This is a genomic window from Lutibacter holmesii (assembly GCF_042679665.1).
Lineage (GTDB): Bacteria > Bacteroidota > Bacteroidia > Flavobacteriales > Flavobacteriaceae > Lutibacter > Lutibacter holmesii.
In genome coordinates this window covers 1-115,343 of the sequence record NZ_JBHTMV010000006.1, presented here as the reverse complement: position 1 = coordinate 115,343, position 115,343 = coordinate 1, and the positions used below count along the sequence as shown (strand labels likewise).

Sequence of the window (115,343 nt, the reverse complement as noted above, 5' to 3'; positions counted from 1 at the left end):
CATCTAAAGACAATGTTAATTTTTCAAAATTCAAAATTGTGGTGCTTAAACGTTCTATACTTAATTTAATATGCTCTCTTGCTTCAACATCTAACGTATTGTTTAAGCCTGTCATTAACGAATCTGCACTTACAATTACATTTTCAACTTTTGCTTGTAGCGGATTTAACTTCTCTGTAACCGATGAAAATATATCTGATTCAATTTCTCCTTTTAAATAATCTCCAGGTTCAGCAGTTTCACCATCATAAGAAGGAATAATTGCTAATGATTTACCACCCATTAAACTAGCACTGTAAATTTTAGCAATACTATTTTTTGAAAATTCAAATTCGTTTTCAATACTAAATTCAACAATTAAATGTCCACGTTTATTTGGGTCTTTATTAAAAGTTATATCTACAACTTTACCTACATCAACACCGTTTATAGTTACAACACTTGCAGTATTTAGCCCTTGAACATTGCTATATTCAGTAAAATATGTCTTTATTTGACCGTCAAATAAATTCAGTCCTTTCATAAAGTTATAACCCCATATAAATAAAGCGATTACACTTATTGAAACAATACCTGTTTTTAATTCTCTAGAAATTTTCAAAATGCTTATTTTAGTAAGAGCAATAATACTAATAATTTTTGGGAGTAATCAAAAAACCATCTATGATTTTTTTAATACCTCATCTACTGAAACTTTCTTACCATCTTTAAAAGCCACAATAAATGCAGAAGAATACCCTTTAGATTTGGCTAATTTTTGAGCTTGTTTAATTTCATTAAAATCAGAAGTGTTTCCTAAATAGTACTTGTAACTATTCCCAACTTTTACTCTTTCAATTCCTTTTATACCTTTGAAATTATACGATTTTGGCTCTAATTTTCTAGTTCCTGAAGCAACTTGTACTTTAAATACAACATTTGAATTAATAGTGTTAGAAGGTGTTTCTACTATTTTTTCTTCACTTGTGTTTAGTTGCAAATTATCACCATTAACAGTATTTAATGTTAATTGATTGTAGTATCTCATAATTCCATCATAAATAGATTTTGAGAATTTTTTTTGTCCTGCTGAAGACCCTAAAAATGTACCTTCTGCTTTGTTAGTTATAAATCCTGTTTCAATCAATACACTTGGCATATATGTTTGATGTAACACCACAAAACCAGCTTGTTTTACACCTCTATCTTTTCTTTTTAAATCTGATGAAAAACCATCTTGCAGCATACTTGCCAACAAAATACTTTGATCTAAATACTCTTCTTGCATTAAAGTTAAACCAATAATAGATTCAGGTGAATTTGGATCAAACCCTTTGTAGTTTACTTTATAATTGTCTTCTAATAATATTACCGAGTTTTCTGCTTTGGCAACTTCAAAATTTTGCTTATTTGCGTGCGTACCTAATGCCCAAGTTTCAGCTCCTGAAGCTTGTGTATGATGTGCATTACAATGTATAGAAACAAATAAATTAGCATCGGCCTTATTTGCAATTTTTCCACGTTGTTTTAAACCTATAAAAACATCTGTTTTACGTGTATACACCACTTTTATATTTTTCTCATTTGACAATAATTTGCCAACCTCTAAAACAATTTTTAGCGCAATATCCTTTTCTTTATAATTTTTATATCCAACTTTACCTGGATCTTTTCCTCCGTGCCCAGCATCAAGCACCACAATAAAGTCTTTATTTTGCGCTTCAACCACATTATTTACACCTAAAAATGTAATAATAAATATAAAAAACAGTTTAAAATTTAAGCTTATTCTAAATTTAGAAAAGAGTAGTGAGTTCATCAATTATTTTAATTATTTTTGTCTGCTGTAATTTGGTGATGCAATTATTGAGCCATACATTTACAACCGTTAAAATTATGAATAAATTTAATAAGCTAATTTAAAAAAAACTTATGGTTTCAGCTCAATTTTAACCATATTTTGTAAAAAAATCATTATTATAATACGTTGTAAAAACATATATTCATTTTTGCTATTGGTTGTTGCTGTTTTTGGTATCAACCTTGGTTTGTATTCGCAAGAAATTAAACAAAGTTCAAGCATAGAAATTCCTGCTTCAAAAATTGACACAACAAACGTTTTCACAAAAGACACTATTGCCAACCCAAAAATTGATAGTCTAGACGTTGTTGCAAAAGATAGTATTGTTAAACCAAAGGAAACACTTGAAAGTATCATAAATCATTCTGCAGACAGCTTAATTAGACAAGACATAAAAAACAATAAAATTTTATTATACGATAATGCGCATGTACATTATGGTGATATAGATTTAGTAGCTGGTTTTATTGAAATTGATAACAACACAAATATAGTAACTGCCAAAGGAATTAAAGACAGTATAGGCGAGTATACACAGTTACCAATTTTTACACAAGGAGCCGAATCTACCACACAAGATTCAATTATATTTAATTTTAAAACTGAAAAGGCCAAAATTTTTGGTCTAAGAACTGAGCAAGAAGGTGTTATAATTAAAGGTGCAGTTACAAAAAAAGAGAATGATAGTGTAATTTATGTTAGAGATATTAGATTTACTACTTCAGACAAAACAAATCCTGATTACTATATAAAAACCGACAAAGCAAAAATTGTACCTGATAAAAAAATTGTTATTGGTTTTAGTAATTTAGTTATAAAAGATGTTCCAACACCCTTATTTTTACCATTTGCTTACATTCCTTTAACCGAAGGAAGATCTTCTGGTTTTTTAATGCCAACTTGGGGTGAAAATAACGAACAAGGTTTTTTCTTACAAAATGGAGGATACTATTTTGCAATTAATGACCACGTAGATTTGGCCGTGTTAGCCGATATTTACACCAATGGAAGTTGGGGTATTAGAACAGAGTCTAGCTATGTTTTTAAATATAAATTTAGTGGTAATTTTAGCTTCAGGTATGAATATTTAATTAATGGACTTAGAGGTTTTGATGATTATTCAAAATCTACAAATTACAATATTAGTTGGAGTCATAGCCAAGATTCAAAATCAAGCCCAAACACAAGATTTTCAGCATCTGTAAACTTAGGAAGTAGTAAATATTATAAAGAATCGCTAAATGAGTATAACAACAATTCATTTTTAAATAACACGTTAAGCTCTTCTATTTCTCTTTACAAAAAATTAGTAGGCACACCGTTTAGCATTTCTGCATCAGCTACTCATTCTCAAAATACAAATACTGAAGTTATTTCCATGTCTTTACCTTCTTTATTGGTGAATATGGATCGTATTTATCCATTTGCTCCAAAAGTGGGTGGTAAATCTAATGCTTTTACCAAATTAGGGTTAACTTACTCTTTAAAAAGTGATGTACGTTTTAATACAACCGATGAGTATTTTTTCAAAAAAGAAATGTTTGACAGCGCTAATCCAGGAGTTCAACAAAATGCATCCGTAAATACAAATTTAAAATTACTGAAATATTTTACTGTTTCTCCAAATGCCAACTATAAAGAAGTTTGGTATTTTGATAGAATTAACAAAACCTATGACCAAACCGAAGACACCGTAGTTACAGATACAATTCAAGGTTTTAATTCTTTTAGAGAAGTTTCAGCAGGTGCTTCGCTTTCAACAACAGTTTATGGAATGTTTAAATTTAAAAAAGGAAATGTAGAAGCCATAAGACACGTTATGAGACCTTCCGTTTCATATAGCTACAGACCAGATTTTGAATTTTGGGAAGAAGTTCAGCAAAGTGATGACCCGGAAGATTTTTTAGATTACTCACCTTTTGCAAATGGTATTTATGGTAATCCAGGACGTGGTATTTCAAACAGTTTAAGTTTTTCTTTAGCCAATACACTTGAAGCCAAAGTAAAATCTAAAGATTCTACTCAAACCGAAGCCAGGAAAGTAACTTTACTTAACAATTTAAACTTTAGCACCTCCTACAATATGGCCTCCGATTCTATGCGTTGGACACCCGTAAGAATGAGTGCAGGTACCTATTTGTTTAATAAAAAAATGCAAGTAAATTTAAATGCTACTTTAGATCCTTATGCTTTAAGTATAAACGGAACTAGAATTAATACAGCAAATATTAAAAATGGAGGTAGCCTTTTTAGACTTACAAATGCCGGTTTAACAATGAATTACTCCTTTTCTAGTAAGGACACCAAAGGAAAAGATAATAAGAGAGAACAAAATGCTATTGATAATAATTCTGATGGAATTTTTGGAGAAAGGTTAAATGTAAGTAATGATAGGCGAGATAATGATAACCAAACAGAAACCAAAGTAGCTAAACTTTACTCTGCCAGATTTCCTTGGACTTTAAAAGTTGCTTACGCCATAAATTATTCCAATTCAAACCGACAAAATGAAATCTCATCAAACTCAATAATGTTTTCAGGTGATGTAGAGCTTACCCCAAAATGGGATGTTGGAGTCTCTTCAGGGTACGATTTTGAAGGAGGTGGATTTAGTTATACACAATTAAGATTTGCAAGAGATTTAGATAGTTGGAAAATGTCTTTTAACTGGGTTCCGTTTGGAGATAGACAAACTTATTATTTCTTTATTGGTATTAAATCATCTATGCTAAGTGATTTAAAATATGATCAAAGACAATTACCAGACAAAGTTTTATTTTAATTTTATAGTATGAAAAAAATAATAAACACTAAAAACGCACCAGCTCCAATTGGGCCGTACAACCAAGCAATATTAACAGGAAATACATTATTTACATCAGGTCAAATTGCATTACACCCAACAACAGGAGAATTGGTAAATTCAACTATTGAAGAAGAAACCAAACAAGTAATGGAAAACTTAAAAGCCGTTTTGGCCGCTGCTGAAATGACTTTTGAAAATGTTATAAAATCTTCAATTTTTATTGCCAACATGAATGACTTTGGAAAAATAAACGAAGTATACGGAAGTTATTTTAATGCTGAAACAGCACCTGCACGTGAAACTGTTGAAGTTGCCAACTTACCAAAGTTTGTACAGGTTGAAATTTCAATGATTGCCGTTAAGTAATTAAATTGCTTTAATTAACAACTCAGCAGTTGCCGGGTTTGTAGCTAAAGGCACATCATGTACATCGCATAAACGCATTAACATTGCAATGTCTGGTTCGTGAGGATGCATTCCTAAAGGGTCTCTAAAAAAGAAAACCATATCGGTTTTTCCTTCAGCAACTCTTGAAGCAATTTGCGCGTCACCGCCGTAAGGACCTGATAAATATTTCACTACGGTTAAACCAGCCTTTTCGGCATGTTTACCAGTTGTACCAGTAGAAATTAAATCAATTTTTTTAGCAATAATTAAAGCCTTAAAATCCATTAAAAATTGAACCATTTCGGTTTTTTTACCATCGTGTGCAATAATTGCTATTTCCATAGTTTTTAATTTATAGTTTATTTCACTTAAAGTGATGCTGAATACTGGATTAAATCTACAATTTTATTTGCATATCCAAACTCATTATCATACCAAGCTATTAATTTGTAAAAATTAGAATTCAATTCAATACCTGCGTTAGCATCAAAAACAGAAGTTCTTGACTCTGAAACAAAATCTTGAGAAACTACGGCATCTTCTGTATATCCTAAAATTCCTTTCAAATCATTTTCAGAAGCATATTTCATAACACTTTTAATTTCAGCATATGATGTTGATTTCTTTAAACGTACCGTTAAATCAACCAAAGAAACATCAACAGTTGGTACTCTAACAGCCATTGCTAACAATTTACCTTTCATTGCCGGAATAACCGCTAACAATGCCTCTGAAGCACTTGTTGAAGTAGGGATCATATTATTTAAAGAAGCTCTTCCTCTTCTCCATTTTTCTGATGGTCCATCAACCGTATTTTGACTCGCTGTTGTTGAGTGAACTGTTGTAACTAAACCTTCAACAATTCCAAAATTATCTTCCAATACTTTTATAACTGGAGCTAAACAATTTGTTGTACAAGAAGCATTAGAAAAAACAGCGTCGCTCTTCAATAATTTTTTATGATTTACACCCATCACAAACATTGGAGCATCTATTGAAGGAGCTGAAATAGCTACTTTTTTAGCACCTCCATTTAAATGCAAGGCAGCTTTATCTTTTGATGTAAAATTCCCTGTAGCCTCTATAACAAAATCAACATTTAAGGCATTCCAATTTATATGCTCAGGATTTTTTTCTGAAGTTACACGAATGAACTTTCCATTTACAATTAACCCGCTTTTTGATGTTTCTATACTACCGTTAAACTTTCCATGAACCGAATCATATTTTAATAAATATGCTAAATGTTCAACAGAAAGCAGGTCATTTATAGCAACTACTTCTATTAAATTACGTTCAATTATAGCTCGGAAAGCCAGTCTCCCAATTCTTCCAAACCCATTTATACCTATCTTAATCATTACAATTAAATAGACATAATATCACTTACTCTTAATAATTCTTTATTAATACTATGATGCTCTTTTATAGCTTTTGATAAAACAGTGGTTTCAATTTTATTATCTATAATTCCAACCATTAAATTTGTTTGACCATCTAATAAAAGTTCTACAGCTTTTACACCTAACCTACTTGCCAATACACGATCGTAACAACTTGGTGAACCTCCTCTTTGCATATGCCCTAAAACAGATACTCTAACTTCATATTTAGGCATGTTCTCTTCAACATAATTTGCCAATTCAAACACATTTTTACCAATTTTATCACCCTCAGACACCACCACAATACTAGACGATTTTCCTGAACGTCTACTTCTTTTTAAAGATTCTAACAAACGCTCTAAACCTAAATCTTCTTCTGGAATTAATATTTCTTCAGCTCCTGCCCCAACACCTGCATTTAACGCAATAAAACCTGCATCACGCCCCATAACTTCAACAAAAAACAATCTATTATGCGAACTTGCAGTATCTCTAATTTTATCTATTACATCAACAACAGTATTTAATGCAGTGTCGTATCCAATGGTGTAATTTGTACCAAAAATATCATTATCAATAGTTCCTGGAATACCAATACAAGGAAATTTATACTCATCATTAAACACCATTCCTCCTGTAAAAGTACCATCACCTCCAATAAGAACAATACCATCCATACCAGCTTCTGTAATGTTTTTATATGCTTTTGCTCGTCCTTCAGCTGTTCTAAAATCTTTTGAACGAGCCGATTTTAACACAGTTCCTCCTCTGTTAATAATATTACTAACATCTCTAGATGTTAATGGTTCAAAGTCTCCTTCAATCATACCTTGGTAACCTCTGTAAATACCAATACACTCAATGTTATAGTATGAACAAGAACGCACTACAGCTCTAATAGCAGCATTCATTCCAGGAGCATCTCCTCCTGAAGTCATTACCCCAATTTTTTTAATTTTTTTTCCCATTAGTAAAATTTCTATCTTAAAAAATTATTTTTTATATGTTTTAAATTCATTTAAAGTACCCAACCTCATTCATTCAAAATTTGCACTCATCGAATCTACTAATTTAAATTGATTTTTAGCGCTATTAAAATTATGCAATTTATATGCTATTTTATAACAAACGCTAATCTTTATCGCAAACTAATGTGATTGCTTTTAACTTCTACAGGGACCACCACTATTTCTTGGTTTTATGCCCATAAAAATTTAGGATAAACACCAGTGTCTTTTAACTTTTGTATTTCAGAAGTTACATATGGTTTATCTTCTTTATAGGTAACTCCAAACCAACGCGCATTAGATTTTAAAACTTCCATAGTTGCTGTTCTATCAACAATTACATTGTTTACCACAGATGGAATAAAAAACTCAGCTTTTAATTCTTTATAATTTTTTTCTAAAAACGTTTCAAACATAGATGATGAAATTTCAAAATATTTTGGCGTAAATCCGAAAAAATTCATAGAAACAATGGTTTCTTCTGAAATTGGTTTTAAAACTTCATTTGCATCTTTAAACATTAAATCTCCATTTACTTTTTCAATATGTGTACGCTCTTCAATACCAACTAAAAACCCTTCATTATTTACATTGCATTCACCTCTAGAAACAAAACCATAATCGGAAATTGTATTTTTTAATACGTATCCCATCATATTAAATTGTGTAGCATTTTTATCGGTATTTCTTAGAGCTTCTGCAATTCCCTGAAAAGCTTCTCTTCCATAAAAATCATCAGCATTTATAACAGCAAAATTTTCTGTTACGGCATCTTTTGCCATTAATAAAGCGTGCCCTGTTCCCCAAGGTTTTTCACGGTTATTATCTTTAAATTTTTCTGGAATAGCATCTGTTTCTTGAAAAACATATTCAACTTCTATTTTACCTTCTAGTTTAGGGTTAAAAAATGCTTTAAAATCTTCTTCTATAGTTTTTCTAATAATGAATACTACTTTTCCAAAACCAGCTTGAATGGCGTCATAAATTGAAAAATCTAAAATGGTATCTCCCTGTTCTGAAAAAGTATCTAATTGTTTCAATCCTCCATAACGGCTACCAACTCCTGCAGCCAAAATTACCAATGTTGGTTTACTCATATTCTTGCTTTTTTTTATTTTTAAAATAAATTAATTTTTGATTAATTATGCTATCTGTTCTCTGTGAATTTGTTTCTACAGAATCTATCACTTTTTTCTTTTTCAAAGACAATTTCTCTAACAACTCTCCTCCATTATCAAAATCAATTTGATAATTTAAACCAATTCCTTGTGTGTAACCTTCTTCTTCTTCAGAATACTGAATATCATTTTGCCTATTAAATACAGACGAACGTAAAGTTCCTGATTCATTCATTAAAAATTCAATATTTACTTCTCCAATAATTTCGGTTTGGTTTCCTGTTCCTACGGGCATTCCTACACTTCCGTTTACCACAATACGATCGTTTATTTGATAATCTAAAGCTAAAGAAACTTGGTCATTAATATCTAAATTATCAACTGCATTATTTTCACCAACCGTATACACCGGTGTAAGTCTAAATTTACTATCCTCGCTATTTAATATATTGTCAAAAGCGTTTGTTAACACATCCATTCCAGTTCCATATAAAACCGCATTACTATTTGTTCCCAAATCACCTTCATTATAAAAACTACCTGTAACCAACAAAGCAATAAATTGCGTTGTTTTATCATTGCTTAATTTAAATTCTAACTCAGATGCGACTGTAGAGCTAGAATTAGGGATATCAATATCAAACTCAATATCTGAGTTGAATAATTCTCCTGTGAATCGAGTAATTAAATCAATAGGGATTTTTCGGCTTGAGTTTAAATTTTCAAGTAAAGTTCTTGGATTTGCAGATACTCTATAAATGGCTTGAATATCCATATTTGCAGTTAACGGATCTCCGCTCCAAGAAATAATACCACCTTTTTTTACTGTAAAGGGTTTATTAATGAAACCACCATATTTAAAATCATAAATTCCATTATCAACCACAAAATCGCCATACATTTCAAACTTATCTTTAGTATCTAAATTAATTTGTAAATTTCCTTCTCCACTTCCTTTTAAATAACTTCCTGATGATTTATCTATTACCATTTCAAAAACAGCATCATTGGTAACTTCTAAATTAAAATTCATACTTAATCCTTTTAATTTTTCAGAAATAAATGCTTTTCTAACTTCTTCATCTTCAACAAAAGGATCGGTATTTATAAAACGAATTAATTGCGATGTTTCTGCTGTTTTTACATCGCTTATTGGCATAATAAAATGTGTTCCTTTATTGGTTTTACCTGTAACATCAATTACAAGTTTATCTGTTGGTCCTTTAATGGTTGCTAAACCGTCAAAATAAGCTGTTCCGTAATACAATGATGTTTCTTCTTCTTCGGTATCTAAAACCAAAATGTTATCTGATTCAACCACAAGATCTAAATTCCAAAACTCAAAATTTTGATGCTTTAAAACTCCACTTAAATTAGCCTTGGTATTATTTTTAACATCTCTAAGCGTTACATCTTCAAAGTCAAAAGTTTGATCTTTAAAGTTAATAATACTTGTTCCTACAAAATCAAAATCAACGTTTAAATACGGAAAATACATACCTGCTTCATCTAAAAACAAATCACCTTCCATTGTTGGGTTTGCTACTAAACCTGTTAAGTGAATATTACCGTAAGCGTAGCCTCTAATTTTATTAAAAACATCTTCACCCAAAGGACTAAATGCATCTAATTTAAACTCTTCAAAATCTACAACTATATCTAATGTAGGTTTAGGTGTTGCAAAATCTATTTCTCCTTTTGCTAAAAAATTAGCATTATTATCTCGCTCTAAAGTAATATCTAATAAATATTGTTTTATTGAATTTTTCCCTTCAACATTGATGTCTAAATTTCCTTGATATGAATGATTGATATTGAAATTTGATATAGAAAGATCGACTGTAGGTCGAACAATTTCATTGAATTCGGCAAATTCAATATCACCATTAATTAAACCTTCTAAGTCTAAACTATCAATCTCTGGCGTAATATCAGCCAAATTCACATTTTTAAAATTGAAGTCTAAATCTTTAGAAATGGTATCATTTATAACTCCTGAAAAATCAATACTTTGTTCTTTTGAGCTAATAAAAAACGGGCTAAATGTATACGTGTTTTTAAGTGCATCAAAAACCAACTTGTTATCTGTGTTATTTTCTGGATTGATAACCCAATCATTGTTTTTAAAATTTAGTGTTGATTTTTTTATTCCAACAACAGATTGGTTTTGTTCATTTATGGTGTGATAAAATGAAAAATTATAGGTTTCTGTTTTTTGTTTTCCTCCTTTAAATTGAGCTCCAAAATACAGCGTATCATTTAATGTTTTATTGACTAGATAAATATCAGACAAATTATAGACATTCGATTTTATTTTGTCTACAATTAATTGTGTGTTAAATAAAGGGTTTTTATTATCTACTTGTAATTGAACAGAATCTATAACCGTTGCATATGCTTTTATTTTAGGCGATTTTATGTTGAATTTAAATAAATTTTTATCGGCATCAATATTTCCATTAATAAATGTATTTGCAGACAGAACAACGTCTGGCAAAAATAGTTCAACAATTTTGTTATAAATTTGAAATTTAAAATCTAAATATTGATTTGGCGTTACATTATACGGCTCATAATTTGTATAAATACTCCCTAAAGAATTTTGAATTAATTTACCTAATTCATCAAAATTAAATTTACCGTTTATTTCACCTTCAATAATTTCAGGAGAATTAATTGTCACAGTTTTTACACTGTCTTTAATAGAAGATTTTACGGCAAAATCATTAAAAAAATAGTTTCCTTTTTGGTTTGTGTATAATGAGTTTTTAAAATTAAGTTCTCCCACCAAATTATCTAACTTATTTCCTTTTAAATTAATATTAATATCACCTTTTAAAATTGAAATAGTATCTCGTTGAAAAATATTTAATTTAAACAAATCGCAATAATCTACAGTTGTTTTAAAATCAAACTCATAAACATCTAAAGACAAATCAGCTAAACCATTAAAATTTAATTTAATGTTGTCATCATTCACTTCCATTTCGCCATTAAAATGCTTATTTTTTATAATACCATTTATAGAAATATTTTTGTAATTATACGTGTTGTATTCAAACTCTGAAATAACTCCATTTATAGCTGTATTTATATTTTCAAAAGTAAAACCTTCACCATCAACTTTTGCATCTAATGAGACAGCACCCATAAATTCATCTTTCAAAATTTCACCTAATTGAAAGTTATTAATTTTAACAGCTCCTTTGTACGAAGCTTCATTAATATTTTGAATTCCTGACAATTCCAAATCTGCAACAGCAGTACCCAAATCGGTATCAATAGAAACATTTGCATCCATTAAATTTGTTGAAATATAAGTAGTTCCCTTCAATTTAAATTGTCCAAAATCCTTCAACACTACTGGTAACGAATTTCCTAAAATATTAGGAAGTAAAATTTTTAAATGCTCATAATCTGAAATTAACTTGTCAAAATCAGCATCTAAAGAAAAACCATTTTCTGTATTGAACGAATTCACCAAATATAAATCTCCATTTAAAATAGCATTGGCTTCTGAAGTAAGTTTTAAATTAGTAACTTCTAACTTATTAAGTTGCCCAGAAAGATTGGCTGTTACGTATAACTTATCATCTGTTCCTATTTCATCATAAAAAGCTTTTAAATCTAACAATGAAATAGCTGATTCTTTTATTTCTGCATTTATATCAACTTTGTTATTAAAATCAGCTAAATTATCTCTATCGTACAAAAATTCAATATCAGCATCTAAGGTTGAATTTGCAGTTTCTAAATGCGTATTTAAAAAATGCATCGCATTTAAACTGTAAGTAAATTGTGAAGAAAGAGATTCAACTTTAATTCCATGATTTTCAATAAAGCTAAAACCAATAATACCAACGGTAACATTTGGTCCTTGAATTTTAAAATCTTCTCCAATTCCATCAATTTCAGAAAAAAACAATGGATTCTCATTAGCCACATTTTCATCTATAATTTCAACATATCCATTTTTTAATTCAAGTTCATCTGAAGTTAATTTAAAATTAGAAGGCGTATCACTTTCTTCTCCACTGCTAAATTTGTCTACAAAAACGGTTAAACCATCATATTCTTCGTTTTTATAGGTTTTTATATTTAAAACAAAATTATCTAATAAAATATCTCCAAACTCAAGTTTATTGTTCAATACTTTTTTAAAACTATATAGCGAGCTTTTAAGGTTTTCAGCATAAATTAAAGTATCTCCGTGATGATCTTCTATAAAAACATTTTTGAATTGAACGTTTCCTAAAATTGACAAGTCAACTTTCTCTAAATTAATTGCAACATCAAATTCCTTTTGAAGATAAGAAGTAGCAGTATTTCCTAATTTTGTTTGCACAAAAGGAAGTGATAATATTAAGCTTAGCAGTGCTAATACAACTAGCAAAACCTTTAATATCCTAACTACTATTTTTTTTATTCGTTCGATATGCGTTAAATTTGCATTTTATTGGCAATTTTCGTGCCTTTATTTGTTATTAGATGATAAAAAATAAACCCATTTATATTTTAGGTATAGAATCGTCTTGCGATGATACTAGTGCCTCTGTGATTTGCAACGGAAAGATACTATCAAATGTTGTAGCAAACCAAGAAATACACGCTAAATATGGCGGTGTTGTTCCTGAATTAGCTTCACGTGCACATCAACAAAACATTGTTCCTGTTATTCAACAGGCAATTGAACAAGCAAATATCGACAAAAAAGACTTAAATGCCATAGCTTTTACGCGTGGACCTGGATTAATGGGTTCTTTATTAGTAGGAACCTCTTTTGCCAAGTCTTTAGCACTTGCATTAAACATTCCTTTAATTGCTGTAAATCACATGCAAGGCCACGTTTTGGCGCATTTTATTGATGATGAGAATCAACAAAAACCACCGTTTCCTTTTATGTGCTTAACTATTAGTGGTGGCCACACACAAATTGTAAAAATTAGTGATTATTTCACTATGGAAGTTTTAGGCGAAACGCTTGATGACGCCGTTGGTGAAGCATACGATAAATCGGCAAAAATACTGGGATTACCTTATCCTGGAGGACCTTTGGTAGATAAATATGCCAGACTAGGAAACCCAAAGGCTTTTAACTTTACCAAGCCAAAAGTTGATGGTTTAAATTTTAGCTTTAGCGGATTAAAAACTGCTATTTTATATTTTTTACAAAAAAAAGTTAAAGAAAATCCGAATTTTATTGAAGAGAATTTAAATGATATTTGCGCATCAATACAACATACAATTGTTGGTATTTTATTTGATAAAATAAAATTAGCGGTTGAAGAAACAGGTATTAAACACATTGCCATTGCTGGTGGTGTAAGTGCCAATTCAGAAATTCGAAAAGTTTTAAAAGAAACAGAAACTAAATACGGCTGGACAACTTATATTCCACAATTTCAATTTACAACAGACAATGCAGCAATGATTGCTATTGTTGGGTATTTAAAATATTTAGAAAACGATTTTTCGGAAAGTGAAATAACTGCAACTGCCAGATTAAATGTTAGTGAAAACTAATTGTTTTCTATAAAAGATAGTTTAGAACTTGGTATTTACATCCCAAGCTTCTAAACTATCTTTTATTGTTTTAATAAACAGTCCTCCTAAAGCACCATTTACTACTCTATGATCATATGAATGTGAAATAAACATTTTTTGACGTATTCCAATAAAATCTCCTTCAGGTGTTTCAATTACTGCAGGCACTTTACGTACAGCTCCTAATGCTAAAATTGCAACTTGTGGCTGATTGATTATAGGTGTTCCAAAAACGCTACCAAAACCTCCAACATTTGTTACCGTATAGGTTCCTCCTTGAATATCTTCAGGATTTAAGTTTCCTGAACGTGCTCTTTTAGCCAAATCATTAACAGCTTTTGTCATACCAACTAAATTTAATTGATCGGCGTTTTTTATAACAGGAACAATTAAATTCCCATCGTCTAACGCAGCAGCCATTCCTAAATTAATTGCTTTGCGTTTTATAATTTTATCGCCGTCAACAGCAATATTAATTAATGGATATTCTTTTATGGCATTGGCAACTGCCTGCATAAAAATTGGCGTGTAAGTAATTTTTTCACCTTCACGTTTCAAAAATTCATCTTTAACTTTGTTTCTCCAATTTACAATATTGGTAACATCTACTTCAATAAATGATTGCACATGTGCTGAAGTTTGAATTGAATCAACCATATGATGTGCAATTAATTTACCCATTCTGCTCATTTCAATAATTTCATCTTCACCATTTACAGAAACAGGTACAGGTACAGCAGCTTTTTCAATTTTAGTTTTAGGAACTTCAACAGCTAATGTTGGTTTTGGTTCTATTTTAACAACCTCTTTTACTTTAGCTTTCTTTTTTCCTCTTTCAATGTATGCTAAAATATCATTTTTTGTTACTCTGTTATCTATTCCTGACCCAATAATCGCTTCCAATTCTTCCATTGAAATACCTTCTTTAGAAGCAATATTTCGCACTAATGGCGAAAAGAATTTCCCAGAATTAGATGTATTACTTATTGTTGAAGTTTCAATAACTTCATTTATTTCTTGCTCTAATTGTTGTACCTCAGCTACAACTTCAGGCTTTTCAATTACCTCATTATCTTCAAAAACAGTTTCTTCATTACCCACAGTTTCAATAATAGCAATAGTTTCACCTACTTTTACAACCGCATCAACATCAAATAAAATTTCAACTAAAGTTCCTTCAACTTCACTTGGCACTTCTGAATCTACTTTATCAGTAGCAACCTCAACAACGGCTTCATCTAAATCAACACTATCTCCAATATTTTTTAACCAAGAAGTTATTGTTGCTTCAGCAACACTTTCACCCATTTTTGGAAGCTTAATTTCAAATCTTGACATGATGTTTTTTTTTAGAACTGCAAATTTACAAAAAATATACCCTACATTTAGATTTCCCTCAATTTATAATTTATGTACATTACAATATAAATTATATTATTCTTCTGAAATATTCTTTTTTCGTATAGTATACGTAATTAATTTGCACTTAAACAATTAATTTTACAATTAAAACACTTACTTAACCTTCACTTACACAATCTATTCCATAAAAAAAGCTGAACAGTTGTTCAGCTTTAATTTTTAATATATTAATGTAATTTATATTGTCATTGAAAACACTCTTGTGTTTGGTTTATTTTCAAGTAAACGAAGATCAAAAGCCATACAAACATTACGTACAAACATTCTTCCTTCTTCTTTTACGGTAATTTTAGTTTCAGAAACTTCAACTAAACCATCGTCAATTATTTCTTGAAGTCTTTCTATTATTTGCGCTTTAGTTGTTGCATCAAAACCTACATTCCATTCGGTTTCAAGGTTACACATTAAATTTAAAATGTGTTTTCTTACAATTAAATCTTGCTCCGTTAATAAATGCCCTCTAAATATTGGAATAATTCCATTGTTTACTTTTTCAGTGTACACATCAACATCTTTTTCATTTTGAGCAAATGCATACCATGAATCACTAATTGAAGACATACCTAAACCAATCATTAACTCGGTTTTACCCGCAGTATACCCCATAAAATTACGATGTAACTTTTTAGATTCCATTGCTTTATGTAACGAATCTGTTGGCAATGCAAAATGATCCATACCAACTTCAACATAACCATTATCAAAAAATAATTGTTTTCCTAATTCGTATAAATGGCGCTTTTCATTGTCTTTTGGCAAATCATTTTCATCAAAACCACGCTGTCCTACACCTTTTATCCAAGGTACGTGTGCATAGCTATAATACGCAATTCTATCAGGTTTTAATGCAATGGTATTTTTTATAGTATTTCTAATACTTTCTTCAGTTTGAAAAGGCAATCCAAAAATTAAATCGTGACTGATAGATTCGTATCCAATTTTACGTGATAAATCGTTTACACGTTTTACTTGCTCAAAACTTTGAATTCTATGAATTGCTTTTTGAACTTTAGGATCGTAATCTTGAATACCAAAACTATTTCTACGTGAACCTAAATCATAAAGCGTTTGCAATTGTTTTTCTGAAGTGTGATTTGGATGACCTTCGTAACTAAAATCAAAAACTTCAAACTTATCTGCCCTCTTAAATATTCCGTTGATTAATTTATTTAAATTTTCCGAAGAAAAAAACGTAGGCGTTCCACCTCCTAAATGAATTTCTCTAATTTTTGGTCGTTCAACCAATAAATCACAATATAAATCCCACTCTTTTAATAAAGTTTCAATATAAGGTTGTTCAACTTCGTGACGTTTGGTAATTTTTTTGTGACACGCACAAAACGTACATAAACTTTCACAAAATGGTAAATGAATGTATAAACTTATACCCTCAGCATCATTACTTTCATCAAACGATTTTTTAACTGTACGCTTCCAATCTTGCAATGCTATGCCTTCTTTATTCCAAAACGGTACCGTAGGATAACTGGTGTATCTTGGTCCGGGAATATTATATTTTTGAATTAAATTATTCATAATTAGTAGTGAGTAGTGAGAAATTAGTACCAAGATACATCTCAATACTTTAATCTCAATTCTAAAATCTATTGATTATACTCCTTTACAGCATCAATAAATGCTTTGGCATTGTCTAATGGAATGTGTGGTAAAATACCGTGTCCTAAATTCACTATATATTTATCTTTTCCAAAGCCATCAATCATTTCTTTTACCATTGATTTTATAACTTTTGTAGGAGATAATAAACGAACCGGATCAAAGTTACCTTGTAAGGTTATTTTATTTCCTGTTAATTTTCTTGCTACTTGCGGTGCAACTGTCCAATCTACACCTAAGGCTGATGCATTTGAATTTGCCATGTCTTCTAAGGCAAACCAACAACCTTTTCCAAATGCAATTACCGGAGCATCATCTTTCAATGCTTCAATAATTTGATTGATATATTGCCAAGAAAACTCTTGATAATCTGTTGGAGACAACATTCCTCCCCAAGAGTCAAATATTTGAACTGCATTTACTCCTGCTTTTACTTTTTCTTTTAAATAAGCAATAGTTGTATCAGTAATTTTTTGCAATAATGTGTGGGCTGCAACAGGTTGTGTAAAACAAAACTCTTTAGCTTTATCAAAGTTTTTAGAACCTTGACCTTGTACACAATAACACAAAATTGTCCAAGGGGAACCTGCAAAACCAATTAAAGGAATTTCATCATTCAACAATTCTTTAGTTGCTTTAATAGCTTCCATAACATACCCTAAAGTTTCATCAATATCTGGAACAATTACATTATCCACATCTTTTTGAGAACGAACTGGGTTTGGTAACCAAGGTCCAATTCCAGGTTTCATTTCTACCTCAATATTCATTGCCTGTGGAATTACTAAAATATCCGAAAATAAAATAGCAGCATCCATTCCGTATCTACGAATAGGTTGCACTGTTATTTCTGAAGCCAATTCAGGAGTTCTACAACGTGTAAAAAAATCATATTTTTCACGAATTGCTATAAACTCAGGTAAATATCTTCCTGCCTGACGCATCATCCAAACTGGTGGACGTTCAACAACTTCTCCTTTTAAAGCTCTTAAAAATAAATCGTTTTTAATCATCTATCTTATATCGTATTTTTAGTTAGTTGTAATCTTCTTTATACATTAAATTTATCAGCAACAGCTTTCATTGCAACTTGAATTGCAGACCTTACTTTATAAATATCTCTTTTTGTCATTGCGGTAGCTAAAAACCAAGATTCAAATTGAGAAGGAGGCAAAAACACGCCATTTTCCATCATTTTCCAAAAGAAAGTTTTAAACTTATCTGTGTCACTTGTTTGTGCTGTTTTAAAATCTACAACTCTTGTTTTTGTAAAAAATGGATTGATCATAGATCCAAATCTATTTACCTGTAAATCAACGCCATTTTCTTTGGCTGCTGTTTTCATTTCACGCTCTAAAAACGCTGCTGTTTTTTCAAAATCACTATACGGATCTTGTTTTTTCAACTCTTTTAAAGTAGCAATACCACAAGCCATTGCAATTGGATTACCTGATAAAGTTCCTGCTTGGTACATATCTCCCAACGGAGCAACCATTTCCATAATTTCGTTTCTAGCTCCATAAGCTCCAACTGGAAAACCTCCACCAACAACTTTACCTAAACAAGTAATATCAGCTTGAAAACCTAACAGCTCTTGTGCACCTCCAAATTTTGAACGAAAACCTGTCATAACCTCATCAGCAATTAATAGTACATCATTTGCTTTCGCTAATTCGTTTAATTCTTTAATAAATTTACTAGAAGGTTGAATTACTCCCATATTCCCAGCAATTGGTTCAATAATAATGGCCGCAACATCATCCTTTTTTAAATGACGTTCTACACTTTTTATATTATTAAATTCAGCAATTAAGGTATTTTTTACTGCTTCATCAGGCACTCCTTTACTACCAGGAATACTTAATGTTGCTAATCCTGAACCAGCTGCAACTAATAACGAGTCTGAATGCCCGTGATAACAACCAGCAAATTTTATAATTTTATTTTTTCCTGTATATGCTCTTGCCAAACGAATAGCACTTAATACAGCTTCAGTTCCAGAGTTTACAAAACGAACTTTATCCATTCCCGGAAAAACATCACAAACCATTTTAGCTAAAATAATTTCACCTTTTGTTGATGCTCCAAACGTGTATCCTCTTTTTAAATATTTTTTAATTGTTTTTTCAACAACACTATTTCTATGTCCTAAAATCATAGGTCCATAAGAAAGCACCATGTCTACATATTCATTTCCATCAACATCGTAAATTTTACTTCCTTTTGCTTTGTCTATAAAAATAGGAACTCCACCAACAGATTTAAATGCTCTAACAGGTGAGTTTACCGCACCAACCAAGTTTTTTTTACCTTTTGTATAAAGTTCTATAGATTTTTCTAATTTCATAATTCTATTTTTTTAGTAATTAAACATGTTTGAAATCATTATCACTTCAACTCCACTCAGTGACCAATTTCATTGTAGTTCAACCAATTTATTTTTTAAGTAATAATTTAGCCACATCTTTTGCAAAATAGGTAATAATAATATCTGCTCCTGCTCTTTTCATAGAAAGTAAACTTTCCATCATTACACGATCGCCATCAATCCAACCTTTTTCAGCAGCTGCTTTTATCATAGCATATTCACCACTTACATTATAACAAGCTATTGGCCTATCAAAATTATTTTTTAAATCACGAATAATATCTAAATAAGCTAATGCAGGTTTTACCATTAAAATATCAGCTCCTTCTTGGTCATCAAAAGTGGCTTCACGTAAACCTTCATCACGGTTTGATGGATCCATTTGATACGTTCTTCTATCTCCAAAAGTAGGAGCTGAATCTGCGGCATCTCTAAAAGGTCCATAAAATGCTGAAGAGTATTTAACAGCATACGACATAATTGGCAAGATTGGAAACCCTGTATTGTCTAATGATTCACGTATCATTGCAATCATTCCATCCATCATTCCTGACGGTGCAACCATATCAACTCCTGCCTTTGCGTGCGAAATTACCTGCTTTGCAAGGTTTACCAAAGTAGCATCATTATCAACATCATTATCATGAATAATTCCACAATGTCCGTGACTAGTATATTCACAAAAACACACATCAGTAATTACATATAAACTTGGATAGTTTTTTTTAATAAAACGAATTGCTTTCTGCATAATTCCTTCATCATTCCAAGTTTCAGAACCTGTATCATCTTTTTCAGAAGGTATTCCAAACAATAAAACAGCTGGAATATCTAAGGCCACAACTTCATCTAATTCTTTTGAAATTGTATCTAATGAAAAACGCTTAATTCCGGGCATTGAAACAATTTCTGTTTCAATATTTTCTCCTTCTTCAATAAACAAAGGATAAATTAAATCGTCTGTTGTTAGTTTGTTTTCTCTAACTAAACGACGAATGTTTTCGGTTTTACGTAAACGTCTGGTTCTATTTATCATTGTAACTTTTTTTATTCTTCTACTTCTTCAAAATGTGTATTTACCGATTTCAATAAACTTTCAACAGTTGAAACTTTTGATACAATTACTTGGTCAAAATGCTTTTTAGCTTCGGCACCAGTAGTTTCACCAATACAAAAAGCAACACTGCTGCTTGTTGAATTCTCTTCTAAATAACTTTCAATACCTGAAGGACTGTAAAAAAGAATTCCTTTGTATTTTTCGTCTATTTTTCTAGGTGTTAATTGCGTTTTATAACATTCAACTTCATTCACCTCAATAGCATTCTCGGTTAAAATTGAAGGTAGTTCATCTCGTCTTTTATTTCCACAAAAGAACGTCACATTTTTATCTTCTAAATTTTCAACCAAATATGTTGCCAATTTTTCAGCATCTTTTGCTACATGTGCAACTTTACCAATTCTTTTTTCAATCAATCTTTTAGTTCTTCTTCCAACACAATATATATTTTCAAAATCAAGTTCAGTAGCATCAAAATTGTTTAACAATGCTTCTACCGCATTTTGACTTGTAAAAACCACATTTTTTATTGGTTTCTTTACCAAAATTCTTTTTAATCGGTTGTTTCTAATAGTAATAAAATCACTACTTCCAACTCCTATTTTAGAGTCTAATAAATTAGTTTGATCTAAAGACAAACTTTTTGTTGAATAAATTAGAGTTGCTTTTTCAACATTTGAAGCGTGAATAGATTTCATTAGGTTTTTAGCTCCTCTTTCTAACAAAAATTTAGCACCATATTCACCTAAATCCCAAGCGTTATCAACCGGAACTGTTTTTGAAAATTCCATTTTATTTGAACCATCAGGACTAAATAAAACAGCTTTAAATTTCACTTCTTCTTTTATAATTAATGCCAAAGCTCCAATTGGCGCAGTACAACCGCCTTCTAAAACACGTAAAAAATCACGTTCAATCTTCACACATTTGGCTGTGTCTTCGTGGTTAATTTGCTTAACGTATTCTAATAACTCTTTATTTTTATCTAATGCTGCTACCATTACAGCTCCTTGTGCAGGAGCCGGAACCATCCAATCTAAAATAATATGTTTTTCTTGTGGTGGTAATAACTTTAACCGTTTTAAACCTATTTTGGCAAAAACAGCTCCATTCCAATCGTTATCTTCTAACTTTTGTAAACGAGAATTTACATTACCGCGTAAACCAACAATAGTATGATTTGGGTAACGGTACAACCATTGTGCTTTTCTACGTAAACTTCCTGTGGCTATAACAGCATTTTTTTCGGTAAAAAAATCTTCGCCATCTTTCATTACCAAAACGTCATTAAAATCACCTCTTTTAATAACTGCCGCTTGTACAATTCCTTCAGGTAATTGCGTAGGCACATCTTTAAATGAATGTACGGCAATATCAATTTTTCCGTTTAGCAAAGCTACATCAAGGTTTTTTGTAAAAACGCCAGTAACTCCTAGTTCATATAAAGGTTTATCTAAAACTATATCTCCAATAGAATCGATTTTTACAATTTCAGTTTCACAACCAAAATGTTCTAATTGTTGCGCCACAGTGTTAGCTTGCCACATCGCTAAATCACTTGAGCGTGTTCCAATTCTTATTATTTTATCCATTCTATATTTTAGTTTTTTCAGTGTTGAAAATTTTGCTTATTACATTTATGCTTTGATCAATAGATGTTTCATCAGCTTTTAAATGCTTTACAAATTGTGTGGTAATTTTTTGAATCATTCTATTCGTAACAAACTCAGCGTGTTCAATGTTAAAATCTTTAATTTTCTTTGCGTGAAAATCTATTTCACTGTGCTGAATTAATTGTAATGATTCTTTTAGGGCGTTAACAGCTGGTACAAATTTCCTGTGAGAAATCCAGTCATTAAATTCCGATTTATATTTATTTATAATTTCTTCAGTTGCAGGAATTTCACTTTTTCGAGTTTCAATTGTTTTTTTAGTAATTTGAGAAAGTTCATCTACATTTACCAAAGTAACTCCTTGCATTCCTTTTACTTCAACATCAACATTTTCTGGCATTGATAAATCAAGAATTAACAACTCTTGATTTGGTTTTAAATGTTCTTTTTTAACCGTTGGAACACTTGCTCCGGTAGATACAATTAAAATATCTGCTTGTTGAATTTCTTCAGACAAACATTCAAAAGTAACGGCTTTAACTGTTGGATGCTCTTTTACAAAGCTTTGTGTTTTTTCAAATGTTCTATTTACCAAAGCAACATTTTTACTTGCTGTATATTCTAAAACATTTTTACAAGTATTTTTTCCCATATCACCTAAACCATAAATTAAAATATTTTGATTTTCGTGATTTGGCATTTTTTCAATAATGTATTGAACGGCCGCATATGAAACTGAGGTAGTTCCTGAGCTTAACTTTGTATTATTTTTTACGTCTTTACTTGCTTGTAAAACCAAATTCATCAAACGCTCTATATAAGCATTTGTGGTTCCATACATTTTTGCTTGACTATAAGATTCTTTTAACTGACCAACAATTTCGTAATCACCTAAAATTTGACTGTCTAAACCTGTACCAATTTTAAACAAGTGCCTAACCGCATCTTTGTTTGTGTACACATTTGAAACATTTATAAAATCTTCAACATTACCATTTGAATATTTTACCAATAAGCTAATAAGTTCAAACGGATGCTTTGCAAATCCAGTTATTTCAGTTCTATTACACGTTGATAACACAAAAATACCATCAACTCCATTTGCTTTTGCGTCTTTTAATAATAATTTTTGGTTTTCTTTAGTAATACTAAAAGCACCACGCATAGCAGCATCAGCTTTTTTGTAACTTAAACCTACATTGTAAAACTTTGTAGGGATATTTTCATGGTTCATAAAAAAAATATTATCAAATAAGTATCGACAAAAGTACAACCTTATATTTTTGAAAAACAACGCTAAAAGTACTTTTATTATCGCAATAAGTTACATTACTTAATTTAGATTAATTCCAGATAACGCGCTTACCCCTATTAAATAAAGAGAATAACCAATAAAACTAGTAAAAATAACTGCTGATAATTATCATTTAATGTATACAAAACATTTAATATTTATTGTTTTTTTATTGTACTTTTGTAGTTGATTTGATAATTATTCAATAAAATAACATATGAAATTCACTTTTGATAACTATAAAAATATCGACAAAAGTTCTCATTTAATTTTTAATGAAGAAAACACTTTTAAAGTATTTCATTTCAATAACTTATCAGAAGAAACTCAATTTTTTAAACACGATTTGAGTCATAATTACATTCAATTATATTTTGAAACCAATCAAAACTCTAAAATTGCATTTAATATGGAGCATTGCTCTATAAATTTAAATTTTGGAGATTCAAGTATGGTTTATTTTAAAGATGACACCATGAAAATACTCTTTAATTTAGCTCCAAAATCTGATTTAATTGGCATTCTTATTTCTATTGAATTTTTTCATTCGTTGTTCACTATTGAAGGCAATTCACTTATAAATTTCAGCAATTTTAAAACTGGAAAACCTATTATAGAACCTAAAAAAATTAGCAACTCCGTAAATTTAATTTTAAACCAATTAACTACAAAACAGCTCAACCAATCTTTAAGACCTGTTTATTTAAAAGGAAAAATTTACGAGTTATTAAGTTACTATTTTAGTAATGCATCAGAAAATGAAACAGAAAATTGCCCTTACATAGCAAGTGAAGAAACCATTTCAAAAATTAAAAATGCTAAAGAAATAATTATTGAAGAAATGAACAATCCACCTTCGTTAGATGAATTGGCTAAAAAAGTTGGGTTGAATATTAAAAAATTAAAAACTGATTTTAAAGAGTTTTATGGCGTTCCTGTTTTTACATTCTTATTAAATTACAAAATGGAATTGGCCAAAAAACTACTTTTAGAACAACAACTAAACGTGAATGAAGTTGCCTTAAATTTAGGGTATAGCAATTCAAGCCATTTTATTGCTGCATTCAAACGAAAATTCGGAATTACACCAAAACAATTTGCAAAATCATAAAACATGAAAGGAGCCTTATTAATAAATTTAGGATCACCAAATAGTACCTCAGTTAAAGACGTTAGAGATTATTTAGATGAATTTTTAATGGATGAGTATGTAATAGACAAGCCTTACTTTTTTAGAGCATTATTAGTAAAAGGTATTATTTTAAATACCCGCCCAAAAAAATCAGCGGCCGCTTATAAAAAAATATGGTGGAAAGAAGGTTCTCCGCTTATTGTACTATCTGAAAGATTACACCAACATGTAAAAAAACAAGTTGACATTCCGGTAGAATTGGCAATGCGTTACGGAAAACCATCCTTAAAAAGTGGTATTCAAAAATTAGTTGATCAAGGAGTTACTGAAATTTATTTGGTACCGTTGTACCCGCAATTTGCCATGGCTTCAACTGAAACTATTTTAGCTTTGGCCAATAAATTGGTAAAAAAACATTTCCCTGAAGTTACCTTAAGTGATTTGCCTGCATTTTACAATAAACCAGATTATATTGAGGCCTTAAGTGCAAGTATTAAAAAATCATTAGATGAATCAAAACCTGAACATTTATTGTTTTCTTATCACGGTCTTCCTGAACGTCACATTAGAAAATCTGACGTTACTAAATCTCACTGTAAATTAGATGGAAGTTGTTGTAATACAACTTCACCTGCACATGAATTTTGTTACAGACATCAATGTTACGAAACCACTAAATTGGTTGCCGAAAAATTAAACTTAAAAGAAGACTTTTACAGTGTTTCTTTTCAATCTAGATTAGGAAGAGATCCTTGGATAAAACCTTATACCGATTTTGTGATTGATGATTTTGCAAAAGATGGTTTAAAAAAATTAGCCGTTGTAACACCTGCATTTGTTTCAGACTGTTTAGAAACTTTAGAAGAAATTGGAATGGAGGCGAAAGAATCGTTTATTGAAAATGGTGGTGAAGAGTTTACAGCAATTCCTTGCTTAAACGAAGATGAAAAATGGATTGAAACGCTTTCAAACTGGATTAATATTTGGGCTGCAAAATAATTTAGTTTATGGATTACCTTTACATAAAAGCACTGCACATTATATTTATAACTACTTGGTTTGCAGGTTTATTTTACATTATTCGTTTATTTATTTATTACAAAGAAGCAGAAGAAAAACCTGCAATTGAAAAGAATATTTTAACAGAACAATATCAATTAATGATTAAAAGGCTTTGGTATATTATTACCTGGCCTTCAGCTGTTTTAGCTACAATTTTTGCCGTTTGGTTATTAATTTTACAACCTGCTTGGTTACAAATGGGATGGATGCAAATTAAATTAGGTTTTGTAGCTGCTCTTTTTGCATACCATTGGTCTTGTCAGGTTTTATACAATCAAATTGTAAAAGGAAATTTAAAATTTTCATCGTTTGCTTTACGAATTTGGAATGAAGTTGCAACCATTATTTTATTCTCTTGCGTATTTTTAGTGGTTTTAAAAACTTCTTTTGGATGGATTTTTGGTGTGTCAGGAATTATTGGTGTTTCAGTTTTATTAATGTTAGGAATTAAACTATACAAAAACATTCGAAACAAAAATAGTTGGGATAAAAAATGATTTACCAGAAACTAGTCTGTTTCCCATTTTAAAAATCAATCTTTATAAGGAATTTTCAAACGGAATTCTGTTTAAAATACTTCGTCCCAAGGTAACTTCATCAGCATATTCAAGTTCGTCTCCAACCGCAATTCCGCGCGCTATGGTAGATGTTTTAATGTTAAATTCTTCTAACTGTTTAAAAATATAAAAATTGGTAGTATCACCTTCAATGGTAGAACTTAGCGCAAAAATAACTTCTTTTACCAATCCTTTTTTCACTTTTTCAACCAAACTATCTATGGTTAAATTATGCGGACCAATTCCTTCAATAGGAGAAATTTTACCTCCTAACACATGGTACAAACCTTTAAATTGAGCTGTATTTTCAATTGCCATAACATCTCGTACATCTTCAACAACACAAACAACTTCAGTATTTCTTGAGTGAGACGCACAAATTTCACACGTATCTACATCTGAAATATTATGGCATTGTTTACATAATTTTATCTCATCAACTAAATTGGTAAGTGCATTTGCCAAATGATGCGATTGTGAAGCTGGTTGTTTTAGTAAATGTAACACCAAACGCAAAGCTGTTCTTTTACCAATTCCTGGCAATTGAGAAACTTCATTAACGGCATTTTCTAAAAGTTTTGACGAAAAATTCATGTGGCAAATGTACAATTAGGAAACGATATTCTCAATAATTTTAGTTTCTTTGTTATTCAGATATTAAAATTCGTTCATGAAACCAATTTACATACTTTCACTTATTGCTGTTTACTTTTTTGTGCTTTTACTTATCGCCTATTTAACTGGAAAAAACGACAGTAACGAAACTTTTTTTAAAGCAAATAAAAAATCACCTTGGTATGTAGTTGCCTTTGGAATGATTGGCGCATCGCTTTCTGGCGTAACTTTTATATCAGTTCCAGGCTGGATTCAAAGTTCACAATTTAGTTATATGCAAATTGTATTTGGATATTTATTTGGCTATTTAGTAATTGCTTATGTTTTAATACCTATTTATTACAAATTACAAGTAACATCTATTTACGAGTTTTTAAAACAACGATTTGGAACAAAAACACATAAAACAGGTGCTTTTTTCTTTTTCATTTCCAGAGTTTTAGGCGCTTCATTTAGGTTATTTTTAGTAGCGTCTGTATTACAATATTTTATTTTTGACGCTTGGAATGTGCCTTTTGAAATTACTGTAGTTCTGTCAATTTTATTAATATGGATTTATACTTTTAAAGGCGGTATTAAAACTATTGTTTGGACAGACACGCTTCAAACCTTGTTTATGTTAATTGCGGTTTTTGCAACTATTTCTATTATTTTAAACCAATTAGATTGGTCTGTATCGCAACTATTTTCTTCGGAAGAATTTAAAAATTATAGCCAAATATTATTTTTTGATGATTTTAACGATAAAAAATTCTTTCTAAAATCGTTTCTTGGCGGAATGTTTATTGCTATTGCAATGACAGGATTAGACCAAGATATGATGCAAAAAAATCTAACCTGTAAAAACACAAAAGAAGCACAATGGAATGTAGTTTCATTAGGCTTTGTTTTAATTGTTGTAAATTTTGTATTTTTAATTTTAGGAGCCTTACTTTTTATTTATGCCGAAAAATTTGGCATACAAATTCCTTTAGTAGATGGCAAACCAAAAACAGATTTGCTTTTTCCTGAAATAGCGTTAAATGGCGGTTTAGGTATCTCAATTGGAATTGTATTTATTTTAGGGTTAATTGCAGCGGCATACTCAAGCGCTGATAGTGCTTTAACTTCATTAACAACCTCTTATTGTATTGATTTTTTAGATATTGAAAAAAGAGAAAAATCAACACAAAAAAGCATTCGAAAAAAAGCACATATTGGTATTTCAATTGTACTAGTAATTGTAATTGTAATTTTTAAATATGTACTGCAAGACAACGTAATTAGCAGTTTATTACAAGTTGCATCTTATACATACGGACCACTTTTAGGATTATTTGCTTTCGGAATTTTTACAAAAATAGCCATTAAAGACCAATTTGTTTGGATAATTGCAATACTTTCAGTTATTGCAACCTATTTTTTAAACCTATATTCAAAAGAATTATTTAACGGCTATATTTTTGGTTATGAACTGTTAATTGTAAACGGATTATTTACCTTTTTAGGATTATTAACCATTAGAAAACAAATTGATAAATAAAATTCAAAACAATTTAATGGTACCAAAGATTTTTTAAATTTGCCCTATGGAGAATGATTTAAGCAACTACCGTAAAGTTTATCAGAAAAGTGAACTTTCAAAAAATGAAATTTCTGACAATCCTCTTGAATTATTTCAAAAATGGTTTTATGAATTAGAAGAGTTTGGTGGAGATATTGAAGCCAACGCTATGACAATTTCAACCATTGGAACAGATGGATTTCCTAAAAGTCGTGTTGTTTTACTAAAAAAATATACGTGGGAAGGCTTTATTTTTTACACCAATTACAATAGTGAAAAAGGAAAAGCAATAGCAAAAAACCCAAATGTTTGCTTGTCCTTCTTTTGGCATACACTTGAACGTCAAATAATTATTAAAGGTGTTGCTGAAAAAATTTCAGAAAACTTATCAGACGGGTATTTTGAATCACGCCCAGACGGAAGTAAACTAGGAGCTTGGGCTTCAAATCAAAGTGAAATTGTAGATTCTAGAAATTATTTAGACGAGCGATTACAAACTTTTGAAGAAAAATTTAAAGATTCAGAAATTACCAGACCTAAACATTGGGGTGGCTACATTGTAAAACCTCAAACTATAGAATTTTGGCAAGGAAGACCAAACAGAATGCACGACAGAATACGATTTACCCTACAAGAAGATTATGATTGGAAGATAGACCGTCTTGCTCCATAATTTTTTTTATATTTGAAAACACCAACTAAAAATATATGAAAACACTTTATATTGTTAGACACGCCAAATCTTCTTGGGAATATGAAGGTATTAAAGATATTGACAGACCATTAAAGCAGCGCGGTATTAATGATGCTTATTTAATTTCAAATGTATTAAATAAAAAAATTGCTACTCCTGATGTTTTCATTTCAAGCTGTGCTAACAGAGCATTGCATACAGCTATGATTTTTAGTTATAGTTTTAATTATCCATTAGCAAACTTAAAACTAAGCAAATCACTTTATAATTTTAGTGATGGTTATTTAATTAAAACCGTAAAAGCTTTAGATGACAGTTTTGATTCTGCCATTATTTTTAGCCACGATCACGGTATTAGTGATTTTGTAAATAAATTTGGAAGTATACAAGTTGAACACGTACCAACTTGTGGTGTTATTGGGCTTAAATTTGAAACTAGTCATTGGAAAAACATAAAAAATGGAACAACAATTATAACCGAATTTCCAAAACATTATAAATAGTCTTATTTTGAAAATTGAAAAACTTGCTGGAATTGATATAGGATCAAATGCAATTAGGTTGTTGGTCTCAAATGTTATTACAAATAAAAAAAACGACAAACCTAGTTTTAAAAAATCTGCACTGGTTCGTGTACCCATTCGTTTAGGAGCTGACTCTTTTATTAAAGGAGAAATTTCTGAAGAGAATAAAAATAGAATGGTTAAAGCAATGGAGGCTTTTAAACTTTTAATGGAAGTTCACGGAGTTACCAATTACTACGCTTGTGCAACCTCTGCAATGAGAGATGCTTCAAATGGTGAAGAAGTCGCAAAAGAAATTCTAGAAAAAACATCCATCAAAATAAATATTATTGATGGTAAAAAAGAAGCTGCTATAATATTTTCTACCGACTTAAGTGAAATTATTGAAAAAGATAAATCATATTTATATGTTGATGTTGGTGGTGGAAGCACAGAATTCACAGTGTTTTCAAAAGGAAAAATCATCAATTCAAAATCATTTAAATTAGGAACTGTACGTTTATTAAACTACAGTAAAAAAGATTCTCAAGAAATATGGGATGAAATTGAAACTTGGATAAAGCACAATACAAAAAAATTAAAGAAACTATCTTTAATAGGTTCCGGAGGAAATATTAATAAAATATATAAACTTTCTGGAAAACCTATAGGAAAACCGTTATCATTAATTTTTATGAAAGCACATTATGAGTTCCTAAAACAAATGACCTATGAAGAACGTATTTCTGAATTAGATTTAAATCCTGATAGAGCCGATGTAATTGTACCCGCAACAAGCATATACTTAAATGCAATGCTTTGGAGCGGAGCAAAAAAAATATTTGTACCTAAAATTGGACTGGCTGACGGAATAATTAAAAGCCTGTATAACAACAATATATAGATTAAATAAAATATTCCTTAATATTTTTATTATATTTACTAAAAAAATTGTGACCTACTCCCCCAACATAGTGTCATAGTATTGTATAGTATTAAACATTATTAATCAACTATTATAAATTTTAACAATCAAATTAACATTATGAAAAAACTATTATTTTCAATTTCGCTACTTATGTTTGGAGCTAGCGCAATTGCACAAGATTTACCAGACAATCCAGAGCCTGGAAAATGTTACGTTAGATGTAAAACTCCTGATGTATGGAAAAACGAAGACGTAACTATTGAAACAAAAGCTGCTTACAACAAAATTGTTACACACCCAGCTGAGTACAAAACAGAAACAGAAAGAGTATTAGTAAAAGAAGCTAGTACTAAATTAGTTATTGTTCCTGCTGTTTATGAAGAACAAGATGTTGTAGTTGTTGTAAAAGAAGCAAGTCATAAATTAGAAATTATACCAGGATCTTTAGGTTCTGAAACTATTTCTTATGTCGCAAAAGAAGATGCTTCTGAATTAAAAGTAATTCCTGCAACTTTTAAACCAGACGCAGTTACTACTGAAATTAAGCCTGCTTCTGCTGTTTGGCAAATGAGCGATAAAGCTCCTGACTGTGAATCTAGTGATCCTAACGACTGTAGATACTGGTGTTACAAACCAATTCCTGCTGAATACGTAACAACTAATCAAACAAAATTAGATGTTGATGCACATACTGAAAGAAGTGAAGTTCCTGGTTTTGAAAAATCATACAAAAAGACGGTAGTTGCTCAAAAGCCTACTACACGTACAATTGAAATTCCTGAAGTAACAAAAGTTGTTAAGAAAACAGTAATGACAACTCCACCTTCAACAAAAGTTATTGATATTCCTGCTGAGTATGCTACAATTTCAAAAGTTGTTTTAGTAAAAGATGCTTGGGAAGAAACAGTTAATGTTCCTGCAGAGTACACTAACGTAACTAAAGAAGTATTGGTAACAAAAGGAGGATTAACATCTTGGAAAGAAGTAGACTGTACGTTAACTGAAAACAGTATTTTACCAATTAACTGGAACTTAGCAAGTGCAACATTAACTCCTGAAGCTAAAAGCATTATTGATACACGTTTATTACCTGTATTAAAAACTGGTGTTGCTGTAGTTATTGAATCACATACTGATTCTAGAGGTACAAAAGAAAGCAACCAAGACTTATCTGAAAGAAGAGCATTAGCTGTAACTAACTATTTAATTTCTAAAGGAATTAACTCAAGCCAGTTAACAGGAAATGGTTTTGGAGAAACTCGTTTAACAAACAGATGTGCTGACGGTGTATCTTGTACTGAAAGAGAACACAGACAAAACAGAAGAACAACTTTTAGAGTTGTAAATCAATAATCTATAACTAATATAGATCTAAAAAAACCCGCTTTATGCGGGTTTTTTTTATATTATTTTTTTACAATTTCCTCAAGAAAACTAAAATGATAACTTGGATCTCTCATAAAATTATAACTTTTTTTCCTTCCTATTTCTTTACCCTTACTATTAACAACAACAATTGTTGGGTAAGAACTCACTTTATATTTTGAACCAAGTTTTAAATTATCTGCTCTTTGAGTTTCAGAAACCAAATCTTTATTTCTAGGATTATCGGCTTCGTACAAAATAAAATCTTGTTCAGCTATATTTTTAAATTGCTCTGTCTCAAAAAAATCTTCAACTAACATTTTACAAGGTCCGCACCAATCAGATCCTGTAAAAAATATTAATAGATTTTTATTTTTCTTTTTAGCTAATTTTTCAGCTTTTGAGAAACTTTTTTCCCAATTCACACTGTGTTTTAATTTAACACTATCTTGTGCATTTACAAAAACAATTGAACTAACTATAAACAAACAACTTAAAACTATTTTTTTCATTCTAAAAATTTTAATTGAACACAGCTAAAATAATGCCAAATTAACTTTTCACAAATTCTTCAACTAACTTACCTACAACCTTTTCAGCAATTTTAGCAACTTTTTGCACTTCTTCATGAGAAACAGATTCAACAATTCCCTCTACACCTAAATCAGTAATTACAGAAATTCCAAAACAGGTCATTCCCATATGTTTTGCAACAATCACTTCAGGCACAGTAGACATTCCAACAGTGTCAGCTCCTAAAATTTTAACCATTTTATACTCTGCAGGCGTTTCAAAAGTTGGTCCTTGTAGTGCTAAATAAATTCCTTTATGAATTTTTACATCTAATTTAGCTGCAACATCTTCCATTTTTGAAATCATTTTTTTACAATAAGGCTCATGCATATCTACAAAACGAGGTCCAAAACGTTCATCATTTTTACCACGTAAAGGGTGCTCAGGAATCATATTAATATGATCTGTGATAAGCATAATATCTCCAACTTTAAAATTGGCATTTACACCACCTGATGCATTTGAAACAATTAATTGTTCAACACCTAAATATTTCATTACCCTAACAGGAAAAACAGTTTGCTCCATTGTCCAACCTTCGTAATAATGAAAGCGCCCACGCATAGCAATAACTTTTTTATTTCCTATAGTTCCAAATATTAATTCTCCTGAATGTCCTTCAACAGTAGACACTGGAAAGTTTGGAATATCATCATATGAAATTGAAATTTCAATATCAATTTTCTCAACTAAATTCCCCAATCCTGTTCCTAAAATTATTCCGTAATCTGGTGTAGAAATTCCTTTCTCTTGAAGAAATTTAACGGTGTCCTGTACTTTGTTCCACATAATTATTTATTATAGTATCAAAACTACTTTTATGATTTATAAATGATGTTTTTATTGAAATGTAATACACATTCTTTAACCTGCCAAAGATACGAACATAATCCTTTTCAGTTGTTAAAACAATCTTGTTTTTTGACTGAATAGCGTTATAAGCTTGGTTTATATTTAAAATATCTTTCTCTTTAAAACTGTAATGATCTGGAAAATTTAAATGCTTAAATTTTATTTGTTGCTCACTTAAAAAATTGGTTAAAGGCAACGGATTTGCAATTCCGGTTATTAATAAAATTTTAGCAGTTCTTAAATCCTCCAATTCCATTTCATGACTACCTTTCAGCGTTTCATCGTAACTAATAGTGGTAAAAAATACGGGTTGATTAGTACGAGGTTTTAATTTAGATGAAATTTTAATTTGCTGCTGTTTTGAAAGATTTTCAGGACATTTAGTTACAATTATGGCTTGTGCCCTTTTTGCACCTAATTTAGACTCTCTTAAATTTCCTGTTGGTAACATACAGTCATCAACATATAAATTATGATATGAAGTCAATAAAATATTAAATCCACCTTTTACTTTTCTATGCTGAAATGCATCGTCTAATAAAATAATATCTGGAGGCGAAGTTAATTTTTCTAATTGTTCAATTCCATTTCTTCTATTGGCTTCTACACAAACAATTATATTCTTAAATTTTTGATAATATTGAAAAGGTTCATCACCAATACTTTCAGCAGTAGCGTATTCATCAGCCAACACAAAACCTTCACTTTTACGTTTGTAACCTCTACTTAAAACAGCAATTTTGTAGTTGTTTTGCAACAAACGAATTAAATATTCAATTTGCGGTGTTTTTCCTGTTCCTCCAACACTTAAATTACCAACAACAATAGTTGGTGTAGTATATTCAGTAGATTTTAAAACATTTATATGAAACAAAAAATTACGTACACTCGTAATAAAACCGTACAACAACGAAAATGGATATGCTATTTTTCTTAAAAAATTCACTAAAAGCGAAAATACGAAACTAATTACTAAATTTCTATTTAAATGCTCTAACTTTCTATTGTAAAATTTATCTTTGTATAAACTACTTAAATAATAGTATGAAAATAAAAGATATTACTTCCTGCATTGAAGAAATTGCTCCGTTAAGCTATGCTGAAGGATTTGATAATGTTGGTTTATTAGTTGGAAATTACAATACAAATGTAACCGGTGTTTTAGTCACACTAGACACATTAGAAAATATTGTAGATGAAGCCATTGAAAAAAATTGCAATTTAATTGTAAGTTTCCATCCAATTATTTTTTCAGGTTTAAAAAAATTAAATGGTAATAATTATGTAGAACGTGTAGTTTTAAAAGCCATTAAAAATGACATTGCAATTTACGCAATGCATACAGCCTTAGACAATTCATTTCAAGGTGTAAATGCCAAAATATGTGATGTTTTAGGGCTAAAAAATAAACAAATTCTTATTCCGAAAAAAAATACCATTAAAAAACTAACTACCTATGCACCTATTGAAAATGCCAAAAAAGTAAGAACGGCACTTTTTAAAGCTGGCGCAGGAAATATAGGGAATTATGATTTTTGCAGTTTTAATACCGAAGGATTTGGTACTTACCGAGGGAATGAAAGTTCTAATCCTGCAATTGGAGAAAAAGGAAAATTACATACTGAAAAAGAAACTTTTATTAGTGTAATTTATGAAAAACACCTAGAGCGAAACATATTATCCGCACTTTTTAACGCACATACCTACGAAGAAGTTGCCTATGATATTGTTACATTAGAGAATATTCACCAAGAAATTGGGATGGGAATGATAGGTGAATTACCTCAAGAAAAATCGGCTACAGAGTTTTTAAACTTTGTAAAAAACACGATGCAAGCCAAAGGAATTCGTCATTCAAAAATTTTAGACAAACCTATTAAAAAAGTAGCTGTTTTAGGTGGTTCGGGCAGTTTTGCCATTGACAATGCAATAGCAAAAGGAGCCGATATGTATATTACTTCAGATATTAAATACCACGAATTTTATAAAGCTGAAGACAAACTTATAATAGCTGATATAGGGCATTATGAAAGTGAACAATTCACAAAAAATCTTTTAGTGGAGATTCTTACGAAAAAATTTCATAATTTTGCAATCATTTTATCACAAAGAAACACAAATCCAATATATTACTTATAATATGGCTAAAAAGAAAGAAGTTACGGTTGAAGAGAAGTTAAGAGCACTTTACGACTTACAATTAATTGATTCAAGAGTTGATGAAATTAAAAGTGTAAGAGGTGAATTACCTTTAGAAATTGAAGATTTAGAAGATGAAATTGTAGGTTTAAACAAAAGACTAGCAAATTTAGATGACGATTTGGCTAATTTAAAAAACGAAATTACTGGAAAAAAAGCAGTAATTGAAGAAGCTAAATCATTGGTGAAAAAATATGCTGAACAACAAAAAAACGTTCGTAACAATAGAGAGTTCAACTCAATAGCTAAAGAAACTGAATACCAAGAGCTTGAAATTGAATTGGCTGAAAAAAGAATTAAAGAATTTAAAGCCAAAATTGAGCAAAAAAACGTTGTAATTAATAGTACAAAAGAAAATATTGAAAAACACAACGATCTTTTAAAACATAAGATTGCTGAGTTAGATGATATTATGGGTGATACTGCAAAAGAAGAAGCCTTATTAATTGCTAAGTCTGCTGAATATTCTGAATCAATTGATGATCATTTATTAAAAGCTTACAATAGAATTAGATCTAGTGTAAAAAACGGATTGGCTGTAGTATCTATTGAAAGAGGTGCTTCTGGAGGTTCATTCTTTACTATTCCACCACAAAGACAAGTTGAAATTGCAAGTAGAAGAAAAATTATTACTGATGAACACAGTGGTAGAATTTTAGTTGATGGTGCTTTAGCTGAAGAAGAAAGAGAAAAAATTGACAAATTATTAAGTTAATTGTATCAAAATATATTGTAAAAAAGGCTTCCAAATATTGGAAGCCTTTTTTATTTTTTAGTAGCTCTAATTGAAAACAACAAAGGAATCATTCTTTGAGCTTCTTTTAACACATACATTCCATCATTAGTTTTATCCATTTCAGGAAAACAATTGTAAGGTGATTTTTCAAACTCGTGTAAAAACTCAATTTCTAAACCAGCATTTATCAAAGAATTTACCACTTCACCTAAACCGTGATTCCAACCATATTCCTTACTTGTTATGTTTGCTTCGCTATTTGCATATGTTCCTTGGTATTCTTCATAAATAACTTCGCTCTTTAAATAAGGATATGTTAATTTTGGTGGTGTTTGTAAAAAATCAAACATCCAAACAATTGGATGAAACTCAATTATATAAAAAACACCTCCTTTTTTTAATTTACTGGCTATAATTTCACCCCAAGTTTTTAAATCGGGTAGCCAACCAATAACACCGTAAGAAGTAAAAACAATATCAAACTGGCCTTCAACATTTTTTGGAACATCATACAAGTTACTTTCAATAAATGTAGCATCTAATTTTAGTTCGTTATTTAATTTTTGGGCTTCTTTAATTCCTTCATTAGACAAATCAATACCTGTACAAGTAGCACCTAACCTACTCCAACTTAAAGTATCTTGTCCAAAATGACATTGCAAATGCAATAATGATTTCCCCTTTACATCTCCAACTTCATCTAATTCATAGGTATTTAAAGAACTTTTTCCTTTTAAAAAACTTGCAACATCATAAAAATCAGATTTTGCATGAATGTTAACTTTTTTATTCCAAGTTTCTTTATTGGTTTCAAAATATTTTTTGTGTTTGCTATCCATACTAATTTCCTTTAATCTTATAAAAATAATAAAATTAAACACAACCAAAATATTGGAATTGCTTCTACCCAAAAACTCGCGTAAAATGTTGATTTATGTACATTTGAAAACCATAAAAACAACAAGGTAATTATTGCAATTATAACAGTAGTTGATACATTATTTTTTTGAACGAACCCCAACAGTACAAAAATTACAATTAATATTGTTCCCAAAATTTTAGTGTATTTTACCCCAAGCACTTGAGGAATTGTACGCAACTGTTTTGAGTCTAATTGCAAATCTCTAATATCAAAAGGAAGTGTAATGGCAATTAAAAATAATACACGTTGCACAAACTCAATACACACGCTTGTATTAAACACAAATCCTTTTTCATATAAAGGAAAAAATACTGTTACTCCTGCCCAGGCAAAAGCAATACTAAAAATTTTAATCCCTGGAAAATTACGAAATGAAACCTCAATATTTCTTTTCTTAAAAATAGGAACCACATAAAAAACAGTCATAAATGCGAAAGGAAGTAAAATCAAAAGCGATTCAACATTTAAGGATGTAAAAAATAGCACATACCCAATTCCAAAAAGCGAAAAAATAGTAACAGCTATTAAATTATTTTTATGATTCAAAAACCAAGCTTTAAATCTGCCCAACTTTTCTGTTTTTATTTCATAAAACCGAATAAAGTTATAAGATGTAATTATTGAAAAGGCAACAAATAACGGAGAAAAAGAAGCAGTACAACCAAATTTAATCAACGTTATTTTGGTTAAACAAAATCCAGCTAAAGCTACATGAATGTTACTAAAAATGTAGAAATCAAAAATTTTCTTCAATAATTGCATTCCACAAATGTAATATTTGAATATTCAATAAAATAATGGTTAACAAAATATTATAATTAGTAATTAAAATAGCAATTAACTATTTGCTTTTTAATTATTTTTGCGTACCATAAATTTTATACACTAATTACAAAAAATGAGAACAGACTCTTTTGTTTTAAGACACGTAGGACCACGTGAAAATGGCGTTAAGGAAATGATTAAAACTATTGGAGTTTCTTCAATAGACGAATTAATTGATAAAACAATTCCTGCGGATATTAGATTAGAAAACGATTTAAACTTACCAAAAGAATTAAGCGAATTTGAATATGCTAGCCATATTTTAGAACTATCTAATAAAAATAAACTATTTAAAAATTATATTGGCTTAGGTTATCACCCAACAATTCTTCCTGGTGTAATTCAACGTAATATTTTAGAAAATCCGGGTTGGTATACTGCCTACACACCTTACCAAGCAGAAATTGCTCAAGGTCGTTTAGAAGCATTGTTAAATTACCAAACTATGGTTTCTGAATTAACAGGAATGGAGTTGGCAAATGCATCATTATTAGATGAAGGTACCGCTGCAGCTGAAGCTATGATTATGTTGTTTAACACACGATCAAGAGCTCAAAAGAAAGTAAAAGCTGTACAATTTTTTGTTTCTGAAGAAATACTTCCACAAACTATTGATATTTTAAAAACAAGAGCACTTCCTTTAGGTATTGAATTGATTTTTGGAGATCATTTAAAGTTTGAATTTTCAGCAGAAGTTTATGGTGCAATTTTACAATACCCTTCCAAAAACGGTCAAGTACATAACTATAAAAGTTTTGTTGAAAAAGCGGCTGCTGTTGAAGCAAGAGTTGCTGTAGCTGCAGATTTATTAAGCTTAACATTATTAATACCTCCTGGTGAATGGGGCGCTGATGTTGTTGTTGGAACTACACAACGTTTTGGAATTCCAATGGGTTACGGAGGTCCGCATGCAGCTTATTTTGCAACAAAAGAAGCTTACAAGCGTAATATTCCGGGTAGAATAATAGGAATTACTAAAGACAAAGATGGAAACCGCGCTTTACGTATGGCTTTGCAAACACGTGAACAACATATTAAGCGTGAAAAAGCAACTTCAAATATTTGTACTGCACAAGTTTTATTAGCTGTTATGGCTGGTATGTACGGTGTTTATCACGGTCCAAAAGGATTGACATACATTGCTGAAAATATTCAAAATTTAACATCTACTTTAAATAGCGGACTTATAAAATTAGGTTTAACACAGTTAAACTGCACGTATTTTGACACCTTAACTATTGAAGTTACCAACACCTTAAAAGTAAAAGAAATAGCAGAAAACAAAGGTGTAAATTTCTTTTACCCAAGTGTAAATCAAGTTAGTATTTCAATCAATCAAACCACAACATTTGATGATGTTAATGAAATACTTTCAATTTTAGCTGAAGCTGAAGGAAAGGAAACAGTTGTTTTATCTGAAATTGTTAAAGGTGAACTTCCTGCAGAACTAAAACGCACCTCTAATTTTATGAGTAATGAAGTTTTTGACAAATACCATTCAGAAACTGAAATGATGCGCTATATCAAAAAATTAGAACGTAAAGATTTATCATTAAATCACTCTATGATTTCATTAGGTTCTTGTACTATGAAATTAAATGCGGCTTCAGAAATGTTGCCTTTAAGTTCTCCAAACTGGGGAAATATGCATCCATTTGTTCCGGTTGAACAAGCGCAAGGATATCAAGATGTTTTTGTTGGTTTAGAAAGTGCTTTAAACGAAATAACTGGTTTTTATGCCACATCATTACAACCAAACTCTGGTGCGCAAGGTGAATATGCTGGTTTAATGGTGATTAAAGCATATCACGAATCTAAAGGAGATTATCATAGAAATATTTGTTTGATACCTGCCTCTGCGCACGGAACAAATCCTGCTTCAGCAGTAATGGCAGGAATGAAAGTTGTGGTGACAAAATCTACTTCAGAAGGAAACATTGATGTTGATGATTTAAGAGAAAAAGCTGAATTACACAAAGATAATTTAGCTGCTTTAATGGTTACTTACCCTTCTACACACGGTGTATTTGAAAGTACTATAAAAGAAATTACAGAAATTATTCACGAACGTGGCGGACAAGTTTATATGGACGGTGCAAATATGAATGCACAAGTTGGCTTAACAAATCCTGCAACAATTGGCGCAGATGTTTGCCATTTAAACTTACATAAAACATTTGCAATTCCACACGGTGGTGGTGGACCAGGTGTTGGCCCTATTTGTGTTGTAAAACATTTAGCACCATTTTTACCTTCAAACCCAATAATACCAACAGGTGGAGAAACTCCAATTACAGCAATTTCATCAGCTCCTTGGGGATCAGCTTTGGTATTGTTAATTTCATACAGTTATATTAAAATGCTAGGCGCGCAAGGGCTAAAAGAATCAACCATAAAAGCTATTTTAAACGCCAATTATATTAAAGCCCGTTTGGAAAAATCATACGATATTTTATACACAGGTGAAAACGGATTTGCAGCACATGAAATGATTGTAGATTTTAGAGCTTTTAAAGCCAATGGTGTTGAAGTTACAGACGTTGCAAAACGATTAATGGATTACGGATACCACGCTCCTACAGTGTCATTTCCTGTTGCAGGAACCTTAATGATTGAACCTACTGAAAGTGAAAACAAAGAAGAATTAGATCGTTTTTGTGACGCTTTAATAAGCATTAAAAGTGAAATAGACGCTATGAAAAATGGCGACTTAAATACGGCTTTAAAAAATGCACCTCATACTGAAGAAATGTTAACTGCAGATAATTGGGAACTACCATATTCTCGTCAACATGCAGCGTTTCCATTACCGTACATAAAAGAAAACAAATTTTGGCCTTCAGTTAGAAGAGTTGATGATGCTTTTGGTGATAGAAATTTAAATTGCTCTTGCAATCCTATTGAAGATTACATGGATTAATATAGCGCTAAAAACATTTATACACACTTAAAAAGTCCCGATTCTAATCGGGATTTTTTGTTTTATAAAAAAAATGAAAACCATATTTTATAATTTCCTCATTTTAAAGTAGTTTTTAATTAAATTACTTCAATAAAAGTATTTTATTTTTAAGAATAACACCCCTAAATAGCTTTACAGTAAAAAATATTTACCATAATTTTTATACTTCTTAGTAAAGTCGTATTTTTGCACTTCGAAATAATCTATTATTACACTAAATAAATGAAAAAATTCACAAAACAAACTTATATCAATTGGTATAAAGACATGCTTTTCTGGAGAAAGTTTGAGGACAAATTAGCTGCCCTTTACATTCAACAAAAAGTAAGAGGTTTTCTACATTTGTACAATGGTCAAGAAGCTGTACTTGCTGGTGCATTGCACGCAATGGGCGAAAATGATAAAATGATTACAGCATACCGTAATCACGTTCAACCAATTGGCTTAGGAGTTGATCCAAAAAGAATTATGGCCGAATTGTTAGGAAAAGTAACAGGAACATCTAAAGGTATGGGTGGTTCTATGCACATTTTTTCTCCTGAACATAATTTTTATGGAGGACACGGAATTGTTGGAGGACAAATTCCATTAGGTGCTGGTTTGGCTTTTGCTGATAAGTATTTTAATAGAGACGGTGTTACTTTAACCTATTTTGGTGATGGTGCTGCTCGTCAAGGTTCTTTACACGAAACTTTTAACATGGCAATCAACTGGAAATTACCAGTTGTATTTATTTGTGAAAACAATGGATATGCAATGGGAACTTCAGTAGAAAGAACTGCAAATCACGATGAAATTTGGAAATTAGGTTTAGGATATGAAATGCCTTGTGGACCAGTTGACGGAATGAATCCAATGAAAGTTGCTGAAGCAATGCACGAAGCTATTGAACGTGCACGTAGAGGTGACGGACCAACATTATTAGACATTAAAACCTATAGATATAGAGGACACTCTATGAGTGATGCTCAAAAATATAGAACCAAAGATGAAGTTGATGAATACAAAAAAATCGACCCTATTACGCAAGTTTTAGATATCATCTATAAGAAAAAATATGCCACTGAAGATCAAGTAAAAGAGTGGGATGCGGAAGTAAAAGCAAAAGTATTAGAATGTCAAAAATTTGCTGAAGAATCTCCATTCCCAGAACCTCAGCAATTATATGATATGGTATACGAACAAGAAGATTATCCTTTTTTAAAACATAGATAAAAATGGCAGAAATAATTACAATGCCCCGTTTAAGTGATACAATGACTGAAGGGGTTGTAGCAGAATGGTTAAAAAAAGTAGGTGATAAAGTTGAAGAAGGAGACATTCTAGCTCAAATTGAAACAGACAAAGCAACCATGGAATTTGAATCTTTTAACGAAGGATACTTATTACATATTGGTTTAGAAGTTGGTCAAACAGCACCAGTAGATAGTTTAATTGCTATTATTGGTGAAGAAGGTGAAGATATTACGGCAATATTAGCTGGTGGTGGTGCTGCCGCTGCTTCTGCAAGTGAAGAAGCAACGACAGTTGCTGCAGAAGAAGCTGCTGCTCCTGTAGAGGAAGCCCCAGCTGCAGAAGCTTACGTAGTTCCTGACAACGTTTCTATTGTTACAATGCCACGTTTAAGTGATACAATGACAGATGGAACTGTTGCTTCTTGGTTAAAAAAAGTTGGTGATGTAGTTGCTGAAGGAGATATCCTTGCAGAAATTGAAACTGACAAAGCAACAATGGAATTTGAATCTTTTAACGAAGGAACATTATTATATGTTGGTTTGCAAGAAGGTGAAAATGCACCTGTTGATTCTTTATTAGCCATTATTGGTGAAGCAGGAACTGATGTAACTGCTGTAGTAGCTGGATTTGGTTCTGCCGCGCCAACTACTGCTGAAGCACCTAAAAAAGCTGAAGCACCAGCATCTGCTCCAGTAAAAGAAGCTCCTAAAGCTACAACAACTGCTAGCACAACTGCAACTGCTACAAAAAAAGTAAGTGCAATTAACTCTGAGAACGGACGTATTATAGCTTCTCCTCTAGCCAAAGCTTTAGCTGAAGAAAAAGGTATTAACCTTGCAAAAGTTATAGGTACTGGTGAAGGTGGTAGAATTGTAAAAATAGATATTGAAAACTACAATCCTGTTGTTGAAGCCGCTCCTGCAGCTGCAACTGTAGTTGCTGCTCCTGTTGGAGAAATTAGCAAAACTGAGGTAAAGAATTCTCAAATGCGTAAAGCAATTGTGAAAGCTCTTGACAACTCGCAAACTACAGCTGTAAACTTTACAGTAACAATGGATATTGACATGGACAATGCCATTGCTTCAAGAAAAGTTATAAACGCAATTCCTGATACAAAAATTTCATTTAATGATTTAGTTGTAAAGGCTTGTGCTATGGCTTTAAAATCGCACCCACAAATTAATACAGAGTGGACAAGCGAACAAACTATTTACAACAACCACATCTCAATTGGTGTTGCTGTTGCTATAGAAGATGGATTAGTAGTTCCTGTAATTCCTTTTACTGACACAAAGAGTTTAACTCAAATTGGTGCTGAAGTAAAAGAATTAGCTATTAAAGCGAAAAACAAAAAGTTAACTCCAGATGAAATGTCTGGTTCTACATTTACAGTTTCAAACTTAGGTATGTTTGGTGTAGATCACTTTACATCAATTATTAACCAACCAAACTCTGCTATCTTATCAGTTGGTGGAATTAAGCAAAAACCAGTTGTTAAAAACGGAGAAATTGCTGTTGGAAATGTAATGACATTAACTTTAGCTTGTGACCATAGAACTATTGATGGTGCCGTAGGTGCTGCGTTTATGAATACTCTAAAACAGTATATTGAAAACCCAGTAACTATGATTGCATAGTCTCAAATTACATATATTTAAAAACCCATTGTTTTCACAATGGGTTTTTTTATGTCTTTATTTTTAGAGTGTAAAATTTAACTAAAAGGTTTTTAAAACCAATAATTTTCAATTAATGGTGCGTTAAGGATTGCAGTGGCATCCTTTTTAATGAAACGCAGTAAATTAAAAAGATATAGCGGAAAGCCTGACCCAAAGGGTAACGCCCAATTTAAAACAAAAAAAAACCTTCATAAAATATATGAAGGCTTTTTAATATCTTAAACTAAAATATTACTTTTTAAATTTAGCATATTTAGTTTTGAACTTGTCAATACGTCCTGCAGTATCAATTAACTTAGTTTTACCTGTGTAAAAAGGATGAGAAGTTCTTGAAATCTCTAATTTCACTAAAGGATATTCAACACCGTCTACATCTAAAGTTTCTTTAGTATTTACTGTTGAACGAGTTAAAAATACATCATCATTTGACATATCTTTGAATGCTACCATTCTATAATTTTCTGGGTGTATACCTTTTTTCATTTTGAACTCGTTTTAATTCTATTTTTATTTTTAAGACTGCAAATTTAACCATATTTTTGAAACTTCAAACAAATAATTTAGTTTATTTACATAAAAATTTAAAAAAAGTAGTTTCAAATTATGTCATACAAATCATTTATAGGTTTTGCGTTCCTAATTTTTGTAATATCTTCATGTAAAAGTGAATACAAATTTATTTTAAACACTCCTAAAAGTGTGCAATCTAACCAAGAATTGACCATTTCTATTTCAGAAAAAGGAAACAAACCTATTGATTCTGTTCAATTCTCTATTGGTGGTAAAAAAATTAAAAGCAATAATCTTTCTGCAACTTTAAATGTTACTGATTATAAATTAGGAAAACACACCATTACGGCCATTATTTTTTATGAAAACAAAACAAAAAAAGAAACAAAACCTGTTTACATAATGGCAGATTCTGCACCAGAAATTTACACCTACAAAATAATAAATACATTTCCGCATGATAAAGGCGCTTACACTCAAGGTTTAGAGTTTTATAACGGATTTTTATACGAAGGAACTGGAAGAAAAGGACAATCGTCTATTAGAAAAGTGGAGTTAAAAACCGGTAAAATTGTACAGCAAAAAGACTTAAATGAAACCTATTTTGGAGAAGGTATAACAATTTTAAATGACAAAATTTACCAATTAACTTGGCAAAGTGGCATTGGCTTTGTTTACAATTTAACAACATTTGAAAAACAACAAGAGTTTAAATACACCAAGAGTAGAGAAGGTTGGGGATTAACAAATAATGGAGAGCAACTAATTAAAACAGATGGAACTGAGCGTATTTGGTTTTTAAATAAAGAAACTCTAATTGAAGAAAGCTATATTGAAGCTTACACAAACAAACAAAAAGTTGAAAAACTTAATGAGCTAGAATATATTAACGGTAAAATTTACGCAAATCGCTGGCAATTAAATTCAATTTTAATTATCAACCCTAAAACCGGTAAAATTGAAGGTGTAGCAAACTTAAACTCTTTGAAAGATTTAATTTCAAAAGAACAAATACTTGATGAAAGTGATGATGTTTTAAATGGTATTGCCTTTGACAAGGAAAAAAACAGACTTTTTGTAACCGGTAAACATTGGAATAAATTATACGAGATTGAATTAATTAAAAAATAAGGTTCTTTTAATTATATTTACAAAAAACTCAAAATGCGCTTTTTCTCAATTTTAATTGTTACGCTTATCTTTTTATCATCTTGCCGAAAAGATTTTAATGCCGATTTAAGTTCTGGAGAAGTTTCATTTTCAAAAGACACTGTTTATTTAGACACTGTTTTTACCAATATTGGATCTAGCACCTATAATTTAAAAGTATACAATAAAAGCAATAAAGACATTTCAATTCCGAGTATTGCTTTAGGAAAGGGACAAAACTCTTTTTACCGCTTAAATGTAGATGGACAAGCAGGAAAAACTTTTGAAAACACCGAGATTTTAGCAAAAGACAGCCTGTTTATATTTATTGAGACTACCATTGATTATAATGCAATTGTAAACCCAATTTACACGGATTCAATTGTTTTTAGTGGAGGCGGATATTTACAAGATGTGAAACTGGTTACGTTAGTGCAAGACGCTCATTTTTTATACCCTTCAAAAGATACCAACAATATAATTGAAACCATACATATTGGCACAGATTCTAATGGTGAAGATATTACTATTAACGGTTTTCAATTAGATGAGAATACTACGTTTACAAATGAAAAACCTTATGTTATTTATGGCTACTGCGAAGTACCTTCAGAAAAAACATTGACAGTTGAAGCTGGTGCTACCATTCATTTTCATTCAAATTCAGGATTAATAATAGCTAATAACGCTAGTTTGTTAATAAATGGCGAACTTAATAAAGAAGTGCTTATTGAAGGTGATCGTTTAGAACCTTCTTTTAGTGATATTCCAGGACAATGGGGCACCATTTGGCTACGCGCCGGAAGCAAGAATAATAGTATAAAAAATACAATTATTAAAAATGCTACGGCCGGAATAATTATAGACTCAATAAACACGCTCAATTCCCCTACCCTAACCATTAAAAACACACAAATTTACAACAGTACTAACTTTGGAATTTTAGGTAGAGAAACTAATATTAAAGGAGAAAATTTAGTAATTAATAACTCTGGGCAATCATCATTAGCTTGTACAATTGGCGGAACATACAATTTTACACACGCTACATTTACAAATTTTTGGAGTAATAGCCTGCGCCAATACCCAAGTGTGCTTATCAATAATTATTATTCATATATAGAAAATGGACAAGATTTTATTGAAACACGTAATTTATATGCTGCAAACTTTACAAACTGTATAATTGATGGAAGTAATAGCGTTGAACTTATTTTAAATAATGTTGAAGGATCAATTTTTAATTACTATTTTGCCAACAATCTTATAAAGTTTGATGACTACAACAACTCTTTTGAAGGAATTCCAGAATTTGACTTTGAAGATAGTAGTCATTATACAAACACTATTTTAAATGGTGAAGCTGACTTTAAATCTCCAGCAACAAACGAGCTTAGTATTGGAGAAAATTCTGAAGGTATTCAAAAGGCAAACATTTCAGGATCAACTCAAGTACCTTTTGATATTTTAGGTGTTTCTAGAACAATACCTGCAGACATTGGCGCTTACCAACATATTATTTTAGACAAATAACTTATGAAAAATATTATTATTACCGGAACAAGCCGAGGAATTGGTTTTGAATTGGCACAATTATTCGCTAAAAACAATTACAATGTTTTAGCATTATCAAGAAATGCTGAACCTTTAAAAAAAATAGCACTTCAAAACATTTCAACACTTGCAGTTGATTTATCTAATGATAATGATTTACAAAAAGTAACTTCGTTTGTTTCTAAAAACTGGAAATGTGTTGATATTGTAATTCACAATGCCGGAAAACTAATAAATAAACCATTTAGTCAATTAACAACTAATGATTTTTTAGATGTTTATAAAGTAAATGTTTTTGCAGTTGCAGAATTAACAAGGCAATTGCTACCTTATTTAAAAATTGGTAGTCACGTAGTAAATATTAGCAGTATTGGCGGAGTTCAAGGAAGTATGAAGTTTCCTGGTTTAGCGGCTTACAGCTCTTCAAAAGGTGCATTATTAACACTTACTGAAATGCTTGCTGAAGAATATAAAGAAGAAGGAATTTCATTTAATGCATTAGCTTTAGGAGCTGTGCAAACTGAGATGCTTGAAGAAGCCTTCCCTGGCTACAAAGCTCCGGTTTCATCAAAAGAAGTGGCCGATTATATTTATAATTTTGCCCTTACCGGAAACAAATTTTACAACGGAAAAATTTTAGAAGTTTCTTCAACCACACCATAATTTATGTCTGAATCACTTTCAACATATATCCCAAAAAACTCTATACAACTAGTTTTAAATATACTTCTAGAGCATCCTATTCCAATAAAAATAGTTAATAAAAGAGCTACAAAACACGGGGATTTTAAAATAATGAAAAATGGAAAAGCTCAAATTACCATTAACAATAGCTTAAATGAATACCAATTTTTATTAACACTTATTCACGAAATAGCTCATTTTACAACGTTTAAAAAACATAAAGGTGTAAAACCTCACGGAATTGAATGGAAACAAAATTTTCAACATTTAATGTTGCCTTTTTTACAACCTTCAATTTTTCCACAGCAACTTTTACCCTATTTAGCCAACTATTTAAAAAACCCAAAAGCAAGTACAGGGTCTGATGTGCAATTAACATATCAATTAAAACAATACAGCTCAACATCAAATACTACTATTATTTTTGAAATAGCTCAAGGTAGCTTATTCACCTACAATAATAAAACCTACAAAAAAGGAAATACACGTAGAACACGTATTGAATGTGTTGAAATTAATAGTAAAAAAACATATTTATTTAACCAAAACGCTGAAGTTCTTCTAGTTCAATAAATTAAAGAAAATGTTTATCTTGTAAGCAACATTTAAAATAGTGCTTATTACTAACAATTAGTACAATTACTTATGGAAGAGAACAAAAACAATGAACAACCACAAATCAATCCAGATTTAAACAATCCAACTCCGGTTAGTGATGCTAAATTTATTTTTGCAAGCATCAAAAAGTTTTTATTTGAATTATTAGATATTCGTTTAGACACCGATAAGAAAGGTACCATTGAAGACATTAAAGGAAACATTTCAATGAAAGGTCATACGGCTTGGGTATTGGTCTTTTCCATCTTAATAGCATCAATTGGTTTAAACGTAAGTTCAACAGCTGTTGTAATTGGAGCAATGCTTATTTCACCTTTAATGGGACCAATTCTTGGAATTGGATTATCTATTGGTATAAATGATATAGACACGTTAAAACGTTCTTTAATAAACTTAGGAGTTATGATTGGCTTAAGTTTGGTCACATCATTCACATTCTTTTTAATACCTCTTTTTAGAGCTGAAACTCCAGAACTTTTAGCAAGAACCGCACCTGATGTTCGTGATGTATTTATTGCCATTGCAGGTGGATTGGCTTTAATTATAGCAATTAGCAGACGAAGCAAACAAACAAATACAATTGCAGGTGTAGCCATTGCAACTGCATTAATGCCACCACTATGTACCGCTGGTTATGGTTTAGCAACTTGGAATTTAGCCTATTTTGGTGGTGCAATGTTTTTATTTACAATCAATACCATATTTATTGCCTTGGCAACATTTGTAATTGTAAAGTTTTTAAAATTTCCAATGGTAAAATATATCAATTCTGCCAAGAGAAAACGTATTGCAAGTATGGCTTCTATTGTTGCCATCATTATATTTACGGCTAGTATTTATATGTTCTTTAATTTATTTAAACAAAATCAATTTAACCAATCTGCACAACAACTTATCAACGATATAAAAAGTAATGGAATTAGTATTATAGATGAAAACTCTAAAAATATAGATTACAAAAACAACTCTATTAAAATATTTGTTTATGGAAATAAACTTACAAAAAATGAAATAGCACGTTGGAAATCAAGGCTAAATGAATATGGACTTACAGATACTAAATTACTTTTTCACCAAGGTGTAGATGATTCAGACCTTAGAAATGAGGTGAAAAATTTAACCGATTTATATTCGCAAAACCAACGTTTGATTACTTCTAGAGATGAAACGATTAAAGAAAAAGAAGAGAAAATTAAATTATTAGAGTCTGAAATTTCAAAATATTTTGATAATGAAATACCTTTTATCCAAATAAGTGAAGAGGCTCAAATAAATTATACGGGCCTAGCAGGTATAAGTTTTGCAAAAGAAATTTCAACCAATTTTAAAAAAATAGATACCATTGCTGTTTTTAAAACAACTTGGTATGATTCTATTCCAAATAAAGAGCAACAGGAAATTCAATTAAAAAAATGGTTGAAAACTCGATTAAAATTAGACACCTTAATTGTTACTAAAAATCAATAATTACTCCAACTTTAGGAAGTCTTGTACCCGAAGTATTTTCAACTTCCTCTAACAAATATTTTGTATCATCTGTTGGGTCAATTATATAATTTCCATCGGCATCAGTTTGCGGAATTAAAAATGATTGCTGCTCGGTTTCAGCGCCTAAAACGTTTTGAACATCTACATATAAATTCAAGGCAAAATGTTTCCAATACCACGTTTTATCTATTCTTATATCTAACTGATTGTACACATCAAAACGCAACGTATTTAATTGATTGTAATCTAAAATACCACTATTATTCACATTGTAGTTTTCAATATTTGCTGAAGCGTCATAATCATAAGGTGTAAATGGTTGCCCGCCTACCAATCTAAACTTAGCACCTAACTCCCAATTTTTAGCAAACTTTTTTCCTCCTGTTGCCGTTAGTAAATTTCTATTATCCCAACTTGAAGGAATAAACATATTATTTTTATCCTTAAACTCACTTCTCACAAAAGTATACGATAAAATTCCATACAATCCGCTATATGATTTCTTTTGTAAAAACACTTCAAAACCATAAGCTATTCCTTCAGAAATAGACAAAACTTCCTCATTTCCTACAACACCAAAATCAGCACCTAAATTGGCTAAACTAATTTGATTTTTAACCGAAAATGGGTATTTATCATAGCCTTTATAAAAACCTTCTACGGTAATTTTTGAACTTGTATTTGGCTTAAATTCAAGTCCGGCAACCACATGATTTGCAGTAATATATTCCAAAACATTTTCTTTATTTACTAACATTCCAGCAGCATCTCTATACCCCATAATTGTATATGAAGGCATTTGATTGTAAATACCTGCGGAAGCGTTTACAGCCCATTTTTGATTGAATGCATACGCAACAGAAAGCCTTGGAGAAAACTGCTTAAACAAATTCTTCATTTCATCATTATAGTCAACACCATCAAAACGAACTCCAAAGGAAACGTTTAATTTTGAATTGAAATAAGCTTTTGATATTTGTCCAAATACACCGTATTTAAACATGGATAGGTTTGATGAAAAATCAATAATTTCTACACCTGAAGAAGTTGCATTTTTTTGATAAGTTGCATTGTAATATTCAACCTGCTCTAACCCTACTCCAAAATTCAACTTAATATTATTTTTTAAAGTTGAAGTATTTTCGTAACGTATTTTATTTTCAGTTTCTCTTGAAGCGTAATTCAACAATAAATCTTCCTGATTTCCAGTATTATTCTCATACTTATCAGCAACATTATCCCATTGATTTCTGCTAACCACTAATTGTTGCGTAGCATTTTCACCATAATGTTTATATGATAATCCAACAGTATAATTCCATTGATTTTGAACTGGAATATTATTTAAAATATAATCGTTTCTTTTTAAATCATCCTCATCAGTTACACCATCATTTACATCTTCATTCAATTTAAAAGTATCAATAGCGCCAAGCCCAATAAAAGAAATTTCATTTTTGGCATCTAATTTATGCTTTACGTTGAACTGGAAATCTGTATAAGTTGGTAAAAAAGGCAACTTCAACAATTTAAAAAGTCCGCTTAAATACGATTGGCGCGCAGAAGCTATAAATGTAGTTTTTTTACCCAAATATCCATCTGCAGTAATTCCTGCATCAGAAGTTCCTAAGGTAGCTCTAACATTAATCCGCTCTGGATCTCCTTCTTTCATACTAAACTCAATAATAGAACTCAACGCGTTCCCTCTATTCGCACTAAAGGAGCTCGAATAAAAATCTGCTTTCCTTATCAAATCGGCATTTATAATACCAACCGGACCACCTGTTGAACCTTGAGTTTGAAAATGATTTATTACAGGCACTTCAACACCATCTAGATAAAATTTATTTTCTGAAGGCGAACCACCACGAATAATTATATCATTTCTAAAACCAGGATTTGAAGCTACGCCAGGAAAAGACTGTATTACTTTTAACACATCTCTATCTCCTCCAGGATTTTTTTCAATTTCTGAAATCCCTAAAGATTGATATGAAATAGGGTTTTCTACTGGTTTTTTAAAAAGTTTACTTTGAATAACTACTTCATCTAACTGTTCATTATCAACTTTCAATTCAAATAATATATAGGGTGATTTTTCAATAGTAACCAAATAATCATCAGAAATCTGTGTTTCATAACCAATAAATGAAGCTTGAAGTTTTATATATCCTAACGGAGAATTATTCAAAATAAACACTCCTTTTTCATCTGAAGTTACTCCAACAGTAGTTCCTAAAACCAATACATTTACAAATGGTATAACCTCTCTAGTTTGAGCATCAATAACTTTACCTCTAATAACTCCTGTATCTTGTGCGTTTGCAATTGCAAGAAACAACACACACACTAAAAAACAATAATTTCTTTTCATAATAAATTGAATTTTAGGCAAAGATATAAATTTTGTTTAACTTTATTTACTTTTAGTTAAACATTTTAAACTTAGAACTAAAAAAAGCCTTAAATGAAATCATTTAAGGCTCGTGGTGAGAGAAGGATTCGAACCTTCGAAGCTTGCGCAGCAGATTTACAGTCTGCCCTCGTTGGCCACTTGAGTATCTCACCAAAGTTAAAAAACTAAAAAACTTCCCTTTATATGAGAAGCTTTTGTGACCTGGCTGGGGCTCGAACCCAGGACCACCTCCTTAAAAGGGAGGTGCTCTACCAACTGAGCTACCAGGTCATTGTTTTGCTTTTTAGCGGCTGCAAAGATATTGTTTTTTTTGATATAAACAAACAACTTTAAAAATTTGTTTCATTTAAATATGCTTCTCTAACTTTCTTAAATAAATTTGAAGAATACACAAAATCTACAATAACCTCATTTTCAGTTTTAAACATCTCAATATTGCTTCCTTCCCAAGCTTTTATACCATTCTTTAAAAAAATAATTTTTTTTCCAATTTCCATGACAGAATTCATATCATGTGAATTAATTACTGTTGTAATTTGATATTCTGTAGTAATTTCTTGAATTAAATTATCAATCACAGTAGCAGTAACCGGGTCTAAACCTGAGTTTGGTTCATCACAAAAAAGGTATTTTGGATTCATTACAATGGCTCTTGCAATGGCAACTCTTTTTTGCATTCCACCAGATAATTGTGCAGGGTACTTTTTATTAGAATCGTATAAATTTACCCTGTGTAAAACAAAATTCACGCGTTTTAACATTTCATCAAAAGTGTCGTTTGTAAACATTTTTAACGGAAACATCACATTTTCTTCCACTGTTAAAGAATCGTACAAAGCACCTCCTTGAAAAACCATTCCAATTTCTCTACGTAATTGACGGTGTTCTTTAATATTTAAATTTGAATGTATTCTACCATCAAATGAAATTGTTCCTTCTTCAGGCATATGCAATCCCAACAAACACTTTAAAAAAACCGTTTTACCAGAACCACTAGTTCCAATAATCATATTTGTTTCTCCCTTTTCAAATGTTGCTGAAACTCCTTTCAAAATAGGAATATCATTAAAACTTTTATGTAATCCTTTAACTTCTATCATTTATCCTAAAAGCATTTGTGTTAAAAAATAATTCAATAAAATAATTACAATACTTGTCCAAACCACTGCTTGTGTACTTGCTCTTCCTACTTCTAAAGATCCTCCTTTTACGTAATAGCCGTGATAAGACGGAATAGTAGCGATAACAAAAGCAAAAATCATTGTTTTTATTAATGCGTATTGCACAAAATATGGGTTAAATTCAAGTTGAATTCCATAAATATAATCTTCGGTAAAAAACATATCGGTAATAGAACCTGCAATATATCCACCATAAATTCCTAAAAACATTGCCAATAAAATCAATAATGGGTAAAAAAACAACACCGCAATAATTTTAGGTAAAACCAAATAGTTTAAAGAATTTATTCCCATAACTTCTAAGGCATCAATTTGTTCAGTTACTCGCATAGTACCAATGCTAGAAGTGATATACGAACCCACTTTACCCGCTAAAATAACAGACATAAATGTTGGTGCAAACTCTAAAATTACAGAACGTTTAGTGGCAAAACCAATCAAATATCTTGGTATAAAAGGGCTTTCAACACTTAACGCAGTTTGTATAGCTACAACACCTCCAACAAAAAAGGAAATAAACATAACAATGCCAAGTGATTTTAAACCTAAATCTTCAATTTCTCGAAACAACGTTTCTTTAAACACCTTCCATTTTTGAGGTTTTTTAAAAACTTGTTTAAGCATTAAAAAATATTTGCCAACGTGTTCAACGTAATTCATTTACTTTCTTTTTTGCTAAAATATCAAATTAATATGATGATTAAAGTTTTTGTAACATAAAATTGATTCTCTCATTTAAAAAAAAGAGTATTTTTGACGCACCTTCAAAACCTTAAAAATTACATTATGAAGAAATTATTCTCGTTTATTTTAATTAGTTTCATGTTAATTCAATGTGGATCTGCTAATACAAAAAGTCACAAAACAATTACGCAAAAAAATACTTCGGTAGCACAGCAAATAGACTCACTTAAAAGACCAAAATTAATAGTAGGAATTATTGTAGACCAAATGCGCTACGATTATTTAATTAAGTTTTACCATAAATATGGTGAAGGCGGCTTTAAGCGTTTAATGAGTAGTGGATATAATTTACAAAATGTACATTTCAATTACATACCAACATACACTGCCGTTGGACATACTTCTATTTATACAGGAACAACACCAACAAACCACGGAATTATAGGAAACAATTGGTATGAAAAGTTCGAAAAAAAATATATTTATTGTGTAGATGACGCCTCTTATAACACTGTTGGAACAAACGAAGGTGGACAAAAATCACCTTATAGAATGCTAACTACAACAATAACTGACCAATTGAAATTGGCTCAAAACATGAAGGGGAAAACTATTGGAATTTCAATTAAAGATAGATCGGCTATTTTACCTGCTGGTCATACTGCAAACGCAGCTTATTGGTTTAAAGGAGGTGACGACGGAAAGTTTATTTCAAGTACATTTTATATGGACACTTTACCAACTTGGGTAAATGACTTCAATAATTCTGGCGTAGCAAATGCTTATTTAGAAAAAACTTGGGATACTTATTACAACATAGAAAGCTATACTGAAACTATTAGTGATGCTAATAATTTTGAAAGACCTTTTAATGGAAAAGAAAGCCCATCATTTCCATATGACTTGTCTGAATTAAGAAAAGAAAATGGGAATTATGATTTATTAAAAGCTGTTGCTTTTGGTAATGATTTCACAACAGATTTTGCCAAAGCTACAATTATTGGTGAGAATTTAGGAAAATCAGAATTCACAGATTTTTTAGCAGTTAGCTACTCAAGTACAGATTATGTTGGTCATCAATTTGGTGTAGATTCAAAAGAAGTTGAAGATTCTTATATTAGATTAGACAAAAATCTTGAAGATTTTATTCTTTTTTTAGATGAAAAAGTTGGAAAAGGAAATTACAGTTTATTTTTAACTGCCGATCACGCTGCGGTTCAAGTTCCTTCTTATTTACAAACATTAAAAATTCCTGGTGGTTATTTTGATAAAGACAAATTTAAAGCCTTTGTTAATAAACAAACACAAACTTATTTCAATTCAACAGAATTAATTGAAAACATTTCTAACAATCAAATATTTTTAAATAAAGAAAAAATTAAAGCACTGAATTTAGATATTTTAAAAGTTGAGCAAGTGTTGGTTGATGAATTAATCAATTTTAGTAAGGTATACAAATCAGTAAGCGCACATACTATGCAAGCAACCTCATTTAATTCAGGTATTTTACAAACGCTTCAAAATGGCTACAATCAAAAAAGGTCTGGTGATATTTTATTTGTTCCAAACCCTACAACCATAAGTTATTCAAAAGTAGGAAGCACGCACGGTTCAGGTTATAGTTATGACACACACGTACCTTTAATTTTTTATGGTGAAGGATTTAAAAAAGGTAGTTCAAATACCTATTATCCAATTATTGATATTGCACCAACATTAGCAAGCTTGCTAAAAATTGAACAGCCAAACGGCACTACAGGAAAAACAATTACGGAAGTATTGAAATAAAAAAAAGACCTCAATTGAGGTCTTTTTTTTTAATTTTATTTGAAAACAATTAGTATTTATATACAATTGCATTGATATTCATACCCGCTCCTACTGAAGCAAAAATCACAACATCACCTTCATTAATATCTTGATTTTCCATTTGACCATGCTTAACCATATCAAATAAAGTAGGCACAGTTGCAACAGAACTATTTCCTAATTTATAAATACTCATAGGCATAACTCCTTCAGGAACTTTCGTTTTATATAAACGGAAAAAGCGTCTAACAATTTGCTCATCCATTTTTTCATTCGCTTGATGAATAAAAATCTTTTTTACGTCTGCTATATCAACACCACTTTTATCAAGTGCTGTTTTCATTGCTAAAGGAACATTTGTTAAGCTATATTCATAAATTTTACGCCCTAACATTTTTATGTAATGTATGTTAGAATCTACATCTTCTTTAAAAGATTCTCCTGAATATAAATAATAACATTCATCTAAAACATCTGATCTTGTTGCGTGACTTAAAATACCTGCATCCACTCCTCCTTCTTTAGCTTCAACAATACAAGCTCCGGCTCCATCAGCAAAAATCATAGAGTCTCTATCATATTTATCAACTACTCTAGAAAGTGTTTCAGTACCAATCACCAAACATTTTTTAGCAATTCCAGCTTTTATAAATGCCTCGGCTTGAATAACACCTTGAACCCAACCTGGACAACCAAATAAAATATCATAAGCTACACAATTAGGGTTTTTAATTCCTAACCTGTATTTAACTCTAGAAGCTAAACTTGGCAAAACGTCTATTTGATTTGATCCTCTTTTTACGTCTCCAAAATTATGTGCAACTATAATATAATCTAAATCTTCTTTATCAATATTAGCGTCTTTAATTGCTTTTTCAGAAGCAAAAAAACCTAAATCCGATGAATTTAAATCATCAGTTGCATATCGTCTTTCTTCAATCCCTGTGATTGCTTTAAATTTTTCAATAATAACATCATTTTCTTGTTCAAATGGCGTACCATCTTCATTTAGAAAAGTTTCGTTTAAAAAGTCATTATTTGTTTTAATAACGGAAGGAATATAACTTCCTGTACCGGTAATTTTTGAGTGTACATTCATTATCTAAAAAGTAAGGTACAAAGGTAAAAATATTTTAATTATTTAGCTCAAAAACTTTAATTTTCATTACGGTGGCTATCGAGAGTGCTCTTGTCTTTATTTGGCGAGAATTTTCACCTTCAAAAAGCGCATCAACAGACTCGTTAAAACTTGATAACCAACGATTAAAGTGTTCCCCGCTAAACGGTTTTAGTTTTTGCATTTCTATATGTGGCTGCATCGCATTTTTACGATACCCACCAGAAAAAAAGATAATATTATCCCAGAAATCTACAAGCACTTGTAAATGCTCTTCTAAATGGTCTGGATCTTTAAAATCTTCAAAAAAATGAATCATTAATTCATCACTTAATAACTTTTTATAAAAAAGACTTACAAGAGCATAAATATCGTCTCTTCCTTCTATATCTTTTTTCATAATTAGTTATTATAAAAATGATTTATCAAAAGCAATTGGAAGTAAATCTAATATTGAATTTGTTTTAATAACCTTTCCTATTTCACCCATAAAATAAGATTCAATTGCATCTTTTTGTTTAATTTCATATTCAAAAAGTGTTTGTCTACAAGCTCCACAAGGAGCAACTGGCTCACTTGTAATTTGAGATGAAGAACTACCTGAAATGGCTAAGGAAATTATTTTTTCGTTTGGGAAATTAGAAGCTGCTTTCCAAATTGCAACTCTTTCAGCGCACATCCCAGATGGATATGCTGCATTTTCTTGATTATTCCCGGTTACTATGCTCCCATTTTCTAACAATAAAGCAGCTCCAACTTTAAATTTTGAATAAGGCGCATATGCAGTAGCTTTTGCTTCAATTGCTTTTTCCATTAATAATTTAACCTGTTTCGGCAATTCATTAATTGATTCAAAAATTGTAATTTCTGTTTTTATTGCTATTTTTTTCATTAAATGGCTTTAATATATTTCAAATATTTCACCAAAATCAAATGCTAAAGCAAATCGTAAGGTGTTTTCTAAAGGGTTATTCAAATCAGAAGTATTGAATAAATAAGACATATCAATTTTTGCACTTTTAAATTTAAATCCAGCTCCAACTGTTAAAAATTGTCTTGCTCCTTTCATATCACTTTCATGAAAATAACCAGCTCTTAATCCAAAAGAATCATCGTACATATACTCAGCACCTAAAGAGTAAGTGATTTCTTGCATTTCTTCTTCAAATCCACCCGGAGCATCAGCAAAAGAAACAAACATTCCGCTAAAAAAACCAATATCTTCTTGCACATATGGAGCTTCTCCATCGTCATATACAGAAACACTAGGTGTTGGAACTAACAATTTATTTAATTCAGCGTTTATAGTAATTTTATTATAACTATCTAAAACAAAATCAAATCCACCACCAATTTTTAGATTGGTAGGCATAAAATTTTCTTCACTGTCATTAGAATAAGAAACCTTAGGTCCAATATTAGAAATATTAAAACCTGCTCTCCAAACTCCATTAAAACCGCCATAATTTTTCTCGTCAGATTGATAAAACCCAGAAATATCAACTGTGAATGTATTCACAGGATTAATTGTTGAGTTTGCTGATTCTATTCCCAAATCTGAACGTACATATCTTAAACCTACTCCCATCGAATATGTTTCACTTAATTTTATAGAATAGGATCCGTCTAATGAAAATTCGTTTAATTTTTCAGTCCCTGCAGGTTGTCCAATATCATCAGTTAAATCTATTTGACCTAAATTAAAATATTTTAAGCTTGCCCCCCAAGAACTTCTTTCATTAATTCTATTTGCAAAAGTAATTCCTCCTAAAAAGACATCATTCGTTAATTCCTTTAACCAAGGTGTATAATAAACCCCTACTGAAAATTCAGAAGGAGCAAAAGCTAATTTTGAAGGATTCCAATGTTGAGAAAAAGCATCTGCTGAAGTTGCTGCACCTAAATCTCCTAATCCACCGGCTCTAGCATCTGGAGCTATCAGTAAAAATGGAGCTGCTGTAGTTATTGGGTTAGGCTGATCTTGCGCATGAATTGTTGTAAACGCAACTAAAACTGTTAGGGTTAAAAGAATAATTTTCTTCATTTATTTCAATTTATTTTACTCAACAAATATCTTATTATTATTGAAGTATTACTAATTTTTCTGTTTTTTCTGTAAATGAACTACAATTTACGACTATTTAATCCTTATTAAACGCTTTTAAACATTTTAATAACATCTAAAAAAGTTGTTTTTTCAACCAAAACACCCTTAAAATAGTCTCAAAAATATAGCAAATTGTTACAAACGTAATAATAATAATCATTAATTATAAAAAATAAACGTTGATACATCCTGTTTATTGTTACAAATTTGTACAATAAATAACAGTTTATTTAATTACACTTTCGCAAATATTCACAACTTTTTAGTGGCAACTGAACAATTATCTCAATTATCACAGGTAATTTAATAAAGATTTACTCAAAAAAAACTTTAAAAATCAACCTCATTTTCCAGTAAAAATTAATTTTTAAACTTTACAAGAAACATAAAAATTTAAATAAATCTTCTTTTCTAATTAACACCTAAAAACAACAGCAAACAAGCATTGCAAAATTCAATTTAAAAAACAACAAAGTAACACCCAAAACCAAAACAACATCAAACAACTAAATATCAATAACTTATAACAATAAAGTCGATTATAAAATTATAAAACTCAATACATTTTATATTCAAAAAAATAGATAGATTGTTTTAAAATTACACTAAACACACTGAATAAAGTATGATATTTTAATATAAGTGCTAAACTCATATAATAAAGGTTAAATACATACGTTAAAGCAAAACAGATATAATTTATTTTATTAAATTTATTTCTTGCGAAAAAATTTATTTAATGTAAATTGCAGAACATGAAAAACCCTATTAAGTTAAAAATGAATATGAGAAATTTATCTAATGTTACTAAACTTTTTTTATTAGCATTTATATCGCTTGTAGTTGTTAGTTGCCACAATAGAAATCCGCGTAACAACAAATCACTTACAGGTTGGAGTTCAAAAGACAAAGAAAAAGCTGGGTTCACTGCTGATTCGGAATATAAAGGACAAGAAGCTCCTCCGGGAATGGTTTTAATTGAAGGAGGAACTTTTACAATGGGACAAGTTCAAGACGATGTTATGTTTGATTGGAATACAACTCCTGTAAAACAACAAGTACGTTCATTTTATTTAGATGAAGCAGAAGTAACAAACTCTGAGTATTTGTTTTATTTAGAATGGATGGAAAAAGTATTTCCACCAAACGATCCAAATTATAAAAACATATACCAATCTACAGTACCAGATACTTTGGTTTGGAGAGATGTATTAGGTTTTAACGAATTACTTACGGAAAATTATTTAAGACACCCATCGTATGCAGACTATCCTGTGGTTGGTGTAAGCTGGTTACAAGCCACACAATATTGTAAATGGAGAAGTGATCGTGTAAACGAGAAAATTTTAATGGATAAAGGTGTATTAAATTCTATCTATGAAATGGATTCTCTTGTTATTAGAGGTAGAAATAATTATAATACAGACACATATTTAACAAACCCAGAATTATTGTTTGAAGGAGATTCAACTATTTACAACTATGATAAAGATGGTAAAGTAAAACAAGTTAAAGTTTCTGATGGTATTTTATCACCTAAATTTAGACTTCCTACTGAAGTTGAGTGGGAATTTGCTGCAAAGGCAACTGTTGAAAACAGAGAATACAATGATATTAGAGGAAGAAAAAAATATGCTTGGGATGGTAAATACACACGTAATAAAGATAGTAAATACCAAGGAGACCAGTTAGCTAACTTTAAACAAAGTAAAGGTGATTATAGCGGTGTTCCAGGATGGAGTAATGATGGAGCCGACATAACAATTCAAGTAAAATCATACAATCCAAACGCATTTGGACTCTATGATATGTCTGGAAATGTTGCAGAATGGGTTGCAGATGTTTACAGACCAATTATTGATAATGACGCCAACGATTTTAATTATTTTAGAGGAAACATATTCACTAAAAAATATATTGACGCTGAAGGTAAAGTTGTAATAGTTGATGATACTTCAATTGAATTTGATACTTTAGATAACGGACAATTAATGCCAAAGGCAATGCCTGGAAGTGTAAAATATGTTCCAATTACAAAAAGAGATGCTTATATGCGTAATAATTACGAAAAAGCATTTAATGTTGACGCCAGAGATGGAGACTTGGCTTCTACAAAATCTTATGAAAAAGAAGAAGATGAACTAGACACCAAACCAAGAATGTATAATTCTCCTGTTAAACCAAGAGAAATTGGAGAAAGCGGTTTAATTAAACAACAATACGACAAAGAAGTTAGAAGTACTTTAATTAGTAATGAAACTCGTGTTTATAAAGGAGGATCTTGGAAAGACAGAGCGTATTGGCTTGACCCTGCTCATCGTCGTTATTTACCGCAATATATGTCTACCAATTTCATTGGGTTCCGTTGCGCTACAGATAGAGTTGGTTCCATGAATTATAAACGTAGAAAACCTACTACCACTAAAATTAGATATTAAAATTCTTAATAAATATTTAAAACCTCACTGAATTTCAGTGAGGTTTTTTTTATCTTTATTTTATGAAAATTGAAAACTTATACCAATTATTTACCAATAATTTTTTGGTAGATACTGACACAAGAAAAATTAGGAAAGGAAGTCTATTTTTTGCTTTAAAAGGAGATAATTTTAATGGTAATAAATTTGCTAAAGAAGCCCTAAAAAGCGGAGCCGATTATGCTATTATAGATGAAAAAGAATTCTATATTTCTGATAAAACCATATTGGTTGACAATGTATTAAGTACGCTTCAAGAATTAGCCAATTTTCATAGAAAACAACTAAATATTCCAATTATTGCGCTTACAGGCAGTAATGGAAAAACAACTACCAAAGAGTTAATAAACGCTGTACTTTCAACAACATATAAAACTACAGCAACTATTGGAAACCTAAATAATCACATTGGTGTACCGCTAACATTGTTAAAAATGAATAGTGAAACCGAAATTGGAATTGTTGAAATGGGTGCCAATCATTTGAAAGAAATTGAATTGCTTTGTGCAATAGCAGCACCTAATTTTGGATACATTACCAACTTTGGAAAAGCACATTTAGAAGGCTTTGGAAGTATGGAAGGAGTTGTAAAAGGAAAATCTGAGCTTTATGATTTTTTAAGAAAAACAAATGGTAAAGCTTTTATTAATGAAGACGATGAAAAACAATTAATTCAAGCAGAAGGAATTGAACAAATTATGTTTAACAATAATTCTATTAAATTTAGCAGTGCAAATCCTTTAGTTACAGTTACATACAAAAACACACAAATTAAGAGTCAATTAATAGGCAAATACAATTACAAAAATATTTCTGCAGCCATTGCAATTGGAGCTTTTTTTAATGTTTCAACTGATGCTATAAAAAATGCAATTGAAAATTATATTCCTTCAAATAACCGATCACAAATTATTTTAAAAAACACAAATAAAATTGTTTTAGACGCTTACAATGCAAATCCTAGCAGTATGCAAGCCGCTTTAGAAAACTTTAATCAGTTAAAAGAAAATCCAAAAATTGTAATTTTAGGAGATATGTTCGAATTGGGTGAAAGCAGTGAAATTGAACATCAAAAAATTGCTGAATTAGCAACGAACTCAGATTTTGAGAAAGTGTATTTAATAGGAAAAGCATTTTCTACCACCAGTGTAAAAAATGCTTTTAGTTTTGAGAATTTTGAATCGTTTCAAAATTCTAATATTTTTAGATCAATAAAAAATAGTACGGTTCTAATTAAAGGTTCACGCGGAATGGCTTTAGAAAGAATTTTAGACCTCTTCTAATTTTAATTTTTCTCTGTGGTAATCAATCAAACCATCAATTGGTCTTCTTACAACTTTACCAAGTACAATTTTATAATAATTAGCTACATCTTCAATTATATCTTTACCAAAAAAGGCAATAGATCCAACAAAGTGAACTGGTACTTCTTCGCATTCTTTATACGTTAAAATTCTATTTTCAAAAAATTCAACAATTCCTTTTCTCAGTACTTTATTGTAATAAGCTGTACGCTCATTTCTTAATAAAAACTCTGCAAAGGTTGCTAAGTAAGTATTAGGATTGTCTTCTTTGTAAATATTTCTTTTAATAGTGTCTGCATCAACATTAAATTGCTCTTCAAAAAGCGCAGCCACTTTTTTAGGCATTTTATTGTAATAGTAATCTCTTAATAACTTTTTACCAAAATAATTACCACTTGCTTCATCCATTAAAATATAACCTAATGATGGAATTCTAACATCAACTTTTTCGCCGTCAAAATAACAACTATTTGAACCTGTACCTAAAATACAAACAATTCCTGGTTTAGATGTTACTGCGTAAGCTGCGGCATAAGTATCTTCTTTTACCTCAACTTTAGCATTTATGAAGAATGATTCAAATAGCGACTTTAAAAGAGCTGTAGGTTTTTCAGTACCGCAACCGGCACCATAAAAATACACTTCAGTTATCTTTTCTTTGTAAGTATTAAACTCAGCATTCTCACTAATTCGATTTTTCATCAAATCAGTTGAAAAAACAGCTGGGTTTAAACCTCCTGTTCTTGTTTTAAGCACAACTTCACCTGACGTATCAAGTAAAATCCAGTCTGCTTTGGTAGAACCGCCATCAGCTATTAAAATCATCTTTAGGTGTTTTTTTAAAAATAAAAATCTAACCTTAAATCAGTTAAAAAAACATAAATTCAAGGTTAGATTTATAATAATATATAATTATTTTACTTCAGCAATAAGTGTAGCTAAATCAACTAATTTAGAAGAATAACCATACTCATTATCATACCAAGATACGATTTTTACGAAGTTGTCATTTAATCCAATTGAAGCATTTGCATCAAAAGTACTTGTTTTTGGCTCAGATACGAAATCTTGAGAAACTACACCTTCTTCAGTATAACCTAAAACACCAGCTAATTCATTTTCAGAAGCATCTTTAATTGCAGCTTTTACTTCTTCAAAAGAAGCACCTTTTTCTAAACGACAAGTTAAATCAACAACAGATACATCAACAGTTGGTACTCTAAATGCCATGCCTGTTAATTTTCCGTTTAATTCTGGAATTACTTTTCCTACTGCTTTTGCAGCTCCTGTAGATGCAGGTACAATGTTATTTAAAGAAGCACGACCTAAACGGAAATCTTTTTTAGATGGACCATCAACTGTAAATTGAGTTGCAGTTGCAGCGTGAACAGTTGTCATTAATCCTTCAACAATACCAAACTTGTCATTTAACACTTTAGCGATTGGTGCTAAACAGTTAGTAGTGCAAGATGCATTAGATACAATTGTATCAGCAGCAGTAACTTTATCACTATTTACACCCATTACAAACATTGGTGCATCAGCAGATGGTGCAGAAATTGCAACTTTTTTAGCTCCAGCAGTAATATGTTTTCCAGCTCCTTCTAAGTTTGTAAAGATACCTGTACAGTCTAATACAACCTCAGCTCCTACAGCATCCCATTTTAAATCTTCTGGATTACGCTCTGCAGTAATTCTAATTGATTTTCCGTTAACAACTAAGTTACCATCTTTTACATCAATAGTTCCGTCAAATTGACCGTGAACTGAATCATACTTCAATAAGTAAGCTAAGTGCTCTACAGCTAATAAATCATTAATTCCTACGATTTCAATATTTGGTCTTGCTACAGCTACTCTAAAAGCTATTCTACCAATTCTACCAAATCCGTTAATTCCAATTTTAATTGTTCCCATTTTTTTAATCTTAATTTTTATTATTCAATTTTATACTGAAGTTATTTCAGCCACTCTTAGTAATTCTTTATCTATTTCGTTGTTTAATTTAATGGCTTTGTTTAATCCTGTTAAAACAATTTCATTGTTTATTACACCAACCATTACACCAGAAACTCTGTCTAACAAGCACTCTACTGCTGCAACACCTAATCTACTGGCTAATACTCTATCAAAACAACTTGGTGTTCCCCCTCTTTGCATATGTCCTAATACAGAAACTCTAATGTCATAGGCAGGATATTTTTCTTTGATATAATCTCCAAGCTCAAAAACGCTTTTTCCTATTTTTTTACCTTCTGTAACAACTACAATACTAGATGTTTTTCCTTTATCTCTACCATTTTTCAATGATTCTTCTAATTTATCTAAACCTATATCCTTTTCAGGAATTAAGACTTCTTCAGCTCCAGAACCTATACCGGCATTTAAGGCTATAAAACCAGCATCGCGCCCCATTACTTCAATAAAAAACAATCTATTATGTGAACCTGCTGTATCACGAATTTTATCAATTACTTCTACAACAGTATTTAAAGCGGTATCATATCCTATGGTATAATCTGTTCCATAAATATCATTGTCAATTGTTCCAGGAATACCAACTACAGGAAAATTAAATTCTTGTATAAATTTTAATCCTCCAGTAAATGTTCCATCACCACCAACAACAACTAAAGCATTTACACCCGCATCAACTAGGTTTTTATGTGCTTTGGCTCTTCCTTCAACAGTTTTAAATTCCATTGATCGGGCAGATTTTAAAATAGTACCACCTTTATTAATGATGTTACTTACGTGACGTCCAGATAACGCTTCAAAATCACCTTCAATCAATCCTTCATAACCACGGTATACACCAACACATTCAATTCTATAATATGTACAAGCTCTAACTACAGATCGTACAGCCGCATTCATTCCTGGAGCATCTCCTCCAGATGTTAATAATGCTATCTTTTTAATTGGTTCATTCATTCTTTAAAAATATTGTCCAAAATTACTTTTTAATCCATTTTCCTCCTACAATTCTAGCCTTTATTCACTAAAACGATTTCGGTATAATTTTCTTTTTAAAAAGCGTTTTTTCAGTCATTTAAACAACTTTCATTTGAAAAACCGAAAACAAAATTACGCAAATTAACTGGTACTTAAAAATTCTATAGTTACACACCAAAAAACCGCATAATTTATCTCTATTTAAAACGCAAAAACTCCCTAAAAACAGGGAGTTTTTGTTTGTTTTTTTAACTAAAATTTATTGCTGTAACTTAAAAATAAATGATGATAAAGTATCTAATTCCATATGAATTGTTCCAATTCCATTTTTTACAACTAGCGGTAATGAGACTTTGTCATACAGTTGGTCTTTAACTGTATAAGTTCCATCAATAAGTTCCCATTTTTTAATAATTTCTGAAGGAATTTGTAGATCTAAATCATAATTCACTAAATCATCAAAATTAGAAATAATTAATAGCTTTTCATTTTTAGACCAACGTACGAACGAAAATATTTTTCGTGTATAATTATCTACATGAGTTCTGTTATAATGATGTATTTCAGCATACTCACCCATTAATGCTTCACTATTTATTGTGAAGTTTAACAAACGTTTGTAAAATTCTCTTAACTCTTTTTCACTTTCGGTTGATTGTCCACCATCAAACTTTTTACCATTCATCCAACGTTGATGAGTTGGAACGCCAACATAATCGAATATTGAAGTTCTTGTTGGTGATCCAAATCCGGCATTTTCAGCTCCAGGCTCCCCAACTTCTTGTCCAAAATAAATCATTGTTGGTGAAGTACTAATTGTTGCTGAAACTACCATTGCTGGTTTTCCTTTTTCTGCTGAACCTGCAAAATCTGGACTTGCAATACGTTGTTCGTCATGGTTTTCCAAAAAATGCAACATATTATGTTCAATATCTGCTTTATAATCTTGAATTCCTGTAATATGATCTGTCCATCCGTGACCTTGCATAATGTGTTTAATTGTATCATACAAAGCAACTTTATCATACAAATAATCCATTTTACCTTTTCTAATATAATCTCTATATAAATCTGGATTATACACTTCAGCCATTAAAAACGAGTTTGGATTTACCATTTTAATAGCAGCATTCATATAACTCCAAAATTCAACCGGAACCATTTCGGCCATATCATATCTAAAACCATCAACTCCTTTTGCTGTCCAATACAAAGCAATATCTCTAAATTTTATCCAAGAACTAGGTACCGTTTTGTCTTTCCAAAATTCAAAATGAGCTTTATAATCTTCTTTGTCAAATCCTTCTGGTAAAGTTGCAAAATCTTTTCTTCCGTCAGGGCTCACGCCATAATTAATTTTAACTGTTTCGTACCAATCATTTACGTGCGGTTGTGATAAACGTGATCCATTACCTGTCCATTTTGCAGGGTTTTCATCAAATTTACTATCTGACAAAGCACTTTTTTCTCCACCTAAAGGCAAATATCCATGTTCCCAATTTGGTACTTGAAAAACTTCACCTGGATTGTAATAAAAATTATTATTCACATGGTATTGCACCGTTTTATCATCAGTAGCTCCAAAATCTTCAACACCTTCAGGGTTTGTTATTCCTTCATAATTTCTAGCAACGTGATTTGGAACAATATCAATAATCACCTTCATTCCAGCTTTATGAGTTCTTTCAATTAAAGCTTCAAACTCTTCTAACCTTTTAGCTGGATCAATTGCTAAATCAGGGTTTACATTGTAATAATCTTTTACGGCATAAGGAGAACCCGCTCTTCCTTTTACAATATCAGGATCATCATTTGAAATTCCGTACGCTGTATAATCTCTAATTACATCATGATGTGGTACGCCTGTATACCAAATATAAGTAACTCCTAAATCTTTTATTTCTTGAAGCGCTTTCTCCGTAAAATCGTTGAACTTTCCTACGCCATTTTCTTCAATTGTTCCCCAAGGTTTATTGGTTGTATTTGTATTTCCAAACAACCTTGTAAAAACCTGATAAACTACTTCTTTATGTTTTTTTTGATCTTTCATAGTCTCTTTCGTTACTTTTTCATCTTGATTACAAGCAGCAAAAATAAGGAATAGCACTCCAATACTTAAAATAATTTTTGTTTTCATATTGTTATTAATTTAGATGAAGTTATTATCTAATTTTTAGTGTGGATTTTTTGCCTACACAGAAATTACTAAACACACTTATTTTTTAATTAAACTTACAGCAAAACCACCTCCTTCGGCTAATTGAAATACTACTTTTGAAGTATTTGTAATTTCTAACTTTCTAATGTTTAAACTTGTTGGGTTTTTATCCCAATGTGCATTTTCTCCATCTTCATAAATAACTGCGTTATACACAACATCCTTATCTAAAAAGCTAAAGTCAATTTCTAATGTTCTAGCATTTTCATCAGTAATTCCACCAACAAACCAATTTTCTGAAGTTCTTTCTTTTCTTGCAATAGTTACAAAATCACCAATTTCACCATTTAAAACCTTGGTTTGTTGCCAATTTACACCTACATCTTTTATAAATTGTAAAGCTGGATTTCCTTCATAATTCTCAATTAAATCTGCAGCCATTTGCACCGGACTATAAATAACCACATACAATGCCAATTGTTGAGCAATTGTAGTATTTACCTGGTTTTCTTTTTTCCATTGATTAAATTTAATATCAAATATACCAGGCGTATAATCAATTGGGCCAGCTAACATTCTTGTAAAAGCTACAATTGGCAAATGCTCTGGCGGGTTACCTCCATCGCTTGCCCAAGCGTTAAACTCTTGACCACGCAAACCTTCTCTTGAAATGGTATTTGGATATGTTCTACGCAGTCCTGTTGCTTTAATAGGTTCGTGCGCATTAATAGCAACTTCATACTCTGCAGCTTTAATTACCGTGTTGTTATATTGATTTACCATATATTGACCGTGATGATATTCTCCCTTTGGAAGTATTTTACCAACATAACCCGTTTTTACAGCATGAATACCTAAACTTTGCATAAGTGCAAAAGCAGTATCCTGCTGTTTTTCGTAAGTTTCAGTTGCGGCTGAAGTTTCATGATGCATTATAATTTCTACTCCTTTTTCTTTTCCATATCTTACCACCTCTTTTAAATTGTAGTCTGAATACGGCGTTACAAAATCAAAAACACCTTCTCTATCATCAAAACCAATCCAATGTTCCCAACCTGTATTCCAACCTTCAACCAACACCGCTCCAATATTATTTTTTGCTGAAAAATCTATAAATTCTTTCGCATTTTTAGTAGTTGCACCGTGCATACCAGAAGCCATATCCCAAGAAGATTTCCCTAAATGCATTTCCCACCAAATACCTGTATATTTTGTAGGTTTAAACCAAGAAATATCACCTAATTTATTTGGTTCATTTAAATTTACAATTAGTTTAGACTCTATTAACCCTCCTGCTGTTTCTGCAATTTGAATAGTTCTCCAAGGTGTATGAAAAGGAGCTTTTTGCGCAACTTTATAATCTGTATTATCTGATCCAACCAAAACACTTGACATTGATAAATTTTCCGTATCTACTTTTAAAGTCATACCTGAATAATTTACCAAACTGGCTTCGTGAAAGCTTAAATGTAAACCTCCAGCAGTTCTCATTGTTACGGGTGTATTTACAGCGTTATTTGGAATTGAAGTTTGTGCTAAATTCTCATGATTTGCAAATTGCAATGCATTTATTTCTGAAAATTTTGTTGTGTTGTACAAATGCTCGTAAATATCCCAATCTCCCGGAATCCACCAAACTTTATGATCTCCGGTTAAATTAAATTGTGTTTGCTCTTCTGTTATAAAAACTTCCGCTAAATTTTCGTGTTCTGGAAATTCATACCTAAAACCTAAACCATCATTATAAACTTTAAACACAATGTTTAGTTTTCTTTTTAATGCCGATGTTTCTTGCAATTCAATTTTTAATTGATTGTATTTATTTTCTACTTCTTTTTGCTCTCCCCAAGGCATTTCCCAAGTTTCATCAACACTTAAAATCTCAGTATTTACAATCTCAAAACCTGAAATTAATGCAGCCTGATTTTTTAAATTAAAACCTAATGTAGACGCTTTAATAACGTTATTAGTTTTATAAAAAACTTTATATGTTGGCGCTCCTTTTTCTGAAAGTAAAAATTCAACTTCAATATTTTTATCTGGAGAAGAAATAGTTGATTTTTTTTCTTCGGAACAAGAAGAAAAGAAAACACTGATTAATACAATACTTAATTTAAGAAATTTCATATTTTTATCTTTTTTCAAGTAAAACAATTGGATAAGGCGAATTAAATACCACCATTCCATTTTTTACAAGCACTTCACTTTCTGAATAAGCATCAAAAACAACCTCATTATCCTTAAAAATTGAACCAACGTTTATTTCCTTTTTAATCTCTTTTAAATCTAGTGCAACAACAACAGCATCATTATAATTATCTTTTGAAAATGTTCTTTGAAAAACAAACGGCTTTTCAGTAATCATTTTATGAATTCCAGCTCCAACGCTTGGATGGTTTCTTCTAAATTTACCCAACTTTTGATAATGCGCTAGCAAAGTTTTGGTAGCAGCATTATTTGCAATATCATCCCAATTCATTCTAGATCGCAACGTTGCATCTCCTATAGTTTCCTCAATAATTAAAGGACGTGCAGATTCATCACCATAATACACTTGTGAAGCACCCGGGCATAACAATAATTTTGTTCCTGCTTCAAAGGTCTTATTTCTATCTTTGTCAAAAGGTTGTCCGTCATCGTGTGATGTTAAATAATTCAATACGCCGTAGCCTTGCAATTCATTATTTAATATAGATGAATATCTTGAAAACAACGCTTCATAAGTTTCTGTTTGCGCCACATTCCACTTAAATTCAAAATTTATTGAACTTTGAAAAGCATTATCAAAATAATCAACTTTTTTATCGCCAAAATCAAAAAATCTTCCTCCCGAAATACCATAATTATACACTTCTGCAACAGTATAAAAACTCGTATCATCTAACACCAATTCAGGATTGTTAGTTTTCCACTCTTCAAATGCAATTTCACATTCCGTTTTAAATTCTTGCCAAACCAATTCATCAGTATGTTTTACTGTATCTGCTCTGTAACCATCAACTCCAAACTCTCTAATATAATCTGTCAACCATTTTATAATATAAAACTTTGGAGCTCTTGGATAGCCGGTTCTTGCAAAGAATTCGTCCAATTCTTTTATTTCTTGTTCATAACGACCTTCAGCTTTCCACTTTTCAACTAAATGAAGTGGAAGCTCAACATCTTCAATACTTTCTGTCAACACATCTGGAAGGTTTTCAACCAAAGTACATTTTACCGTAGTATCGTAATTTTTGTAATTACATTGTGGTCCTGTACGCACCCAATTATTTGGCCAAACAGAATCTTGACTTGTAACTGGACCGGTGTGATTGATTACACCATCTAAAACAATTCTAATTCCGTTTTTATGAGCCACGGTAACTAAATTTTGTAGATCTTCTTTGGTTCCAAAATTTGGATCTAAAACAGTCCAATCTTTAGCCCAATAACCGTGATATCCATAACTCACACCAGTACCTTCATCTACAGCTCCATGAATTTGCTCAACAATTGGCGTAAACCAAATAGCATTAATTCCCAACTTGTTAAAATACCCTTCTTCAATTTTTTGGGTAATTCCGGCTATATCTCCACCTTCAAAACCTCTTAAAACACCGGTTTCTTTATTTCTATTAAAATTTATGTCATTTTCAAGATTTCCATTATTAAAACGATCTGTCAATAAAAAATAGATATTTGCTCCTTCCCAAACAAAAGGCGTTGCAGCTTTTACTTCAACCTTCTCTTTTTTGCTTGGTACACAACTACTAACAATTGCTAACAACAGAATAATTGCAAAATTTCTCATATGCTTATAGTTTTATTTTAATTGTTTTTTCTTTTAAATTATTTAATGAAACAGCAATTACAACTGTTTTTTCTGCTTCATTCCAAGTATAATTGTATCCTTTAATTTTCTTTGGTTTAGTTGAAATATTATGAAGTATCAATTGAATTTCTTTTGAAGAAAAATTATAATTTTCACCTAATTTTCGCTCAATTTCGATAGTTAAATCGTCCTTTTCAAATTTACTTTCAAATTCAATAATTTCATATTGTCCTTTTTCAAAAGCGTTAGGTGTTTCGCCATCATCATTATACAATTGGTATGCACTTTCTGAAACACTTTCATCAAAATAAAAGTGAACATCAAACTTATTTAAATTGTATTGAGTTGTATTTTGAATGGTTTTAACCATTGGAATAAAAGAACTTGCACGAACATATGTTGGAATACTTTCTTCAACCAAATTTACGGTAAGTATTTGTCCGCCTTCTACTTTTTCACCGGTATAAAAATTATACCAATTTGAATTTACAGGAAATGTTACTTCTTGTTGCTTTAATCCCGGTTTTACAACTGGACTTACCAATAAATTACGTCCCCATAAATAGGTTTTATCGTTATTTAATGCAGAAATATTTGTTGCTTCTTCAAAAAATAAAGGGCGCATTAACGGTGTTCCTTTTTGATTATTTTCAAAAACTAAGGAATAATTATATGGTAATAGTTGATAACGCAATTCAATAGCTTTTTTCGCCAACACTTTTGTTTTTGACTCTCTAAAAACAGGTTCAGAAGGCACATCTTCCTGTGCGTGCGGACGATAAATTGGTTGAAAAACTCCGTATTGCAACCAACGCGTGTACAATTCATCATCTAAATTAGCACCTGCAAATCCACCTAAATCTGAATGCATATATGCCAAACCTTGCATTCCCATTTGCAAAGAAATTTCAACTTGAGATTGCAATCCGCCCCAAGTTCTGTTCACATCTCCAGACCACGGGATCATTCCATAATGTTGTGAACCTGAATACCCTGCTCGCATTAAAATAAATGGTCGTTGATTTGGAAAATCATTTTGATAACCTTCAAACACTAATTTTGCCCAATTATGACCGTAAACATTATGTACCTCATCAGCTGTTCCGGTTGCATGTAATAAATCCGAAGGATGTACTTCAGGCTCTCCTAAATCTCCCCACCAACCTGCAACACCAAAATCTATATGCTTTTTGTAAACATTCCAAAACCAGTTCTTTCCACTTTCTTTAAAAATATCTATGATTCCCGTATTTCCAAAGTAAAAATCATATGTATAAGGTTTGCCTTCTTTTGTAAGTCCTAAAATATTTTTCTCTACAGCTTCCCCCCATTTACTTGAAGTTGTTAGCACAAAAGGTTCAGTAATTAGAATAGTTTTAACGCCTTTATCATTCAATTCTTTGATCATTTTTTTAGGATTTGGAAACGAATCTTTATCAAATTCAAAATTCCCCATAGTTCCTTTCATTTCCTTACCAAACCAATATAAATCTAAAATTATGGCATCAACAGGGATTTCTTCATCATTAAATTTCTGAATTGTATTGAGTGTTTCTTCCTGTGAATGATACCCAAAACGGCTTGAAAAATTCCCCAAAGCCCAACGAGGAATCATTGGTTGAAATCCTGTTAAACTCACATAGTTTTCAACTACCTCTTCCCAATCATCTCCAGCAATAATTTGATATGTTTTTCTACCAGAAATAGTTTCATAAGAAAGTGTATTTGTTTTGCTACTATCTAAATCTAAATACCCAATTGGTGCATTATCAAAATGAATGGCATACATTTTTGATGAATACACCAACGGAATGGTGAAATTCATTAATTCAGAATGTGTTTCGTAGCCATAATGTGCTTTGTTATACAATTCTAAACGATAACCTCTTCGGTTCATTCCTAAAGCTCTTGCTCCACCACCATATAAAATTTCTTCAGAAGTTAAATTAAAATCTAACACTTCATACTTATCATTTTTTGAAAAGCCATTTTTTTCTGAAGTTAATAATTTTCCTTCATAATAATAGGAAACTTGAAAAGGTAGGTGCTTAATTTTCACTGAAATATCTAACATCTTAATTTCGGTAAAATTAGATGTTTCTACAATTTGCATTTCAACTTCAGTAGGCTTTAAAACAACAGCATGAGAATTTGATGCAAATGTTTCTCCGTTAGGAATAAAAGATGTTTCAATAATTTCATTTCCATAAGGTTGAAATCTATATTGTCCATCATTTGTTTTTACTTCAACAAAAGTATTGTGCTTGGTAATGCTTTCAAATTTTCTAGTTGAGTTTTGGGCGTATAAAAACGTGGTTGAAAGAAAAAAAAGGTATATAAAAAGTTTTATAAATTTCATTTAGACTTGTTTTTACGTCAACCTGAACTTGTTTCAGGTTCTCATCATAAGATTCTGAAACAAGTTCAGAATGACGAGTTTATAAATTATTTTTTTAATAAAAACTCAATAGGAATTTGAAATCTTTCACTCCAAGAAATCTCTGAATGGTTGTGACCTTCAAATTTTAAGTTTTTAGAATTAACTTCAGTATATCCTTTCTTTTTTAAAATTTCATCAACACGATATTGATAAGGTAAATAATACTGATCTAAAGTCTCCGTTCCATAATCAAAGTATATTTTATGGTTTGTTGGCGAAGGCAAATTTTGCGCTAAATACGTAAAGAAAGAATCAGGAACCGGACTATTTTCTTGCGGCATAAAACCAATCCAATGTGTAGATAAACAAGCGGCGCTTCCAAAAACTTCAGGATACTCGCACAAGGCATACATAGAAATTAATCCGCCCATACTTGAACCAGCAATTACTGTATTTTCTAAATTAGTTTCAACCGAAAATTGAGCATCTATCACAGGTTTTACTTCTTCAACTATAAATTTTAAATAATTATTAGACTGCAACCCTTTAAATTCAGTTCCAAACTGTTTTGTAGCTGTACTTAAAATAGAATCCTTAAAGTTTTGAGGTAATAAATCAAAAGGTTTTTGTGGGTAATAATCGGTATGTCTAATATCAGCATGATTCCAAATAGCAACAACAATGGTATTTTTAATTTTATTTGAATCAATTAAGCTACCAACTATTTCATCAACTTTCCATTCTTGCTTGTTCCAGGTTGTGGTGCTATCAAAAAGCATTTGCCCATCGTGCATATACAAAACAGCATATTTTTGTTTTTCTGAATAGTTATTAGGTAACCAAATATCAACAGTTCTTGGTCGCACATATTTTGAAGGAAAACTATCAATTCTTTTAATTATACCTGAATCTAAATTTCCAGCATAATCAACAAAATTTATGTTTGAAAAAGGTTTTGCCTTTTTCCCTGTAAACTGTGTACAAGAAAAAGAAGCAAAACCAAGAAAAAGAACAATTACTAAGCGGTTAAAAATTTTCATTTTCTATAATTTTGTTGTTAATAATATAATTCCTTTAGCATCTATTTTTAGAGATTCTTTCCAAGTGAATTCTTTATCTGAAATTATATTTTTAACTTTTTTATTATCTAAACCTATTTCTTCAAAACGCTGTAAATCTAATTTTATAGGTTTTTCATTTTTACTTAAAATTACTACTACAACCTCATCTCCACTAATTCTAAACAATACATAAACACCATCTTTTGGAGCAAAATGAATTGTTTTTCCGTTATGAATTGCAGCACTAGTTTTACGATAATTCAAAACTTTTTTCAAGTAAGATTGCATTGATTTTTGATCTTTAGACAATCCTTTTCCTGTAAATGCATTTACCTTATCTCCTTTCCAACCACCAGGAAAATCGGTTCTAATTAAGCCGTGATCTCCAGGTTTGGCTGTATCATTCATTAAAATTTCAGTTCCGTAATAAATTTGTGTTATACGTGGCAAAGCCAACATATAACCTAATGCCATTTTAGTTTTTGTAAGATTTTCATTTAATTGCGTAAAAACACGACTCATATCATGATTGTCTGGAAAAATCATAATTCTTTTTGGGTTTGCGTATGAAAAATCATTCGCCAAACCTTCGTACATTTTCACAAATCCTTTGTCCCAAGCTTCATCTTCATTTAAAGCATCAACAATAGCTTTTTGCATTGGAAAATCCATAGTTGAAGTTAAATTAGATTCATATCCATCATTATTCGTAGCTCCTTTTTGCCAGTAGCCAACTAATAACGGATTTAAACTCCACTCCTCTCCTACAATACTAAAATTAGGATATTCATTCATAATAGCACCAGCCCATTTACGCATGAATTCCTTATCAGGATACGGATAAGTATCTTGACGAATCCCTCCTAAATCTAAGGTTTCAACCCACCAAATACTGTTTTGAATTAAATAAGTTGCCAAATGCGGATTCTTTTGATTTAAATCTGGCATTGTAGAAACAAACCATCCATTGTTCATTAATTTTGAGTCGGCTTTAGAAGCATAACTATCTTGATTAGCCGTTCTTCTATGGTTTGTAATCACCAATTCACCTGCTCCAAATTCTTTTTGAAAATTCACCCAATTTTTTGCAGGTAAATCTTTCATCCACCAATGCTCTAAACCAATATGATTGGCAACTTGGTCCATCACAAATTTGATCCCTTTTGCTTTTGCTTTTGAAGACAACTGAATGTATTCTTCTAGAGTTCCAAATCTTGGATCAGGTTGATAAAGATCTGTAATAGCATATCCATGATACGAACTTTCATACATATTATTTGTTAAAACAGGAGTTGACCAAATAGCCGTAAATCCCATTGCATCAATATAATCTAAATGTTTTGTAATACCAGCAATATCGCCACCGTGGCGTGCGTAATCATTTTTACGATTAATTCCTTGCTCGTTCATTTTTTTTACCACATCATTTGATTTATCTGCATTTGCAAATCGATCAGGTGTAATTAAATAAATAACATCAGAACTATTAAAGCCTTCTCGCTTTTCAGAATTTGTTTTCCTTGATTTTAATTCATATTCAAAAGTGGTTTTAACTTTTCCTTTTTTAGAGAAGTTTATTGTAAACATTCCAACCTCAGCTTTTGAAATATCAAGATTTAAAAACAAATAATTTTCATTTTCGGTACGAACTACTTTTAAAAGTACAATGGCTTCATTTTCAATTGACGGTTTATAGTCTGCAATTTGCTTTCCGTACACCATCAATTCTAATTGTGTATTTTTCATACCAGCCCACCAATTTGGTGGTTCAACACGTTCTATTTTTTGAGCATTTATTTGAAATCCTATAAAAAATAAAACAACCAAATAATTGAATTTATGCATATGACAAAATGTATTAAACAGTGACTAATTTATTAGGTGCAATTGAAATTTTCTTGTCGTTTACAAACAATTTAATTTCAGTAGCTGACTCATTAAAAAATTTACATTCTGATTGGCTTTTGTAAACTTTTAAAATATTTCCTCTAAAATTAATTGTAAAAGAATATGATTTCCATTCTGCAGGAATTTGAGGATTGAAATTTAAAATTCCATCTTCCCAAACACGCATTCCTCCAAAACCTTGTACAATTGACATCCACGTTCCGGCCATACTTGTAATATGACATCCTTCGTGAACTTCGTGGTTATAATCATCTAAATCTAATCGAGATGTTCTTACATATTGTTCATATGCTTTAGGCATTCTATCAATTGAAGCTGCTAAAATTGAGTGCACGCACGGAGATAACGATGATTCGTGAACTGTTAAAGGTTCATAAAAATCAAAATGACGTTCTAATTCTTCTTTGCTAAATTTGTTTTCAAAGAAAAACATGCCTTGTAACACATCTGCTTGTTTTATATAGCAAGAACGTAAAATACGATCCCAAGACCATTTTTGATTGATTGGTCTTTCTGAAGTAGGCAACTCATCAACAGGAATTAATTCTTTATCTAAAAATCCGTCTTGTTGTAAATACAGTTGTTTTTCTTCATTAAAAGGAAAATACATATCATCAGACACTTTCATCCATTGGTACGTTTCATCAATAGATAAATTTGTTTTTGCTAAAATTCTGTCAAAATCATCAGCATAATTATGCTTCACTTTATTTAAACAATCAACAGCATACTCAATACACCATTTTGCTAAATAATTGGTGTAAAAGTTATTATTAATATTGTTTTCATACTCATTTGGCCCAGTAACTCCTAAAATTACATATTGATTTTTTGCTGCTGAATAATTTGCTCTTTGATGCCAAAAACGTGCTACTGCTATAATTACTTCTAATCCGTATTTTACAACATATTCAAAATCTTGTGTATAGTTTACATAGTTATAAATTCCATAAACCATAGCGCCATTTCTATGAATTTCTTCAAAAGTAATTTCCCATTCATTATGGCATTCTTCACCATTCATAGTTACCATTGGATACAATGCTGCTCCATTTTTGAAACCTAATTTTTCAGCATTTTCAATGGCTTTCCCTAATTGGTTGTAACGGTATAACAATAAGTTTTTTGCTACACTGGCATCTTTGGTTGCCATATAAAAAGGAATGCAATATGCTTCAGTATCCCAATAGGTGCTTCCACCGTATTTTTCACCTGTAAATCCTTTTGGACCAATATTTAAACGAGCATCAGTTCCCATATAGGTTTGATTCAATTGAAAAATATTGAAACGAATTCCTTGTTGAGCTTTTATATCTCCTTCAATAACAATATCAGCCGTTTTCCAAATAGTAGCCCAGGCTTCAATTTGAGTATTAAGTAAAGCTTTAAAACCTATTTCTTTGGCTTTTGAAACATTATTTAAAGCTACACTTATAAGCTCTTCATTTTTATAATTTAATGAACTTACATAACTTCCGTACTTGTAAATAGTTATAGTATCGCCTTCAGCAATGGTTAAGTTATATGTATACGTTAAGGTTTTTTCTGCAATTGTTGTTTCTTGAGAAGTTTCAATAGCCTTGCCATTTACAGCGAATGAAACATCCATTGCAGTACCTACGTGAAATTCTGTTTTTAAGGTTTTTGATAAAATACACCCTGCGTTTTCACCATCAACAATTTTTAAGGTTTCCCAGAAAAACTCATCGTAATTAGCATCTTCATTTTCAATACCAGCATCTAAATATGGAGCAAACGTAATTTCTCCTGAAAAATTTAGTGCTTTTACAGCGTATTCAATAGCACCAACTTCGTTATATGTTACACTTATAAAACGTTTTGTAAACACTTCAATTTCTTCACCTGTTGGCAACACGGCGTGAAAAGAACGACTTAACCAGCCTTCTTTCATGTTTAATTCACGTTTAAAATTTGAAATTTCGCAAGTGTTTAAATCAACGTTTGTTTCATTTATTTTAATTTGAATTCCAATCCAATTTGGTGCATTTAATACTTTTGCAAAATACTCTGGATAGCCGTTTTTCCACCATCCAACACGTGTTTTATCAGGATAATAAATTCCACCAATATAACTACCTTGAAAAGTTTTTCCAGAATAATCTTCTTCAAAATTTGCTCGTTGCCCCATTGATCCATTTCCAATACTAAACAGACTTTCAGATGCTTCCACATTTTCCGCATCAAATCCATCCTCAATAATAGACCACTCGTTTGGTATAATATAATTCTTATTCATTGTCTTATTTCATTATATTTTCTAAAAAATCTCTTGTAAATCCGTTCGTATCAGCCAATACATAATTTGCTTCACTAAGCAATTTAGCATCACCAATACCAATACTTAACATATTTGCAGCGTTTGCAGCTTCAATACCTGCAATTGCATCTTCAACTACAATACAATTTTTAGGCTGCATATTTAATTTTTCCGCTCCTATTAAAAATACTTCAGGATCTGGTTTGGCTTTGGAAACATCATTTCCATCAACAATAGCAGCGAATCTATTAAAAAGTCCTACTTTTTCTAAAATTAGTGGTGCATTTTTACTGGCTGAACCTAATGCATATTTAATATTATTAGCATCTAAATAATCTAACAAATCATTAATTCCTGGTAGAATTTCTTCAGAAGTCATTTTATGCACGTACCCTAAATATTCTGTATTTTTTTGAACTAAAAATGTTTGTTTTTGTGCAGCTGTTAATTCTACTTTACCAATTTCTAATAAAATCTCTAATGAACGAACTCTGCTAACTCCTTTTAATAATTCATTATGCTCTTCAGTAAATTCAAAACCTAATGAATTGGCTAAATTTCTCCACGCTAAAAAGTGATATTTTGCAGTGTCAACTATTACACCGTCTAAATCAAATATAAATGCTATTTCTTTTTTCATTTTAATTTCCTTTTGGTTGATACGAAATTGCATTTTTATCTGTAATTAATAAATTACATAAACCTGCAATAATTAAACTAATTCCGGCAACTGTCATTGCATTAATGGCTTCATCACCTAATAAGCCCGAAATATAATTGATACCTCCAACAGATGCAATAATTTGTGGTATAACAATAAACATATTAAAAATACCCATAATTACGCCCATTTTTTTAGGGTCTACTGCACTTGACAACATTGCATACGGCATAGATAATATGCTTCCCCAAGCAAAACCAATAAGTACAAAACAATATTTTAAATTTTCTGGACTGGTGTAATACATCAATAAAAAACCTAAACCGCCTAAAAATAGCGATCCCATATGTACAAACTTTCTATTAATGTTTCTTTTTGAAGTATAAAATGTAAGCAACAACGCAAAAACCATTGAAGACAAACCATATACTCCCATTGCAGAACCTACAGAATTTGACGATTCTTGAAATGCAGTATTTACAACATCAAAAGCCAAAGCCTGGTCGGTATTTGTTAAATCGTACGAAGACTCAATAGGTGCAGGCGTTTTAAACACATGCTCTGTTAACGCCGGGTTTGCCAAACTCCACATAGTAAAAAAAGCAAACCAACTAAAAAATTGAATAACTCCTAACTTTTTCATTGTTGAAGGCATACTTCCAATATTATCAATAATATCCTTTACAAAACTGTTCTTTTTTTGTTTTTCTTTTTCAAATTCCTCCATATTTTCTGGCGGATATTCTTTTGTTGTAAACACAGTAAATAAAACACTTCCTAAAAAAACAAAAGCACCAATACCAAAAGCAACTTTTACAGACATTGGAATTACTCCTGATTCTGCTGAATTACTAACTCCTAGTTGAGATACCATCCAAGGTAAATTACTAGCAACCCAAGTACCAATACCAATAATTAAAGTTTGAACTACAAATCCATACGACCTTTGAGATTCAGGAAGATTATCTGCTACTAAAGCTCTAAAAGGCTCCATTGAAATATTAATAGAAGCATCTAATATCCATAATAAACCAGCTGCCACCCATAAAACAGGTGAGTGAGGTACAATTAAAAGTGCAATTGAACTTAGTATAGCTCCAACTAAAAAATAAGGCCTACGTCTTCCCCATTTTGGGCTCCACGTTTTATCACTCATATAACCAATAATTGGTTGTACCAATAATCCTGTTAAAGGAGCTGCAATCCACAACATAGGTATTGCATCTTTTTCTGCGCCTAAAGTTTGAAATATTCTAGACATAAAACCACCTTGTAAGGCAAATCCAAATTGAATTCCTAAAAATCCAAAACTCATGTTCCAGATATCCCAGAAACCTAGTTTCCGTTTTTCCATTTAAAATATAATTAAAGATTATAACAATTTAAAACCTACTTAGGTTTTAAATTAGTTTGTACGTGAAGTGTGTGAAAATAGTGTGTGTAAAATAAATTTTACTCAACAAATATATAAATTAATTTCAAAAATTTTCTTTTTTGAAATTCGTTTTATCCTATTATTTTAAAAATTGTAGTACTATAACCTTTGAGTATGTATGATTTTTTTTTAATTTTTTTTCAACCCAAAGGCTATTTTCTACCAAAATAAAAGATTATGCATCTAATAAAGTAGATTTTCTAATTTTTAAATTAGTTGAAATTACTTCCTTTTGATACTCTGAGGGTCCTGCACATTCAATTCTGTTAATCACCAACTCGGCAGCTTGCTGGCCCATTAAATAACCATGCTGAACAATACAACTTAAAGGTGGTGAAGTAAACTCAGAAATTAAACCACTTGTAAACCCAATAATAGCAATATCTGTAGGTATTACTAAACCACGTTCTTTTGCGCATATTAAGGCATTGGCTGCATATATTTCATTTACTGCTAAAACTGCATCAGGCGGATTTGGAACATCTATCACCTTTTTAATTTGATTGTATAAGTTTTCATTATCATCTATCTTATAAATCAAATCATCATCAATAGCTATTCCCTTACTTTTTAAAGCATACAAATATCCTTCTTTTCTTAAAGAACCTACAGTAATAAAGTCTTGAGTGGTAAGCAATGCTATGCGTTTTGAACCTATTTCAATTAAATGATTTGTAGCTTTATATGCACCTCCAACATCATCAATTATTACCTTATCACAATTTAACTCTTCATTTATTCTATCAAATAAAACCAATGGAAAATCATCTTTAATCAATGCTTGAAAATGTTTATAATCTTGATTTTCTTGGGTTTCTCTTGCTATTGAAACAATTAAACCATCAACACTACCATTGGTTAATAAATTAAAATTTGACACTTCTTTTTGATACGATTCATTTGACAAACAAACCATAACATTATAGCCTTTCTCTAGAGCATATTGCTCTATTCCATCTATTACAGTTGAAAAAAAATGATGAACAATCTCGGGAATTATAACGCCAATTACTTTTGTTTTTTGACTACGAAGCTGCAAAGCCAAACTATTAGGTTTGTAATTATAAAAATCAGCAAAAGCCTTGATTCTCTCTCTAGTATCTTCACTTATTTCATGACTATCCTTTAAAGCTTTTGAAACAGTAGAAATGGATACCCCAAATTCTTTTGCAATTTTTTTTAACGTAATTCTTTGCTTCATATAAATAATAAATTCAACGGTTTTATACAAATATAGAATTTATCAAGTTAATAAATGACAATTAAGATTGAAAACAAGCTTCATTTCAATACATATTTACCAGTAAAATGTATTTAATTGATAACTTTCACCAAAAAAAGACACTCTACTCTAACGTTGGAGTGAAAAACTTATGAACACGAAAACGTTTGCGTAACATCTAATATAATGTTAATCTTATGTTAAGTTTGTAAATTCACACTGTGAAAAGTGAGAAAATAGTACAAATTTTTTAACAAACCTTAATTAATAATTAACTTAAAATAGATGAAAAATTTTAGAATTTTTTTGTTTAGTGTCATCTTTCTGGTACCTGCACTTATGTTTGCACAACAAACAATAACAGGAATAGTAACAGAATCTGCAGGAAACAATGGTTTACCTGGTGTTGGCATTATTATTAAAGGAAGTACCGTGGGTACTTCAACTGATTTTGATGGGAATTACACGTTAGACAATGTAAAAGTTGGTGACATTTTAGTATTCTCATATATGGGTTTTAATACTCAAGAAATAACCGTAGGCAGCTCAGCCACCATTAATGTAACCTTACAAGAAAACTCACAAACCTTAGACGAAGTAGTAATTATTGGATACGGTACAACAACCGTAAAAGATGCAACAGGATCTATTGCATCGATTAAATCACAAGATTTAAACAAAGGTGCAATTGTAACACCAGATCAAATGTTAACTGGTAAAGTTGCCGGTGTAACTGTAATTTCAGATGGTGGAGCTCCTGGAGCTGGATCAACTATCAGAATTAGAGGTGGATCTTCTTTAACAGCTTCTAACAGTCCGTTATTTGTTATTGACGGCGTACCTGTTGATAGTGATGGAATTGATGGTGTAAGCAACCCTTTAAGTACTATTAATCCAAATGATATTGATTCTTATACAATTTTAAAAGATGCTTCTGCAACCGCTATTTATGGTTCAAGAGCCTCAAATGGGGTAATAATTATTACTACTAAAAGAGGAACATCAAATGGGTTTAAAGCAACATATACTGCCAATGTTTCTGTAAGTCAAAATAGCAGAACTGTTGACGCTTTATCTACTGAACAATTTAGAGACTATGTAAATACTTATGGAACCGCATCTGATATTGCTTTATTAGGTGATGCTTCAACTGATTGGCAAGATGAAATTTTTCAATTAGGAGTTGGTACAGACCATAACTTAAGCTTACAAGGAGGTAATGAAAAATTTACTTTAAGAGGATCTATTGGATATACTAACCAAACAGGTACTATACTAACCTCTAAATTTGAACGAGCAACCTACTCTATTGGTGGAACAACAAAAGCATTTGATGATCATTTAAAAATTGATTTAAATGCAAACCTTGCTTTAATAAATAATCGATTTGCAGACACAGGTGCTATTAGCAGTGCTATTTCTATGGATCCTACTAAACCTGTTTACGACAGTAGTTCTCCTTACGGTGGTTATTGGCAATGGCTACAATCAAACGGAAATCCAATTGCAGTTGGTGCTCCTAAAAACCCTGTTGCTACATTACAACAGCAACATAATACCGCTTATGCTACAAGAAGCATTGGTAATGTGCAATTTGATTATAAAATGCATTTTTTACCTGAATTAAGAGCAAATTTAAATTTAGGTTATGACATTTCATCAAGTGAAGGTTCAGACAATACGTACAATTCTGCAAACGAAAACTCACCTGAATTAGCAAAATTGGGTAGTGAAAGAACTTATGAACAACAAAAAACAAACTTACTTTGGGATTTCTACTTAAACTACGCAACTGATCTTGAATCTATCAATAGTTCAATTGATGTAATGGCTGGTTATTCATATCAAAACTTTGAAAATAAAGGTTCAAGTGTTGATGATATTCAAGACCCAAGTATTACTCAATATTTTGATTTTAACAATGTATTGAATTTACAATCTTTCTTTGGAAGAGTAAAATATATGTATGCAGACAAATATTTGTTAACTGTTACTTATAGACGTGACGGATCTTCAAGATTTGTTGGAGATAATAAATGGGGTAATTTCCCTTCAGCAGCATTTGCTTGGAAAATTTACGAAGAAGATTTTATGGCCAATGCTGAAAGTATTTCAAACTTAAAACTACGTTTAAGTTGGGGTATTACAGGGCAACAAGATATTGGACCTTACTATCCTGCAATAGCACAATATTTAGGAAGTACAGAAACTGCACAATATCAATTTGGAAACTCATTTGTAAGCACTTATAGAGCTGAACCTTTTAATACAACTTTAAAATGGGAAGAAACAACTACCTATAATTTAGGTATTGATTTTGGTTTTTGGGATGATTTTTTAACAGGTTCTGTTGATGCTTATTACAGAGAAACTGTAGACTTATTAAACTTTATTCCTTTCCCAGGAGGTTCTTCACTTTCAAATGCAGGAAATGCAAACATTGGATCTATGGAAAACAAAGGTCTTGAAGTTAGCTTAATTGTAAATCCTATTAGAAAAGACGATTTAAATTTAGACATTGCATTCAATGCTAGTTATAATGATACTGAAATCACAAAACTAACCACAAACTACGACCCAGATTACGAAGGTGTTGAAACTGGTGGTATTTCAGGAGGTGTAGGTAACACAATTCAAAGACACACTGTTGGTTATGCTCCAAGTACATTTTTTGTATATGAACAAGTTTACGATTCAAACAACAAACCAATTGAAGGTGTGTATGTAGACAGAAACAACGATGGAGAAATAACAATTGCAGATAAATATAGATTAGAAAACCCAACAGCTGATTATACTTTTGGACTTTCAGCTAGTTTAGTTTATAAAAACTGGGATTTCAATATGTCTTGGAGAGCAAATGTTGGAAATTATGTTTACAACAACGTTGATTCTAACTTAGGTTTCGAATTACAACTACTAAATTCAGCATTCCCTGATGTAATTTCAAATGGAGTTGAGAATGTTCTTGAATCAGGTTTTGTTAATGGTGGAGCTGAAAGATACTTATCTGACTATTATATTGAAGATGCTTCTTTCATAAAATTAGATAACGTAAGTATTGGATACCGATTTATTAGACCTGAAGACAAAAAATCTCAGTGGGCTTTATCATTATCTGGTCAAAATTTATTGATAATTACAGATTATACGGGTCTTGACCCTGAAGTAAACGGAGGTATTGATTATAATATTTACCCAAGACCAATTACCTATATGTTAGGTCTTAATTTAACTTTTTAATTAATAACAAATGAAAAAATATTCTTTTAAAATATTATTAGGAGCATTAGTAACACTGCTTACTTTTACGTCTTGTCTTGATGACTTAGACCAAGTTCCTCAAGATAAAGATTATGTATTAGCTGATGAGTTATTTAATGACCCAGATGCATACAAACAAGTACTAGCTAAACTTTATGCTGGTTTAGCAATTAGCGGGCAACAAGGTCCTGCAGGTTTACCTGATATTACAGGTATTGATGAAGGTTTTAGCCAATACCTAAGACAATACTGGTTAGCACAAGAAGTTACAACTGATGAAGCTGTTATTGGATGGGCTGATGGTAGTTTACCTGATTATCACAACCAATCTTGGAATTCAAGTAATGAATTTGTTGCTGCTTTATACAACAGAATTATGTATCAAATTACATCTTGTAATGCTTTCTTAAGAGAAACTACAGCAAGTAAATTAAGTGATAGAGGTGTAACAGGAGATTTATTAACTGAAGTACAATTATACCGTAATGAAGCTAGATTCTTAAGAGCTTTAAGTTACACACATGCAATTGACTTATTTGGAAATATTGCTTTAGTAACAGAAGCTGATGAAGTTGGTTTTTGGACACCAGAACAACGTACTAGAAGTGAATTGTTTGCTTTTGTTGAAAGTGAATTGTTAGAAATTGAAAGTGGCTTAGCTGCTCCGCAATCAAATGAGTATGCACGAGCTGATCAAGCTGCTGCTTGGACACTTTTAGCTAAATTATACTTAAATGCCGAGGTGTATACAGGTACAAACAGGTATACTGACTGTGTTACATATTCAAGTAAAGTTATCAATGCTGGTTACACTTTAGAAAACACGTATGCGAATTTATTTTTAGCTGACAACCACACAACAAGTGGAGTTATTTTTCCAATTGCGTTTGATGGTTTAAGAACACAATCTTACGGAGGAACAACGTTTTTAATTCACGCTGCTGTAGGAGGCTCAATGGATCCTGCTGATTTTGGTATCAACGGTGGTTGGGGTGGTAACAGAACTACAAGTGCTTTAGTAAGCAAATTTGAAACAGGAATTGATATTACTGCTTCAAACAATGCTATTGGGGCAGCTTCAAACTGGGGAATTGTAGGTTCTGCTACTCCTAATGAATGGAACGGACCAGACATTGTATTATACGACACTTCAGATGCTGATGTAAAACAATGTTTTACAACTTTAGTTGATGGGGAAATTAAATTTAGACCTGATAATTCTTGGGGAAGTGATTTTGGAGACAATGGAAACAACATTGCAGTTACAGCAGGTTTGTATAAAATCACTGTAAATGTAGCAACACAAGCATTCACCATTGAAAGCGATCCAAGAGCAATTTTCCATACCGATGGTCAAAACTTAGAAATTGAAGAAATAGGAACATTTACAGATGGTTACGCAATTGCTAAATTCAAAAATGTTGATCAAAATGGAATTGCAGGTGGAGATTCTACAGGAAACTTTACAGATACTGATTTCCCTTTATTTAGATTAGCTGATGTTTATTTAATGTATGCTGAAGCAACCTTAAGAGGCGGCGGAGGTAGTGAAGCTGAAGCTATCAATTACATTAATGAATTAAGAGAAAGAGCTGATGGATTTGGAACAGTAACTTCTATTGATTTAGATTTTATTTTAGATGAAAGAGCACGTGAATTATACTGGGAAGCACACAGAAGAACAGATTTAGTGCGTTATGGAAAATTTAGTAATGGTGATTATGTATGGCCTTGGAAAGGTGGCGTAAAAGAAGGAACAACAACTTCTGCACACTTAGACCTATTCCCTATTCCATCTACTGATTTAAATGCAAACCCAAATTTAGAACAAAATACAGGGTACTAATCTTTAAAAAAGGAAAAAATGAAAAAAATATTAAACAATATATTAATTCTTTTCAGTATCACTACTTTTTTAGTAGGTTGTGAACAAGAAGATTACACGGTATTAAGTGATGATGCAAACACAGTGGTAAGCCTAGATGTTAGTGAAGTTGTTTTAGTACCTGAAAATGCAGACCAAAATGCTTTAACAGTTTCTTGGACAGATCCAGATTTTGGATATAACGCTGGCGTAGTTTATCAAGTTACATTTACAAATATAGATCAAGAAACTACTGTATCAGCAGGGACTGATTTATCTAAAGCATTTGAAACAACACAATTAAACAAAATGTTATTAGGAATTGGTTTAGCTGGAGATACTCCAACACCAGTTGATGTAAAAGTAACAATAGTTTTAAGCGCGTATAAACAAATTGTATCAAACACATCAACATTCACAGCAACTATTTATGAAGACAAATTAGACTTGTCAACTGAATGGGGAGTTGTAGGAAGTGCAACACCTAACGGTTGGGATGGTCCAGATGTGCCGTTCTTTACAACTAGTGAATCAAATGTTTTAGTAGCATACCCTACGTTAACTGATGGTGAAATTAAATTTAGAACAAATAATTCTTGGGTTGTAAACTACGGTGACACAGGATTAGATGGAGCCTTAGATTCAGGTGGAGATAACATTCCTGTATCTGCTGGTATGTATAAAATTTTAATGAACGTTTCTACGTTAACTTATACAATTGAACCTTTTACTTGGGGATTAGTTGGTGATGCTACAGAAAATAGTTGGGACGGACCAGATATGCCTTTAACATATGATTCTTATTCTGATACTTGGAAAGCAATTGTTACTCTAGGTACTGGTGAATGGAAATTCAGATTGAATAATGACTGGAGTGTAAATTATGGAGACACAGGATTAGATGGCGCTTTAGAATCGGGCGGAGATAACATACCTGTAACTGCCGGTAATTACCTTGTTATTTTTGATGCAAATGCTGCTACGTATACTATTGAACCTATTGACATTTGGGGAATAGTTGGTGATGCTGCTCCAAATGGTTGGGACGGCCCAAACGCTCGTTTATCGCTTGATTATAGCCAAGAAGATGTTTGGTACATCAATAACATTGCTATGGGTGATGGTGAATTTAAATTTAGAACCAATGATTCTTGGGATGTAAATTTAGGAGATACTGGTTTAGACGGTGTTTTAGAAGCTGGAGGAGATAATATTCCTGTAACAGCTGGAACCTATAACATTACGTTAGAGTTTTCTAACCCAGATGCACCAACATATACTATTACAGCTCAATAACAACTGTAAATAATTATTAAAAAAGGCTGCTGATTCAGCAGCCTTTTTTTCTTTAAATCTCAATTATATAAAAACTACACTAATGAAAAAAACAGTACTTCTATTACTTTTAATAATTTCAAACTTCATATTTGCACAAGTTAGTACTGATCCTGCAATACCTACTGCATCAACTGAAATTACAATTACATTAGACACCACAGGAACCGAATTAGAAAATTACACAGGAGACATTTATGCCCATACCGGTGTTTTAACAAGTGAGTCTGCTGATACTTCAGATTGGAAATATGTAATTGCCGAATGGGGAACAAATACAGATAAAGCAAAACTAACTAAAACAGCTACAAACACATATCAATTTACAATTACTCCTAACCTTACAACTTTCTACAATATTACAACAGGAGATATCGTAACAAATATTGCAATAGTATTTCGTTCATCAGATGGCACAAAGCAAACCCGACCAGATATTTTTATACCCATTTATGAAGAAGGCTTAAATGTTACTTTTTTAACTCCTGAAAATAATAGCGTTTTAAATTTAAATGAAAATATTGCTATTACTGCTGAAGCTTCAATTGATGCTACTTTAGAACTTTTTTTAAACGGAACAACTATTAAAACAGCAACCGCAGCTAAAACAATAACTACAACCCAAACATTTTCAACCGCAGGTTACCACACTTTAAAAGTTACAGCAAATGTAACTGCAGAAAATGCTGAAGATGAAATTTCAATTTTTGTAAAATCTCCTACTCAAAATGCTACAAAACCAAATGGATTAACTTATGGATTGAATAAAAACGCAGATAATTCCGTAACTTTTTTATTGAAAGCTCCTTTAAAGAACGATATTTTTGTAATTGGAGATTTCAACAACTGGAAATTAGACACAAATTATCAAATGAAAAAAGATGGTGATGATTTTTGGTTAACTGTTTCTAACTTAGATTTATCTACAGAATATGGTTATCAATACGTAATTGATGATGGAATTGTGGTAGCTGATCCTTATTCAGAAAAAATATTAGATCCTTGGACAGACAAATATATAAAGGACGGGAATTACCCAAACTTGAAAGAATATCCAACCGGTTTAACAACAGGCTATGTTTCTACTTTTTTAATTAATGAAGAAGATTACACTTGGTCGGTGACAGATTTTACAAAACCAAATCAAGACAATTTAATAGTGTACGAACTTTTAATAAGAGATTTTACAGAATCTGACTCTTACAGCGAAGCATTAACACATTTAGATTATTTAGCAACATTAGGTGTAAATGCAATAGAATTAATGCCAATAAATGAATTTGAAGGCGCTGATAGTTGGGGATATAATCCTGCATTGTATATGGCTTTAGATAAAGCATACGGAACAAAAAATGCATTTAAAAACTTTGTTGATGAATGCCATAAACGTGGAATTGCTGTAATTGCTGACGTTGTTTTTAATCATTCTTTTGATCAATCACCACTCGCACAAATGTACTGGAACAGTGCCGAAAGTAAACCTGCAGCCGATAATCCTTGGTATAATGAAGATCATAATTTAGTAGATAACACAAGCGCACATTGGGGAAATGATTTCAATCATGAATCTGATCTTACGGTTCAATTTTTTAAAGATGTTTTATCCTATTGGATGAATGAATATAAAATTGATGGTTTTAGATTTGATTTTACCAAAGGTTTTTCAAACACATTATATTATGGATCTAACAACTGGGCAAGTGCTTATGATGCAGACAGAATTGCAATTTTAAAAAACTACGCCGATCACGTTTGGAATAACAACCCTACAAACAAACCATATGTTATTTTTGAACATTTATCTGAAAATTCAGAAGAAACCGAATTGGCAAATTACGGAATCATGCTTTGGGGAAATTTAAATTATAATTATAACCAAAATACAAAAGGGTATCCAAGTGATTCAAGTATAGAATGGATTTCATACAAACAAAGAGATTGGAATAATCCAAATGTAATGGGTTATATGGAAAGTCATGACGAAGAACGATTAATGTATAATAACCTACAAAGTGGACGAGCAAATGACAATTACAATGTAAAAGATTTAAATACTGCATTGTCAAGACAAGAGCTAGCAGGAATGTTCTTTTTCACTATTCCTGGTCCAAAAATGATTTGGCAATTTGGTGAATTAGGATATGATATTAGTATTAATGAAAATGATAGAACTGGAAGAAAACCAATACTTTGGAATTACGAAGAAAATGTAAACAGAAAACATATTTATAATACGTGGGCAACACTTATAGCTTTCAAAACAAAATATCCTGAAGTATTTAACACACCTAATTTCACACTAAATGTAGGAAACACAAGTACAAAATCTATTGTTTTAGAAGACGCAAGTATGGATGTAATTATAATTGGTAATTTTGATATAGTTGATAAATCAGTTGCAACTTCATTTACACAAACAGGTACTTGGTATGAATATTTTACAGGAGAAGAAAAAAATGTAAGCAATACTTCAGAAAGTATTACCTTAAAACCAGGGGAATATAAAATGTATTCTACAGTAAAATTGTTAGATCCTAGAGGTGGAACTGCAGCAGATGACAGTGATAATGATGGCGTAGTAGATTCTGAAGATTTATGTCCTAATACTATGGAAGGCATTGCTGTAAATAATACAGGTTGCCCAATATTTAATATAGCAGCTACTAATTTTACCATTGAATCTATTGGAGAAACTTGCCCTGACAAAGACAATGGAGAAATTATTATTTCAGCACAAGAAAACTTAAATTATACAACAACCATTAACGGTACAGAATATCACTTCAACACCAACTTAACAGTCTCTAATTTAGCACCAAACACTTATGAATTTTGTATTTTAGTTGATGGTGAAACCTATGAGCAATGTTATGAAGTTACTATTGAAGAAGGTGCTACTGTTTCAGGTAAAACAACAATAAAGTCAAATAAAGCAAACATAACTATTGATGAAGGAACAGCACCATTTAATGTTTTAGTAAACGGAAAACAAGTTTTAAAAACATCTAATTATTCGTTCAACTTAGATGTAATTCAAGGCGATTTAATTGAAGTAAAAACAGCTGTTGTATGTGAAGGTATACTTTCAATACAAGTAGATTACTTGCAACAAGTAACGGCATACCCTAACCCAACTACTGGTTTTATTGAAGTTTCTGGAGCATTTACACAAAAAGAAGTTACCATTGAAATATACAATATGCAGTCTCAATTAATCTCTTCTAAAAACTATCCCGTAATTCATGGAAAAGTGCAAATAAATATTGAAAATAATCCAAAAGGTTTGTATCTTGCACGAATTAAAATAAGTAAACCATATACATTTAAAATAATAAAACAATAATTAGCATGAAGAAATTTTTATACCTCGCGATTTTGGGAATTGTTACTTGGTCTTGTGGAGGAGGCGGAGATGATCCAGCCCCTGTACCTCCTGCTGCAAATAATGCACCTACAACACCAACCACTATTTACCCAGAAAATAACGACTTGTGTATAGACAACACTGTTAACTTTCAATGGAATGCTTCTACTGATGCTGATGGAGATGCTATCTCTTACGTAGTTGAAGTTTCTGAAAACAGTTCATTTAGTCCTCTTAGTCAAACAAAAACAACTAGTGCTACTTCTGTTTCTATTTCATTAGAAAAAGGAGTTGCTTTTTACTGGAGAGTAAGAGCTAAAGATAGTGAAGATTCAAGTGGTAATTCTTCAGCTAATCAATTTTATACTGAAGGAGATGGAATTTCTAATCATGTGCCTTTTGCACCTGTATTAGTTTCACCTGAATTAAATGGTACTATCCAAACTGCTACAACTACTTTAGAGTGGACTGCAACTGATTTAGATACAGAAGATACGTTAACATTTGATGTATACTTTGGAACAGATGCAAACCCAACTACAAAAGTAGGTGACAATATTACTGCAACAACTTTTGATGTTACAACACCAACTGCTCCTAATTACTATTGGAAAGTAGTAGCTAAAGATGGCAATGGAGGTCAAACTGTTGGTCAAGTATGGAATTTTAAAGTAGACTAAGTTCTCTTTTTATTTTACAAAATATAAAAAAAGCGCAAATTAAATTTTGCGCTTTTTTTATGCCTTCTTTTTAATTACGACATTTTGTGTCGTGTATAGCTTCTTAAAGTAGTACTACATTTGAGTATCGAAATTTAAAATAAACTCTTATGAAAACTCAAAATACATACAAAACAATAAAAGTTCCATTATTCAACAAATTTAAAATTGTAAATAATAAACTTATTACTGAACAAGAAATTAAAGAAAATTCATCTTTTAAAAACGGCCTTGCTTCTATTGGAAACAAAACCACTATTGTAAAACATGAATTTATTCTTCCTAAAAACCATACACAAAATATAGATTTTGAAAGTGATGTAACAATTACTTATGAAGTTAAAAATAACCAATTACACGTTGTTGAAATTGATGCATTATATGCTGAAGATTATATTGAAAATATTGAATCTAACTTTAATATATTTCCAACTTACAACAATGGATACATAACATTTAATTCAGATAATGATGATACAACGTTTAATACAGCATGTTAAATTTATGAATTCGCTTAAGAATAAATTCAAAGTTTAGTTGCAATTCACAGCTTTGAATTTATTCTTTTAAAATGAATACATACAACCAAAACTAGCTCTCATGGCATCTCTACTTTTTACATCATTATTATATTCACCATCAATAAATCCGTCCATAGACATTTTTTTTCTTCCATAATCTAACTCAACACCAAAAGTTAGGCCTTCAAAAGGATCGTACATTAAATTTATAATTCCATAATTATGTCTATTGTTTACTGTACCATTAATTAAAGTAATGCTTTCTTTAGGACTTGTAGAAATAACTGATCTACTTAAATCTTCAAAAAAGTATTGTGTATACCCAAGCACCAATGTACTATGAAATTTAGGCGCATAAAACCATTCATAGGATACCCAACCACCTAAGGAAGGTGTAGCATCAACTTCTCCGTGAATTGTTGGAAAACCATCGTACCCAAAACCTTGTATGGTGGTATTATAAGCAGCTACTCCTTTACCACCGGTTAACTGAAACTGTAGATTATTTTTTTGATGAATATAAATTCCTGAAAAAGCTAAACCATATCCCATAAAACTACTTTGTTTATCAAGATAACTGTACTTAACATTACGTACAATTGATGACAATCTTAAATGCCCCCAATTTTTTTGATATTTAATTGCTACTGTAAAATCAGGAGTTGTTTGATTTGTTTCATTTAAAATAGGTTCTAATTCACCAAATTTGTCGTAATCAACAGTTGGAGCAATAAAAGCCAAGGTATATTTCCAATTTTTATTGATATTATTATGATAACTAACAAATGGTTCTCTAACCCAAATTCCTGAAGGTGGTCCCTCCCACTCCATAATATTTGGCCATAATTCAGCATCTCCATAAGGCACAAATGTTTGCCCAATTACCCAATGGTCAAACTCTACATACGCTTTCCTTAACCTCATTTGTCCGTTTCCACCCCAAAAATCAAACTCTACAACACCATTCACCATTTTACCACTTTTTGTTAGAACACTGGCTTCCATATGAATTTGTGTTTGATATAAATCTACTTTCAAATTATCTGAATCATCGGTTCCAAAAACATCTATAGCTCCAACATTAAAAGTTTCACTATTTTGCAACCCTCCAAAAAAATCATAATACCCATTTAATTTTAAATTAACACCTATTGAACCTCTAACTTTTGGAATTCCTGCAATAGTATCTTTAGATATGTATGTCAAAAAACGATCTTGACCTGACATTGATAAACAAAAAATAAGCAGCGTAAAAGTGATTAATTTAGTTTTCATTTAATACAATTTTTAATAATTGTATTAAAAGTAAAAAAATAAAACATTTAAAAGACAAGAGTATATAGATAATAATAAAAAACCCTCTCAAACAAATGTTGGAGAGGGAAAATTGCTATGAAAAAGATGTAGGACATAATGCCTACGCCGCAAATGTAGTTGAATAAAACTACTGTAAAGTAACATTAGTTACATACTGCATTCTACCTAAAAAAGCAAGAAGTTTATTATTACAAGCATAAAAAAACCCTCTCAAACAAATGTTGGAGAGGGAAAATTGCTATGAAAAAGATGTAGACAAATGTCTACACTACAAATGTAACTTTTATTACATAATAAACAAATGATAATTATCAATAAATCAAATTATTCCAAATATTTCTTTCCGTTTTAGTATCGTATAAATAATTCCACCAACTAAAAAAGAGTCAATAAAATAAGCATGTGTTAATTGAAAAAAGTTAAGGTAAGTACATAAACTTAGTATAGAACTTGCTCCCCAACTTATTAATGCCGGTATTTCCCAATTAGTTATTTCACTTAAATTATATTGTTCCTTTTTTACAAAGAAAAAATTTAGAATATAAATTGCTGAAATTGATGGCGCTAAAACACCTAATAAATCTAAAAAGTCAAATAAGTAATCTGAAAACCCAAACAAGGCAACAATAATTCCAACAATAGTAGAAATAATCGTCATGTTTTTAAAAGACCAACCCGTTTTAACAGTTGAAAATGTTAACACTGTTGAATACAAATTAGAAGCATTTCCAACCCAAGTTGAAACAAACAACAGTACAAACGCAGGAATCACTAAGTCTAAATTCCCCATAATTTTAATAATGTCAACTTCTCCTGTTTGAATAGAAGGAATTGCACTAAAAAGTAAGGCAATTGGAAAACCAATGGTAATTCCTAAAACTGCAATTAAACTTTGTTTATCATTATAAATAAACCGTGAAAAGTCAGCCATTAAAACTGGAAACAAGATTGAAGAGCCGACTAATATTGACGTTGCCTGAAATAATGTCATAGATGGATTTTCAGGCACAAAATCAATTATTTGTTGAATAGAAGTTCCGTGTAAAGATTTATAAACAACATATGCCAAAAAAACTGATAAAACAGGCACAGCAAAATTAGCCAAATGCTCTAAACTTTTAATACCAAAAATTGTAGTTACACCTATTAATGCACCAACCACAATAATAATTGGCCATTCAGGTAAATTAAGCGATAAGGTTTCAAAAGCTGTATCTTTAACCGCTACAGCTAATAATTCTAAAGCTACTGAAAACCAACCAAGCAAAGTTATTCCAAAAATGAAATTCATAATTTTAGCACCTTTTCTACCAAAACTAAAATGTAAAATCATATAGGTTGATAAACGAGAACGATTACCAATTACAGTGGTAGCCATACATAAAAGTGTAAGTACTAATGTTGAAATTCCAAATGCTAGCAACGATTTTTTAAAACCAATACTTAAGGCAACTTCAGAACCTAAAAATAAAATAGGTAATGTTAAACCTGTACCTGCAATAATTAAGGCAACTAACCAACCCGATGTAAAATCTTTGGGTTGTACCTTTGTTGTTGTGTACTGATTTCCTTCTTCTGACATTTAATTGGTTAATAATTTATTAGCTAACTCCTTTAACTCTATATGACACACAACACCTTTATTGGTTATTTGAACATCATCTAAATATATACTTGTATTTTCAACAACACCATCAAAATGAGATTTTGCTACTTGTCCATACGGAGGCATATCCATTGCACTTGTGTGCCCAAAACCAAAATCAACACCTCCCCAAATACGTTCATCTTCAACAAGTTCACCTGTTAATTTACGAACGCCTGGGTTAAACCCAAGCATATTATGAGATATTTTGTACATATTTTCATCATTAAATGAGGCTAAATATGTTTTAAATGCGTCAACTCCATCTTCACCAATTACATCTACAATAGCTCCGTTTTTGATAATAAACTCAAGTTTAGAAGAAGTTTTAGAATTCTGCAAAATATCAAATACAATGTTCCCATTCATACTTGCTAATTTAGGAACAATATTTACAAATCCTGGTGCTGTACCAAATTTTGGTTGTGAATAATCTCCATCATCAATATCAAACATATAGTTCAAATCAATATCATAAGAAACATCGGTACCATTTTCACTGGTAATTCTAATCGTTTTTGAAGTCATCACAAAATCTTTCACCTTGCTCAACAACATTTTTAATGTTTGCACATCAAAACTTGTAAAAACTCTATCTAGTGATTCTATAGTACTATCAGAAATAATTAGGTATCTTAATTTTTTGTTTTCACGCATTGCGGTTTCCCAAATATCAGAATATAAAATCACCATTGAATTGGCTTCAATCCAAACATCAGCTTTACATAAAGCAGCAGTTAAAGCTTCTGACGGCCAATATTCCATACCTGCCTCACTCTCTTTTTCGGCTTTAGGCACAACCATTATTAATGGCAGTGCACCAGCTTTTAGAGTTGCCGAAGCCAAAGCATCAACAATTGTTCTATCTGAATTTAAATCAATAGTTATAGCTACTGTTTCACCTGGTTTTACCTGAAACATATCTTCCATTAATATTTTGGAAAACTTATTTCTTAATTGTTCAGTATCTACCATATTAAAAGTCTATAGAAAATGTAGCTCCGTATGTTGCTGGACGACCTCTCCAACCATAATCATCTGTTGCTCCAAAAATTGAACCAGGAACATATTCTGTATAATATTGCGTATCTAAAATATTTTTACCCCAAAGTGCAATTGTCATATTATTAAAAGAAATTGAAGCTCTGGCATCTAATAATTGATAAGCACTGGTTGTAAATTCTGAAACATTATTTTCTTCCCAATACGTTTTCCCCGTATTATTTAAGTTAATAGATCCATTAAAATCAATGGTTTCATTAATTGGAAAACTAGATTCTAAACCAATATTAAAATTATCAACAGGTACATAAGGCGTTTTATTTCCATTATAAATATTTAAATCTGTTGCATCACCATTTTCACCTCCTGTTGTTCCACCTTCAGTAATTTCTGAATCTACAAAACCATAGTTTGCTAATAAATCTAAATATTTAAATAAACGCACTTTTAAATCAACTTCAAAACCAATAATTCTGCTTTCATCATAGTTATAATTACCTGCGTAAAATGTATCTAAATCAAACACATATTGTTGTTGGTTTTTATAATCGGTATAAAATACAGAACCGTTTAAAATAAATCTGTTATTCCACCATGAAGTTTTAAAACCTAACTCGTAATTATTGGTAAGTTCATCTTCATAATCTCTGTTAAATCTATCTGTTGTGGCAGGATTATATCCTCCAGTTCTATAACCTCTTCCGTAATTTGCATAGATAAGTGCATCTTTTGTGGCTTGAAAAGAAATAGATCCTTTTGGCTGAAAAATGTTGTTGGTTCTTTCGTTAGTTTCACCTGACAAATGATCAACTTGCTTGAAAGTATCATTATCATAACGCAATCCAACTGATATTGTAAATTTATCTGAAATACTATAATCAACAAAACCAAAGGCTGCAAACGTAGATGTTGTATTGGTTACATCAGCAGATACTGCATAAAATAATTCATCTAAATCAAAATCACGAGATAAGCCATCTTGAAAGAAATCTTTCTCTAAGTTTTGATAAAAACCACCGGCTGTCCAATTAATTTGAGTATCTGTATTTAAATTTGAGAAACGAATTTCTTGATTAAATGTTTTTGTATCGGCAGTTTCACCTTGTGTAAAATCATTAAAAGGAGTAAAATCTAAATCTCCAGACAATGATCTATCTACGTGATTGTAAGATGTAACACTTTGAATTTTCACATTATTCAAAATATACTCTAATTTAAGATTTGTAAATAAATTTTGAAGATTTGATTTTCCTGGTTCATCCATTGAAATAATATTATTTCCTTTTTTTGGATCTGGATCTAAATATCCTCCAGGTTCACCTTCAACCCAAACATTTCCTGTAGGGTTTACAGAATAATAAGCAGCACCAGCATCTGTATTCATAAATTGTGCAGCTACAGTCATTTTAAAATTATCAGTAATACGTGCAATTATTTGTGCTCTTGCGTTAAACTCTCTTGAAAAATCAACCTTTTCATTTAAATATTCATTGGTTAGCAAACCATCAAAATTTGTAAACTGCGTAGATGCTCTATAAAAAATCTTATCTTTTTTTATGGCTCCTGACGAAATAAATTGGGCTAAACCACCGCCACCATTTCCAGCACCTAATTTTAAATTGTATTTTGATTTATTTACAGGTTCTTTTGAATAAATATTAATGGCTCCTCCAATAGCGTTTTTACCGTATAAAGCTCCTTGCGGACCTTTAACAACTTCAATTAATGCTAAATCAAATAATTCTTGATTCAATAAACTTGGATCTGGTACAGTAACACCATCAATAACAAAAGCAACCGGTGCATCTGAATTTCTTATTTGAGGAATACCTCTTACAGTTAAGGTATTAATACCTGCTGCCTGAGAGGCATTTAATTTTAAGTTTGGAACTAAGTTCGCAAAATTAGCTACATTATTAACACCTAAATTTTCAATTCCTTCAGAATTAATTGCCGTAACCGACTCTGGTGTAGTTTGTATTGTTTCAGTTCTTCTTCTTGATTTACCAACTATTCCTGAAAAACCTTGAATAGTAATTTCATTTAAAGATTCAGCAGATTCTTTCAATTCAACATCAATAGTGTTACTGCTTTCAATTTTTACTTCTAAAGTTTCAAAACCTATAAAAGAAATTAATAAAACAGCTTCTTTTGAAGAAACCGAAATTTCATAATTCCCATTGAAATCTGTTACAACACCAGTTGAAGTTTCTTTTTCAATAACTGAAGCTCCCGGTAAAGGCATTCCTTCAACATCTGTTACTTTTCCCATTATGGTAGTTTGCGAAAAAGCAACCGCTGAACACAATAGTAAAAAGAATAAAATACGTTTTTTCATGATAACTGTTTTAATATAGTTGTTAATAATGAGATCAAAAATACTGCTCGAATATTAATTCTTATTAATTTTGATTATTATTAATATTTTTAATAATTTTAAATACATTTTTAGGAATTTTTATAATGCAAACAAAATCAGATTCACTTTCATTAACCATTGAATATTTTAAAATACTACTAACTCTTGTTCACAAAAAATTTATAGAGAAGCATGGGCTTAAAAAACTACCTAAAACATTTCAGTTGTATGGTTATGGCGTTTACAATGAAGATAAGCCAAGCTTAAAAAGCGATTTTGAAAAAATTGGTGATGATTTTGTAAACGGAAAATACCTGTATGATAAATCACGTGAGATTTTTAAAGACAAGCAAACTATAAAACTAAACGCGTATTATAAATCTGTACTGCTATTATACATTGGCTATGATAATTTTGAACAATTTTTAAAAGAGCATCCATTATCAAAATTAGAAATTGAAAAACAATTGTCTTTAAATGGAACAGCTAAACAAAATGAAACTCATTATTATTTAAATTATTATTTTGGTGAAGACGATGTAATTATAAAAGGAAGAACAGTTATTTCTAATAATTGGAAAAAAATACAACATACATTTTTGTATCCGTTAGAAGATGGGACTTTCAAAGAACATTACAGCAACGGAAATGTTATTTTAAAAGGTGATACTTTATGTATCAATTCAAAAACATTATCAGGTGAAAAGTATATTGATGGTGCAAGTGAAATATACTATATAGGTCATAAATCACCTTCAAGTATAAAATATTTAGTTGGAACATATTGTACTTTTGATATTTATACAAATACCGTTGCAGGTCGTTCTATTTTAGAAAAGTGCAATAGCAAGGAAGAAATGGAAGAAAAATCTAAAGATCCAAATATACCTGCATACATTGCCATGGAAATTAGAAATAAACGCATTGTAAATAATAGTAATGTTCCAAAAAATGCTTTAGAACTTTCTAAAATGAGCCCGTTTGCTTCCATTTACTACAGTATTCCAGGTATTTATGAAATCACATTTAAATTTGGAGATAATTTAACTGAAATATTAAAATTTGAAATTGTAGCAACCAATTATAAAATTATTACACTTACTGAAAATGTTTATATTGAAAAAGATAGATTGGAATTAATAAACAAAGGTTCCATACTTAACTTAAGATTTAATTTTTCAGGAATTATTGAACTTGAAAGAGCCAATATTTACTTTAAAACCTATTACTTAAAAGATGGAAGAGAGTTTCAAGAAGGTGTATTTAGTGGAATTGATATAGAAAATAGATTGGTTAACGGTACTTTAAAGGTAAAATACACAAACACCTGGAATTCATAAATTTAGTTATTAAACAAAAAAAATCCTACTATTTCTAGTAGGATTTACTTTCGTGGGCAATGAGGGATTCGAACCCCCGACCCCCTCGGTGTAAACGAGGTGCTCTGAACCAACTGAGCTAATTGCCCTAAGCGGATGCAAATATAGAATCTATTTTGATTCTGACAAATATTTTTGAATAAAAAATAAAGAACTTTCTAAAAACAAAAAATCCTACTATTTCTAGTAGGATTTACTTTGGTGGGCAATGAGGGATTCGAACCCCCGACCCCCTCGGTGTAAACGAGGTGCTCTGAACCAACTGAGCTAATTGCCCTAAGCGGATGCAAATATAGTATCTATTTTGGTTTTAGCAAAGGTTTTTCACTTAAAAATCCTTTTTTATCTTCTATTTTTTCAACTCATTTTTTTTGCGAAAAACAATCAATTACAAAACATTAAATATCAACGCTTTAAAACCTAAAGATAAAGCTTCAAATTTTATGTAAGAAATAAAAAAAATTAAATTACTTCAGCAACTACAAAAGTACTACCACCTACAAATATCAAATCTTTTATATCTGAATTATTTAAAGCAGTTTTATAAGCTGTTTCTACTGAAGTGTGTGAATTCCCTACCAACCCAAATTTTTCGGCTTGCAACTTGAGTTCATTTGCTTCTAACCCTCTTGGAATATTAGGCTTACAAAAGTAATACGTTGCATTTTTAGGAAATAAAGGTAAAACACTTTTTAAATCTTTATCATTTACAACTCCCAAAACAATATGCAATTTAGCATACGTTTCCTTTTGAAGCTGTTGAAATATATAAGTTAAACCTTCCTTATTATGTCCGGTATCACAAATTACCTTTGGCTGTTGCTGTAAAATTTGCCACCTACCAAGTAATCCAGTATTCTTTACAACGTTTAACAATCCACTTTTAAGTTGCTCTTCAGAAATAACAAATCCGTTTTCTTTTAAAACAGCAATAGTTTTAATAGCCGTTTTCACATTTTTAAGCTGATAACTACCTTTTAAATCTGTTTCAAAAATTACATTTTCATTATCAGCCAACAACAAAGGTGCATTTTTTAACAAAGCAATTTCTTGAAAAACTGGGAACGTCTCATTTTGATATTCTCCAATAACTACAGGAATACCAGATTTAATAATCCCTGCTTTTTCAAAAGCAATTTCGGGTAAGGTTTCTCCTAAAAACTGTGTATGATCTAAGCCAATATTGGTAATAACCGAAACTTGAGGTGTAATAATATTGGTAGAATCTAATCTTCCGCCCAAACCTACTTCAATTACAGCAATATCAACGGCTGCTTTTGCAAAACAATCAAAAGCCAACCCAACTGTCATTTCAAAAAAAGACAACTTTTGTTGCTCTAAAAATGATTGATTATACTGTATAAATTCTGTTACTGTGTTTTCTTCAATTGGCGTACCATTTATTTTTATACGCTCTCTAAAATCTTTTAAATGAGGTGAAGTATATAAACCTACTTTATACCCAGCTTCTTGCAATATAGAAGCCAACATATGACTTGTAGATCCTTTACCATTGGTACCTGCAACATGGATGGTTTTAAACTTTTTTTCTGGAGCATTTAAATGAGCAGATAACGCTAACGTATTTGTTAAATCTTTTTTAAACGCTGTTTTTCCTTGCCGTTGATACATAGGCAATTGAGAAAACATCCAATCAACAGTTTCTTGGTAGTTCATTATTTATTGCTGCTTGAAATTAATATATACGAAACCAAATTGTCTTGTAGGCGCATCGTTATCTACTTCCCATTCATAAGTTTTTGCTATTTTTTTAGCAGTTTCCACTAAACAAGGAGCATCATTTTTTGTGTTTTTTAAATCTAATGAGGTTTTTACAACATTGCCTTGCTTATTCACTTCAATTCTAATAACAACCAAGCCGTATTCATTACACTCTTGTTTAAAGATTTTACCCGTTGGTTTTCCTCTACCATTAAGTCCATATCCAACTCCTCTTGAGCCCTTACCTGCGTTTCCAAAATAACTAGGAGCATAAGGATCTCCTGTCTCTTTTCCTTTATCGCCAGCTTCATTATCATTTCCTTCACCACCTGTAGCAGTACCATTTGTATTATTAATTCCACCCATTAAAGCGTCTAATTTTTTCTTTTTTTCAGCTTCCTCTGCTTTTTGCTTTGCAATGGCTTCTTGTCTTTCTTTTTCAATACGTTCTTCTTCCAAACGTTGTTTCTCAGCTAACGCATCAGCTTTCTTTTTTTCTTCCAAAGCTTTTTTAATTGCAATGGATTCTTCAGTTTCTTGTGTTGCCACATCTTCAGAAACAACTGTTTCTTCTTGGCTCACTTCTGGTTCAGTTGCTTCAACAACTTCTTCAATAACTTCTTCTTGTTCTTCAACTATTTCTTCAGATTGCGCTTTTAACGGTGCTTCTGGTTGAATAGCTCCCATTCCTACATTTGACGTTCCAAAATTTACTGCTATTCCATATTCTTCTGGCGGATCCATATAATTTAAACCAACAAAAAACAAAACCAACACCAATAAACTCATAATAACAGTTGTTATTGCAGCTGATTGTTTTTTATATTTTGTATCTAAAAAATGTGACATTCTTATTTTGGTCTTACCGCTAAAATTACTTTGTACCTATTACGGTTTGCAATATCCATTATTTTTACAGCTTTCTCAATTGGCACACCTTCTTCAGCCCTTAAAACAATGGTAGGATTATCTTTCCCTGTTAACAACGCTAATAAGCTTTGTTCAAGATTAGATTCTTCAATTTTTTTGTTATCTAAATAATAAACTAAACCTTTTGTAATTGTTACTGAAGTTGATTTTCGGTTTTCAGTTTTACCACTAGCTTTTGGCAATAAAATATCTAACGCACTAGTAGTAACTAAGGTTGAAGTAATCATAAAAAAGATAAGCAATAAAAACACAATATCCGTCATAGACGACATATTGAAGTTTGGATTTATTTTATTTCTACCTCTAATATCCATATTAAATAGGCTCGTTTAATAAATCCAAAAACTCAACTGATTTTGCTTCCATTTCGTACACAACTTTATTGGTACGCACTACTAAATGATTGTATTGTATATAAGAAATAATTCCAACTATTAAACCAGCAACTGTAGTTGTCATTGCTGTATATAAACCATCTGAAAGCATTTTAATATCTATTTGACCTCCAGAATTTGCAATTTCGTGTATGGCTACAATCATACCAATTACAGTTCCTAAAAAACCAATCATAGGTGCAGCACCAGAAATAGTTGCTAATACTGGCACATTTTTTTCAAGTTTATAAATCTCTAAACGTCCTGCATTTTCAATAGCTGTATTAATATCTTCTAACGGTTTTCCTATACGTGAAATTCCTTTTTCAATTAATCGAGCAGCTGGAGAACTTGTTTGCATACATAATGTTTTTGCCGCATCTAACTTTCCATGAGAAACGTGATCTTTTATTTGATTCATAAAGTTACTGTCTGTTTTTGAAGCAGCTTTTATGGCAAAAAATCGTTCAAAATAAATGTAAAGTGCAATAGCTAATAAAACAACCAAAATGGCTATTATTATTTGCCCGCCTAAACCTCCATCCATAATAAGTTTATAGATAGACAATGTTTTTTCTTCTGAAACAGTTTCTGCCAGCGTCTCACCTGCATCTTGTAGCATTATTGAAAGCATAGTAATTATTTAATTTTTATTTAAAACGAAAATACTGATTGAAAATTGTAAATAATAATTTTTTACATAAAAAAACCAAGAGTGTTGCTCTTGGTTTTTTATAATTATTTTTTAATATTTTAAAATATTGATGTTAAGCCTAAAAACGTGGCAGCACCTACAACAAAACCAACTGCTGCTAACCATGATATTTTTTTGAAATACCAGAAAAAGTCAATTTTTTCCATTCCCATTGCAACAACTCCTGCAGCAGAACCAATAATTAACATACTACCACCTGTACCTGCAGAAAAGGCAATAAAGTGCCAAATATGACTATCTATTGGATCTTGAAACATTCCCATACTTGCTGCTACTAACGGTACATTATCTACAATTGCAGATCCAACACCTAACAACATAACCACAATATTTGTATTTGGAATTATTGTTTTTAAAGATTCAGCTCCAATAAATAACATTCCTAATGACTCTAATGCTGCAACTGCCATTAAAATTCCGAAGAAAAATAATACACTTGGCATTTCAATTCTCCCTAAAGACTTATGTACAGGACTATGAAATCCTTCTGAATCATCACCATCTTGCTCTACAATATGAGAGATATTGAATTGAGATCTACTATAAATTTCAGCAAAAACACCAACTACAGATAATGATAACATCATTCCTACATAAGGAGGTAAATGTGTAACTGTTTTAAAAATTGGAACAAACATAATTGCACCTAAACCTAAATACAACATTGTAGGTCCGTATTTGTTTCCTGCTTTTTCTTCTTTCTCTATCACAGTTTCAATGTTCCCTTGAAAAGGTTTCATAAACGATGCAATAAAAGTTGGAACTGCCATACATAACAATGAAGGAATAATTAAGTATTCAATCAATTTAGCGGTAGTTACTTTTTTACCAATCCAAAGCATTGTAGTTGTAACATCTCCAATTGGAGACCAAGCACCACCAGCATTTGCAGCAATTATAATTAAACCAGCAAACCATAAACGTGTATTTTTATCGTCAATAATTTTCTGTAAAATTGTAATTAATACAATGGTAGCAGTTAAGTTATCAATAATTGCAGAAAGGATAAATGCTAAAATTGCAAAAATCCATAATAATTTCTTTTTGTTTTTAGTTACAATAAAGTTTTTGAAGGTTGCAAAACCATCAAAATAGTCTATAATCTCCACAATTGTCATTGCTCCAAGTAAAAAGAATAGAATTTCAGCAGTTTTACCCAAATGGTGTAGTAAAGTTTCTTCTAACAAATGGTGCCTTTCTTCAACAGAAAAACTTGAGAATCCTTCGACTAATTTATGCGCACTAGAATCAAACCAATTTGGAAAAGAATCAATTCCAAATGCCACCAGAGCCCATAAAATAGCCATCATTGCCAAAGCTGGAATTAATTTGTCTAGTTTTAAATTGTGCTCTAAAGCAATTGCTAAATATCCAACTATGAATATTAGAATAATCAGTGTTTCCATTAAATATATAAATTTTTGTTATTTTAAATTTTTGTTTTCAAAGCCAACAAATATAATAAATTTTATCCTCCAATCTTAAATATTTTACCGGAACTATGATTCTTTAACGCTCCCGTAACACTTCTTAAACAATTAACCTTGTTCTCAACTCGTAATACACCTAATAATGCAAAAATTAGTGCTTCTTTATAATCAACAATTGTTTTCTCAGGAATTACAATTTCATTTTTAGTAATTTGCTGAAGTTGTTCTATTAAAAATTCATTAAAAGCACCGCCTCCGGTAATTAAAAGTTTTGAATTTTCTTCTTGATTTAAACATATTGAAATTTGGTGAGTACAATGTGCTATAAAAGTGCGTAATATTGTTGAAACCACTAGGTTTTTTTCATCAATTATTGGAAAAATAGTTTCTTTTACAAATTCAAACCCTAAAGATTTTGGAATATTAGCACTGTAAAATGGTAAATTATTTAATTCCTTTAATAAAACTTCATCTATAATACCCGAACGCGCTATTTCACCACCTTTATCAAAATCAAATCCTAATTGTTTTGCGTAATGATTCATCACAATATTTACAGGGCAAATATCAAATGCTATGCGCTCCCCATTTTTTTCAAAAGAAATATTAGCAAAACCACCTAAATTTAAACAATACGTATACCCAGAAAATAATAATTGATCTCCAATTGGAACCAACGGAGCACCTTGTCCGCCCAATTCAACATCCTGAGTTCTAAAATCACAAACAACATTTAAACCTGTTTTATGTTGCAGCGTTTTACCATCTCCAATTTGCAACGTATACCCTTCATTTGGTTTATGAAAAATGGTATGTCCGTGTGATGCAATAAAATCAATCTCAGAAATTTGATGTTTTTCAACAAAATTATTAACCAATTCACCTAAATATTTCCCATATAAAATATCTAGGTTTTCAATAGCTTCTTTGGAAGAAGAAAATGAATTTCGCAAATTTTGCTCCCAAGCAATGGTATAAGAAATAGTTTCAGCTTCTAAAATATTAAAGTCATATTGTGAACCATCAAAATAAATTTCAGCACAAACAATATCTAAACCATCTAATGATGTTCCAGACATTAAACCAATAACTTTCCATTTTTTTACCACCATAAATCATTCTTTTTTTGATCCCTTACAGAGTACATATTTAAAAAAAAATACTGAAAAAAGAGTTATATTTACGTAATAATAAACTTTAATTAATAACTACTACTAACTATGGATTTTAATTTAACCGAAGAACAAATAATGATTCGCGATGCCGCACGCGATTTTGCACAAAATGAGCTTTTACCTGGTGTTATTGAACGGGATGAAAAACAAACGTTTCCTTATGAGCAAGTAAAAAAAATGGGAGAACTTGGTTTTTTAGGAATGATGGTAGACCCAAAATATGGCGGCAACGGATTAGATACCGTTTCGTATGTATTGGCTATGGAAGAAATTTCAAAAATTGACGCTTCAGCTTCGGTAATTATGTCTGTTAACAATTCTCTTGTTTGCTGGGGATTGGAAAAATATGGAACAGAAGCGCAAAAACAAAAATATTTAGTGCCATTAGCTAAAGGTGAAATAATTGGAGCTTTTTGCTTAAGTGAACCTGAAGCAGGTTCTGATGCTACTTCGCAAAAAACTACTGCTATAGATAAAGGTGATTATTATTTAGTAAATGGTACAAAAAACTGGATTACCAACGGCGGAAATGCAAGTGTTTATTTAGTAATTGCGCAAACAAATATTGAAAAAGGTCATAAAGGTATTAACGCCTTAATTGTTGAAAAAGGAATGAATGGTTTTGAGATAGGCACAAAAGAAAATAAATTAGGAATTAGAGGCTCAGACACACATTCTTTAATGTTTACAGATGTGAAAGTTCCAAAAGAAAATAGAATTGGAGAAGATGGATTTGGTTTTAAATTCGCTATGAAAACTTTAGCTGGCGGAAGAATTGGTATAGCCTCACAAGCCTTAGGTATAGCTTCTGGTGCTTATGAACTTGCCTTAAAATATTCAAAAGAACGTAAATCTTTTGGAAAAGAAATAAGCAAACACCAAGCTATTGCATTTAAAATAGCTGATATGGCAACGCAAATTGAAGCAGCTCGCTTATTATGTATGAAAGCCGCATGGGAAAAAGACCAACAAGTAAATTACGATTTAAGTGGTGCTATGGCAAAATTATATGCTGCAGACATGGCAATGCAAGTTGCTATTGAAGCGGTACAAATTCATGGTGGTTATGGTTTTGTAAAAGAGTATCACGTAGAACGCTTAATGCGAGATGCAAAAATTACACAAATTTATGAAGGCACCTCTGAGATTCAAAAAATTGTGATTTCAAGAAGTGTGCTAAAAGATTAAAGTTAAGCACATAAATATTCCCAAATTGAAAGCCTGTATTACAGGCTTTTTTTACGCCTCCTATTCAACATAAATACTAGAAATCTCTATTTTATAAATAATTAATTGTAAAAAATTAATAAAAAAATACAATTTAATTAATGAATGAATGTTTATTCATATATTTGCGTTTGTAAAATTTTATATAAATGGCACGTAAAATAGATGAAGATAAATTGGTTCGTATAAAACAAGCCACTATGAAAACTATTGTTGATTGTGGTATTGAGAAAACTACAATTGCCATGATTGCAAAAAACGCAAATGTTAGCGGTGGTTATTTGTACCGATTATATAGCGGAAAACAAGATTTAATTAATGAGTTATATTACGAAAAAGTAGCTTCATTAAATACTGAACTAGAATTTTTAATTGGCTTAAACCAAACAAGTGTAGCCTCAATTTTACAAGCCTTTTTACAAAACAGAGTGGTTTACGTAAAAAACGAGCCTATTGCATCCAATTTTTTCTATCAATTATTACACAATGACAATTTTACCTTAACTACAGAACTTCAAGAAAAAAGCATTCACCTTATTAAAGAAATTAAAAGAATTGGAAATGAAACTGGTGAAATAGCTGCAAATACAACACTCATGCAAATACAATTTCACCTATTAACCTATGTTGTAGATTATATTCAGTTTAAAAGAAAAGATTTTTTAGGAACCCAAGAAACATTAAATATTAATGTTGATTATTTAGTACATAATATTTTGACCATATTAAAAAAAGGAAATTAACAATGTTTAAAAATTTAAAATTTGTTGTAAAGCCATCCATAAAAGCAATCACAACTTTACTGTTGTTAAATGTGTTTTTTATGAATGCTCAGGAACTGAGTTTAAAACATGCGCACGATTTAATGCTACAATCAAATGGAGATTTAAAAGCTTCACATTTTGAAAGTCAGGCTGTGCAAGAAGAGGAAAAAGCAATGAAAGGTTTACGATACCCTTCAGTAAGTGTATCAGGAACATATTTAACCCTAGACCAAGATGTTACCCTAGACTTAAACCCAGTACAAGACATTATAGGAGGTATTATTGGCGGTCTTCCTTCAGGAGGTTTAGGAGATTGGAACCTAACTTTACAAGAACAAAATTTTGGTTTTGCTGCCGCTAACGTAACCTGGCCAATTTTTGCTGGTGGAAAAATAAACGCTGCAAATAAAGCAGCTGCATTAAAATCTGAAATTTCAGAAAATCATCATCACCTTAAAGAGGATAAATTAACCATAAGTTTAATAGATTATTATTTTAAACTAAAATTGGCTAAAGAAGCAAATGAATTATATAATAATGTGCTTCATACTGTTGAAATTCATAACGAGCACGCTGAAAAACTTTTCAAAAACGGAATTATTCCTGAAGTTGAAACATTAAATGCAAAAGTAGCGCTCTCAAATGCCAAAAGAGAAGTATTGGGATCTCAAAAAGATGTATCATTAGCTGAAACCGCCATTCAAAACTTGGTTGGAGGTGTAACTTTTAATGGTGTTTCTACTCCATTTATGACACCTGTAGTATTACCTCCTTTAGAAGAATTTCAACAAGAAATGTTAACTAACAACAAACAACTTCTAGAAATTTCTCAAAATTATGAATTGGCAAAAGTTGGTGTTAAAGTTGAAAAAAGTGACTACTTTCCAAAAGCAGGATTGTTTGGTGGTTATATGTTATGGACCGATAATTTACCTCTAATTGAAGATTATAAATGGCTTGCCGGAATTGGATTAACCTGGGATGTTTTTGATGGTTTTAAAAGAGATCATAAAATTAAAGCTTCTAAACACAAAGTTTCTCAAGTTGAAGAAATTGACAAACAAGCACGGTTAAATATTCTTACCTATACTGAAAAATTATACAGCGAAATTGAAAAACAACAAGAACAATATGAAAGCTTAAATGCCGATGAAGCATTAGCTGAAAAACTTAAATTCATGAGAACCAGAGCTTTTGAAGAAGGAACTGGTACTTCATTAGAAGTTATTGATGCAACATTAAAACTAAATTCAATTAAACTGCTAAAATTAAAAGCATTGTACCAATATAATGTAACCTACGGTGAATTAATGGTTCATTTAGGTAAAACAGCAACTTTTTTAAATCAAAATTAAATTAAAATGAAAACTTCAAAAAACATAAAATCAATTGTAAGTATAGTAGTAGTTGCCCTATTAGTACTCGTTAGTATTTGGCTATTAAATAAACCTAAAGAAATTGTATTTCAAGGTAGAATTGAAGCTAAAGAAATATACCTTTCAGCTAAAATTCCATCTCGTTTAAAAACTACCGAAGTAAAAGAAGGTACTAGTGTTAAAAAGGGACAATTACTTGCAACGCTTGAAAGCCCAGAAATTGATGCCAAAGAAAAACAGGCATTAGCAGCTAGAGATGCCGCTAATGCTCAAAAAAATAAAGCAACTAACGGAGCTCGTGCTGAAGAAATTGGTGCTTACAAAAGTGTATATGAAAAAGCAACCGTTGCTGCAGATTTAATGATAAAATCATACAATCGTATTGAAAACTTGTTTAAAGACGGTGTTGTTTCTGAACAAAAAAGAGACGAAGTTTTAGCTAAAAAAAATGCGGCTTTAAAAGATAAAGAAGCAGCTTATAACCAATACCAAATTGCGGTAAAAGGAGCAAGAAAAGAAGATGTAGCCGCGGCAAATGCTTTAGTTAAAAGAGCTGAAGGTGCTTTAGATGAATTGGAAAGCTATAAAAATGAACGCTTTATTTCAAGTCCAATAAATGCTGAAGTATTAAACTTTTTACCTGAAGAAGGAGAATTAATTGGCGCTGGTTACCCTGTTGTACACTTAGTAGATTTATCTAATTCATATGCAATTGTAAATGTAAAGGAAACAAGCTTATTCAACTTTAAAAAAGGGTCAGAGTTTACAGCAACAGTTCCTGCACTTCAAAATAAAAAAGTAACTTTTAAAATTTACTACGTTGCTGCACTAGGTGATTATGCAACTTGGAATGCAACAAAATCAATTGGAGATTTTGACATTAGAACTTTTGAAATAAAAGCTTCACCAATAAAGCCAGAAATTGAATTACGACCAGGAATGAGTATTTTAATTGATGGTTCACAATTTAAAAATTAAAAATGGGATCTTTTTCACATATTATAAAACGTGAATTTAGAATGCTGTTTCACAATAGAGCAATTTTTATTTTTGCCGTAATTTTACCGATTATATCTATTGTGTTTTTTAGCTCATTATTAAGTAATGGAGTTGCAAGAAACCTACCAATTGCAGTAGTAGATTTAGACAATTCGGCATTATCAAGAAATTTAATTAGTCAATTAGATGCTACACCAGAACTTAAAGTAAGATACAAACCCATAAATCAATTTGAAGGCGAACAGTTGGTAAAACAAATAAAAGCCTATGGTTTGGTTACTATTCCTAAAAATTTTGGGAGCGATGTAAGACAAGGAAAGCAAACGAAAGTCTTAAATCAATACAATAGTAATTTACTATTACCTTCAGGATTAGAAAATAAAGCTTATAGAAAAGTTGTAGGTACCCTTTCTGCTGGAGTGAATATTCAAAAACAATTGGCAAACGGAACAAACATAAACCAAGCCAAAGCAAATTACCAACCTATAACTTCAAATAATCACGTTCTATCAAACCCATATACAAATTACTCGTATTACTTAAACTCAGGTTTTATAACCTTATTTTTACAAATTTTTGTGATTTTAACAACTATCTACTGCTTTGGTTCTGATTTAAAATACAACAAAGGAGAAAAACTTTATGCCATTGGAAAAGGAAAAATGACCACTATAATTTTAGCTAAAATTTTACCATACACTTTATGGTTCTTTTTAATTGGAATGATTATGCTTTTTAGTATGTTTATATTCCAAGATTTTCCTTTAACAGGAAATAAAATAATTGTTATCATCTCATTATTGTTACTAATTCTTTCATCACAAGCATTTTCCCTATTATTTATAGCAATTAGTAAAAGTTTTAGAGAAGCACTTACTTTTGGATCAGGGTTTGCAGCGGTTAGTTTATCTTTTTCAGGTATTACATTTCCAATCTTTGGAATGCCATTAGTACTACAATGGTTTAGTCAAATATTTCCATTCACACATTTTTTCGAACTATTTGTAGATCAAACACAAAGAGGAATTCCGGTTTATTATTCCATAAAATCAATTTTAATACTGCTTTTTACAACCATTATTGTAGTTGCATTAAGTTATAAAAAACTAACATTTTTATTTAAACAGGGTTCATTTCTTCAACGTACATAATTATGAAATCATTGAATAAAAAATATCATCGTGCTAAAGTAACATTTTGGGATACTGTTACAACTGAATGGAATGCCATAAAACAAGACAAAGCAGTTTTAAGTACATTCATATCGGTAGCATTTCTTATTTTAATTGTTTACACCTATATCTATTCTAAGGAAGTTGTACACGAGGTACCTGTTGCAATTGTAAATCAAGACGCTTCAAAAACAAGTAGAGATTATATTGCTATGCTAAATTCTTCTGAAGGAATTGTAACAAAAAATCAATATACAGATTTACAAGAAGCACAACAAGATTTTTATTCAAAACAAGTAATGGGAATTGTTTTGATTCCAAAGGATTTTGGGAAAAATATTAGAAAAGGAAGACAAACAACCATAACTACATACGCTGACGCTTCAAATATGATCTTTTACAAAAGAATTATACAAGATGTTTCAGTAACCACAGGATATTTCAATGCCGGAATTGTAATTAAAAAAGAAATGGCAAAAGGAAATTCTGCAATCAAGGCACAAAAAAACTACAGCCCAATTCAACCAATATCAACAAGTTTATTTAATACATCATCGGGGTACGCAACGTATATTATTCCAATTTTAACAGCATTAATTGTTCAATTAGTACTATTAATGGGAATAGGAATTATTAATGGAACAAGAAAAGAAGACAATTCATTTCACGAGTCATTCCCTAGATTACGACATAGAGGAGGAACAATAATTACACTATTGGGAAAAGCTTTCGTTTATGTTATACTTTTTGCTATTATTTTACCAATACAAATAGGAATTATCTACACAATATTTTCAATTCCAGTAAGATCTCCTTTATGGATAATTTACCTATTCGCATTACCTTATTTTCTTTCAGTAATCTTTTTTGGACTATCCATAAGTTCTTTATTTAAAAGAAGAGAAGATTCTATTATATTTTTAGTTTTAACATCTATACCTTCATTAATGTTAAGTGGATTATCTTTTCCTATGGAAGGATTTCCAAAATTCTATCAATATTTAGCACAAACAATCCCATCCACTCCAGGAATAAATGGATTTGTAAAACTAACCCAAATGGAAGCTACTTTTCAAGAAGTAACCACAGAATATATACATCTTTGGATATTAACAGCAAGTTATTTCTTATTAGCTATAATTACGTTAAAATCTAATTCATTAAAAGAACAAAACATTAAATAACCAACTAAAAACAGTTAAACTCTATACAAATCAGGTTTCCAATTTTTAATTAATTTCTTAATATCTTTTTCACTTAAGTTTTCTTTTTGGGCTCTATGAACCAATTCAACAAATTCTTCATCTGAAGCAAAACGTAAACCAATAAGTTGACGTGTAGAAATTTTATTACTTATAGCTTTTCCTGTCAAAATAAAATACCTTAATTTTTCTTCAGCACGAATAGCTCTATCCTGAGCCTTTAAAGCAAAACTTCTTAAATAAAAAGCTAATAACATTAAAATAATCGCATTCAAAACAAGTAAAGAAGCTCCATAAAAGGTAGCATCAGTTGATTTCGCAAGTGCAATAAGTGAACCTATAAACAAGCCCATCATAGCAAGAAATGTAAATCCGTGAAACCCCATCACCAATTTACTATGATTTTCAAAACTTTGTTTCTTCATAATAGTTAATTTTTTAGTTATATATAAAGTTAACGAAAATAATCCAAAAGAAAAATGTTGTCATTTATATAGAACTTTCCTTCACTATTATAAATAATTGAGTCTCCAATCTTCTTCCGATCAAACAGGCGATTTTAAAAAAAACCTAATGACAAAAAAAAACCTTCAACACTAATGTTGAAGGTTTTCAAAAGAAAGGCGGTGACATACTCTCCCACCATAGTGGCAGTACCATCTGCGCTGATAGGCTTAACT

At 30.9% G+C, this 115,343-nt stretch carries 89 protein-coding genes and 4 tRNA genes (1 of these 93 running past the window's edge); 37 read left to right on the top strand and 56 right to left on the bottom strand.

Going from position 1 to position 115,343, the window contains the following annotated elements; genetic code table 11:
- Together ACFQ5N_RS12165 and ACFQ5N_RS12160 are read right to left on the bottom strand one after the other, a co-directional pair.
- A protein-coding gene (locus tag ACFQ5N_RS12165) for an MlaD family protein (RefSeq protein WP_386809856.1) crosses the window boundary here: on the bottom strand, positions 1-601 show its 5' portion. It extends 365 nt beyond the left edge of the window; only the first 601 of its 966 coding nucleotides appear in the window; its start codon is at positions 599-601; the stop codon falls past the left edge of the window.
- A 60-nt stretch (positions 602-661) separates the two neighbouring features.
- Positions 662-1,798, bottom strand: coding sequence for an N-acetylmuramoyl-L-alanine amidase family protein (locus ACFQ5N_RS12160; RefSeq protein ID WP_386809855.1), 1,137 nt, complete (start codon positions 1,796-1,798; stop codon positions 662-664).
- Between the two features lie 190 nt (positions 1,799-1,988).
- On the opposite strand from ACFQ5N_RS12160, the gene ACFQ5N_RS12155 reads away from it, so the two are divergent.
- Together ACFQ5N_RS12155 and ACFQ5N_RS12150 are read left to right on the top strand one after the other, a co-directional pair.
- Positions 1,989-4,622: a putative LPS assembly protein LptD gene (locus ACFQ5N_RS12155; RefSeq protein WP_386809854.1), complete on the top strand. Its 2,634-nt coding sequence runs from the start codon at positions 1,989-1,991 to the stop codon at positions 4,620-4,622.
- 9 nt (positions 4,623-4,631) lie between these two features.
- Complete coding sequence (locus ACFQ5N_RS12150; protein ID WP_386809853.1) at positions 4,632-5,012, top strand: RidA family protein; 381 nt, start codon at positions 4,632-4,634, stop codon at positions 5,010-5,012.
- On the opposite strand, the gene ACFQ5N_RS12145 is transcribed toward ACFQ5N_RS12150, so the two are convergent.
- The 5 genes from ACFQ5N_RS12145 to ACFQ5N_RS12125 form a co-directional block, all read right to left on the bottom strand.
- Entirely contained in the window at positions 5,013-5,375 is a 363-nt protein-coding gene (locus ACFQ5N_RS12145) for a methylglyoxal synthase (RefSeq protein ID WP_386809852.1), read from the bottom strand.
- Between the two features lie 26 nt (positions 5,376-5,401).
- Positions 5,402-6,400, bottom strand: coding sequence for a type I glyceraldehyde-3-phosphate dehydrogenase (gene gap / locus ACFQ5N_RS12140; protein ID WP_386809936.1), 999 nt, complete (start codon positions 6,398-6,400; stop codon positions 5,402-5,404).
- Positions 6,400-7,386, bottom strand: a complete 987-nt coding sequence (gene pfkA, locus ACFQ5N_RS12135) for a 6-phosphofructokinase (RefSeq protein ID WP_386809851.1) — start codon at positions 7,384-7,386, stop codon at positions 6,400-6,402. Before pfkA (ACFQ5N_RS12135) ends, gap (ACFQ5N_RS12140) begins: the two co-directional genes overlap by 1 nt.
- A 230-nt stretch (positions 7,387-7,616) precedes the next feature.
- Positions 7,617-8,522: a nucleotidyltransferase family protein gene (locus ACFQ5N_RS12130; RefSeq protein ID WP_386809850.1), complete on the bottom strand. Its 906-nt coding sequence runs from the start codon at positions 8,520-8,522 to the stop codon at positions 7,617-7,619.
- Positions 8,515-12,888 carry a translocation/assembly module TamB domain-containing protein gene (locus ACFQ5N_RS12125; protein WP_386809848.1) on the bottom strand — a complete coding sequence of 1,458 codons (4,374 nt, stop codon included), beginning with the start codon at positions 12,886-12,888 and terminating at the stop codon, positions 8,515-8,517. The genes ACFQ5N_RS12130 and ACFQ5N_RS12125 overlap by 8 nt, the downstream gene beginning before the upstream one ends.
- Positions 12,889-13,031: 143 nt before the next feature.
- Between ACFQ5N_RS12125 and tsaD the strand changes: the two genes are divergently transcribed.
- Positions 13,032-14,066: a tRNA (adenosine(37)-N6)-threonylcarbamoyltransferase complex transferase subunit TsaD gene (gene tsaD / locus ACFQ5N_RS12120; protein WP_386809847.1), complete on the top strand. Its 1,035-nt coding sequence runs from the start codon at positions 13,032-13,034 to the stop codon at positions 14,064-14,066.
- A 21-nt stretch (positions 14,067-14,087) separates the two neighbouring features.
- Here tsaD and ACFQ5N_RS12115 read toward each other — a convergent pair whose 3' ends face one another.
- The 7 genes from ACFQ5N_RS12115 to hemA all read right to left on the bottom strand — a co-directional run bounded on the left by ACFQ5N_RS12115 (position 14,088) and on the right by hemA (position 23,398).
- A complete protein-coding gene (locus tag ACFQ5N_RS12115) occupies positions 14,088-15,425 on the bottom strand; it encodes a dihydrolipoamide acetyltransferase family protein (RefSeq protein ID WP_386809846.1) in 1,338 nt (445 codons plus the stop codon).
- A gap of 261 nt (positions 15,426-15,686) precedes the next feature.
- On the bottom strand, positions 15,687-17,045 hold the full coding sequence (gene hemN, locus ACFQ5N_RS12110; protein ID WP_386809845.1) for an oxygen-independent coproporphyrinogen III oxidase: 1,359 nt from the start codon (positions 17,043-17,045) through the stop codon (positions 15,687-15,689).
- A 68-nt stretch (positions 17,046-17,113) separates the two neighbouring features.
- On the bottom strand, positions 17,114-18,139 hold the full coding sequence (gene hemE / locus ACFQ5N_RS12105; RefSeq protein ID WP_386809843.1) for a uroporphyrinogen decarboxylase: 1,026 nt from the start codon (positions 18,137-18,139) through the stop codon (positions 17,114-17,116).
- A gap of 38 nt (positions 18,140-18,177) precedes the next feature.
- Positions 18,178-19,473 (bottom strand): glutamate-1-semialdehyde 2,1-aminomutase, encoded by a 1,296-nt coding sequence (hemL, locus tag ACFQ5N_RS12100; protein ID WP_386809842.1) that lies wholly within the window; start codon positions 19,471-19,473, stop codon positions 18,178-18,180.
- Positions 19,474-19,561: 88 nt separating this feature from the next.
- Entirely contained in the window at positions 19,562-20,527 is a 966-nt protein-coding gene (gene hemB / locus ACFQ5N_RS12095; RefSeq protein WP_386809934.1) for a porphobilinogen synthase, read from the bottom strand.
- Between the two features lie 14 nt (positions 20,528-20,541).
- Positions 20,542-22,143: a hydroxymethylbilane synthase gene (hemC, locus tag ACFQ5N_RS12090; RefSeq protein WP_386809841.1), complete on the bottom strand. Its 1,602-nt coding sequence runs from the start codon at positions 22,141-22,143 to the stop codon at positions 20,542-20,544.
- 1 nt (position 22,144) lies between these two features.
- Complete coding sequence (hemA, locus tag ACFQ5N_RS12085; RefSeq protein ID WP_386809840.1) at positions 22,145-23,398, bottom strand: glutamyl-tRNA reductase; 1,254 nt, start codon at positions 23,396-23,398, stop codon at positions 22,145-22,147.
- A gap of 277 nt (positions 23,399-23,675) precedes the next feature.
- Between hemA and ACFQ5N_RS12080 the strand changes: the two genes are divergently transcribed.
- The 3 genes from ACFQ5N_RS12080 to ACFQ5N_RS12070 are packed head-to-tail and all read left to right on the top strand — an operon-like array spanning position 23,676 to position 26,149.
- Positions 23,676-24,569: an AraC family transcriptional regulator gene (locus tag ACFQ5N_RS12080; RefSeq protein ID WP_386809839.1), complete on the top strand. Its 894-nt coding sequence runs from the start codon at positions 23,676-23,678 to the stop codon at positions 24,567-24,569.
- Between the two features lie 3 nt (positions 24,570-24,572).
- The gene (gene hemH, locus ACFQ5N_RS12075) at positions 24,573-25,589 is read left to right on the top strand and encodes a ferrochelatase (RefSeq protein WP_386809837.1); all 1,017 of its coding nucleotides are present in this window, start codon (positions 24,573-24,575) and stop codon (positions 25,587-25,589) included.
- Between the two features lie 8 nt (positions 25,590-25,597).
- Positions 25,598-26,149 (top strand): CopD family protein, encoded by a 552-nt coding sequence (locus tag ACFQ5N_RS12070; RefSeq protein WP_386809836.1) that lies wholly within the window; start codon positions 25,598-25,600, stop codon positions 26,147-26,149.
- A 42-nt stretch (positions 26,150-26,191) separates the two neighbouring features.
- On the opposite strand, the gene recR is transcribed toward ACFQ5N_RS12070, so the two are convergent.
- The gene (gene recR / locus ACFQ5N_RS12065) at positions 26,192-26,803 is read right to left on the bottom strand and encodes a recombination mediator RecR (RefSeq protein WP_386809835.1); all 612 of its coding nucleotides are present in this window, start codon (positions 26,801-26,803) and stop codon (positions 26,192-26,194) included.
- A gap of 76 nt (positions 26,804-26,879) precedes the next feature.
- Between recR and ACFQ5N_RS12060 the strand changes: the two genes are divergently transcribed.
- From ACFQ5N_RS12060 to ACFQ5N_RS12040, 5 genes are all read left to right on the top strand, one after another.
- Complete coding sequence (locus ACFQ5N_RS12060) at positions 26,880-28,346, top strand: sodium:solute symporter (RefSeq protein ID WP_386809834.1); 1,467 nt, start codon at positions 26,880-26,882, stop codon at positions 28,344-28,346.
- 46 nt (positions 28,347-28,392) lie between these two features.
- Positions 28,393-29,040, top strand: a complete 648-nt coding sequence (gene pdxH / locus ACFQ5N_RS12055) for a pyridoxamine 5'-phosphate oxidase (protein ID WP_386809833.1) — start codon at positions 28,393-28,395, stop codon at positions 29,038-29,040.
- Positions 29,041-29,075: 35 nt separating this feature from the next.
- Positions 29,076-29,564 (top strand): SixA phosphatase family protein, encoded by a 489-nt coding sequence (locus ACFQ5N_RS12050; protein ID WP_386809832.1) that lies wholly within the window; start codon positions 29,076-29,078, stop codon positions 29,562-29,564.
- Between the two features lie 4 nt (positions 29,565-29,568).
- Complete coding sequence (locus ACFQ5N_RS12045; protein WP_386809932.1) at positions 29,569-30,468, top strand: Ppx/GppA phosphatase family protein; 900 nt, start codon at positions 29,569-29,571, stop codon at positions 30,466-30,468.
- A 141-nt stretch (positions 30,469-30,609) separates the two neighbouring features.
- The gene (locus tag ACFQ5N_RS12040; RefSeq protein ID WP_386809831.1) at positions 30,610-31,845 is read left to right on the top strand and encodes an OmpA family protein; all 1,236 of its coding nucleotides are present in this window, start codon (positions 30,610-30,612) and stop codon (positions 31,843-31,845) included.
- A gap of 53 nt (positions 31,846-31,898) precedes the next feature.
- On the opposite strand, the gene ACFQ5N_RS12035 is transcribed toward ACFQ5N_RS12040, so the two are convergent.
- The 3 genes from ACFQ5N_RS12035 to lpxK are packed head-to-tail and all read right to left on the bottom strand — an operon-like array spanning position 31,899 to position 34,228.
- Complete coding sequence (locus ACFQ5N_RS12035; RefSeq protein WP_386809830.1) at positions 31,899-32,369, bottom strand: thioredoxin family protein; 471 nt, start codon at positions 32,367-32,369, stop codon at positions 31,899-31,901.
- Between the two features lie 40 nt (positions 32,370-32,409).
- The gene (locus ACFQ5N_RS12030) at positions 32,410-33,219 is read right to left on the bottom strand and encodes a purine-nucleoside phosphorylase (protein WP_386809829.1); all 810 of its coding nucleotides are present in this window, start codon (positions 33,217-33,219) and stop codon (positions 32,410-32,412) included.
- Positions 33,191-34,228, bottom strand: a complete 1,038-nt coding sequence (lpxK, locus tag ACFQ5N_RS12025) for a tetraacyldisaccharide 4'-kinase (protein WP_386809828.1) — start codon at positions 34,226-34,228, stop codon at positions 33,191-33,193. Before lpxK ends, ACFQ5N_RS12030 begins: the two co-directional genes overlap by 29 nt.
- A 98-nt stretch (positions 34,229-34,326) precedes the next feature.
- Between lpxK and ACFQ5N_RS12020 the strand changes: the two genes are divergently transcribed.
- Both ACFQ5N_RS12020 and ACFQ5N_RS12015 read left to right on the top strand, forming a co-directional pair.
- A complete protein-coding gene (locus ACFQ5N_RS12020) occupies positions 34,327-35,421 on the top strand; it encodes a Nif3-like dinuclear metal center hexameric protein (protein WP_386809826.1) in 1,095 nt (364 codons plus the stop codon).
- 1 nt (position 35,422) lies between these two features.
- Entirely contained in the window at positions 35,423-36,196 is a 774-nt protein-coding gene (locus ACFQ5N_RS12015; protein WP_386809825.1) for a zinc ribbon domain-containing protein, read from the top strand.
- A 50-nt stretch (positions 36,197-36,246) separates the two neighbouring features.
- Here ACFQ5N_RS12015 and ACFQ5N_RS12010 read toward each other — a convergent pair whose 3' ends face one another.
- Positions 36,247-37,056, bottom strand: a complete 810-nt coding sequence (locus ACFQ5N_RS12010; protein ID WP_386809824.1) for a class I SAM-dependent methyltransferase — start codon at positions 37,054-37,056, stop codon at positions 36,247-36,249.
- 17 nt (positions 37,057-37,073) lie between these two features.
- The gene (locus ACFQ5N_RS12005; RefSeq protein ID WP_386809823.1) at positions 37,074-37,709 is read right to left on the bottom strand and encodes a hypothetical protein; all 636 of its coding nucleotides are present in this window, start codon (positions 37,707-37,709) and stop codon (positions 37,074-37,076) included.
- A 328-nt stretch (positions 37,710-38,037) separates the two neighbouring features.
- On the opposite strand from ACFQ5N_RS12005, the gene gcvP reads away from it, so the two are divergent.
- The 3 genes from gcvP (at position 38,038) to ACFQ5N_RS11990 (ending at position 43,799) form a co-directional block, all read left to right on the top strand.
- The gene (gcvP, locus tag ACFQ5N_RS12000; protein ID WP_386809822.1) at positions 38,038-40,884 is read left to right on the top strand and encodes an aminomethyl-transferring glycine dehydrogenase; all 2,847 of its coding nucleotides are present in this window, start codon (positions 38,038-38,040) and stop codon (positions 40,882-40,884) included.
- A 264-nt stretch (positions 40,885-41,148) separates the two neighbouring features.
- Positions 41,149-42,141, top strand: a complete 993-nt coding sequence (gene pdhA / locus ACFQ5N_RS11995; protein ID WP_386809820.1) for a pyruvate dehydrogenase (acetyl-transferring) E1 component subunit alpha — start codon at positions 41,149-41,151, stop codon at positions 42,139-42,141.
- 2 nt (positions 42,142-42,143) lie between these two features.
- Positions 42,144-43,799, top strand: a complete 1,656-nt coding sequence (locus ACFQ5N_RS11990; RefSeq protein WP_386809818.1) for a 2-oxo acid dehydrogenase subunit E2 — start codon at positions 42,144-42,146, stop codon at positions 43,797-43,799.
- A 273-nt stretch (positions 43,800-44,072) separates the two neighbouring features.
- On the opposite strand, the gene ACFQ5N_RS11985 is transcribed toward ACFQ5N_RS11990, so the two are convergent.
- On the bottom strand, positions 44,073-44,324 hold the full coding sequence (locus ACFQ5N_RS11985) for a type B 50S ribosomal protein L31 (RefSeq protein WP_089381437.1): 252 nt from the start codon (positions 44,322-44,324) through the stop codon (positions 44,073-44,075).
- A gap of 120 nt (positions 44,325-44,444) precedes the next feature.
- On the opposite strand from ACFQ5N_RS11985, the gene ACFQ5N_RS11980 reads away from it, so the two are divergent.
- The 5 genes from ACFQ5N_RS11980 (at position 44,445) to ACFQ5N_RS11960 (ending at position 49,823) form a co-directional block, all read left to right on the top strand.
- Positions 44,445-45,482, top strand: a complete 1,038-nt coding sequence (locus ACFQ5N_RS11980) for a glutaminyl-peptide cyclotransferase (RefSeq protein WP_386809815.1) — start codon at positions 44,445-44,447, stop codon at positions 45,480-45,482.
- Between the two features lie 33 nt (positions 45,483-45,515).
- On the top strand, positions 45,516-47,033 hold the full coding sequence (locus tag ACFQ5N_RS11975) for a hypothetical protein (protein ID WP_386809813.1): 1,518 nt from the start codon (positions 45,516-45,518) through the stop codon (positions 47,031-47,033).
- 3 nt (positions 47,034-47,036) lie between these two features.
- On the top strand, positions 47,037-47,717 hold the full coding sequence (locus tag ACFQ5N_RS11970) for an SDR family NAD(P)-dependent oxidoreductase (RefSeq protein WP_386809811.1): 681 nt from the start codon (positions 47,037-47,039) through the stop codon (positions 47,715-47,717).
- Positions 47,718-47,720: 3 nt separating this feature from the next.
- Positions 47,721-48,311, top strand: coding sequence for a SprT-like domain-containing protein (locus tag ACFQ5N_RS11965; protein ID WP_386809808.1), 591 nt, complete (start codon positions 47,721-47,723; stop codon positions 48,309-48,311).
- A gap of 72 nt (positions 48,312-48,383) precedes the next feature.
- The gene (locus ACFQ5N_RS11960) at positions 48,384-49,823 is read left to right on the top strand and encodes a DUF389 domain-containing protein (protein ID WP_386809806.1); all 1,440 of its coding nucleotides are present in this window, start codon (positions 48,384-48,386) and stop codon (positions 49,821-49,823) included.
- On the opposite strand, the gene ACFQ5N_RS11955 is transcribed toward ACFQ5N_RS11960, so the two are convergent.
- The 5 genes from ACFQ5N_RS11955 to ACFQ5N_RS11935 all read right to left on the bottom strand — a co-directional run bounded on the left by ACFQ5N_RS11955 (position 49,810) and on the right by ACFQ5N_RS11935 (position 54,101).
- Positions 49,810-52,218: a TonB-dependent receptor gene (locus ACFQ5N_RS11955; protein ID WP_386809804.1), complete on the bottom strand. Its 2,409-nt coding sequence runs from the start codon at positions 52,216-52,218 to the stop codon at positions 49,810-49,812. The genes ACFQ5N_RS11960 and ACFQ5N_RS11955 overlap by 14 nt on opposite strands.
- 113 nt (positions 52,219-52,331) lie before the next feature.
- Positions 52,332-52,412: transfer RNA gene (locus ACFQ5N_RS11950), tRNA-Tyr, on the bottom strand.
- Between the two features lie 45 nt (positions 52,413-52,457).
- Positions 52,458-52,530 (bottom strand) — tRNA-Lys (locus tag ACFQ5N_RS11945).
- A gap of 59 nt (positions 52,531-52,589) precedes the next feature.
- Positions 52,590-53,360 (bottom strand): ABC transporter ATP-binding protein, encoded by a 771-nt coding sequence (locus tag ACFQ5N_RS11940; RefSeq protein WP_386809802.1) that lies wholly within the window; start codon positions 53,358-53,360, stop codon positions 52,590-52,592.
- Positions 53,361-54,101, bottom strand: a complete 741-nt coding sequence (locus tag ACFQ5N_RS11935) for an MlaE family ABC transporter permease (RefSeq protein ID WP_386809800.1) — start codon at positions 54,099-54,101, stop codon at positions 53,361-53,363.
- 126 nt (positions 54,102-54,227) lie between these two features.
- Here ACFQ5N_RS11935 and pafA point away from each other — a divergent pair, with 126 nt between their 5' ends.
- On the top strand, positions 54,228-55,913 hold the full coding sequence (pafA, locus tag ACFQ5N_RS11930) for an alkaline phosphatase PafA (protein ID WP_386809798.1): 1,686 nt from the start codon (positions 54,228-54,230) through the stop codon (positions 55,911-55,913).
- Between the two features lie 49 nt (positions 55,914-55,962).
- On the opposite strand, the gene ACFQ5N_RS11925 is transcribed toward pafA, so the two are convergent.
- Genes ACFQ5N_RS11925 through porV form a run of 4 tightly spaced genes read right to left on the bottom strand, consistent with a single transcriptional unit; the run spans position 55,963 to position 59,095 of the window.
- Complete coding sequence (locus ACFQ5N_RS11925) at positions 55,963-57,033, bottom strand: 3-oxoacyl-ACP synthase III family protein (RefSeq protein WP_386809796.1); 1,071 nt, start codon at positions 57,031-57,033, stop codon at positions 55,963-55,965.
- Between the two features lie 34 nt (positions 57,034-57,067).
- Positions 57,068-57,451: a group III truncated hemoglobin gene (locus ACFQ5N_RS11920; protein ID WP_386809794.1), complete on the bottom strand. Its 384-nt coding sequence runs from the start codon at positions 57,449-57,451 to the stop codon at positions 57,068-57,070.
- Positions 57,452-57,460: 9 nt separating this feature from the next.
- Positions 57,461-57,943 (bottom strand): cytidine deaminase, encoded by a 483-nt coding sequence (gene cdd, locus ACFQ5N_RS11915; RefSeq protein WP_386809792.1) that lies wholly within the window; start codon positions 57,941-57,943, stop codon positions 57,461-57,463.
- A gap of 9 nt (positions 57,944-57,952) precedes the next feature.
- The gene (gene porV / locus ACFQ5N_RS11910; RefSeq protein ID WP_386809790.1) at positions 57,953-59,095 is read right to left on the bottom strand and encodes a type IX secretion system outer membrane channel protein PorV; all 1,143 of its coding nucleotides are present in this window, start codon (positions 59,093-59,095) and stop codon (positions 57,953-57,955) included.
- Positions 59,096-59,913: 818 nt separating this feature from the next.
- Between porV and gldJ the strand changes: the two genes are divergently transcribed.
- Both gldJ and ACFQ5N_RS11900 read left to right on the top strand, forming a co-directional pair.
- Entirely contained in the window at positions 59,914-61,596 is a 1,683-nt protein-coding gene (gene gldJ / locus ACFQ5N_RS11905; protein WP_386809789.1) for a gliding motility lipoprotein GldJ, read from the top strand.
- 62 nt (positions 61,597-61,658) lie between these two features.
- Positions 61,659-62,918 carry a UDP-N-acetylmuramoyl-tripeptide--D-alanyl-D-alanine ligase gene (locus ACFQ5N_RS11900; RefSeq protein WP_386809788.1) on the top strand — a complete coding sequence of 420 codons (1,260 nt, stop codon included), beginning with the start codon at positions 61,659-61,661 and terminating at the stop codon, positions 62,916-62,918.
- On the opposite strand, the gene ACFQ5N_RS11895 is transcribed toward ACFQ5N_RS11900, so the two are convergent.
- The 13 genes from ACFQ5N_RS11895 to ACFQ5N_RS11835 all read right to left on the bottom strand — a co-directional run bounded on the left by ACFQ5N_RS11895 (position 62,904) and on the right by ACFQ5N_RS11835 (position 82,787).
- Positions 62,904-63,764: an N-acetylglucosamine kinase gene (locus ACFQ5N_RS11895; protein ID WP_386809786.1), complete on the bottom strand. Its 861-nt coding sequence runs from the start codon at positions 63,762-63,764 to the stop codon at positions 62,904-62,906. The two genes, ACFQ5N_RS11900 and ACFQ5N_RS11895, sit on opposite strands and share 15 nt — an antisense overlap.
- 87 nt (positions 63,765-63,851) lie before the next feature.
- Positions 63,852-64,856 carry a type I glyceraldehyde-3-phosphate dehydrogenase gene (gene gap / locus ACFQ5N_RS11890; protein ID WP_386809784.1) on the bottom strand — a complete coding sequence of 335 codons (1,005 nt, stop codon included), beginning with the start codon at positions 64,854-64,856 and terminating at the stop codon, positions 63,852-63,854.
- 30 nt (positions 64,857-64,886) lie between these two features.
- On the bottom strand, positions 64,887-65,873 hold the full coding sequence (pfkA, locus tag ACFQ5N_RS11885) for a 6-phosphofructokinase (protein WP_386809783.1): 987 nt from the start codon (positions 65,871-65,873) through the stop codon (positions 64,887-64,889).
- Between the two features lie 280 nt (positions 65,874-66,153).
- Positions 66,154-68,031, bottom strand: a complete 1,878-nt coding sequence (locus tag ACFQ5N_RS11880; protein WP_386809782.1) for an alpha-amylase family protein — start codon at positions 68,029-68,031, stop codon at positions 66,154-66,156.
- Positions 68,032-68,109: 78 nt separating this feature from the next.
- The gene (locus ACFQ5N_RS11875) at positions 68,110-70,179 is read right to left on the bottom strand and encodes a glycoside hydrolase family 97 protein (protein WP_386809781.1); all 2,070 of its coding nucleotides are present in this window, start codon (positions 70,177-70,179) and stop codon (positions 68,110-68,112) included.
- 4 nt (positions 70,180-70,183) lie between these two features.
- On the bottom strand, positions 70,184-71,842 hold the full coding sequence (locus ACFQ5N_RS11870; protein ID WP_386809780.1) for an alpha-amylase family glycosyl hydrolase: 1,659 nt from the start codon (positions 71,840-71,842) through the stop codon (positions 70,184-70,186).
- 4 nt (positions 71,843-71,846) lie between these two features.
- Complete coding sequence (locus tag ACFQ5N_RS11865) at positions 71,847-74,222, bottom strand: glycoside hydrolase family 31 protein (protein ID WP_386809779.1); 2,376 nt, start codon at positions 74,220-74,222, stop codon at positions 71,847-71,849.
- An 86-nt stretch (positions 74,223-74,308) separates the two neighbouring features.
- Positions 74,309-75,283: an alpha/beta hydrolase gene (locus tag ACFQ5N_RS11860; protein ID WP_386809778.1), complete on the bottom strand. Its 975-nt coding sequence runs from the start codon at positions 75,281-75,283 to the stop codon at positions 74,309-74,311.
- Positions 75,284-75,286: 3 nt separating this feature from the next.
- Positions 75,287-77,149 (bottom strand): glycoside hydrolase family 13 protein, encoded by a 1,863-nt coding sequence (locus ACFQ5N_RS11855; RefSeq protein ID WP_386809777.1) that lies wholly within the window; start codon positions 77,147-77,149, stop codon positions 75,287-75,289.
- Between the two features lie 13 nt (positions 77,150-77,162).
- Complete coding sequence (locus ACFQ5N_RS11850) at positions 77,163-79,469, bottom strand: family 65 glycosyl hydrolase domain-containing protein (RefSeq protein ID WP_386809776.1); 2,307 nt, start codon at positions 79,467-79,469, stop codon at positions 77,163-77,165.
- Between the two features lie 4 nt (positions 79,470-79,473).
- A complete protein-coding gene (gene pgmB / locus ACFQ5N_RS11845) occupies positions 79,474-80,130 on the bottom strand; it encodes a beta-phosphoglucomutase (RefSeq protein ID WP_386809774.1) in 657 nt (218 codons plus the stop codon).
- Between the two features lies 1 nt (position 80,131).
- Positions 80,132-81,505: an MFS transporter gene (locus tag ACFQ5N_RS11840; protein WP_386809773.1), complete on the bottom strand. Its 1,374-nt coding sequence runs from the start codon at positions 81,503-81,505 to the stop codon at positions 80,132-80,134.
- Positions 81,506-81,761: 256 nt separating this feature from the next.
- Positions 81,762-82,787: a LacI family DNA-binding transcriptional regulator gene (locus ACFQ5N_RS11835; RefSeq protein WP_386809772.1), complete on the bottom strand. Its 1,026-nt coding sequence runs from the start codon at positions 82,785-82,787 to the stop codon at positions 81,762-81,764.
- Between the two features lie 360 nt (positions 82,788-83,147).
- Between ACFQ5N_RS11835 and ACFQ5N_RS11830 the strand changes: the two genes are divergently transcribed.
- The 6 genes from ACFQ5N_RS11830 (at position 83,148) to ACFQ5N_RS11805 (ending at position 93,854) form a co-directional block, all read left to right on the top strand.
- Positions 83,148-86,051, top strand: coding sequence for a SusC/RagA family TonB-linked outer membrane protein (locus ACFQ5N_RS11830; protein WP_386809770.1), 2,904 nt, complete (start codon positions 83,148-83,150; stop codon positions 86,049-86,051).
- Positions 86,052-86,061: 10 nt separating this feature from the next.
- Complete coding sequence (locus ACFQ5N_RS11825) at positions 86,062-87,918, top strand: RagB/SusD family nutrient uptake outer membrane protein (RefSeq protein WP_386809768.1); 1,857 nt, start codon at positions 86,062-86,064, stop codon at positions 87,916-87,918.
- An 18-nt stretch (positions 87,919-87,936) separates the two neighbouring features.
- Positions 87,937-89,232, top strand: a complete 1,296-nt coding sequence (locus tag ACFQ5N_RS11820; RefSeq protein ID WP_386809767.1) for a SusE domain-containing protein — start codon at positions 87,937-87,939, stop codon at positions 89,230-89,232.
- 82 nt (positions 89,233-89,314) lie between these two features.
- On the top strand, positions 89,315-92,614 hold the full coding sequence (locus tag ACFQ5N_RS11815) for an alpha-amylase family glycosyl hydrolase (RefSeq protein WP_386809766.1): 3,300 nt from the start codon (positions 89,315-89,317) through the stop codon (positions 92,612-92,614).
- A gap of 5 nt (positions 92,615-92,619) precedes the next feature.
- Positions 92,620-93,315 (top strand): hypothetical protein, encoded by a 696-nt coding sequence (locus ACFQ5N_RS11810; protein ID WP_386809764.1) that lies wholly within the window; start codon positions 92,620-92,622, stop codon positions 93,313-93,315.
- A gap of 149 nt (positions 93,316-93,464) precedes the next feature.
- Positions 93,465-93,854, top strand: a complete 390-nt coding sequence (locus tag ACFQ5N_RS11805; protein WP_386809762.1) for a hypothetical protein — start codon at positions 93,465-93,467, stop codon at positions 93,852-93,854.
- Between the two features lie 66 nt (positions 93,855-93,920).
- Here the strand turns inward: ACFQ5N_RS11805 and ACFQ5N_RS11800 are convergent, their stop codons facing one another.
- The 4 genes from ACFQ5N_RS11800 to ACFQ5N_RS11785 form a co-directional block, all read right to left on the bottom strand.
- Positions 93,921-95,150 (bottom strand): DcaP family trimeric outer membrane transporter, encoded by a 1,230-nt coding sequence (locus ACFQ5N_RS11800; RefSeq protein WP_386809760.1) that lies wholly within the window; start codon positions 95,148-95,150, stop codon positions 93,921-93,923.
- 361 nt (positions 95,151-95,511) lie between these two features.
- Positions 95,512-96,774, bottom strand: a complete 1,263-nt coding sequence (locus tag ACFQ5N_RS11795; protein ID WP_386809759.1) for a purine-cytosine permease family protein — start codon at positions 96,772-96,774, stop codon at positions 95,512-95,514.
- Positions 96,775-97,812, bottom strand: coding sequence for a hypothetical protein (locus tag ACFQ5N_RS11790; RefSeq protein ID WP_386809758.1), 1,038 nt, complete (start codon positions 97,810-97,812; stop codon positions 96,775-96,777). It lies immediately after the preceding gene.
- 1 nt (position 97,813) lies between these two features.
- Positions 97,814-100,177 (bottom strand): TonB-dependent receptor, encoded by a 2,364-nt coding sequence (locus ACFQ5N_RS11785; RefSeq protein WP_386809756.1) that lies wholly within the window; start codon positions 100,175-100,177, stop codon positions 97,814-97,816.
- Positions 100,178-100,302: 125 nt separating this feature from the next.
- Here ACFQ5N_RS11785 and ACFQ5N_RS11780 point away from each other — a divergent pair, with 125 nt between their 5' ends.
- Positions 100,303-101,538 carry a hypothetical protein gene (locus ACFQ5N_RS11780; RefSeq protein ID WP_386809754.1) on the top strand — a complete coding sequence of 412 codons (1,236 nt, stop codon included), beginning with the start codon at positions 100,303-100,305 and terminating at the stop codon, positions 101,536-101,538.
- A gap of 53 nt (positions 101,539-101,591) precedes the next feature.
- Here the strand turns inward: ACFQ5N_RS11780 and ACFQ5N_RS11775 are convergent.
- From ACFQ5N_RS11775 to ACFQ5N_RS11740, 8 genes are all read right to left on the bottom strand, one after another.
- Positions 101,592-101,666 (bottom strand) — tRNA-Val (locus ACFQ5N_RS11775).
- Between the two features lie 110 nt (positions 101,667-101,776).
- Positions 101,777-101,854 (bottom strand) — tRNA-Val (locus ACFQ5N_RS11770).
- Between the two features lie 185 nt (positions 101,855-102,039).
- Complete coding sequence (locus tag ACFQ5N_RS11765) at positions 102,040-103,254, bottom strand: bifunctional folylpolyglutamate synthase/dihydrofolate synthase (protein ID WP_386809752.1); 1,215 nt, start codon at positions 103,252-103,254, stop codon at positions 102,040-102,042.
- A gap of 3 nt (positions 103,255-103,257) precedes the next feature.
- Positions 103,258-104,148: an energy transducer TonB gene (locus ACFQ5N_RS11760; RefSeq protein ID WP_386809750.1), complete on the bottom strand. Its 891-nt coding sequence runs from the start codon at positions 104,146-104,148 to the stop codon at positions 103,258-103,260.
- A gap of 2 nt (positions 104,149-104,150) precedes the next feature.
- A complete protein-coding gene (locus ACFQ5N_RS11755; protein WP_386809748.1) occupies positions 104,151-104,543 on the bottom strand; it encodes an ExbD/TolR family protein in 393 nt (130 codons plus the stop codon).
- A 1-nt stretch (position 104,544) separates the two neighbouring features.
- Positions 104,545-105,237 (bottom strand): MotA/TolQ/ExbB proton channel family protein, encoded by a 693-nt coding sequence (locus tag ACFQ5N_RS11750; RefSeq protein ID WP_386809746.1) that lies wholly within the window; start codon positions 105,235-105,237, stop codon positions 104,545-104,547.
- Positions 105,238-105,356: 119 nt separating this feature from the next.
- A complete protein-coding gene (gene nhaD / locus ACFQ5N_RS11745) occupies positions 105,357-106,724 on the bottom strand; it encodes a sodium:proton antiporter NhaD (protein WP_386809745.1) in 1,368 nt (455 codons plus the stop codon).
- Positions 106,725-106,786: 62 nt separating this feature from the next.
- Positions 106,787-107,860: an anhydro-N-acetylmuramic acid kinase gene (locus ACFQ5N_RS11740; protein WP_386809743.1), complete on the bottom strand. Its 1,074-nt coding sequence runs from the start codon at positions 107,858-107,860 to the stop codon at positions 106,787-106,789.
- 108 nt (positions 107,861-107,968) lie between these two features.
- Between ACFQ5N_RS11740 and ACFQ5N_RS11735 the strand changes: the two genes are divergently transcribed.
- The 6 genes from ACFQ5N_RS11735 to ACFQ5N_RS11710 all read left to right on the top strand — a co-directional run bounded on the left by ACFQ5N_RS11735 (position 107,969) and on the right by ACFQ5N_RS11710 (position 114,645).
- Positions 107,969-109,111, top strand: coding sequence for an acyl-CoA dehydrogenase (locus tag ACFQ5N_RS11735; RefSeq protein ID WP_386809742.1), 1,143 nt, complete (start codon positions 107,969-107,971; stop codon positions 109,109-109,111).
- Positions 109,112-109,299: 188 nt separating this feature from the next.
- The gene (locus ACFQ5N_RS11730; protein WP_386809740.1) at positions 109,300-109,893 is read left to right on the top strand and encodes a TetR/AcrR family transcriptional regulator; all 594 of its coding nucleotides are present in this window, start codon (positions 109,300-109,302) and stop codon (positions 109,891-109,893) included.
- A 2-nt stretch (positions 109,894-109,895) separates the two neighbouring features.
- Positions 109,896-111,269, top strand: coding sequence for a TolC family protein (locus tag ACFQ5N_RS11725; RefSeq protein ID WP_386809739.1), 1,374 nt, complete (start codon positions 109,896-109,898; stop codon positions 111,267-111,269).
- A 6-nt stretch (positions 111,270-111,275) separates the two neighbouring features.
- The gene (locus tag ACFQ5N_RS11720) at positions 111,276-112,268 is read left to right on the top strand and encodes an HlyD family secretion protein (protein WP_386809738.1); all 993 of its coding nucleotides are present in this window, start codon (positions 111,276-111,278) and stop codon (positions 112,266-112,268) included.
- Positions 112,269-112,270: 2 nt separating this feature from the next.
- Entirely contained in the window at positions 112,271-113,440 is a 1,170-nt protein-coding gene (locus ACFQ5N_RS11715; RefSeq protein WP_386809736.1) for an ABC transporter permease, read from the top strand.
- Positions 113,441-113,442: 2 nt separating this feature from the next.
- Positions 113,443-114,645, top strand: a complete 1,203-nt coding sequence (locus tag ACFQ5N_RS11710) for an ABC transporter permease (RefSeq protein ID WP_386809734.1) — start codon at positions 113,443-113,445, stop codon at positions 114,643-114,645.
- Positions 114,646-114,659: 14 nt separating this feature from the next.
- Here the strand turns inward: ACFQ5N_RS11710 and ACFQ5N_RS11705 are convergent, their stop codons facing one another.
- The gene (locus ACFQ5N_RS11705) at positions 114,660-115,088 is read right to left on the bottom strand and encodes a DUF6526 family protein (RefSeq protein ID WP_386809732.1); all 429 of its coding nucleotides are present in this window, start codon (positions 115,086-115,088) and stop codon (positions 114,660-114,662) included.
- Between the last annotated feature and the right edge of the window lie 255 nt (positions 115,089-115,343).

Coding starts and splice junctions, on each gene's coding strand:
- ACFQ5N_RS12160 (WP_386809855.1), bottom strand. CDS start 1,798: ATGAACTCACTACTCTTTTCTAAATTTAGAATAAGCTTAAATTTTAAA.
- ACFQ5N_RS12030 (WP_386809829.1), bottom strand. CDS start 33,219: ATGTGGAACAAAGTACAGGACACCGTTAAATTTCTTCAAGAGAAAGGA.
- ACFQ5N_RS11895 (WP_386809786.1), bottom strand. CDS start 63,764: ATGATTTTAATAGCTGATGGCGGTTCTACCAAAGCAGACTGGATTTTA.
- ACFQ5N_RS11920 (WP_386809794.1), bottom strand. CDS start 57,451: ATGAAAAAAGATATAGAAGGAAGAGACGATATTTATGCTCTTGTAAGT.
- nhaD (WP_386809745.1), bottom strand. CDS start 106,724: ATGGAAACACTGATTATTCTAATATTCATAGTTGGATATTTAGCAATT.
- hemL (WP_386809842.1), bottom strand. CDS start 19,473: ATGAAATTAGAAAAATCTATAGAACTTTATACAAAAGGTAAAAAAAAC.
- ACFQ5N_RS11705 (WP_386809732.1), bottom strand. CDS start 115,088: ATGAAGAAACAAAGTTTTGAAAATCATAGTAAATTGGTGATGGGGTTT.
- hemA (WP_386809840.1), bottom strand. CDS start 23,398: ATGAACCATGAAAATATCCCTACAAAGTTTTACAATGTAGGTTTAAGT.
- ACFQ5N_RS12040 (WP_386809831.1), top strand. CDS start 30,610: ATGAAAAAACTATTATTTTCAATTTCGCTACTTATGTTTGGAGCTAGC.
- porV (WP_386809790.1), bottom strand. CDS start 59,095: ATGAAGAAAATTATTCTTTTAACCCTAACAGTTTTAGTTGCGTTTACA.
- ACFQ5N_RS11855 (WP_386809777.1), bottom strand. CDS start 77,149: ATGCATAAATTCAATTATTTGGTTGTTTTATTTTTTATAGGATTTCAA.
- hemE (WP_386809843.1), bottom strand. CDS start 18,139: ATGATTAAAAACGATTTATTTTTAAGAGCTTTAAAAGGAGAAGTTGTT.
- tsaD (WP_386809847.1), top strand. CDS start 13,032: ATGATAAAAAATAAACCCATTTATATTTTAGGTATAGAATCGTCTTGC.
- ACFQ5N_RS11875 (WP_386809781.1), bottom strand. CDS start 70,179: ATGAAATTTCTTAAATTAAGTATTGTATTAATCAGTGTTTTCTTTTCT.
- ACFQ5N_RS11760 (WP_386809750.1), bottom strand. CDS start 104,148: ATGTCACATTTTTTAGATACAAAATATAAAAAACAATCAGCTGCAATA.
- gcvP (WP_386809822.1), top strand. CDS start 38,038: ATGAGAACAGACTCTTTTGTTTTAAGACACGTAGGACCACGTGAAAAT.
- ACFQ5N_RS11880 (WP_386809782.1), bottom strand. CDS start 68,031: ATGAAAACAAAAATTATTTTAAGTATTGGAGTGCTATTCCTTATTTTT.
- gldJ (WP_386809789.1), top strand. CDS start 59,914: ATGAAAAACCCTATTAAGTTAAAAATGAATATGAGAAATTTATCTAAT.
- gap (WP_386809784.1), bottom strand. CDS start 64,856: ATGGGAACAATTAAAATTGGAATTAACGGATTTGGTAGAATTGGTAGA.
- hemC (WP_386809841.1), bottom strand. CDS start 22,143: ATGGATAAAATAATAAGAATTGGAACACGCTCAAGTGATTTAGCGATG.
- ACFQ5N_RS12060 (WP_386809834.1), top strand. CDS start 26,880: ATGAAACCAATTTACATACTTTCACTTATTGCTGTTTACTTTTTTGTG.
- ACFQ5N_RS12115 (WP_386809846.1), bottom strand. CDS start 15,425: ATGTCAAGATTTGAAATTAAGCTTCCAAAAATGGGTGAAAGTGTTGCT.
- ACFQ5N_RS11870 (WP_386809780.1), bottom strand. CDS start 71,842: ATGAGAAATTTTGCAATTATTCTGTTGTTAGCAATTGTTAGTAGTTGT.
- ACFQ5N_RS11780 (WP_386809754.1), top strand. CDS start 100,303: ATGCAAACAAAATCAGATTCACTTTCATTAACCATTGAATATTTTAAA.
- ACFQ5N_RS11840 (WP_386809773.1), bottom strand. CDS start 81,505: ATGGAAAAACGGAAACTAGGTTTCTGGGATATCTGGAACATGAGTTTT.
- ACFQ5N_RS11865 (WP_386809779.1), bottom strand. CDS start 74,222: ATGAAATTTATAAAACTTTTTATATACCTTTTTTTTCTTTCAACCACG.
- ACFQ5N_RS11800 (WP_386809760.1), bottom strand. CDS start 95,150: ATGAAAACTAAATTAATCACTTTTACGCTGCTTATTTTTTGTTTATCA.
- pafA (WP_386809798.1), top strand. CDS start 54,228: ATGAAGAAATTATTCTCGTTTATTTTAATTAGTTTCATGTTAATTCAA.
- ACFQ5N_RS12070 (WP_386809836.1), top strand. CDS start 25,598: ATGGATTACCTTTACATAAAAGCACTGCACATTATATTTATAACTACT.
- ACFQ5N_RS11815 (WP_386809766.1), top strand. CDS start 89,315: ATGAAAAAAACAGTACTTCTATTACTTTTAATAATTTCAAACTTCATA.
- ACFQ5N_RS12010 (WP_386809824.1), bottom strand. CDS start 37,056: ATGGATAGCAAACACAAAAAATATTTTGAAACCAATAAAGAAACTTGG.
- ACFQ5N_RS11810 (WP_386809764.1), top strand. CDS start 92,620: ATGAAGAAATTTTTATACCTCGCGATTTTGGGAATTGTTACTTGGTCT.
- ACFQ5N_RS11965 (WP_386809808.1), top strand. CDS start 47,721: ATGTCTGAATCACTTTCAACATATATCCCAAAAAACTCTATACAACTA.
- ACFQ5N_RS11990 (WP_386809818.1), top strand. CDS start 42,144: ATGGCAGAAATAATTACAATGCCCCGTTTAAGTGATACAATGACTGAA.
- hemN (WP_386809845.1), bottom strand. CDS start 17,045: ATGAATAATTTAATTCAAAAATATAATATTCCCGGACCAAGATACACC.
- ACFQ5N_RS11820 (WP_386809767.1), top strand. CDS start 87,937: ATGAAAAAAATATTAAACAATATATTAATTCTTTTCAGTATCACTACT.
- hemH (WP_386809837.1), top strand. CDS start 24,573: ATGAAAGGAGCCTTATTAATAAATTTAGGATCACCAAATAGTACCTCA.
- recR (WP_386809835.1), bottom strand. CDS start 26,803: ATGAATTTTTCGTCAAAACTTTTAGAAAATGCCGTTAATGAAGTTTCT.
- ACFQ5N_RS12020 (WP_386809826.1), top strand. CDS start 34,327: ATGAAAATAAAAGATATTACTTCCTGCATTGAAGAAATTGCTCCGTTA.
- ACFQ5N_RS11735 (WP_386809742.1), top strand. CDS start 107,969: ATGGATTTTAATTTAACCGAAGAACAAATAATGATTCGCGATGCCGCA.
- pdhA (WP_386809820.1), top strand. CDS start 41,149: ATGAAAAAATTCACAAAACAAACTTATATCAATTGGTATAAAGACATG.
- ACFQ5N_RS11755 (WP_386809748.1), bottom strand. CDS start 104,543: ATGGATATTAGAGGTAGAAATAAAATAAATCCAAACTTCAATATGTCG.
- ACFQ5N_RS11715 (WP_386809736.1), top strand. CDS start 112,271: ATGGGATCTTTTTCACATATTATAAAACGTGAATTTAGAATGCTGTTT.
- pdxH (WP_386809833.1), top strand. CDS start 28,393: ATGGAGAATGATTTAAGCAACTACCGTAAAGTTTATCAGAAAAGTGAA.
- ACFQ5N_RS11980 (WP_386809815.1), top strand. CDS start 44,445: ATGTCATACAAATCATTTATAGGTTTTGCGTTCCTAATTTTTGTAATA.
- ACFQ5N_RS11925 (WP_386809796.1), bottom strand. CDS start 57,033: ATGAATGTACACTCAAAAATTACCGGTACAGGAAGTTATATTCCTTCC.
- cdd (WP_386809792.1), bottom strand. CDS start 57,943: ATGAAAAAAATAGCAATAAAAACAGAAATTACAATTTTTGAATCAATT.
- ACFQ5N_RS11725 (WP_386809739.1), top strand. CDS start 109,896: ATGTTTAAAAATTTAAAATTTGTTGTAAAGCCATCCATAAAAGCAATC.
- ACFQ5N_RS12035 (WP_386809830.1), bottom strand. CDS start 32,369: ATGAAAAAAATAGTTTTAAGTTGTTTGTTTATAGTTAGTTCAATTGTT.
- ACFQ5N_RS11860 (WP_386809778.1), bottom strand. CDS start 75,283: ATGAAAATTTTTAACCGCTTAGTAATTGTTCTTTTTCTTGGTTTTGCT.
- ACFQ5N_RS11970 (WP_386809811.1), top strand. CDS start 47,037: ATGAAAAATATTATTATTACCGGAACAAGCCGAGGAATTGGTTTTGAA.
- pgmB (WP_386809774.1), bottom strand. CDS start 80,130: ATGAAAAAAGAAATAGCATTTATATTTGATTTAGACGGTGTAATAGTT.
- ACFQ5N_RS11935 (WP_386809800.1), bottom strand. CDS start 54,101: ATGAATTACGTTGAACACGTTGGCAAATATTTTTTAATGCTTAAACAA.
- pfkA (WP_386809783.1), bottom strand. CDS start 65,873: ATGAATGAACCAATTAAAAAGATAGCATTATTAACATCTGGAGGAGAT.
- ACFQ5N_RS11765 (WP_386809752.1), bottom strand. CDS start 103,254: ATGAACTACCAAGAAACTGTTGATTGGATGTTTTCTCAATTGCCTATG.
- ACFQ5N_RS11830 (WP_386809770.1), top strand. CDS start 83,148: ATGTTTGCACAACAAACAATAACAGGAATAGTAACAGAATCTGCAGGA.
- ACFQ5N_RS11740 (WP_386809743.1), bottom strand. CDS start 107,860: ATGGTGGTAAAAAAATGGAAAGTTATTGGTTTAATGTCTGGAACATCA.
- ACFQ5N_RS12080 (WP_386809839.1), top strand. CDS start 23,676: ATGAAATTCACTTTTGATAACTATAAAAATATCGACAAAAGTTCTCAT.
- pfkA (WP_386809851.1), bottom strand. CDS start 7,386: ATGGGAAAAAAAATTAAAAAAATTGGGGTAATGACTTCAGGAGGAGAT.
- ACFQ5N_RS11790 (WP_386809758.1), bottom strand. CDS start 97,812: ATGGTAGATACTGAACAATTAAGAAATAAGTTTTCCAAAATATTAATG.
- ACFQ5N_RS11805 (WP_386809762.1), top strand. CDS start 93,465: ATGAAAACTCAAAATACATACAAAACAATAAAAGTTCCATTATTCAAC.
- ACFQ5N_RS11730 (WP_386809740.1), top strand. CDS start 109,300: ATGGCACGTAAAATAGATGAAGATAAATTGGTTCGTATAAAACAAGCC.
- ACFQ5N_RS11825 (WP_386809768.1), top strand. CDS start 86,062: ATGAAAAAATATTCTTTTAAAATATTATTAGGAGCATTAGTAACACTG.
- ACFQ5N_RS11985 (WP_089381437.1), bottom strand. CDS start 44,324: ATGAAAAAAGGTATACACCCAGAAAATTATAGAATGGTAGCATTCAAA.
- ACFQ5N_RS12050 (WP_386809832.1), top strand. CDS start 29,076: ATGAAAACACTTTATATTGTTAGACACGCCAAATCTTCTTGGGAATAT.
- ACFQ5N_RS12145 (WP_386809852.1), bottom strand. CDS start 5,375: ATGGAAATAGCAATTATTGCACACGATGGTAAAAAAACCGAAATGGTT.
- ACFQ5N_RS11750 (WP_386809746.1), bottom strand. CDS start 105,237: ATGCTTTCAATAATGCTACAAGATGCAGGTGAGACGCTGGCAGAAACT.
- ACFQ5N_RS11720 (WP_386809738.1), top strand. CDS start 111,276: ATGAAAACTTCAAAAAACATAAAATCAATTGTAAGTATAGTAGTAGTT.
- ACFQ5N_RS11785 (WP_386809756.1), bottom strand. CDS start 100,177: ATGAAAAAACGTATTTTATTCTTTTTACTATTGTGTTCAGCGGTTGCT.
- ACFQ5N_RS11710 (WP_386809734.1), top strand. CDS start 113,443: ATGAAATCATTGAATAAAAAATATCATCGTGCTAAAGTAACATTTTGG.
- ACFQ5N_RS11955 (WP_386809804.1), bottom strand. CDS start 52,218: ATGAAAAGAAATTATTGTTTTTTAGTGTGTGTGTTGTTTCTTGCAATT.
- ACFQ5N_RS11900 (WP_386809788.1), top strand. CDS start 61,659: ATGAAAATTGAAAACTTATACCAATTATTTACCAATAATTTTTTGGTA.
- ACFQ5N_RS12150 (WP_386809853.1), top strand. CDS start 4,632: ATGAAAAAAATAATAAACACTAAAAACGCACCAGCTCCAATTGGGCCG.
- ACFQ5N_RS11835 (WP_386809772.1), bottom strand. CDS start 82,787: ATGAAGCAAAGAATTACGTTAAAAAAAATTGCAAAAGAATTTGGGGTA.
- ACFQ5N_RS11940 (WP_386809802.1), bottom strand. CDS start 53,360: ATGATAGAAGTTAAAGGATTACATAAAAGTTTTAATGATATTCCTATT.
- ACFQ5N_RS11795 (WP_386809759.1), bottom strand. CDS start 96,774: ATGTCAGAAGAAGGAAATCAGTACACAACAACAAAGGTACAACCCAAA.
- ACFQ5N_RS11975 (WP_386809813.1), top strand. CDS start 45,516: ATGCGCTTTTTCTCAATTTTAATTGTTACGCTTATCTTTTTATCATCT.
- ACFQ5N_RS12015 (WP_386809825.1), top strand. CDS start 35,423: ATGGCTAAAAAGAAAGAAGTTACGGTTGAAGAGAAGTTAAGAGCACTT.
- ACFQ5N_RS12130 (WP_386809850.1), bottom strand. CDS start 8,522: ATGAGTAAACCAACATTGGTAATTTTGGCTGCAGGAGTTGGTAGCCGT.
- ACFQ5N_RS11960 (WP_386809806.1), top strand. CDS start 48,384: ATGGAAGAGAACAAAAACAATGAACAACCACAAATCAATCCAGATTTA.
- ACFQ5N_RS11850 (WP_386809776.1), bottom strand. CDS start 79,469: ATGAATAAGAATTATATTATACCAAACGAGTGGTCTATTATTGAGGAT.